Genomic DNA, 115343 nt, shown 5'->3' with positions numbered 1-115343 from the left:
ACAGTGGCATCAATACCAGGGATTGGAATAAAAGAACCAATGCGGAAAACAATCAGCGCACCAATAACAAACAAAAGTCTGCGTTTCAGTTCACCAAATCCACCTCTGGCACTTTGAAAGTCTAATCCCGGTTGTTTAGCCATCTGCTACTTATTCCTCAATTTTACCGCCAGCAGCTTCGATTGCAGCACGAGCACCTTTAGTAACACGCAGGCCACGAACCGTTACCGGTACAGAGACTTCGCCAGACAGAATAACTTTAGCGAATTCAATCTGAATACCGATAATGTTGGCTGCTTTCAGCGTGTTCAGGTCGACGATACCGTCTTCAACTTTCGCCAAGTCAGACAGACGCACTTCTGCGGTGACTGCTGCTTTGCGAGAGGTGAAACCGAATTTCGGCAGACGACGGTACAGAGGCATCTGACCACCTTCGAAACCGCGACGTACGCCACCGCCAGAACGAGAGTTCTGACCTTTGTGACCACGACCACCGGTTTTACCAAGGCCAGAACCAATACCACGACCCAGACGTTTAGTTGCGTGCTTAGACCCTTCGGCCGGAGACAGAGTATTTAAACGCATCTGTTACTCCTCCACTTTAACCATGTAGGAAATCGCGTTAACCATACCGCGTACAGCTGGCGTGTCTTCACGCTCTACGGTGTGGTTAATACGACGCAGACCCAGGCCAAGCAGCGTTGCTTTGTGTTTCGGCAAACGTCCGATCGAGCTGCGGGTTTGTGTAATCTTAATAGTCTTAGCCATGGTCATTACCCCAGAATGTCTTCAACGGATTTGCCACGCTTGGCAGCGACCATTTCTGGGGAATTCATGTTGGCCAAGCCATCCAGCGTTGCACGAACCACGTTAATCGGGTTAGTGGAACCGTAGGCTTTAGCCAGAACGTTATGAACCCCAGCGACTTCCAGTACGGCGCGCATTGCACCGCCGGCAATGATACCGGTACCTTGAGAAGCCGGCATCATGAACACACGAGAACCTGTGTGCACACCTTTAACAGGGTGCTGCAGGGTGCCGTCGTTCAGCGCGACGTTAATCATATTGCGACGGGCTTTTTCCATCGCTTTCTGGATCGCTGCTGGAACTTCACGCGCTTTACCGTAACCAAAACCGATACGACCGTTACCGTCACCTACCACTGTCAGAGCAGTGAAGGAGAAAATACGACCACCTTTAACGGTTTTCGATACGCGATTTACCGCGATCAGCTTTTCCTGCAGTTCGCCAGCTTGTTTTTCGATGTGTGCCATCTTACACCTCTACCTTAGAACTGTAGGCCAGCTTCACGGGCAGCATCTGCCAGTGCCTGGACACGACCATGATATTGGAAACCAGAGCGGTCGAAAGAAACACCAGTGATGCCTTTTTCGATTGCGCGCTCAGCGACTGCTTTACCCACAGCTGCGGCGGCGTCTTTGTTTCCGGTGTACTTCAGTTGCTCACTGATTGCTTTTTCTACTGTAGAAGCAGCAACCAGAACTTCACAACCGTTAGGAGCAATTACCTGTGCATAAATATGACGCGGGGTACGATGTACCACCAAGCGAGTTGCACCCAGCTCTTTGAGCTTGCGGCGTGCGCGGGTCGCACGACGGATACGAGCAGATTTCTTATCCATAGTGTTACCTTACTTCTTCTTAGCCTCTTTGGTACGCACGACTTCGTCGGCGTAACGAACACCCTTGCCTTTATAAGGCTCAGGACGACGGTAGGCGCGCAGATCGGCTGCTACCTGACCAATCAGCTGCTTATCAGCGCCTTTAAGCACGATTTCAGTCTGAGTCGGACATTCAGCAGTGATTCCCGCTGGCAGCACGTGGTCAACCGGGTGAGAAAAGCCCAGGGCCAGACTCACGGAGTTGCCTTTAACGGCTGCACGATAACCTACACCAACCAGCTGCAGCTTCTTAGTGAAGCCTTCGGTAACACCGATAACCATACCGTTCAACAGTGCACGAGAAGTACCCGCCTGTGCCCAACCATCCACAAAACCTTCGCGAGGAGCGAAAGTGAGGACCTTGTCAGCATGCTTAACTTCAACAGCATTGTTGAGGGTACGAGTCAGCTCGCCGTTTTTACCTTTAATCGTAATAACCTGACCGTTGAGTTTTACCTCTACGCCGGCAGGAATGACGACAGGTGCTTTAGCAACACGAGACATTCTTTCCTCCGTTAAGCTACGTAGCAGATAATTTCGCCACCAAGACCAGCCTGGCGCGCTGCACGATCAGTCATAACACCTTTAGAGGTAGAAATAACAGCGATACCCAGTCCAGCCATAACTTTTGGCAGTTCGTCTTTGCGTTTATAGATACGCAGACCTGGACGGCTGACACGCTGAATGCTTTCTACCACTGCCTTGCCCTGGAAATACTTAAGAGTTAGTTCCAGTTCTGGCTTGGTGTCGCCTTCAATTTTAAACTCTTCAATATAGCCTTCTTCCTTCAGCACGTTGGCAATTGCCACTTTCAGCTTGGAGGAAGGCATGGTGACCGCAACTTTGTTCGCGGCCTGACCGTTACGGATACGGGTCAGCATATCCGCGATCGGATCTTGCATGCTCATCTGTCTTTACTCCCGTGATTCAATTGGAAATTACCAGCTAGCCTTTTTCAAGCCTGGTACTTCACCGCGCATAGCGGCTTCACGCAGTTTGATACGGCTCAACCCGAATTTACCCACATAACCATGTGGACGGCCAGTTTGGCGGCAGCGGTTACGCTGACGAGACGGGCTGGAATCACGCGGCAGAGTTTGCAGCTTGAGAACCGCATTCCAACGATCTTCGTCGGATGAGTTCACACTTGAAATGATAGCTTTCAGTTCCTCGCGTTTAGCGCGGTATTTTTCAGCCAGTTTTACGCGAACGACTTCGCGTGCTTTCATAGATTGCTTTGCCATAAGTCAACTCTGCCTTACTTGCGGAACGGGAAGTTAAAAGCAGCCAACAGTGCGCGTCCTTCACCATCAGATTTCGCAGTAGTGGTAATGGTGATATCCAAACCACGCACGCGGTCGACTTTGTCATAGTCGATCTCTGGGAAGATGATCTGCTCACGAACGCCCATGCTGTAGTTTCCACGGCCATCGAATGACTTAGCGGACAGGCCACGGAAGTCACGGATACGAGGTACAGCAATAGAGATCAGACGCTCAAAGAACTCCCACATGCGTTCACCACGCAGAGTCACTTTACAGCCGATCGGATAGCCCTGACGGATTTTGAAGCCTGCAACTGATTTGCGTGCTTTGGTGATCAACGGCTTTTGACCGGAGATGGCTGCTAAATCAGCTGCTGCGTTATCCAGCAGTTTCTTATCGGCAATCGCTTCACCAACACCCATGTTCAGGGTAATCTTCTCGACCCGAGGGACTTGCATGACAGAATTGTAGTTAAACTCAGTTATGAGTTTTTTAACTACTTCGTCTTTGTAGTAATCATGCAGTTTCGCCATCGTACTACTCCAAATTACTTAATAGTTTCGCTGTTAGACTTGAAAAAACGGACTTTTTTGCCGTCTTCGAATCTAAAGCCTACACGGTCAGCCTTGCCAGTGGCAGTGTTGTAAAGCGCAACGTTGGAAACCTGAATAGCAGCTTCTTTTTCAACGATGCCACCTGGTTGGTTCAGAGCCGGAACCGGCTTCTGATGTTTTTTAACCAAGTTGATACCTTCAACAATGACTTTGCCAGAAGACAGAACATTTTTAACTTTACCGCGCTTACCTTTATCTTTACCGGTCAGCACGATAACTTCGTCATCGCGACGGATTTTAGCTGCCATTTTTCGCTCCTTAGAGTACTTCTGGGGCCAGAGAGATAATTTTCATGAACTTCTCATTACGAAGTTCACGAGTTACCGGCCCAAAAATACGCGTTCCTATAGGCTGCTCGCTGTTATTATTTAAAATAACGCATGCATTGCCATCGAAGCGAATGACAGAACCGTCCGGGCGACGAACACCCTTCCTGGTGCGCACCACTACCGCTTTCAGCACATCACCTTTTTTGACCTTACCGCGAGGAATCGCTTCCTTGATGGTAATTTTGATGATGTCACCTACACCTGCGTAGCGACGGTGCGAGCCACCCAGAACCTTGATACACATTACGCGACGTGCACCGGAGTTGTCGGCAACGTTCAGCATAGTCTGTTCTTGGATCATTTTAGTGCTCCGCTAATGTCAACCACTACTGAAACCCCAAAATAGGGTCGTTAAAAAAGCCCCATATCGGGGGCACGGCATTATAACACCGCAAATCAGATATGGGTAGAAAAAATAAACGGCTCATCACTGAGCCGTTTATCCGTATCGAGAATGCGTACTCTATCTACAGAAGCGCTTTCTCTACAACGCGAACCAGCGTCCAGGACTTAGTCTTGGACAGCGGGCGGCATTCGCGGATTTCAACCACATCACCGATACCGCATTCGTTGTTCTCGTCATGTACGTGCAGTTTGGTCGTACGCTTGATGAATTTGCCGTATACCGGGTGTTTCACCATACGTTCGATAGCAACAACAATGGATTTCTCCATTTTGTCGCTAACCACGCGACCTTGCAGAGTACGGATTTTATCGGTCATTACACACCCGCCTTCTCAGTCAGTAAAGTCTTAACGCGTGCAACATCACGACGCACTTGCTTCAGCAGATGAGTCTGTTGCAGCTGGCCACTTGCAGCCTGCATGTGCAGGTTAAACTGCTCACGCAGCAGGTTCAGCAGCTCAACATTCAGCTCTTCAACGCTTTTTTCACGCAGCTCTTTTGCTTTCATTACATCACCGTCTTAGTTACAAAGGTGGTTTTGATCGGCAGTTTCGCTGCTGCCAGGCCGAATGCTTCACGGGCCAGCTCTTCCGGTACGCCGTCCATTTCATAAAGGACTTTACCCGGCTGAATCAAGGCAACCCAGTACTCCACGTTACCTTTACCTTTACCCATACGCACTTCCAGCGGCTTCTCGGTGATCGGTTTGTCCGGGAATACACGGATCCAGATCTTACCTTGACGCTTAACTGCACGGGTCATAGCACGACGTGCTGCTTCGATCTGACGTGCAGTCAGACGACCACGGCCAACAGCTTTCAGACCGAAAGTGCCGAAGCTAACATCCGTACCCTGCGCCAGACCACGGTTGCGGCCTTTGTGCACTTTACGGAATTTTGTACGCTTTGGTTGTAACATCAGCGACGCTCCTTATTTACGGCCTTTACGCTGCTGCTTTTTAGGTTGAGCAGCCGGTTCCGGTTGTTCAACAGCAGCCATACCACCCAGGATCTCACCTTTGAAGATCCATACCTTCACGCCGATTACACCGTAAGTGGTGCGCGCTTCAGAGGTGTTGTAGTCAATGTCAGCACGCAGAGTGTGCAATGGCACGCGACCTTCACGATACCATTCGGTACGTGCGATTTCCGCACCACCCAGACGGCCGCTAACTTCAACTTTAATACCCTTCGCGCCAAGACGCATGGCGTTCTGAACTGCACGCTTCATCGCACGACGGAACATCACACGACGCTCCAGCTGTGAAGTAATGCTGTCAGCTACCAGTTTCGCGTCCAGTTCCGGTTTACGGACTTCGGCGATATTGATCTGCGCAGGAACGCCAGCGATATCCGCGACGACCTTGCGCAGTTTTTCTACGTCTTCGCCTTTCTTACCGATAACGATACCAGGACGAGCGGTGTGGATAGTCACACGAATACTCTTAGCCGGGCGCTCGATAACGATACGAGATACAGACGCTTTAGCCAGTTCCTTAGTCAGGTACTGACGAACTTTAAAATCGCTGTCCAGGTTGTCAGCGAATTCTTTGGTATTGGCGAACCAGGTAGAGTTCCAGGGTTTAACAATACCCAGGCGAATACCATTAGGATGTACTTTCTGACCCATTGCTAGTCTCCGGAGTCTCAGCGATCGGACACAACCACAGTGATGTGGCTGGTGCGCTTCAGGATGCGATCTGCACGACCTTTTGCACGCGGCATAATGCGCTTCATGCTAGGGCCTTCATCTACGAAAATTTTCGCGACTTTCAGATCGTCGATGTCAGCGCCATCGTTGTGTTCAGCGTTAGCAATGGCAGATTCCAGAACCTTCTTGACCAGTACAGCCGCTTTCTTATTGGTGTAGGTCAGGATATCCAGAGCCTGCGACACTTTTTTACCGCGTACAAGATCTGCTACCAGGCGAACCTTCTGGGCAGAAGAACGAGCATGGCGATGTTTAGCGATAGTTTCCATCTCTTCCTCCTGTTAGCGTTTCTTGGCTTTCTTATCAGCAGTGTGACCGCGATAAGTACGAGTCGGTGCAAATTCACCCAGTTTGTGACCGACCATTTCGTCGGAAACAAAGACAGGAACGTGCTGACGACCATTATGGACAGCGATGGTCAAACCGATCATGTTAGGGAAGATCGTTGAACGACGGGACCAAGTGCGCAAAGGCTTCTTGTCTCCGCTTTCCACCGCTTTCTCTACCTTCTTCAGCAAGTGCAGGTCAATAAAAGGACCTTTCTTGAGAGAACGTGGCATGGCTTATCCTCTAAAATTATTTGCTACGGCGACGTACGATAAATTTATCAGTACGCTTGTTGCTACGGGTCTTCTTACCTTTGGTCTGAACGCCCCACGGAGTGACCGGGTGCTTACCAAAGTTACGACCTTCACCACCACCGTGTGGGTGATCGACAGGGTTCATCGCAGTACCGCGAACGGTAGGACGAACACCACGCCAGCGTGCAGCACCTGCTTTACCCAGAACACGAAGCATATGTTCAGCGTTACCGACTTCGCCCAGCGTTGCACGACAGTCAGATTCGACTTTGCGCATTTCACCAGAACGCAGACGCAGGGTAACGTAGGATCCTTCACGTGCAACAATCTGCACATAAGTACCGGCAGAACGGGCAATCTGACCGCCTTTACCTGGTTTCATTTCTACGTTATGCACGGTGGAACCCACAGGAATGTTACGCATCGGCAGGGTATTGCCTGCTTTAATCGCAGCATCAACGCCAGACTGAATCTGGTCACCTGCTTTCAGGCCTTTTGGAGCCAGGATGTAGCGGCGTTCACCGTCTTTATACAGAACCAGTGCGATGTTCGCAGAGCGGTTCGGATCGTATTCAAGACGTTCAACGGTAGCCGGGACACCATCTTTGTTGCGTTTGAAATCAACAATACGATAGGCCTGCTTATGACCACCACCGATATGACGGGTAGTGATGCGACCATTGTTGTTACGGCCACCGGATTTGCTGTTTTTCTCAACCAGTGGGGCAAAAGGTTTGCCCTTGTGCAGCTCAGGGTTGACCACTTTAACAACGTGGCGACGACCCGGAGATGTCGGTTTACATTTAACAACTGCCATTGTTCTTCTCCTCCGACTTACTCAGCGCCGCCAACGAAGTCCAGATTCTGGCCTTCTTTCAGGGTGACGTAAGCTTTTTTCCAGTCGTTACGACGACCAATACGCTGACCGGAACGTTTAACTTTCCCTTTAACAACCAGGGTGTTAACGTCCTTTACTTCCACTTCGAAAAGCTTCTGTACAGCGGCTTTGATTTCTGCTTTGGTCGCGTCTTTAGCAACTTTGAGAACGATGGTATTAGTTTTTTCCATCGCAGCAGACGCTTTTTCAGATACGTGCGGCGCGCGCAGTACTTTTAGCAGACGTTCTTCACGGATCATGCCAGCATCTCCTCAACTTGCTTAACTGCGTCAGCAGTCATAACGACTTTGTCGAAGGCGATCAGGCTAACTGGGTCGATACTCGCTGCATCACGAACGTCAACCTTATACAGGTTGCGTGCGGCCAGGAACAGATTCTCTTCCAGTTCGCCAGTGATGATCAGCACGTCTTCCAGCGCCATACCTTTCAGCTTCTCTACCAGCAACTTAGTTTTTGGTGCTTCCAGAGAGAACTGCTCAACAACGATCAGACGATCCTGACGTACCAGTTCGGACAGAATGCTTTTCAGCGCGCCGCGGTACATCTTTTTGTTTACTTTCTGACTGTGGTCCTGTGGCTTTGCAGCAAAGGTCACGCCACCGGAACGCCAGATCGGGCTCTTAACAGAACCTGAACGCGCACGGCCAGTACCTTTCTGGCGCCATGGCTTTTTGCCAGAACCAGTTACTTCAGCACGGGTCTTCTGAGCACGAGTACCCTGACGGGCACCTGCTGCATAAGCAACAATAACCTGATGCACCAGCGCTTCGTTGAAATCACGACCGAAGGTAGTTTCGGAAACAGTCAGCGCGCTTTGCGCGTCTTTCAATACTAATTCCATTGCTATCCCCTTACGCCTTCACAGCTGGTTTAACGATCAGGTCGCCACCGGTAGCACCGGGAACAGCACCTTTAACCAGCAGCAGGTTGCGTTCAGCGTCAACACGTACTACGTCCAGGCTCTGAACGGTTACGCGCTCATTACCCAGCTGACCTGCCATTTTTTTGCCTTTAAACACTTTGCCCGGAGTCTGGTTCTGACCAATTGAACCTGGAACACGATGAGACAAAGAGTTACCGTGGGTAGCATCCTGGGTGCGGAAGTTCCAGCGCTTAACAGTACCGGCAAAACCTTTACCTTTAGAGGTACCAGTAACGTCAACTTTTTTCACATCAGTGAAAATATCAACGTTAATGCTCTGACCTACGGTGAATTCCTCGCCTTCAGCGGTGCGGAATTCCCACAGGCCGCGACCAGCTTCAACGCCAGCTTTAGCAAAATGACCTGCTTCAGGTTTGGTAACACGGTTCGTTTTTTTAGATCCGGCTGTTACCTGAATAGCAGTGTAACCATCGTTTTCCAGGCTCTTAACCTGAGTCACGCGGTTTGCTTCAATTTCAATCACGGTTACTGGGATAGAAACGCCGTCTTCAGTGAAGATACGCGTCATGCCCACTTTTTTACCGACTAAACCAATCATTGTTTCAACCTCTCAATCGCTCAATGACCTGATTAACCCAGGCTGATCTGCACGTCTACACCGGCAGCCAGATCCAGACGCATCAGAGCATCAACCGTTTTTTCAGTTGGCTCAACGATGTCAACCAGACGCTTGTGAGTGCGAATTTCATACTGATCGCGCGCATCTTTGTTGACATGCGGGGAGATCAGAACGGTAAAGCGCTCTTTGCGGGTCGGCAGCGGGATGGGACCACGAACCTGCGCACCAGTGCGCTTGGCAGTCTCAACGATTTCCGCAGTTGATTGATCAATCAGACGATGATCAAACGCTTTAAGACGGATACGGATTCTTTGGTTCTGCATGAGACCAGAGCTCCAATTATTTATAAACGAAAAAAAATTACTACTCACACCCATTACGATTGATGGGGGAGTGTAATCGTCTGCACATAACTCCCCAATTGGGAGTATTGTCAGGTGGGCTTATTGCCCGCCTGCGGTTCATATCGAACCGGGCCGTCATTTCTGACAAGCCAAAGCATTGTACGTACATTAACTATAATTGCAATGGCTTTGTGCCTGGAGGCGAACGCAAGCTAACGCCCCACACGTTGCAGAGCAGTAAGCTATTAAAATTCCTCTTTCTTATAAAAATCTATCCTTTTAGAGTAGTTAATTATAATACAGTTATAATATTTTGCTTTATAAGCAAAGCGCTCCTTTTCGTAGAGCGTGACAGCAGCCATACAGCTGTTTTCTGTATAAATATCCCATCCCTCTTTTGCCTTTTTTTCCCGTTCGGTCATCCTCTGCTGGTCTCGTTGATCTTCTTTTAGTGACGCTATTGCCTGCAAATAAACCTTAAATTGGCTTTCATACTCTTTTTTCTTGCTGTCCGCCAGATCCATCAGGCAGGACATTACTTCAACTGAATGTTTTATTCCCATACAGGGTGCCAATACTGCCGCTGTATAAGGATCCAGACCACTGTCAGCACTTGCCAGCCAGGCTGGGAACAAAAGATAAAGCGCTATCCTTCTCATTTCATATACTCCTGTAACCAGGCAATCCGCCTGCGCACGGGTTCATGCTCACGTAACTCAGAGGTCTGTTTTATCAGCTTAATAACGTCTTCTTTTTTATTTTTCCCAAAGAGGGGAACCATGCTTATTGCCAGAGTCCCCTGATATTTCATATCAATCAGTACTTCTCTTAATGCCGGGTGCAACTTTTCCCAAGCGACCGAATCATGTTTTTTATATCTGTTATAAAACCTGATTGAGTCTTTTACATAGGTCGAATAAGTGATTTCAAACAGCCTTACCTGCTGCGCTTCTGAGATTTCCTCTATAGAATCTTTATTTTCTTTGACAAAATCACTTGCTGCACAAAAGCTTTTTCTTGCGCTTTCTGCAATCTTCTTTGCCTTAGCCAGAGGTATTCCAGCAAGGGTAAGGTGGTGTATTACTTCTTCCGCTCCCCTGTGCTTCATGTCGTAACCACGGCCTATAGTGACGCCTGATCCCCATGTATTGCATCTGGAAGCTATTCCTGGCCAGTGTATTTTTCGGGAATAGTAAGGGCTGTCAGGTCTGTTATTGCCTTCCGCTCTGAAAGTGAGTAGTCCTTCTCCTGGTTCCATTTTCTTTCCTCCATGAAAAACTGTTTAAAAATCCCTTATTCGTGGTGATCGTAGCACATCGTTTAAATTGTCATCATGATATTCTTTATCGGAACCGTCAGCTATCCTGTGCACATATCCTGACATTTTTGCCGCGAAAAAAAGAGCGCCGCGGCGCTCTTTTTTACTCTTTGCTCGATGGGGCAATTACGCTATTACTTTGGCAACAACGCCCGCGCCAACAGTACGGCCGCCTTCACGGATGGCGAAACGCAGACCGTCGTCCATCGCGATTGGGTGGATCAGGGTCACAACCATTTTGATGTTATCACCAGGCATCACCATCTCAACGCCTTCTGGCAGTTCGATGGTTCCGGTCACGTCAGTAGTACGGAAGTAAAACTGAGGACGGTAGCCTTTGAAGAACGGGGTGTGACGGCCGCCTTCGTCTTTGGACAGAATGTAAACTTCTGACTCGAATTTGGTGTGTGGCTTGATGGTGCCTGGCTTGGCCAGAACCTGACCACGCTGGATATCTTCACGCTTGATACCGCGCAGCAGGATACCACAGTTCTCACCTGCACGGCCTTCGTCCAGCAGTTTGCGGAACATTTCAACGCCGGTACAGGTTGATTTCACGGTATCTTTGATACCCACGATCTCAACTTCTTCGCCCACTTTCACGATACCGCGCTCGACACGACCGGTCACAACGGTACCACGGCCGGAGATGGAGAACACGTCTTCGATTGGCAGCAGGAATGGCTTGTCAATCGCACGCTCTGGTTCCGGGATGTAGTTGTCCAGGTGGCCAGCCAGCTCGATGATTTTTGCTTCCCACTCAGCGTCGCCTTCCAGCGCTTTCAGCGCAGAACCGTGAACGATTGGCGTGTCGTCGCCAGGGAATTCGTACTGTGACAGCAGGTCACGCACTTCCATCTCAACCAGTTCCAGCAGCTCTTCATCATCAACCATGTCGCACTTGTTAAGGAACACGATGATGTAAGGAACGCCTACCTGACGACCCAGCAGGATGTGCTCACGGGTCTGTGGCATTGGGCCGTCAGTCGCAGCAACAACCAGGATTGCGCCGTCCATCTGAGCAGCACCGGTGATCATGTTTTTCACATAGTCGGCGTGGCCAGGGCAGTCAACGTGCGCATAGTGACGGCTTGGGGTGTCATATTCAACGTGAGAGGTGTTGATGGTGATACCACGTGCTTTTTCTTCTGGTGCGTTGTCGATCTGGTCGAACGCACGCGCAGAACCGCCGTAGGTTTTAGCCAGAACGGTGGTGATAGCAGCAGTCAGAGTAGTTTTACCGTGGTCAACGTGGCCGATAGTACCAACGTTGACGTGCGGTTTGGAACGTTCAAATTTTTCTTTAGCCACGGCGAGATTCCTTAGTTTCTGTACTCTCCCCTGTGGACAGGAGAGCACGGGATCAATGAGTTAAACCCGGTTATTTACCACGGGCTTCGATAACAGCCTGAGCAACGTTGTTAGGCGCATCATCGTACTTCAGAAATTCCATGGAGTAAGATGCACGGCCTTTAGTGATAGAACGCAGCTGGGTTGCATATCCAAACATTTCAGACAGCGGAACTTCTGCGTGAATCACATTACCCGTCACGTTTGATTCCTGACCGCGTAATGTACCACGACGACGGCTCAGGTCACCGATGACGTCACCCGTGTTCTCTTCAGGCGTTTCAACTTCAACCTTCATAATCGGCTCAAGCAGAACCGGTTTTGCTTGCTTAAAGCCCTGTTTAAAGGCAATAGATGCTGCCAGTTTAAACGCCAGTTCAGAGGAGTCGACGTCATGGTATGAACCAAAGTGCAGACGGATACCCATATCAACAACCGGATAACCTGCCAGCGGACCTGATTTCAGCTGTTCCTGGATACCTTTGTCAACCGCAGGGATGTATTCACCAGGAATAACACCGCCTTTGATGTCATTGACGAATTCGTAGCCTTTCGGGTTAGAGCCCGGCTCCAGTGGATACATGTCGATAACAACATGTCCATACTGACCACGACCACCAGACTGCTTGGCGTGTTTACCTTCTATATCGGTCACTTTCGCGCGAATTGCTTCGCGATAAGCAACCTGAGGTTTACCCACGTTCGCTTCAACGTTGAATTCGCGCTTCATACGGTCAACGATGATGTCGAGGTGCAGTTCACCCATACCGGCGATGATGGTCTGGTTAGACTCCTCATCAGTCCAAACGCGGAATGACGGGTCTTCTTTAGCCAGGCGGCCCAGAGCCAGGCCCATTTTTTCCTGGTCAGCTTTGGTTTTTGGTTCTACCGCGATAGAGATTACCGGCTCAGGGAATTCCATGCGCTCCAGAATGATTGGAGAGTCTGGATCGCACAGCGTGTCACCCGTGGTAACATCTTTCAAACCAATAGCAGCAGCGATATCACCCGCACGAACTTCTTTGATCTCTTCACGTTTGTTAGCGTGCATCTGTACGATACGGCCAAAACGTTCACGTGCAGATTTTACCGAGTTCAGAACGGTATCACCGGAGTTAACCACGCCAGAATAAACGCGGAAGAACGTCAGATTACCTACAAACGGGTCAGTTGCGATTTTAAATGCCAGTGCAGAGAATGGCTCATCATCGGTCGCATGACGTTCAGCAGGCGTCTCTTTACCATCATCCAGGATACCATTGATCGCAGGAACATCAGTTGGTGCTGGCAGATATTCAACAACCGCATCCAGCATTGCCTGAACGCCTTTGTTTTTAAACGCAGAACCACAGGTAACCAGGATGATTTCGTTGTTCAGAACACGCTGGCGAAGAGCAGATTTAATCTCTTCTTCAGTCAGTTCTTCACCGCCCAGATATTTTTCCATCAGCTCTTCAGATGCTTCCGCTGCGGACTCAATCAGATTCTGGTGCCATTCTTCGGCCAGTTCCTGCATATCAGATGGAATCTCTTCGTATTCGAAGGTTACGCCCTGATCGGCGTCATTCCAGTTAATCGCTTTCATTTTCACCAGGTCGACAACACCAGTGAACTTTTCTTCTGCGCCAATTGCCAGCTGCAATGGAACAGGGTTAGCGCCCAGACGTGATTTAATCTGGCCAACCACTTTCAGGAAGTTCGCACCCATGCGGTCCATTTTGTTAACGAACGCAATACGTGGAACTTTATATTTGTTTGCCTGGCGCCATACGGTTTCAGACTGTGGCTGAACACCGCCAACGGCACAGTAAACCATGACTGCACCGTCAAGAACACGCATGGAACGCTCAACTTCAATGGTGAAGTCAACGTGTCCCGGGGTGTCGATGATGTTTACACGGTGCGGCTCGAACTGTTTAGCCATACCTGACCAAAAAGCGGTCGTTGCAGCGGAGGTAATGGTAATACCACGCTCCTGCTCCTGCGCCATCCAGTCCATGGTAGCTGCGCCGTCATGAACTTCACCGATTTTGTGATTTACACCAGTGTAGAACAGAATACGTTCAGTTGTTGTAGTCTTGCCGGCGTCGATGTGAGCACTGATACCGATATTACGATAGCGTGCAATGGGTGTTGTGCGAGCCATTTGATTCCTCTGATTCTCGGACGTTCAAAGTTAAAGCCCAGCGGGGTGAACTGAACGCCCGCTGGATTAATAACAACTACTGAGCTGTTACCAGCGGTAGTGAGCGAACGCCTTGTTGGCTTCAGCCATACGGTGAACGTCTTCACGTTTCTTCACTGCTGTACCTTTGTTGTCAGCAGCATCAGAAAGTTCGTTCGCCAGGCGTAAAGCCATTGATTTATCACCGCGTTTACGAGCAGCTTCAACAATCCAACGCATTGCCAGGGCATTACGACGGACCGGACGGACTTCAACTGGTACCTGATAAGTAGACCCACCCACACGGCGGGATTTCACTTCCACGGTTGGGCGGACATTGTCCAGGGCTACTTCAAATGCTTCCAGTTCGTTTTTACCAGAACGTTGAGCCAGGGTCTCAAGCGCAGTATAAACGATGGATTCAGCAGTAGATTTTTTACCATCTACCATCAGGATATTTACAAATTTAGCCAGCAGCTCTGATCCGAACTTAGGATCTGGCAGAATTTTACGCTGGCCAATAACGCGACGACGTGGCATGGAAATACTCCGTTGTTAATTCAGGATTGTCCAAAACTCTACGAGTTTATTATGACATTTAAGATAAAACGTTTGGCCTTACTTAACGGAGAACCATTAAGCCTTTGGCTTCTTCACGCCATACTTGGAGCGTGACTGCTTACGGTCTTTAACACCTGAGCAGTCCAGCGCGCCACGAACAGTGTGGTAACGCACACCTGGCAAGTCTTTAACACGACCGCCACGAATCAGGATCACGGAGTGCTCCTGCAGGTTGTGGCCTTCACCACCAATATAGGAGGTAACTTCAAAACCGTTGGTTAAACGAACACGGCATACTTTACGCAGCGCGGAGTTCGGTTTTTTAGGAGTAGTAGTATATACGCGCGTACATACACCACGTTTCTGCGGGCAGGCTTCCAGCGCAGGCACGTTGCTCTTTGCAACTTTGCGTGCGCGTGGTTTGCGAACCAGCTGATTAACTGTTGCCATTAAATAGCTCCTGGGATTTGCTTTTGCTTCGTAAACACGTGATAAATTGCCTCATGGTATAACGAGGACGCAGAATTTTAGGGCTGACCAGAAAAGGTGTCAAGAAATAACCAGTATATTGTCCCACTACCAGGTCATTTGCTGGGAATGTTTTACCGTCAGCGCAACGAAATCAGTATAGCTTACCTTTCCTGCACTGAGTGAAATTCGAGCAGAAAGTCCACGCGCCAGGATATCTTCATGTAATACGTACAGGCCGATATCTTTCTCCAGCAATTTTTTAAGTGCCTCACTCCCTTCCAGGGCCGCCAACACACCATCCTGTAGCAGCAGCACATCATCGCCCTTCGCCAGCACGCGGAGCAGCGCATCAAAGTCGCATTGAAAGGGTGAATGGATAAGAAGATGTAGCATGCTACCTCAGAAAGTAATAATACGGTCAAAACGCGCCAACAAGCTACGCAACTCTGTTGGCGAAACCACCTTTGCGGGTAATACTCGCGCGCCCTCAATTGGCAGACCGCGTTCCATAAGGGAGGCTGCGCAAATATACATTTCGTCAATGTCATACAAAGGAAGCAGTCCGAAAGCAGCAACATAATTGCGCGCCAACACCCTTGCAGGCTGCTGTTCAGTAAGAAGTTGCAGCACCCCATCGCTGACAAAAAATAGCGCAATATTTTCATTGAGTGCGCAGAGAGCCAATGCAGCATCTAATCCTTCCCGGCCAGCGCTGGTACCATGCGGAGACCGGGTAAATACGATAGCGATACGATTCATCAGAATTGCACCAGACGATCGCAGGTTAACGCCGCCTCGGCCAGAGCGCCCAATCCCGCAAGCTGGAACCCCTCCGCCAGATTAGCGCACGTCAGGCCAAGGTTTTTTGCTTCCTGCTCATTAGCAATGCCACGACGTAAGGCCGCTGAAACACAGATATTTAACGTGACATCCTGTTGCTGATTGAGCTGCTGCCAGCCATGAGTCAGATTGAATTCATCATTTGCTGGTGAAGTCAGTGCATTCGCATTCAGCACACCTTCACGATAAAAAAACACGCTTTCCAGCACGTGTCCTTGCTCCAGCAACGCCTGAGCAAACAATAAAGCGCTACTTGCCTGCTGCGTGCCATAAGCAGGGCCGGTGACCATCAGGATAAAACGCATTAGCGATCGTGTCCCTGACAATCTCCGCTTTTAAACTGGCGGATATAGAGGTAAACCGTGTGCTTGGAGATGTTAAGGCGTTCTGCCACCTGATTGATGGCATCCTTAATGTCAAAAATCCCTTTCTCATAGAGATTCAGCACAATCTGGCGGTTCTTGGCATTGTTAGAAACATTACGATCACCGCTCACTTCCTCAATGGTGAATTCCAGCGTCTGCATCACCAGATCCTCAACCGACGAAGCGAAGTTTACCGATGACGCGGCGTCCTGCGTTTCCGGTGGCATAAAAGTTGCCATAATCTGCGAGAACGGTACATCGAGATTCATGTTGATGCATAACAGGCCAATCACCCGCTGATGAGCGTTACGGATGGCAATGGTGACCGCCTTCATAAGCACGCCACTTTTGGCACGGGTGAAATATGCTCTGGATACATTACTGTCTGCCCCCCTCATTTCATGCAGCATGCGCAAGGCGAGATCGGTAATGGGGGAGCCTATTTTTCGGCCCGTATGCTCACCATTGGCAATACGAACGGCTGAACATTTTAAATCTTCCAGCGAATGTAGGACAATCTCACAGTGGGAGCCAATCAGCATAGCAAGGCCATCCACTACCGCCTCATATGAGCGCAGGATATCAAAGTCAGTTTGCTCGAAGGGACGCTGTTCCAGTAATTCCAGATCGGTCACATCACCGGTAAATATTGAACCAGACATTAAGACACCACCCTTGAAAAAAACCCGACGAAAGATGCCAGGCAAGACGTGTTCAGAAGAAAATGCGCGAAGGGTAGTCTAGCAAAGAACGTAAAGGCCTGTCCTCGACTTTGTCAGGAATTGCCGCAGGCAGCGATGATGAGTGGGGCGGGGAGAAACAACAATACTGCCACAGGAACCTGTGGCAGTAGGTCTTTTACTTAGCCTGAGCCGCAGCCGGGGCTTGGGCAGGTTTATCCGCATTCGCCTCCGCTTTAGCCACAGGTTTGATATCCTGCAGCTCAACATCGAACACTAACGTGGAGTTAGCCGGGATGCCAGGAACGCCGTTTTTACCGTAGGCAAGTTGTGGTGGAATAACCAGCTTAATTTTGCCGCCTTTCTTGACGTGTTTCAGGCCTTCAGTCCAGCCTGGGATGACGCCGTCAAGACGGAAAGAAAGGGGTTCACCACGGGTGAACGAGTTATCAAACTCGGTACCGTCAATCAGTGCACCTTTATAATTAACTACAACGGTATCGCTGTCAGTCGGTACCTTACCGGTTCCCTCTTTCTCAACCTGATAAAGCAGACCGGATTCCGTTTTCTTCACGCCTTTTTCTTTAGCAAATTTGGTTGCGAAAGCATCACCTTTTGCAGTGTTTTCTTTTGCATCTTTTTCCATTTTCGCCTGAGCTGCGCTCTTCACGCGGCTTTCAAAGGACTGTAAAGTCTGCTCAATTTCCTGATCAGACAGTTTGTTTTTTCCAGCAAATGCGTCCTGAACACCGGATATCAGCTGCTGTTTGTCCAGCGTGATACCCAGTTTCTCCTGCTCCTTCAGGGAGTTTTCCATATAACGACCCAGCGAGGCACCCAGCGCGTAGGCGGACTGCTGATCGTCTGTTTTAAAAGCAGCATTTTTAGGTACAGGTTGTGGTGACTGTTCTGCTGGCACGGGAGCTGCTGGCGCAGTCTCGGCAGCAAATGCCAGGGAGGCGTTCAGTGCAACGGCCATGATGGTGGCTGACAGTGTAACTTTAAACATTGATTTCATCCATTTCTCCAAAACCGAAGCCTCTCACCTCGGAAATCATTACAGACGGCGCTGTACTATAGCGATAAAACTGCACGAGGGAACTGACAATTTATCAATGAAAGCTAGGTAACTTCCGACCGCTTGTCCACCCTAAAGTTCATCACCTTAATGCAGACGACAGGCTTGTTTTTCAAGTATTGGCCGAAATTAGGGCCAGTGCGTCTGTTTCATTACGGTCTTTCCCGTTAGAATCAGGAAGATTTGGTTGAGGCAGTCGCGCCGTAAGCCCCAATGAGGAAAAGACATGCTGCATTCTTTTGAACAACGGATGGAAATGCTGGAAAGCCGCCTGGCGTTTCAGGAACACACCCTTGAAACGCTTAACCAGACAGTTATTCATCACGAACTTGAAATGGCACGTCTGAGAGAACAGATACGCCTGCTAACCGATAAACTGAAATCAGTCGCCCCTTCGATGATCGCCTCGCAGTCAGAAGAAACGCCACCGCCACACTATTAAGCACTGAAACGGCGAGTCTGCCAATCTGCAAAAATTCAGAGTATGCCTGGTGTCCAGCGTCAAGATGATTTCAGCGGTGGAACAAAAAAAGCCGCCATCAGGGCAGCCTTATCGGGAAAGCAGTTAAAACTTAGTGGCTACAGCCACATCCACCCTGACCATGTTCATGATCGTGGTGATGATCGTGCGCGCCATGCACATGGCCGTGGGCCAGCTCTTCTGGTGTTGCTTCACGAATCTCCACCACTTCCACTTTGAAGTTAAGATTCTGCCCAGCCAGCGTGTGGTTACCATCAACCACAACGTGGTCATCTTCAACTTCAGTTATCTCAACCGGCACGGAACCCTGATCGGTCTCTGCCAGGAAACGCATGCCTACCTGCAGTTCATCGACGCCCATAAAAACATCTTTTGGCACACGCTGAACGAGGTTGTCATCGTACTGGCCATAAGCATCATCTGCGGCGATGTTGACTTCAAATTTGTCACCCGCCTCATGATTCTCCAGTGCTTTTTCAAGACCTACAATCAGGGAGCCATGACCGTGCAGATAATCCAGCGGCGCACTTACCGTGGACTCATCAACCAACACATCCTCTTCTGTACGCACCTGATAAGCCAGGCTGACGACCAGGTCTTTTGCTACTTTCATGATTACTCCTAACCGTTGAGAGCTTGAGCCCTTAAGAATTGGCCAAATGACCAACCGCAAGCGCTCTTGATTGCGTCGATTGTAATGAATTTCAACGCGACTGTACGGTAAAGCTAAAAAAAGTCGGACAATTGCGCTACTCAGGATGGAAAATGCCAATGACCTGTTCGCTGTCGCGTACTCCATCACGAACATGCTTATCCGCTTCACGCATCTGATGACCGCAGGTAACACATTCAACTACATCAATATTATTTTCTTTCCATAGCACCAGCGTATCTTTTGCCTGGCATGCCGGGCAGGTCGCTCCGGCGATAAATCTTCTCCGCATTTCGACTCCTATTCAAACTCATCCCAGCCACCAAACTGGCGTTTTTCATGGCGCATCTCTGCCTGAAAAATATCTTCCAGCTCACGGCGGGCTTCTTTTACACGGGAAATCTGCTGACTGTCAGCATGATTAGGCATCAGTTCGCGTAACATACGCATATCCAGACGACGAAAATGCTGCTGTGCACGAAATGCCTGATGGGGATGCATGCCAAGCGTCATCAATGTCTTACGGCCCATCTCCAGCGCACTGGAGAACGTTTCACGCGAGAACTGCGCCACACCCGCCTGAATCAACTCGTGCGCCTCTACGCGACCTCTTGCACGGGCAAGAATTTGCAGATGAGGAAAATGATGCTGACAGAGATGAACAATTGCGATTGCATCTTCCGGCGTATTGCAGGTGATCACTATCGATTGTGCCGTATCCGCTCCCGCAGCACGTAACAGCTCAAGTTCGGTAGCATCGCCGTAATAAACTTTATATCCATATTTACGCATCAGGCTGACGGAACTGATATCCCGCTCCAGCACCGTAATACGTTTCTCATTCGCCATTAGCAGGCGCGCCACCACCTGACCGAAACGGCCAAATCCGACGACGATCACTTCCGGTTTATCATCCTCGACAAACGGCTTTTCGTCGTAGTGATCATCCTCGTTGAAGCGCCTTGCCAGAATCTTGTCAATACCCTGCATCAGCACTGGCGTGATCATCATCGACAATGTGACCGTGACCAGCAGCAACGACATCTGATCGCCCTTAAACAATTTTGCCGATGACGCAGCCGAAAACAACACAAAAGCGAACTCTCCGCCTTGGCTAAGTACCCCGGAAAATTGCAGACGCTCTGAACTACGCAGACCAAACAGGCGTGAAAGCAGGTACAGCACCGTTCCTTTAACCGCCACCAGCGCTATTACACACACAATAATTTCAAGCAGATGGATATAAAGCACGCCAAGATTGAGCGCCATGCCGACGGAAATAAAAAACAGGCCCAGAAGCAACCCTTTAAAAGGATCGATAGCGATTTCCAGTTCATGGCGATACTCACTTTCTGCCAGCAGTATCCCGGCGATAAAAGTACCTAATGCCATGGAAAGTCCTAACGCGTCCATAAACAGTGCGGAACCCAGCACCAATAGTAGCGAGGCGGCGGTAAAAACCTCACGCACACCTGATGCGGCAATAAAACGAAAAATCGGTCTGAGCAAATAGCGACCACCCACCAACATTCCGGCAAAGGCCAGCACCTTCATTACGATCTTCATCCAGTCGGTATGGCCGCTGTCCCCTCCCGCCAGCAGCGGCACTAACGCCAGCGCCGGGATCACCGCCAGATCCTGAAAAAGCAGCACGGAAAAACCTAACTGACCCGCTTCACTTCGGTTCATCCCTTTTTCACGCATGAGCTGTATCGCCATCGCGGTAGAGGACATCGCCAGTCCGATGCCGCCAATCAGCGCCGCCTGCCAGGAAAAATGCGTCAGCCACAGCAATCCGCCGAGGATTACTGAGCTAAAAACAACCTGCGCCGCCCCTACGCCAAAGATCGATCGCCGCAGCTGCCAGAGCTTGGCAGGATTCAGTTCCAGCCCGATGATAAACATCAGAAACACCACGCCCAACTCAGAGAAGTGCAGGATCTCATCAACATCGCTGATAAAACCCAATCCCCACGGGCCGATGGCGATACCGGCCAGCAGATAGCCCAGCACGGCACCAATCCCCAAACGCGCCGCCAGCGGCACGGCGATTACTGCGGCAAAAAGATAGACCACCCCTGCCGTTAACAGTGTTTGCCCTTCCATTCACCGCCCTCCAGGCAGTTGCGGAGACGCCAGCCAGTCACCGTAGGCACGCGCGTAGTTTTTCATCACTTCAGACGACTGCCGACGCGCCAGATAGATAATCATTGGCGTCAGCCAGTGCATCCGGCAGAGTTGGGCGGTCAGTTCAAACGGACGCATAATGTCGGACATGGTATATCGGTTAAGCCCGTCCTGATGGTAAGCCGCTTCCGGCTCGCCAGTGGTGGTGACACTCCGCCAGAATTTTCCTTCCAGCGCGTTGCCATTTGGACCACTTGCAAACCCGCGCGACAACACGCGATCCAGCCACTCTTTTAACAATGCAGGACAGCTATAGGTATAAAGGGGATGCTGAAAAACAATAATGTCATGTTCACGTAGAAGCTGCTGTTCGTGATGAATATCAATAAAGAAATCAGGATAGTGCGCGTAGAGATCATGCACCATCACGTTGGGCAAATCCTTTGCCGGTTGCAGCAACACCCGGTTGGCGATGGAATCCTGCGATTCAGGATGAGCATAAAGCAGTAAAACATTGGACATCTGCGACATCATTCCTCTCCAAATCGTCGTCATAGTGGAGAAATTCCGCTACCATGCCCGACACAACGGAATTGTGAATTCCGCAAGTAATTATGATGATTCAATTTAACATATACCCTGAATAATTCGAGTTGCAGGAAGGCGCCCCGATGAGCTTACTCAGGTAAGTGATTTGAGTAACGAACGCCGTCAGCATACCTGAAACATGACGGGCATATCCTGACTATTACGGCGCTTATGATTGTCTTCTCCTCATTACAAATACGACGCGGTGTCCGCGTATTGCTGGACAACGCGACCGCCACCATTAATCCAAGACAGAAAGTCGGGCTGGTGGGAAAAAACGGCTGCGGCAAATCGACGCTGCTGTCACTGCTTAAGAACGAAATAAGCGCAGACGGCGGTAGTATGACCTGCCCCGGCAGCTGGTCTCTCGCCTGGGTCAATCAGGAAACGCCTGCCCTCTCCATCCCGGCCATTGATTATGTCATTGACGGCGATCGGGAGTTTCGTCAGCTTGAACGCAATCTGGACCATGCCAACAAAATAGATGATGGTCATGCCATTGCCACACTGCATGGCAAACTTGATGCAATTCAGGCATGGACAATACAGTCGCGTGCCGCCACTCTGCTTAAGGGTTTGGGCTTTTCGCAGGAGCAGCTACAACGCCCGGTCAGTGACTTTTCCGGCGGCTGGCGCATGCGCCTCAACCTGGCCCAGGCGCTAATCTGCCGCTCCGATCTGCTGTTACTCGATGAGCCCACTAACCACCTCGATCTTGATGCGGTCATCTGGCTGGAACGCTGGCTAAAGAGCTATCAGGGAACGCTGATCCTGATCTCCCACGATCACGACTTCCTTGATCCCATTGTGGATAAAATCCTGCACATTGAGCAGCAGTCGATTTTCGAATACACCGGCAATTACAGCTCATTCGAAATTCAGCGCGCCACCAAACTGGCGCAACAGCAATCAATGTATGAAAATCAGCAGGCAAAAGTCTCCCACCTGCAAAGTTTTATTGATCGCTTCAAGGCAAAAGCCAGCAAAGCGAAACAGGCGCAAAGCCGCATCAAAATGCTTGAGCGAATGGAGCTGATTGCCCCTGCGCACGTTGATAATCCCTTTACTTTCAGCTTCCGCGCCCCGGAGAACCTGCCAAATCCCCTGCTGAACATGGAAAAAGTCAGCGCGGGCTACGGCGAACGCATCATTCTCAATTCAATCAAACTCAATCTGGTGCCCGGCTCCCGCATCGGCCTGCTTGGTCGCAACGGCGCGGGTAAATCGACGTTAATCAAACTGCTGGCCGGTGAGCTGGCTCCGTTACAGGGTGATATTGGTCTGGCGAAAGGCATCAAACTCGGTTACTTCGCCCAGCACCAGCTTGAATTTCTCCGCGCAGATGAGTCCCCATTGCAGCATCTGGTTCGTATCGCGCCCAAAATTCTGGAACAGCAGCTACGCGACTATCTGGGCGGATTTGGCTTCCAGGGCGATAAAGTCAGCGAAAATACCGGTCGCTTCTCCGGTGGCGAAAAAGCGCGCCTGGTACTGGCGCTGATTGTCTGGCAGCGCCCTAACCTGCTGCTGCTTGATGAACCAACCAACCATCTTGATTTAGATATGCGTCAGGCCTTAACGGAAGCGTTAATCGACTTTGAAGGCGCATTGGTGGTGGTATCGCACGATCGTCACCTGCTGCGCTCCACCACTGACGACCTTTATCTGGTGCATGGCGGCAAGGTGGAAGCGTTCGATGGCGATTTGGAAGATTATCAGCGCTGGTTGAGCGAGTTACAAAAGCAAGAAACCGCCAGCACTGAATCTAAGCCAGACAACGGAAACAGCGCACAGGCCAGAAAAGATCAGAAGCGCCGTGAGGCAGAACGGCGGACCCAGACACAGCCCCTGCGTAAGCAGATTGAAAAGCTGGAAAAGCAGATGGAAAAGCTGAACAACCAGCTGACCGCCGCAGAAGAAAAGCTGGCGGATAGCGCTATTTACGAACAGAGCCGCAAGGCTGAACTCACCACGGCCCTGCAACATCAGGCGGAAGCGAAATCGGCACTGGAGGCATGTGAACTGGCGTGGCTGGATGCTCAGGAGCAATTAGAAACCCTGCTTCAACAGCCCGGCTAAATCGCCATATTAACGCGTGCGACGCCTGCCTGTTTCCCGGCACGCGTCGCCAGTCCAACGCTCACACCACCAGGCCGTAAAAACCTGAACCCAGCCCGACAAAGCAACAACAGAAATCTTGTGATTCGCGCGCCCGGTGCAAACATTGTTTGCCCACCAGCCTTCAAACCTGTTGTCAAAAACCTGACCATCGCGTCCGGAATGGATGGGTTCTTGCAGGAGGACCACACAGCTTCACCGTTCACCGTGGCTTATCCCCCAGAATAGTTGCGCGATGCATAATACGTCGTGCCGGGAGATAATCCGCATTGGCATAATGCTGCGTCACACGGTTATCCCAAATCGCCAGATCGTTTTCCTGCCAGCGCCAGCGTACCTGAAACTCTGGCTTTGTAATGTGCGTAAACAGGAAAGCCAGCAGCGCCTCACTCTCCTTCTGCTTCAGGCCAACAATGCGCGTGGTAAATCCTTCATTAACAAAAAGCGATAACTTACCGCTCACCGGATGCGTACGTACTAGCGGATGGAGCACCGGCGGATTATTTTCTACCGCCCGTTTCCAACGAGCATGTTCCTCTTCACTGCGGCGGTATCTAAATTCCTGAAATGATTTTGTGAAATCGTGTTCGGCCTGCAGGCCAGCCAACAGCACTTTAAAAGATTCGGATAACGCCTCATAAGCCGCAATTCCACTGGCCCACAGTGTATCACCTCCGCATTCCGGCAATTGTTTCGCGGCAAGAATAGCGCCTGCCGGCGGGTTAGTGATAAAGGTTACGTCGGTGTGCCAGTTGTCATTGTCCGGCGGATTATCATTATGGGTATCCAGCACGATAATCTCTTCCGCGTCGGGCGCATGGGGATAAACCGGATGGATGTGCAAATCGCCAAAACGAGCCGCCAGCGCGCGCTGCTGCGGTGGCGTTACCGGCTGGTCGCGCAGGAACAGAACCTGATAGCGGATCAACGAGTGATAAAGCTGCTCGAACTGGGCATCGCTCAATGAGCGACTCAGGTTAACATCAGCAACCTGTGCACCAATATTCGGTCCCAGCGGGGTAATAGTCAGACGCTCGTTCATTCAATGTTCTCCATGCCAGGGGGTCAGGCGACGTTGCAGTGCACGTAGCCCCAATTCAAGGGTGAAAGCGATTGCGGCAATTGCCGCGATACCTGCCAGCACGACATCTGTTGCCAGAAACTCACCGGCAGACTGCACCATAAAGCCCAATCCACGCGTGGCGGCAATCAGTTCAGCAGCCACCAGCGTTGACCAGCCCACGCCAAGGCCAATTCGTATTCCCGTGAGAATTTCCGGTAGTGCGCCCGGCAGGATGACAAATCTCAGCAATTGCCAGCGATTTGCACCCAATGACTGTGCGGCGCGCAAACGAACGCACTGGACGCTTTTCACACCGGCGAGGGCTGACATGGCAACCGGAGCAAAAATCGCCAGATAGATAAGCAAGATCTTTGAGGTTTCGCCAATACCAAACCAGATAACCATCAGCGGTAAATAAGCCAGCGGCGGGACAGGACGATACAGCTCGATCAGCGGGTCGAGCATGCCGCGCACAGTTTCATTCAGCCCCATCAGGATACCAACCGGCACGCCCAGGATAACCGCGGCCAGCAGGGCAATCAGAATGCGGCTGAGGCTGGCAGCAAGATGCTGCCAGAGCGTAGCGTTCATAAAACCTTGCGGGCCAGCAATGGTCAATAATTGATGAAAAACCTGCTGAGGAGGCGGTAAAAATAAAGGGGCAATCCAATGAAGGGCAGTCACCCCCCACCATATCGTCAGCAACGTCAGTAGCGTAACCGCACTGAGTGTTAGCTGACGGTTGAATGGCCAGTGCAACCCCTGCGGGGAAGCTGACGTTTTTTCGGTTGAAAGTAAGCTCATAAGGACACCTCACGCCTTTGGAAAACGCGGCTCAACACATATTCACGCCGGGCAATAAACGCCGGGTCGGACTTAATGCCCCGGCAGGATTCCCCGGCAGCGTAGCGGCGACCAAAATCGAGCGCCAGACGTTCGATAACCCGACCTGGTCCCTGTGATAAAATAATCAGTTCGCTGGCCAGAAAGACCGCTTCCTCAATATCGTGAGTAATCAATAACACCTGCTTACCGCTGTCGCGCCACAAGGTCAGCAGCAGTTCCTGCATCTGCTCACGGGTGAAAGCATCCAGCGCTCCGAACGGTTCATCCAGCAACAGCAGTTGTGGATCGGCCACCAGCGCCCTGGCGATGCCAACCCGCTGGCGCATGCCACCGGAAAGCTGCCAGATAAACTTATTCTCTGTGCCGTTTAATCCAACCTTATTTAACATTTGCCGGGCAGTTTCCCTGCGTTGTATTTTCTTCACGCTGGCCAGCTGCAAGCCGAAAGCCACGTTATCCAACACGTTTCGCCACGGCAGTAACCCTTCATGTTGGAATACCACGCCACGGTCCGCCCCCGGCCCGGTGACAATCTGGCCGTTGAGCATAATAGTGCCGGACTCCGCAGGCAGAAAACCGGCGATAAGGTTCAGCAGGGTGGTTTTACCACAGCCCGAAGGGCCAAGCACCACCACCAGTTCCCCGGCAGCAATAGACAGGCTAATCCCGTCCAGCGCAAGATGACCGTCATAACGGGCGCTGAGATGCGAAACAGCAAGCATATTTGCTTCCGTTACTGAGCCAGAGATTTGACAAAGCGGTCAGTGACATAGCCGCTGTAGTCGCTGGCAACCTGCGGCACTTTACCCTGTGCCTTAAGGAAGGTTGCGGTGTCAATAATGGCCTGGTTCACTGGTTGGCCCAGTTGCTCAACCTGCTGGCGGGCGGTGAGATAATTATTTCCCCTTACCAGTTGCGGCACTTGCTGTGCCGGCACGCCGCTCAGACGCGAGAGCGTGCTGAGATTTTCATTGTTTTTCAGCCATTGCTCCGGGTTATCGAGATAACCTTTCTGCGCCGCTATTGCGCTGCGGGCAAATGCCGCCACCACGTCAGGATGCTGTTGGGCAAAATCTTTGCGCACCACCCATACATCCAGAGTTGGGGAGCCCCATTTACCAACCTGTGCAGAATCGGTCAAGACACTGCCATTTTTCTCCAGTTCAGTGACAGCTGGCGCCCAGACATAAGCCCCATCAATATCACCCTGTTGCCAGGCGGCAATAATTTCAGGCGGTTGCAGGTTCAGGATTTGTACCTTATCGGGGGCAATGCCCCAGTGCTTCAACGCGGCAAGCAGGCTGTAATGCGTGGTAGAGATAAAAGGCACGGCAATGCGCTTGCCAACAAGATCCTGGGGGTTGTTAATACCTTTCCTGACTACCAGCGCCTCGGAGCTGCCGAGCTGAGAAGCCAGTAAAAAGACCTCGATGGGCACCTGTTGACTTGCCGCGACCGCCAGCGGACTGGATCCAATATTGCCGATTTGAATATCGCCGGACGCCAGCGCCCTGACCACGCTGGACCCACTGTCAAATTTCCGCCAGTCGGCCTTTACGCCGCTCTCTTTTGCGAAGGTATTATTGGCCTGCGCAACCTTTGCTGGTTCTGCAGAGGTTTGATAAGCAATAGTGACATCCACCGCTTTCGCGCCGGACATGCAGGAAAAAAGGGCCAGCATGGTAGTCATCAAAAAAGGGGAGAATTTCGCCGTCATGGCCTGCTCCGGTTATCATTGTCATGGGATGGATACCCTTTTGTAACCGGGAATAACTATTGCGATAAAGTAATTAAAAATTATCTTTTATATCTTTATCTACTTAGGAGAAAAACAGAATAGGTATGCTGAAAAATGGACCGGGCCGATAAGTGAGTAAAACAGACACTCGCCAGCTGTCGGTCATGGCGCCGCCGTCATACTGGTGCCACAAACCGCACTTTACATGCACCCGTAAGCAACATGCCTTGAACGCGCTAACTGTCCAACGATCGCCTTGAGGACGTTTGACCGCACTGAACAGAATGTTTAGCGGCTGTCTCAACAGGGCTTTATTCCAGACAATCAGACCACAGGAAAAATGCAACAGGGCCCCGTCATTCTCAGACGTCTTTTCCCGTCGGGTCAGGGGCCGGCGAAACCGGTTCATCCGGCTGTGCGTCCTCCCGACGGCCCGGCGACGGGCACTGAAGGTTCGTCACGACGGCTCAACCGGTCTGTTTTCAGCCCGGGCGCTTCGTCGCCTTTGTCCGGGCAGAGTCCGGGTTTTTGCCCCGGACGCCCCGTCTGAAGAGCACCGGGTGTGTCCGCCACCAGTTTGATGTCATGCCTGTTTGCTGCTGCGACCCGTGACAGAGGAAGCCCGCCGGCGTCTGTCATCAGACTGGGCTTTACGCCCTGTTTCCCTGTTTCCCTGTTTCCCTGTGTCCGTGGGATTGCGTCCTGTTTTTTGTCCCGGCAGCGGTGATGTTGTCATACCGCCATCCACCGACAACCATGAGCAGTCCGTGCCGTCCGGGTGTTCACAGGCCAGTAATCCGTTCTGCCAGAAACGCCCGAAGACACCTGCGTCTCTCCGTTCCCGGAAGCGCCGGGGCGCAGAAGCTGATGAACCTATCCCTGTGGCATTGAGTGCATTCCACTGACAGGCTGTGCTGGGGACGAAGAAAATGGCGTTCATTGCGGCCCGATTATCAACACGTTTTCGGCGCGTACCCGGAGGATGGCGGGTTTTATGTTCCGGGATAAGCGGGGCCATTTTGTCCCGGAGTTCATCGCTAATCTGCCCTTTACCGCCTGCCATACTTTGCCCTCAGATATGACCGGGATGCATTATACGATGGTGCCTTTTGGGACAGCGTCTTAATGCCAGATGAGCAAAACACAGGCCGCCGTGAGCAATCCCATAGAAACATTGAAAATCACCCATGCGCGGCGGCTGGCCAGAATATGCCCGATTATCGTGCCACACCCTAACCAAATGACACCGGATACCACGTTAACGAGAGCCATTCCCGCACTTATTGCCATTACTGAACCTCGCCAGGCGTCACCAGACAGGCTAAAGCTGGTAACCGCACCCAACGCCATTAGCCAGGCCTTAGGATTAATCAGCTGTAGCAGCCCGCCTTGCCAGAACGGCATGGGCCGCTTCAGCGCATCGCCCGTTTCCAGCTTCTCATATTTTGCCGTGCCGATTTTCCATGCCAGCCAGAGGAGATAGGCGCTTCCGGCAATTTTTAGAAACAGATGAAGAGAAGGATAAAGCAGGATAAGGCCGCCAACGCCCGACGCCACAATGAACAACATCAGCTGCATGCCAATCATGATACCGATAAGCAGCCATAATGAGCGCAGGAAACCAAAATTGGCACCTGACGCCGTGAGTAACATATTATTAGGTCCCGGCGTGATGGCAGCTACCCAGAGAAAGCCTAACATTGATAAAAATAAACTCAGTTCCATATGAATCAGGTGCTCCTCACCCACGACCAGAAATAAACCTGATGAAGCTAGCAATATGACAGGAAACCGACAAGTATTTTGAACATGATTTTAAATCAGCAGTCTGCTGACTTTCAGCCGCCAGCCGGGGGACGCAACCCGCATTTGCAAACCCTTTTGCCGCGGCTGGTGAGACGCAGGATCCTCCTGGTGCCTCACTGGCAGCGTCTGACCCTGCCTGACGGTGATTTTATCGATCTGGCCTGGAGTGAAGACCCGGCCAAAGCAAGATACAAACCCCGAGTGGTACTGTTCCACGGACCTGAGGGAAGCGTAAACAGTCCCTATGCGCATGGTTTGTTACTCGCGTGTCAACAGCACGGCTGGCTGGGTGTTGTCATGCATTTTCGTGGTTGCAGCGGTGAACCCAACAGGCTTCATCGTCTTTATCATTCGGATGAAACCACCGATGCCACCTTTTTTCTGCACTGGCTGCGAGAACACCGTGGCACAGTTCTCACTGTATCGGTCGGCTTTTCTTTGGGCGGTAATATGTTGGCCTGTCTGATGGGACAACAGGGCGATCGCTGCCTGCTACCTGCTGGATGCCGACGTCATGGCCTCAGCACCACTGATGCTGGAACCTTGCAGTCTGCGACTGGAAAAGGGATTTTCCCGACTCTACCCGCGTTACTTACTCAATCGGCTGAAGAAAAATGCCAGGAGGAAGCTGATCGCCTGGCCGGGTACGCTGCCAGTGGACATGGCCCAACTCAACGCGCTGAAAACGCTGCGTGGTTTTGACGATGTTATCACCGCCAGAGCACATGGTTTTCAGGATGCAAGCGACTACTACCGACGTTGCAGCGCGATGCCGGGCGTCACCAGGCCCATGCTGATTATCCATGCTAAAGACGAGCCTTTTATGACCGACACGGTCATTCCTCCCGTCGGCTGCTGCCCGCCTGCGTGGAGTATCAGTTGACCGATTATGGCGGACATGTAGGATTTGTCGGTGTAACCCTTCGTCAGCCCCGCATGTGGCTGGAGGAGCAAATACCACATTAGCTTTCAAACTGGTTGGACAACAAAGATGATTATTCCCTGGCAGGATTTGGAAACAGACACGCTGAACAATCTGATTGAATCCTTTGTGCTGCGTGAAGGGACGGATTATGGTGAACATGAACGTTCGCTGACCCAAAAGGTAAAGGATGTGCACCTGCAATTACGCAGCGGCGAAGCGATGCTGGTCTGGTCGGAACTTCACGAAACCGTCAATATCATGCGGCGAGGACAGCTGCACCAGCCCTGAATACGCCAATACGCTTTTTTTGTTGAACGCCTGCTCGTCGATGATGCCGATGATAAAAATCATGTCGACGACCTGCCAAACCTTGGGGGCTAGCGCAATCAGCTATCACCGGACAGCGCCCTGATGGATCGCCTTGTATTTCCCATAACGGACAAACTGTCCTGAAAATCCTGAAGTGCGTTCAGCCTCAGCTAACCCTCTATTTGGCCTGATTTTTATCAAGTCATCGCTCTCCCGCCTGCAACAGAACGGATGATGACAGCAGGTTATAAAACGTGTTAACAATGGCCGATTGCTATTGATAAGGAATACGTTTATGTCTGCGAAACATCCAGTGATTGCGGTGACCGGTTCCAGTGGCGCGGGAACCACCACCACCAGCCGCGCATTTCGTAAAATTTTTCAGCAGCTGAATCTGCATGCAGCCGAGGTGGAAGGAGACAGCTTTCATCGATTCACCCGACCAGAAATGGATATGGCTATTCGTAAGGCGCGGGATTTGGGACGTCATGTCAGCTATTTCGGACCGGAAGCCAACGACTTTTCGCTGCTGGAGGAGACCTTTGAGGAATATGGTCGCAGCGGCAGCGGTAAGTCCCGTAAATATTTGCATACCTTTGATGAAGCCGTGCCGTGGAATCAGGTTCCGGGTACCTTTACGCCCTGGCAACCGCTACCGGAACCCACTGACGTGCTGTTTTATGAGGGCCTTCACGGCGGTGTGGTCACCGAGCAAAATGATGTTGCACAGCATGTCGATCTGCTGGTCGGCGTGGTACCTATTGTTAATCTTGAGTGGATTCAAAAACTGGTGCGCGATACCAGTGAGCGTGATCATTCTCGCGAGGGCGTGATGGATTCCGTAGTGCGGTCAATGGATGATTATATTAATTTTATTACTCCGCAGTTTTCCCGCACGCATCTCAACTTTCAGCGTGTGCCGACCGTCGATACATCAAACCCGTTTGCCGCTCGTTCCATTCCCTCACTTGATGAAAGCTTTGTCGTCATTCATTTCCAGTCGCTGGAAGATATTGATTTTCCCTATCTGTTGACGATGCTGGATGGGTCGTTTATCTCGCGTATTAACACGTTGGTCGTACCGGGCGGTAAGATGGGACTGGCGATGGAACTGATTATGGCTCCGCTGGTTAAGCGATTGATAGAGGTAAAAAAAATAGAATAACACCCTGCCTGAACAAGGCGTTATTAAGCTCAAAGCACGATGGTCTCGTAACTGTGCGTGATCGTCACGCCCTTAGCCAGCATTAAGGCAACGGTACAGTATTTTATCTGCCGAAAGATCGACAGTGCGCGATATCGCGCTTTATCAGCCAGTGCACTACCGGTAACGATAAAATGCAGATTGATGCGGGTGAAGAGTCCCAGGGCTTCCTCACGGCGGGTTGACGTAAGTTTCACTTCGCAATCTTTTACGTCATGGCGGCCTTTCTGCAGGATTGAGACCACATCAATCGCGCTGCATCCACCTGCTGCCATCAACACCATCTCCATGGGGCTGGGTGCTTTATCCCCCGAGTTGCCATCCATGAGTACCTGATATCCCGATGAAAACTCGCCCAAAAAGATCAGCCCCTCAACCCATTTAACACGCGCTTCCATTACAAGTTCTCCTAATTCATTCAGTTAGCGTAAGATTACGCGCAAATAACAAAAACGGTAATCTTCCCATTTTCCCTCTATGCTGGAGTAAGAGAACACAAGACACTGATGCAAAGCTGTGCTACAAAAAGACTGTAAAATTTTCGTCAGTACTCTACAAAACAGGACGAAAAGAAATGTTAAAACAAGCAAGGCTTTTCATCGAGCCAGAATAAATTTCCTGATAAGGGAAAACTTGACCATTTTGATCGCCTGACAGGGAATTCCGCTCCTGAATTTAAGGCATGATTACAACAGAGGATAAAAGCGAATGGTTCTCGGCAAACCGCAAACAGACCCGACACTCGAATGGTTCCTGTCACATTGCCATATTCACAAATATCCATCCAAAAGCACGCTGATTCACCAGGGTGAAAAAGCGGAAACGCTCTATTACATCGTTAAAGGCTCCGTGGCTGTGCTCATTAAGGATGAAGAAGGTAAAGAGATGATCCTCTCTTACCTTAACCAGGGTGACTTTATCGGTGAACTTGGCCTGTTTGAAGAAGGCCAGGAACGCAGCGCATGGGTACGGGCAAAGGCCGCCTGCGAAGTTGCCGAAATATCCTATAAAAAATTCCGTCAGCTCATCCAGGTTAATCCCGAAATACTGATGCGTCTCTCATCGCAGATGGCTCGCCGTCTTCAGGTTACCTCCGAGAAAGTCGGTAATTTAGCTTTCCTTGATGTTACAGGCCGAATTGCACAAACGCTGCTGAATCTGGCTAAACAGCCCGATGCCATGACCCATCCCGATGGTATGCAAATTAAGATCACCCGGCAGGAGATCGGCCAGATTGTCGGTTGTTCCCGCGAAACGGTAGGTCGAATTTTGAAAATGCTGGAAGATCAGAACCTCATTTCTGCGCACGGTAAAACTATCGTTGTCTACGGCACACGTTAGTCGTCACAGCACCATGGCGTAATACTCCCTGTTACGCCTTTTATTTGGTACGAATTCATGTGGCGTCGAATCATCTACCATCCGGAAATTAATTATGCCCTGCGCCAGACAATGGTGCTTTGTTTACCCGTTTCCATTGGCTGGTTACTGGGGCATCTGCAAAACGGATTACTGTTTTCTCTGGTGCCCGCATGCTGCAATATTGCCGGCCTGGACACGCCCCATAAACGTTTTTTCAAACGCCTGATTGTGGGCGGCAGCCTGTTTGCTTTTAGCAGCTTTCTTATCCAGTACCTGGGTGAGTACCAGGTGCCATTACCCGTCATCCTGTTTGTAATGGCAATACTGCTGGGCGTCACTGGCGAGATCAGCCCGCTGCACGGCAGGCTGTTGCCCGGCTCGCTGATCGCCGCGATCTTTACTCTCAGCCTCGCAGGCAGGATGCCGCTGTGGCAGCCGCCGATACTTTATATCCTTGGCACCATCTGGTACGGCGTTTTTAACTGGTTCTGGTTCTGGCTGTGGAAAGAGCAGCCCATGCGCGAAACGCTGAGTCTTTTGTATCGCGAGCTGGCAGGCTACTGCGAGGCAAAATATACCCTGCTAACTAAACTCACCGACCCGGAAAAAGCGCTGCCGCCGCTGCTGGCACGCCAGCAAAAAGCCGTCGATCTTATCACCACCTGCTATCAACAAATGCATATGCTGGCCGCCAATAATCATCATAAACGGCTAACGCGTGCTTTCCAGATTGCCCTCGATTTACAGGAACACATTTCCGTCAGCCTGCATCAACCGGGTGAAGTACAAAAACTGGTGGGACAAAGCCACGCCGAGGCGGTTATTCGCTGGAATGCGTTAACCATTGCAGCACGGCTTCGCACATTAGCAGACGGCATACTTTATCACCGCATGCCCGACCGTTTCACAATGGACAAGCAATTACAGGCGCTGATGAAACTGGCCCGTCAGCATCCTGATAATCCCGTGGGGGGGTTCTGCTACTACCACTTTAGCCGGATTGCGCGGATATTGCGTACACAGCGCCCTCTCTATCGGCGTGATTTAATGGCAGATCGTCAGCGCAGGCTGCCGCTTTTATCGGCGACAAAAAGCTATCTCTCGCTAAAATCAGCAGCACTGCGCACTGCCGCACGCTTTGCCGTGATGCTAACCTTTGCCAGTTCCATGGCGCTGTTTTTTGATTTACCCAAACCGTACTGGATTCAGATGACGGTGATGTTTGTCAGTCAGAACGGTTACAGCGCCACCCGCGTGCGGATTCAACATCGGGCGCTCGGTACGCTTGCCGGGCTGATTATCGCCGCAATTACGCTACGGCTTAATGCCCCGGAGTCACTTGTGCTGCTGGTAATGCTGGGGATTACGCTAATTAGCTATTTGTTTATACGTAAGTTTTACGGCTGGGCAACGGTCGGCTTCACGGTAACGGCGGTCTATTCATTGCAGCTGCTGTCGATGAACGGCGCGGACTTTTTGTTGCCGCGTCTGATGGACACGCTTATGGGCTGTCTGATTGCGTTTGGTGGTATGGTCTGGCTTTGGCCACAATGGCAAAGCGGGCTACTGAGACAGAATGCGCATGATGCGCTTGGAACCTACCAGAACGCGCTGCAAATGCTACTGGGCAATGAACAGCGCCCCGAGATGCTGGCATATCAACGCCTGAAGGTTAATCAGGCACATAATGCGCTGTTTAACTCACTTAATCAGGCCATGCAGGAGCCTGGATTCGATGCTCGCTATCTGGCTGATATGAAGCTGTGGGTTACCCATAGCCAGTTTATTGTTGAGCATATTAATGCCATGACTATTCTGACTCGTGAGCACACTATGTTGACCACATCACTGGCTGAGGGATATTTGCAAACCTGCGAAATCGCGCTTCAGCGCTGCCAGCAGCGACTGGAATATGACGGGCCGGGCTGTGACTCCGATGTTATGGAGGCTAAGACAGAACAACCCCAGGCAGCAATAACCATTCTGGAAAGACACGTACAGCGCATTCTGGAACATCTGAAAGTGATGCACACCATTTCTTCGCTCGCCTGGGCTAATCGCCCCCATCATGGTCACTGGTTATCACAACGTTTGAGAAAACCGACCTGAACAATCAGGTCGGCTGGCGTTAACAAGAAACTTAAGCGGACAACAGTTTTGTGACGGCAGCGGAAAAGCGCGCCATGCCTTCGTCAATATCTGCGGGTTCAATGACCAGCGAGGGTGCAAAGCGAATCACATCCGTACCGGCGTTAAGTACCATCACCCCTTCTTCTGCTGCGGCATTAAGAATATCACGCGCTTTACCAGCATGTTTTGGTTTGAGAACCGCGCCGATCAGCAATCCTTTACCACGGATATCGCTGAACAGATCCAGGCTGGCATCCATAGCTTTCAGGGCATTAACGAACATCTGACGGCGAATCTCAACACCGTCTAATACCTCAGGTGTGTTAATGATATCCAGCGCCGCTTCTGCCACCGCGCAGGCTAACGGATTGCCTCCGTAGGTTGTGCCATGTACGCCGGGAGACATGGTGGACGCGATTTCATTGGTCGTCAGCATTGCACTCACCGGGAAACCACCGCCCAGTGCTTTTGCCGTAGTCAGGATATCCGGTACGACACCGTAATGTTCACAGGCAAACAGTTTGCCGCTGCGGCCCATACCACTCTGTACTTCATCAAAAACCAGCAAAGCCTGATGGTCATCGCACAGCTGACGTAGCCCCTGCATAAATTCTGGCGTAGCGGGCATCACGCCGCCTTCACCCTGGATCGGTTCCACCACAATGGCGCAGGTGTGATCGTCAATTACCGCTTTAACCGCATCCAGATTATTAAAAGGCACATGAACAATATCTGCTGGCTTCGGTCCAAAACCGTCAGAATATTTCGGCTGACCGCCAACGGAGACGGTAAAAAACGTGCGTCCGTGGAATGCATTGTGAAAAGCGATGATTTTACTTTTATAGGGCGAATGGCGTTTTGAAGCGTAATAACGGGCCAGTTTGAAGGCGGCTTCATTAGCTTCTCCACCCGAATTAGCGAAGAAAACGCGGTCGGCAAAGGTTGCAGCGATCAATTTGCTGGCGAGACGTAGCGCAGGTTCATTGGTAAAAACGTTACTGGTGTGCCACAGCATTTCACCCTGGGTTTTCAAGACCTCCACCAGAGCAGGATGGCAATGGCCCAACGCCGTTACCGCAATCCCGCCGGAAAAATCAATATATTCCGTTCCCTGCTGATCCCAGACCCGGCTGCCTTTACCTTTAACTGGCACAAACTGCGCTGGCGCATAAACAGGCAAAATAACTTCATCAAATGTCTTACGCGTTACCGCTATTTTATCCGCTGCCATTAGCCAAACCACCTTTCATTACGTTTAAATAACGTGAAATTATAATCGAGAAATATGCATAAAAAATCAATTAAAGGCAACTTTTTACTGGCGAATAAAGTTGTCGAGCAATTGGTGCCCCTGCTCACTCAGGATGCTTTCCGGATGAAATTGTACTCCCTGCAAGGGAAGCTGCCTGTGGCGAAATCCCATAATCTCATCCACTTCGCCATCGCGCACGGTCCAGGCAGTGACTTCGAATTCAGGGGGGAAAGATGTTTTTTCCACAATCAGCGAATGATAGCGCGTCACCGTCAGGGGATGGTTCAGACCGCGAAATACGCCACCGTCATTGTGCTCAATGGCTGAGGTCTTACCGTGCATGACCTCCCTTGCCCGCACCACCCGACCACCAAATGCCTGTGCAATAGCCTGATGCCCAAGACAGACGCCCAGAATTGGTATTTTTCCGGCAAATTCCGCAATGGCAGCCAGTGAAATGCCCGCATCATCAGGCGTGCAGGGACCGGGAGAAATGACCAGCTGGTCGGGACGCTGCCCGGCAATTTGTGCCAGGGTCACTTCATCGTTACGCCGCACGCAGACCTCAACACCTGACTGACAAAAGTATTGATAAAGGTTCCAGGTAAAAGAGTCATAGTTATCAATGAGCAACAGCATGGACGCTCCGGGAAGGAATGAAGGAAGTACAGACGTTCAGGGGGATGATGGCTGTAGCGCTCAGGTACAAACAAAACAGCCGCATTACTCCAACAGGCAGTTTCAGGGAAGGACTTCCGCAGAAAGAATGACGACAGGCTTCACAGGAACATTTTGGAAGGGAGCGACATTTTGCGTAGGAACCTGAGAGATTTTATCCGCCACGTCCTGGCCTTTAATAACCTTGCCAAACACCGCATAGCCAAAATCACGCTGACCGTGGTCAAGGAAAGCATTATCGGCCACGTTAATAAAGAACTGGCTGGTAGCGCTGTCTTTGTCTGCAGTGCGGGCCATAGAAATAGTACCGCGCTTGTTCAGCAGGCCGTTATCCGCTTCATTTTTAATCGGCGCATGGGTAGGTTTTTGCTGCATATCGGTAGTGAAGCCGCCCCCCTGCACCATAAATCCAGGAATAACGCGATGGAATGTGGTATTGTTATAAAAACCGCCATTCACATAATCGACGAAATTTTTGACGGAGACAGGGGCTTTCTGGTTATTCAGTTCCAGCTCAATTTCACCCGCCGAGGTAGTCAGTAACACATGCGCATCCCCCTTTGCAGCCAGTGCAGAAACAGAGCAGGTGGATAGTGCAAGGACAGTGGCAACGGCAGTGAGAGTACGTTTTAACATGAAGGATTCCTTACTGTAGGCAAGAGGCCAAAAAAACAGAGTTGATTGTAAAGAGGCACTGACCAGTGCGCCAGCGTTTTACTTTTATTTACCTGAGTAAATAACAATACCAACCCTTTCTGTTAATTTCACATAGTTATATTCATCACAAATTCAATGCATATTAAGAGGACATGTTTCATTATTGATTTATGTAGATCACAAGAATCGTTACACTGCCAGTGCTTACCGCAGGCGTCCGCCTCACCATTCTTCAGACTCACAGGCATCGACTATGACTCATCGTGATCGAATTGGGCTTACCTGGATCAGTTTCTTCTCCTATGCGCTTACCGGCGCGGTGGTCATTGTGACCGGCATGGTTCTGGAAAATATTGCTAACTATTTTCATCTGCCTGTCGCGCAAATGAGCAACATCTTTACTTTCCTCAATGGGGGCATTCTGGTTGCCGTGTTCCTGAATGCGTGGCTGATGGAAATTATCCCGCTGAAGCACCAGCTAATTTTTGGTTTTGTGCTAATGCTGCTGGCCGTGCTCGGCCTGATGACAAGCCATAGCCTGACCATTTTCTCAGCGAGCATGTTTGTACTGGGTGTAGTCAGTGGTATCACCATGTCAATTGGTACCTTTTTGATTACCCATCTGTATGAAGGCCGCCAGCGCGGCCCACGACTGCTGTTCACTGATTCATTCTTTAGCATGGCAGGGACCATTTTCCCGATTATTGCTGCCGCAATTCTGGCACGCGCACTGCCGTGGTACTGGATTTATGTCTGTATTGTACTGATTTATATCGCTATTTTTGTGCTGGCACTCTGCTTTGAGTTTCCAGTACTGGGAAAAAAGGCGGCCAGTCAGCAAACAGTGGCAAAAGAAAAATGGGGAATCGGCGTCCTGTTCCTTTCTGTCGCCGCATTGTGCTATATCCTGGGGCAGCTGGGCTTTATCGGCTGGGTGCCGCAATACGCCACTAAAGATATGGGGATGAATCTGAGCCAGGCGGGTGCGCTGGTGGGCAACTTCTGGACCGCATATATGATTGGCATGTGGGTATTCAGCGCGGTTCTGCGTTTTTTCGATCCACAACGTATCCTTACGCTGCTCGCCCTGCTCTCCACGCTGCTGATGTACTGGTTTGTGAGTAGCACTGACGCCGCTATGCTGAAGTGGATTATGATTAGCCTGGGATTCTTCTCCAGTGCTATTTACACCACCATCATTACCCTGGGCTCATTGCAAACCCGCGAGTCGTCACCCAAACTGGTGAACTTTATTCTGACCTGCGGCACCGTTGGTACCATGTTGACTTTCGTGGTCACCGGCTATGCGGTAGACAAAGGCGGCCCTCACGCTGCGCTCTATACTGCTAGCGTCCTCTATGCCGTGGTGTTTATCATGTGTTTAGCGCTTGGGCTGGTCAGCAAGCACAGGCAACACGCTAAGAACGCAACGCATTAATCACATTTAATGTGAACGGGCCGGGATTTCCCGGTCTTTTTACTTTCAACGTTTAAAGTCAACGCGCTCACTTTCATGCAAATAAACATGGGTTTCTGCCAGCAGGGTCTCAGCCACGACACATTCACCGCGAACAAAGTAACGCACCGGTACCTGACAGCACAGTGCATCAAACCCGCTTTCGGCGGGCAGAATAACCAGACTGGCGCGATGGCTGGCCTGAATACCATAGTCTTTCAGCTGTAATTGTACGGGCGCTGTTGGTGGTGATCAGTTTTATTCCTTCATCCAGTTGCCCATATCCCATTAGCTGACAAACATGCAACCCCATATGCAGTACCTGCAACATATTTGCGGCGCCTGAGGGATACCAAGGGTCGAAGACGTCATCGTGACCAAAGCAAACATTGATATCCGCCTCCAGAAGCTCGTTAACTCGCGTAATACCCCGGCGCTTAGGATAACTATCAAAACATCCCTGCAAATGGATATTAACCAGAGGATTAGCAACGAAGTTAATGCCTGGCAGTTTCAGCAGACGAAACAGCCGCGATGTATAAGCGCCATTGTAAGAGTGCATTGTGGTGGTATGGCTGGCGGTCATGTGCTGCCCCATTTTTTCTTTCAGGGCCAGCGCGGTGACAGTCTCCAGAAAGCGTGATTGCTCATCGTCAATTTCATCACAGTGGACACCCACCATACGCTAGTACTTCTGCGCCAGCGCAAACGCTTTGTGCAGAGACTCCACGCCGTATTCACGGGTGAACTCAAAATGCGGAATGGCACCAATGGCATCGGCATCGAGTTTCAGCGCCTCCTCCCGTAACGTTTCTCCATCCGGGTAAGAGAGAATGCTCTCCTGGGGAAAAACCACAATCTGAATATCCACCCAGGGTGACATTTCTTTTTTTCACTTCCAGCATCGCTTTCAGTGCGGTCAGCGTCGGATCGGAAACATCCACATGGATGCGAACATGCTGTATCCCATTGGCTATCTGCCACTTCAGCGTCTGGCGGGCGCTTTTACGTCATCATGACTTAATAACGCTTTACGTTCTGCCCAGCTTTCGATTCCCTCAAACAGCGTACCGGATTCGTTCCAGGCAGATTCGCCCGCAGTTTGCGTGGTATCAAGATGGATATGCGGCTCAATAAAGGGGGAAAGGCCAGGCCACCTTACGCATCCAGTGCATCTTCTGTGGGCGCATTTTGTGGCTGCGGAGAAATTGACGCGATAGTGCCATCGTGTATGGCTATCTGCCAGAATCCCTCACGCCACGGCAAACGAACGTGATTAATCCATTTCAAATTAATGGCCTGCATACAAAAGCTCCTCAACGTCAGTGACATTGGTTAAAACATACCACCGATTTCCGGCACTGCACGTAAGATTAACCAGATAGCAATGTCACTGTGCCGTTATTGTCTCTGTGGTGGCACAATTCTTATCTATACTGATTTTTACAGCATACGAAAGGAAACTTGTATAAATCGCCTGTGGGCTTCGCTTTTATTGGACAGTGTAAGTTACTTCAGTTATGCCGCATCACCAGACTATTCAGTTCTGCAGGGGCGCTGGCAGGTGCAGGCTGTACATATTAACAGCGACGGCATTCAGGCTGTGGTCGAGAACGATCCTCAGTACATGGGTGCCGAAGTTACCTTTTCATCGGATAACATTATCTGGACAAAAGGGACAAAAGATCGGGCCATCGATAACTGTACTGGTAAGCCCCGCCTGACGCCCGCTGATAAAAACGATCCGCAGATAAGCTATCAGGTTGCAGGTGGGTTTAACGTCGTCTGCGATAAGCAGCCGTGGGAACCGGGCGCGGTAGTGACGGTACCGGAGAACGGAACCATAACGCTTTACTGGTATGACGGGGCAATTTTATCAATGAACAAAATCGGATAACCAGAAGCACCAGGGGACACTTCTGGTTATCTGTATCGCTATGGCTGGGCGACAAATCCAACGGCTGAATAAACCTTTTTCACGGTTTCCTGAGCCTGAGCGCGGGCTTTTGCCGCCCCATCGCGCATGACCTGCTGAAGAAACGCTTCATCGCTACGATAGCTATGATAACGCGCCTGAAGCTCAGTCAGCATCCCGGAAACGGCTTCAGCAACCGCACCTTTTAAATGGCCATACATCTGGCCTTCAAACTGTTTCTCCAGGGCTGGGATACTCTGCCCTGTCACGCCAGACAGAATATCCAGCAGGTTCGACACGCCTGCTTTCTCCTTGATGTCGTAGCGCACCATCGGCGGCTCATCGCCATCGGTCATGGCACGTTTGATCTTTTTCACCACGGATTTGGGGTCTTCCAGCAGGCCGATAACGTTATTGCGATTGTCGTCCGACTTGGACATCTTTTTGGTTGGCTCCAGTAGTGACATCACACGCGCACCGGATTTGGGAATAAAAGGCTCGGGGATGTTAAACACGTCACCATAAAGCGCATTGAAGCGTGATGCCACATCCCGGCTCAGTTCCAGATGCTGCTTCTGATCTTCGCCAACCGGTACCTGCGTGGTCTGATACAGCAGAATATCGGCCGCCATCAGCACCGGATAGTCAAACAGGCCGGCGTTGATGTTCTCTTCATAACGCGCCGATTTGTCCTTGAATTGCGTCATGCGGCTGAGTTCGCCAAAGTAGGTGTAGCAGTTAAGGATCCAACTTAACTGGGAATGCTCGGGCACATGTGACTGGACGAAGATGGTACTCTTCTCAGGATCGATACCGCAGGCAAGATAAAGTGCCAGCGTATCCAGCGTTGCCTTGCGCAGTGCTGCCGGGTCCTGACGCACGGTGATAGCGTGCAAATCAACAATGCAGTAAATGCAGTCGTAATCATCCTGCATGCTGACCCACTGACGCAGCGCACCCATATAGTTACCGATAGTCAGTTCGCCGGAAGGCTGTGCGCCGCTAAATACGATGGGTTTACTCATGAGTGGTATCCTGGTGATGACAGCCCGATGGCGGGCAGGAGATCGTTAAAATGGTCAAGTACAAGGTTCGGGTGGCTGCTGGCAACAGGCTCGCCATAATTGTAGCCATAGGTCATTCCTGTGCAGGGACAGCCCGCTGCCTGAGCGGCCAGAATATCATTGCGTGAATCGCCAACAAATAATAACTCTGCCGGTAACAGGCCGAAGGTCCCTAAAACCAAGAAAATCGGTGCCGGATGAGGTTTTTTCATCACCACATCGTCACCGCCCAAAACCAGCGAAAAGTAATCGCTAATACCTGATGAAATGAGCAGCGGTTGTATAAATGCCGTTGGCTTGTTGGTAACAATCGCCATCGGGATGCCGCTGGCCGCCATGGCAGCGAGGTTTTCTTTCACCGCCGGAAACAGCCTGCTGCCCGTTTTGACCGTCACGGCGTAATGCTTATCGAACAACGTACATGCTTCAGCGTGAAGGTCGCCTGTTGGCTTATGTCCCAATGCCCAGTTCAGGGCGCGCTCGATCATAATATCGGCACCGTTGCCGATCCAGGTTGACACGCGTGCCACGCCCGCTGCCGGTAAATGTAATGTCGTTAACGTGGCATCTATCGCGTCGGCCAGGCCGGGCGCACTGTCAACCAGGGTGCCATCCAGATCAAAAGCGACCCCGCGGATCTCAGTGAAATGAGCCATGACGCGATTTCTCCAGTTCGTTGCGCATGTCATCGATCACTTTTTTATAATCGCTTTGACCAAAGATGGCCGATCCTGCAACAAATATGTCCGCGCCTGCAGCAGCGATTTCAGCAATGTTATCCACTTTGACACCGCCATCCACTTCAAGGCGAATATCGTAGCCACTGCTATCGATAAGCTGGCGAGCCTGACGAAGTTTGTCCAGCGTAGCGGGAATGAAAGACTGACCGCCAAAACCGGGATTAACCGACATCAGCAGGATTACATCGATCTTATCCATCACGTAATCCAGATAATGAAGCGGGGTCGCGGGGTTAAACACCAGGCCTGCTTTACATCCGTGTTCTTTGATCAATTGCAGCGAACGGTCAACGTGCTCAGAAGCTTCGGGGTGAAAAGTAATATAGCTGGCGCCGGCTTTGGCAAAATCAGGAATCAACCGGTCAACCGGCCTGGCCATCAGATGAACGTCAATGGGAGCCGTAATACCATAATCACGCAGCGCTTTCAGTACCATTGGCCCCATTGTCAGGTTAGGCACGTAATGATTATCCATCACGTCAAAATGCACCACGTCCCCCCCCGCTGCCAACACTTTAGCAGTGTCTTCCCCCAGGCGAGCAAAATCCGCAGATAAAATTGATGGGGCGAGTAAAAACTGTTTCATCCATTTCTCCCAGTTTGGTACGCCTGATGCCAGGCAGGTCGTGCAATTAATGTTCAGCCACCGTCGAACAGCGCCAGCAGCTCCTGAACCTGAGTGCGTCCACTGCCATTTCGGCTAATTGAACGCCGGGCTTTGATCTGATGTAGCTGACGTGCCGCCTGATACCATTCACGGGTTAGCGGCGTGTCATGGTTAGAGATCAGTACAGGAATACAGCTCTCACGCGCCAGTTTTTCTGCCAGCTCGGCCAGATGTTGCTGCTGCCTTAAGCTGAAACTGTTGGTGTGATAAGCGGTAAAATTCGCCGTCGTCGACAGCGGCGCATAGGGGGGATCACAATAAATCACCGCCCCCTGTTGTGCTCTGTTAAAGCTGGCATCGTACGATTCGCAGACAAAGGTTGCATTCTGTGAACGTTCCGCAAACCAGTAAAGTTCTTCTTCAGGAAAATAAGGCTTATGGTAACGGCCAAAAGGCACATTGAATTCACCGCTCAGGTTGTAGCGACAAAGTCCGTTATAACAGTGGCGATTGAGATACAAAAACAGCACGGCACGACGAAAAAGGTCGCAGCACTGGTTGAACTCTTTGCGACGGGCATAATAAAAATCCGCGTCGTTATTCTCTTTAGTAAAGAGTTCACGGGCCGAAGCCACAAACTGATCTACATTGGTTTTGACAATCTCATAAAGATTGATCAAGTCACTGTTGATATCCGCCAGAATATAGCGCGGAAAACGCGTGTTAAGAAACACTGAACCCGCGCCGACAAAAGGCTCAATCAGGCAGTCGCCCTCAGGCAGGTAACGTTGGATATCATCAAGCAGCGGAAATTTTCCACCCGCCCATTTCAAAAAAGCGCGATTTTTTTTCATGCCGTCGTTTTAATACATTCTACTCTTCTGGCTGCGGTGACACCGACAGCATATCTGCGCTTTACATGGTCAGCCCCTCTTCCCTGGAAGCGTGACTTCATTCTGGCCGGATAAACCGGCCAGCGGTCACTGGGATGCTTCTTTCTTAACCTGGTTCAATGATCTCACCCAGGGATTTTGTGCCCTGACTTCTGCAGGCAAGGTTGTAACAGCATGTTCCGCTTCAGTTCGCGCAGCATAGGCGCCACTCACCAACACATACCAAGGCTGTCCATTGCGGGTGGTTTTATAGACGTGATAGCTGCTGAGGTTCTGTTTTTTTGCCCACGCATTAAGTGAATCAGCACGCGAGGCGCTACTCAATTGCAGCGTGTAATTGCCTCGCGGCGCAGTCGGTGTCGCGTCTGCTTCAGCGGCTGCATGCTGCTTTGTTTCTTTAGCAGGCTGGTGAGCAACGGTAGCAGGCTTGTGCGTGATGGCAGGTTTGATCTGATGCTGAGGCACGGCATGCACCGCCGCATGGCGAGGCTGGTTGGTCGCAGATTTAGCCACAGGCCTGGTCGCTGCAGCAGGGCGCGCGCCTGCGACCACCGTTGCCTGTGCAGTAGGAAGCGAACTGGCATTATCCTGAATGGTTTGCGCGGCATTATCAACCTGTCCCTGCTGGTTGGCCAGTGCGCCGTTTAAATCACCTGGCAGTTCAACACGCTGCTGGTTGGCAGGTGCCTGTACTGGTGCCGCCTCAGTAGGCATTGGCGAAACCGCTGGCGCACTGAGTTCTTGCGGCGAACTGGCAGCCTGCTGCGCACTCATTGAAGAGGAACCGGAAAGATCGATACTTTTATCGCTATTGCCTGTTGGCGCAACGGGCTGCGACGACGTCGGTGGTGAGGAAGATGGCGGTGCGGAGTGATTATTGCTGCCTGAACTGTTCAGTGCAGAACCGATGCCAATCACTAACAGTAACAAAACCAGAATACCAATACCCATCATCATATATTGTCGGGAGACAGGCACTTTCGGAGCAGAAGACGTCTTGCGCGATCGCTGCGGACGGCGATCGCTGGTATCAGGTTTCAACTCGTCTTCCGGTTTAAACTCGTCCATTCAACGTCCTCCAGTAGATCGGAAAGGCCACCCTACACCCTGTAGGCAGCTGTTACTCCATAAAATGAAAATCAGGCCTGAATGCACAGACGGCCTCAGGCCTGCTGGCAATCTTTGATGGCAGTAAGTACCGTATCATGCCCAACATCGCTACGCACTTCAGCTTTGCCGATAGCCTTTGGCAGAACAAGGCGCAGTTGACCTGCCAGAACTTTTTTATCACGCATCATGTGCGGCAGATAGGCTTCAGCAGGCATGCGTTCGGGGCCGTTTACGGGTAAACCTGCACGCTGCAACAGCGTAATAATTCGTTTTGTCTCTTCAACGCAAAACTGGCCAAGGCGCTCTGCTGTGCGTGCCGCCATGACCATACCGGCTGCTACAGCTTCACCATGCAGCCAGTTACCGTAACCCATGTGTGCTTCAATGGCATGGCCATAGGTGTGACCAAGATTCAGCAAAGCACGCAGCCCAGTTTCATGTTCGTCAGCGGCAACGACTTCGGCCTTGAGTTCACAGCATCGGCGTATGCAGTAGGCCATTGCTTTCCCGTCCGGCACCAGAAGCGCATCCAGATTGTTCTCAAGCCAGTTGAAAAACTCACCGTCCAGGATAATTCCGTACTTAATGACCTCTGCCAGACCGGAAGAAAGCTCCCGGCGAGGAAGTGTATTCAGACAATTCAGATCAATCACCACTGAGGCTGGCTGATAAAATGCCCCAATCATGTTTTTGCCAAGCGGATGGTTAACGGCCGTTTTACCGCCAACGGAGGAATCAACCTGAGACAACAACGTGGTGGGTACCTGAATAAAACGAACGCCGCGCTGATAGCTGGCAGCGGCAAATCCAGTCAGATCACCTATTACCCCGCCGCCGAGCGCAACCAATGTCGTATCACGACCATGCGATTTTTCCAGAAGCGCAGTAAAAACCTGATCCATCACTGTCAGCGTTTTATATTGCTCACCATCGGGCAGAATCACCTGGTCAACCTTTACACCTGCACTTTCCAGTTGCTTGCGTATAGCATCAAGGTAGAGCGGAGCAAGCGTCTGATTCGTAACCAGCATAGCCCTGTTGCCCGCCTTTAACGGCCCGAAAGAAGCGGGATCGCTAAACAGCCCAGCCGCGATGGTGATGGGGTAACTTCGCTCCCCCAAAGTGACAAAAACCTTCTCCATGAAGCATATCACCTTAATGACTTTGGCCCGCAGGCGAAGTGAGTCCTGATTTAGCTCTTCTCTAACATGTTAATGATCTGATTAGCGACCACTTTTGCACTTTGATCATCAGTGCGAATGGTCACATCAGCAATTTCTTCATAAAGCGGATTGCGTTCATCTGCCAACGCTTCCAGCACCTCACGAGGGGGGGACTCCACCTGCAGAAGCGGACGTTTCTTATCACGTTGCGTACGCGCCAGCTGCTTCTCGATAGTGGTTTCCAGGTAGACCACCACACCACGCGCAGAAAGGCGATTACGCGTTTCTCGGGATTTTACAGAACCACCGCCAGTAGCCAGTACGATACCCTGTTTTTCGGTCAGTTCATTGATGATTTTTTCTTCGCGATCGCGGAAGCCGTCTTCGCCTTCAACGTCGAACACCCAGCCCACATCCGCTCCGGTACGTCGCTCAATTTCTTGATCAGAATCGAAAAATTCCATATTGAGTTGTTGAGCTAACTGACGCCCAATAGTGCTTTTGCCGGCACCCATAGGCCCAACCAGAAAGATATTGCGTTTCTCTGCCATTTTTTTGGTATTACTAAGACAATTCGTTAATGATACCCCGTCCAACTGGACAGGACATGAACTGAAACCTCATGAGCGATAGTGCGAGAATCAGACGAAAATTATCTCAACACTGAAGGCATTTTGGCAACCGATTAAATTGACTCTGCCTGCCTCATGCGCCAGTGCGTTTCAGTCCGCTTCATTATCAGCCTGATGTCACTGCATCGACTACGCGGGTTGCGCATGATAAAAAACGGGTAAGTATACTCTTTGAGGCCAGACGCAGCCTCTAAAATCAAAATCGCTAAACCTTGTAAGCTAATTCCGCTCTTCCGTCAAACGCATATGGCCTCATTCGGCCAAAAAAGCCTGGGAAAGAGCAAATTTAGTCAGGAAACCCTCACTCATCACCGATTAGTCGAGGCGTAATGAAGATCACCAGTTCTCGCCGCTTATGTGCGGTTTTCGAATGACGGAACAGTGCACCAATCACTGGCAGGTTTCCCAGTAGCGGCACGTTGTTTTTACCCCGGGCGTTTTGTTGCTGAAAAATACCGCCCAGCGCCAGGGTCTGCCCATCTTTCACTGTGACCTGAGTCTGAATCTCCTGTTTGTCGATCGCAATGTACTCGCCTGTTCCACTACGTAAAGTGCTGCCGGGAAGATTCTGGCTGATATGGATTTTTAGCATTATCCGCCCGTTCGGTTGTATGACCGGTATTACCTCCATTCCCAACACGGCCTCTTTGAATTCGACCGATGTACTGCCGTTGCTCCCGCTGGAAACTTCATAAGGGATCTCGGTCCCCTGCTTGATGCTCGCTGTTTGCTGATGCGAGGTGAAAAGACGCGGACTGGCGATAATTTCCAGCTTGTTTTCCTGCTCCAAAGCACTCAGTTCGAGATTTAATAACCGTCCATCCAGCCTGGCGACAGATAAGCCTGTCGTCAACGCCGGACTACCTGCGGCCAGATTAACCTGCAGCTGGCTGGCGCGTAATGCACGATTGACCTGCTCATCAGCACTCATCGCCCAGTTTACCCCTAATTCACGCAGGCTATCTTCAGTTACGGTAACGATGTGTGAAGTCAGCTCAATCTGCTGTAGTGGCTGATCCAGTGCGGTGACCCAGCGCCGGGTTTCCTCCAGGGCTACCGCGGTATCACGCAGTAACAGGCTATTTGTTCGGCTGTCAACCGTAATGCTGCCGCGCGGCGTCATCAATTTTTCCCGTTCGGCCTTGAGGCTGGCGTTCACATTTTCTACATCGGCATAATGAAGCGTTAGCATAAGGGTATGTAAAGGCTGTGAGTCTTCTTCCCTTTTTTGGCGCAACGTTTCCTGATGAACTTTTTCCTGCTGCCAGCTTTCAGGGCGAACCAGCATAATGTTGTCCTGGCGCTCAATACTCAATTTGCCCATTTGGGCCACCAGATCGAGCGCCTGCACCCAGGGCACGTTATGCAGGCGGATTGATAACGACCCTTCCACCCCCGAAGCGACAACCAGGTTCAGCTGTTGGTAATCCGCCAGCGCCTGCAGAACCTGTGAGAGAGGAGCATCATCGAATGCCAAAGAGAACCCGGCAGGACTATTGCATAGCACCGGGAGAGGGAGTAGCAGGGTCAGAACTAATAAAATCCTTTTCGTTTGCATAAATATCCCGTCTTAACATCATTTTTAGCGGTGTTGTACACCCCGCACTGCGCATAACCGTGATGCCAAGTGCATCAAGCTGTGACAGTTGCCAGCGTGCATCCGGCTTTTGACCTTTTCCCCAAAGTTTTCCCTTACCCTGTGGCGAAACCAGCCATGCTCTGTAGTCGCCCGGCTGGCCAACAATGCCACGCAGCTGCCACAGGGGCGCGGCAGGTTGCACGTTCAGGCAGGAAATATCATGCGGCGGCAGGAAAGGATTTCTCTGCGCATAGCATTGTCCAGAAAGCATAAGCACCAGTGCCAGCAGGTAACGGTTGCTGCAGCTATAAATCATCATTAAGTACCAGCGATAACTTAACCAACAGGGCACCCTGCTTTTCTGTCAGAGTGAAACCTGACAGTACCATTCTTGCTGAAAGCCCACTTAAATATCCCAAAGCAGACAAAAATCCCTGCCACTGCATGCGCATCGTCACTTCGCCGCCCTGATTATTTGGTTGCCATGTTTCGATAGTGCCGCCTGAGTGCATAATCAGGGCAGCCAGAGACAAAGCCGTTTTTTCTGTCGGCAGCAAAGCGGTGTTCAGACGTGTAATTTCGGCCTCAAGCAATAGCAGCGGCGGCTGCAGTAACAGATCGCGTAACCCAACCTGCATACGTGCCGATTGTTTCTGTTGCAGGCTGTCCAACATCCGGGCCTTTTCCAGCGCAGGCCTTAAGCCACATAGCCATAAAGCCCCAAGCAGCAAAAGACTGCACAGTGAGAAAGTGAGAACACGTCCCCATAAAGGAAAATACAGCCAGTCAGTGAGCCAGTTACGATTCATTGCTTCTTCCGTTCTTTTCGGTTTCTTTTCCTGAAAAACTCCCCTTCCCAGGCTTCAATTCAGCCTGCAGGCTGAATTGGATTAACCCTCGCGGGTCACGGTTAAGTTTTCCTGTCCTGACTGCGCTAAATAGCGGCATCTGCAAGAGTTGCTGCCTGAGAGACTGAACGTCAGCCATCGACAGGCCAAATCCTGTGAGAGTTAAATGTTGCGGCGTTTTGTTCAGTTCACTCAACCACACCGTTTCCGGCAGCATTTTGGCAAGTTCAGTAGCAAAATCAGCCCAGCTGGCGATAAGCTGTTGCTGCTGCTGTCTTAAAGTCAGTTCCTGATCCAGAGATGCACGCTGTCGGGCTAGTCTCTTTATCTTGTCTTTCAGGGCATCCAGTTGCTGACCTGCTTCTTGCTGGCGTTGTATGACCTGTGCCAGTTGAACGTTAAGCTTTCCCCTGCCAGCAATCAGCAACACGGCAATAAGAAAAACCACCAACAAAATCAGCCCTGCCAGCGACCAGCGATACAATCGCGCCCGTAGTAATCGATCGCGCCAGGGCAAAAAATTAACCCAAACCATCAGGCATCCCCCGGGCGCAACGCCAGTCCTGCCGCAACGGAAAATGCACCCGGCATCATGGGCAATGGAGGTTGCTGGTGGGCAAGCACCCGGAAGGGATTTAACCATTGCGAATCTTCAGGCAGGCAGGTTGCCGTCATTGAGCTGTAGTGAAACGAAACCTGATCGGACAGATATTTCTGACGCAATATGCTGAAAACAGGTGCGTCTTCCAGTGAACACCATCCCCAGGACGGCTGTTGCTTAACGCAATACCACAGCCAATGGTCTTCCAGCCTGTGGATCAGTGCCGAACCCGGTGTCAGCAGCATATGCTTTGCCAGAGCGCACAGCGCGGCGGGCGTTAATTCCATTACCTGAGGGTAGAGGTCTGCTTCTTGCAACAAATCTGTCCAGCTTTTCAGGGCTTCACGCCGTGTTGCGGTGAGCCATAACTGATTATCATGTAGTTCTGGTTGACGATAATCCAGCGTCAACGTTTCGGGTTCAACAGGAAAAAAGCGTTTTGCCGCAGCAGAAATGTAGCTGGCACAACAGGGTTCCCGTAAATGCCGATCGGGCATATCAATCTTCCGTTGCAGCACCAACTGAGGCGGAAACCCAACACGCAACGAAATACGGGAAGGCAACTGCTTTCGCCATCGTTGCAATATTGTTTTAAGTACGCCGGATTGTTGCAGATGACCGTGTATCAACGTATCTTTCGGCAAAGCATGTTGCCACCAGTGTCGTAATTGCCACCCGCCGCGACGCCGAAGAATACCAAGGGCACACATTTGCCCATTCTGTATATCCAGGCCAACTTGCCATGTCTTAAATGCCATTTAATGCAATCTCCGTATTGTCAATGCCAAAAATTACCCGCTCCGAAATTCTCCGTATCAGAAATTGAGGTATCCAGGCGTCTGGCTTGCCTTTATACTACCGCGCGATTGTTTATAAACTGTCCAGGCCACTTAAGATGGAAAATATCAGGTGAAGTTCGTAAAGTATTTTTTGATCCTTGTACTGTGTTGCATTTTGCTGGGAGCAAGCTCTATCTATGGTCTTTATAAATACATAGAGCCGCAGCTGCCCGATGTCACCACACTGAAAGATGTGCGCTTACAGACGCCAATGCAGGTTTACAGTGCTGATAATGAGCTGATTGCGCAGTATGGCGAAAAGCGCCGTATTCCTCTGAAATTGCAGGAAATGCCGCCTGTACTGGTGAAAGCGTTCATTGCGACGGAAGACAGTCGTTTCTATGAACATCACGGCGTTGATCCCATTGGTATTTTCCGTGCCGCAAGCATTGCGATGGTTTCTGGCCATGCTTCGCAGGGTGCCAGTACGATCACACAACAGCTGGCCCGTAACTTCTTCCTCAGTCCTGAACGTACGCTGATGCGCAAAATCAAGGAGGCTTTCCTTGCTTTACGTATTGAGCAGATGATGAGTAAGGATGAGATCCTTGAGCTTTATCTGAATAAGATTTACCTCGGCTATCGCGCGTACGGCGTGGGTGCCGCTGCTCAAGTCTATTTCGGTAAAAGCGTTGACCAGCTCTCGCTGAGTGAAATGGCAATGATTGCCGGTCTTCCAAAGGCACCATCAACCTTTAACCCACTTTATTCTCCAGAACGGGCGTTGCAGCGCCGCAATGTTGTGCTGAGTCGTATGCTGGATCAGCATTACATTACCCAGGCGCAATATGATGAAGCCCGCAGTACGCCACTGGTCGCCAACTACCACGTTCCGGTTATCGCTTTCTCTGCCCCTTATCTGACCGAGATGGTGCGCCAGGAGATGGTCAAACGCTATGGTGATAATGCGTACAACGATGGTTATAAGGTCACCACGACAATTACCCGGAAATTACAGCTGGCCGCGCAAAAGTCTGTGCAGGACAATGTGATTAATTATGATATGCGTCATGGCTATCGTGGTCCGGCTAATGTCCTGTGGAAAGTCGACCAGCGTCCATGGGAACAAACAGAAATTCTGAAGTCACTGAAAGCGCTACCGGTTTATGGCCCGCTTTTTCCGTCGGTGATCACCGACATCACAGGCGAACGCGCGACCGCATTGATGCGCGATGGCAGCAGTGTGAGGTTAGGAATAGATGGTATGCGTTGGGCGCGTCCTTATAAATCAGACACCGTTCAAGGTCGTACGCCCGTCTCGGTAGCGGCAGTGGTTCAACCAGGCGAACAGGTTTGGGTACGTCAGGTTAATAATGAGTGGTGGCTGGGCCAGATACCGGATGTTAATTCGTCCCTGGTTTCTCTCGATCCCCACAATGGTGCCATCCTTGCGCTGGTTGGCGGGTTCGATTTTAATCAAAGTAAATTCAACCGTGCCACCCAGGCGCTACGCCAAGTTGGTTCGAATATCAAACCGTTTCTTTATACCGCAGCAATGGACCGTGGCCTGACGCTGGCCTCAATTCTCAATGATGTCCCCATCTCACGCTGGGATGCAGGCGCAGGCGCAGACTGGCGTCCAAAAAATTCGCCTCCCACCTATGACGGTCAAATTCGCCTGCGTCAGGGACTTGGCCAGTCTAAAAACGTGGTCATGGTTCGTGCCATGCGCGCTATGGGGGTCGATTATGCAGCGGAATACCTGCAACGTTTTGGTTTCCCGGCACAAAATATCGTTCATACCGAATCACTCGCGCTGGGCTCTGCCGCATTTACGCCATTACAGATTGTCCGTGGCTATGCGGTGATGGCCAACGGTGGCTTCCTGGTTGATCCCTGGTTTATCAGCAAAATTGAGAATCAACAGGGCATCACTGTCTTTGAAGAGAAGCCTAAAGTGGCCTGCCCGGAATGCAACCTGCCAGTAATTTATGGTGAAACTAAAAAAGCTGTCGCCATGAATGAAGACAGCGTGGAAAATCCATCGATATCCCAGGAAGGCAGGAATGTTGCCGTGCCTCAAGCTCAGTTAGAGCAGGTTAGCCGGCAACAGGATAGCCAGCAGCAATATGCTCCGCATGTCATTAACACCCCGCTCTCTTTCCTGATTAAGAGTGCGCTGAATTCGAACATTTTTGGTGAGCCGGGCTGGATGGGGACAGGTTGGCGTGCAAATCGTGATTTGAAACGCAACGATATTGGCGGAAAAACTGGCACCACCAACAACTCGAAAGATGCGTGGTTTTCAGGCTATGGCCCGGGAGTCGTTACGTCAGTCTGGATTGGTTTCGACGATCATCGCCGCGATTTAGGGCGTTCCACCGCATCCGGGGTGATTAAAGACCAGATTTCTGGCTATGAAGGCGGTGCAAAAAGTGCGCAGCCAGCCTGGGATGATTATATGAAAATCGCGCTGGATGGTGTGCCACTGCAGCCACTGACGCCGCCTGATGGCGTGGTCACCGTCACTATCGATCGTAGTACAGGTAAACTGGCTAATGGTGGTGGTAATACCCGGCAGGAATATTTTATTAACGGCACTCAGCCAACAGAATATTCCGTGCATAATGTTGGCACCACGTTAATGGATAACGGGCAGAGCCGCGAACTCTTCTGATCCTCACAGCCACCGTAAGAAACCACCGCCATACAAGGTGGCTTTGATTGTTATCATGGTGGTGGTACGCATTGTAACATTTAACACACAGCGCAGTAATGCAAAGCATATTGATGTCCTCGCCTGGAGGTCAGCGCTTTCAGCGAGTAAAAAACCACCTGCATAGCAGGTGGCATTAATTTCGCCCCACAGGGGCGCACTAAGTCCAGACTCAGAGAGCCTTCCCTTCACACTTCTTTCAGTGGAAGCTGGCTCTCTTCAACTTCATGTTTTTCCTGATACTTCACGTACTTTATTATCATTTCTTCGTTTATACCTACGGTATCGACACAATAACTTCTTGCCCAAAAATCATTCCCCCACTGCTTGTTCTTACGCAGGCAGGGAAATTTACTGAACAATCGAAGGGCTGTTTTACCCTTTAAGTCGCCTGTTACATGGGAAATCGAAAGCCGTGGAGGCACTTTTACCCGCAAATGGACATGGTCTGTCTGGACATTCAGCTCCACTACTTCTATCCCGGACTGCTCACCTGAGATCCTTATCGGCTTACAGACCTCTTTACCAACATTGTTCCTGAGAATGCGAAACCGGTACCTGGGTGTCCATACGATATGATATTGACAACACCAGTGCACATGAGATGCTTTCTGGAATCTGCTCATGGTTAAATCCCTGGCAGTTATGGGGATAACAGATTCGGATTTTCCCATGAGTAGCATGACTGGCAGAGCCAGCTTATTGCTGACCACCTCCACAGGAGGTGGTGTTCATGCAGGGATAAAAAAGGGATGGGCTAATACGGCCCCCCTTTTTCTCTTTGTGTCTCGCCAAATCAGTAATGCAGCCTTCCCTGACTGACCAGCCATTCCCTGACCATAAACAGCGCACTAATGGTACGTGCCTCGCGGAAGTCCGGCTCCTCCAGCAGGGCCAGCAAATTATCCAGTGGCCACCACCGCTGCAGCAGGGGTTCTGGCTCATCCCCTTCAAGTTTCTCTTCGTATAATCCTTCTGCAACCAGGATATTCATCTTGCTGGAGAAATAGGAAGGCGCAAGCGTGACCTGGCCCAATAACGACAGCTTTCCCGCGCCATACCCAATTTCTTCTTTGAGTTCACGATTGGCCGCCTCAACCGCAGTTTCACCTGGATCGATTACCCCCTTCGGGAACCCCAATTCGTAGTTTTCCAATGCCACCGCATATTCCTGGATGAGGATCAGATAGTTATGAACAATGGGTACGATCATCACCGCCTCACGGCCCGAGGGTTTCATCCGTTCATATACACGTCGTGCGCCGTTGCTAAATTCCAGATCGACAGCTTCAACCGTAAAGAGACGTGAACGTGCGGCAGTTTCAACATTAAGAATTTTGGGTTTCTGCAACTGTCTGGTCATAAGAGCCCCAGCTAAAAGCCTGTATGAGCAATACTGCCCAGTGATTGAGGTTTATCTGTCAATAATATCCCCATTACGCCCCTGCCGCACGAGGAAAGCCATCATCGCATACAAAACGCTCCATATTTATAACAAATCAGTCACTTAACAGCTGGATATTTTCTAAAAAGTCAATTAACGCCAAATAAAATAGGATTATGCCGATACTGATACTGGACACAGATTGTTAGTATGATTTCCATAACTCATATATAATTATTCTAATTTTATGATTTTGTGCGCTATTTTAGTACACACAGTAGATTGCCAGCTCCGTCTAAACCCGTCACAATGCACTAATCCAATGTTCAGGACAGGCGTGTTCAGCAAAGCTACAGGAGCAAAGTGGCAGGAATGAGGGTTGCATGAGCGCAATAGTCATTATATTGGCTGTGATGCTGGCCTGTTCGCTCGGAGCAGGTTGTTTCTTCTGGTACGCTATGCGGCACAGGCCGCCGTTGGCGAAACCACTGCCATTCATTAGTCCCCCATTCCGTAAGCTTAACGATGACGAACGCAAAGCCGTTGAACATTACATCGACTCACTGGAAAAACACCGTAGCAGCGTTATCCCAAGCGGGGCCAGCGGTACAACCGATCATCTTGTCCTGAGCTCACAAAGCAGCAATGTTTACCCTGTTACACGTTCAATTACGCGCTATGGTTTGTCTACTGATGATCCCTACAAATGGCGCTATTATCTTGACGCCGTTGAAGTTCATCTCCCGCCACATTGGGAGCAGTACATTACGGATGAAAACTTTGTCGAACTCATTAAGACACAAAGTATTCCGTTGGTTATCTCGTTGAACGGCCATTCACTGGTTAACTATGCCTATGAACAGCCTTCCTTGCCGCCCATCGTCAGGCCTGCTGGCCAGAACGCCTCAATCAGACAAGAAGAAAGTGAAAATATTGAGCTGATTAAGATGCGCAAAGAGACGCGCGATGAGTATGCACTCCGTCGACCCGATGGCACCCGTGAAGCCTTTGCCATCAATATCGCTCTTTTGCTGATATTTTTTAGCTTGAACGGGCCAAGCATTTTAATGACGTGGTTGATAATTGCAGCCATCACTGTCATTTTGGTTAGCTGCTGGTCTCTCTATCGCCGTCCCGGCGAGAAGGACTTGAAGGATATTCATTCACTGAGAGGTGCGCCCAAGCGTTGGGGATTGTTTGGCGAATCCAATCAGGGGCAGGTCAGTAATATATCGTTAGGTATTATCGATCTTATCTACCCCGCGCACTGGCAACCCTGGGTTGCGAACGATCTTGGCCAGTCGACGGAAGTCGATATCTATCTCAGCCGCCATGTTGTACGCCAGGGACGTTTTCTCTCGTTACAGGACGAGGTGCGCAATTTTCCTGTACAGCGCTGGCGAAAAAACATGGTGCTGGCAGCCGGTTCACTTTTAGTGCTCTTGCTGCTGATATCGTGGGTCCCATTAAGCATGCCGCTGAAGCTGAGTATGGCATGGCTTAAAGGCACAGAAAGCGTACAGGTACATTCCGTTGGTGAGTTAGATAAGACGCCACTGCGCGTCGGAGACAGTCTGAAAGTGAACGGTGAAGGAATGTGCTCTATCCCTGCCCTCTATCAGGGAAACCGCTCTTATAACTTTATGCCCTTCGACTGTTCAGCCATTTACTGGAACACGGCCGCACCGCTGCCGCAGCCCCAGTCAGACATTATTGATAAAGCGACCGCACTACTGGCCACGACCAATCAGCAGCTTCACCCTCAGAACAATACCGATCAAAAACTGAATCCACAACTCGCTACCGCTATCCAGAAATCCGGAATGATTTTACTGGATAACTTTTCTGATATCGTATTGAGAACGCAGGATTTATGCAGCCAGGCGCAAGACTGTATCAGACTTAAAAATGCACTGGTTAACCTTGGTAATGCTAAAGATTGGGAAACGCTGGTACACCGGGCCGACTCCGGCGCACTCAATGGCATGAATGTATTATTACGTCGGGTCAGTGCCGAAGCGCTTGAAAATCTGGTCAATACTGCGACTTCATCCTTCTTCTATCGGGAAACACGCCGGGCGGCGGAAGCTCTGAACAGTCCGCCACCCGGCGGTTTTGTGATCCTGAGTGATGAAGGTAAACAGCTGGTCAGCCAGCAGCCCCCTGGTGTTTCGCTGTTCGATTATGACGCGCCAGAACAATGGCCTGAATTGCAACGCCTGGCAGGAATGCTCCTGCACACCTCGTTCTCTGCCAGCGGTATCGTCACCAGCATTACTACTGATGCCAACGGAACCCGCCATATTGCCCTGCACAGTGAGCCGGATGTCCTTACGCTTGTTCGTTATCTTGGTAACAGCCTGCTTCTGGTCGTCAGCGCATTAAGCTTTATCATCAACAGCCTGCTTGCGCTTAAACGCATTCACCGTAATCGCCTTCGCACCAGCGCGATTCAAAGTTATTACGATAAATGCTTCAACCACACGCCTGGGAGCAGTGAAGGCATCCGTCCGCTGTTCTGAGTCTGTCAGTTTTATGCTATTTTTAACGCTAGCGTGCCCTCATCCAGACACTTCTGATTACCTCTCCATACAGGTTCTTGATTTCTGGCGTACAGCCCACACATAAGGTTTTTCCTGAAAAGGAGCAGCGATGAAAGAAACACCCACACAAGCAGTGCGCCTTGACAAATGGCTTTGGGCCGCCCGCTTTTACAAAACCCGCTCCACGGCCCGCGAGATGATTGAAGGCGGCAAAGTTCATTACAATGGTCAACGCACCAGGCCGGGCAAAATCGTAGAACATCTGGCTGAACTGACATTGCGTCAGGGAAATGATGAAAGAACCGTCATCGTCCACGCCGTCAGCGACCAGCGCCGCCCCGCGACGGAAGCACAGAAGATGTATAGCGAAACCGCTGAAAGCATTGAAAAAAGAGAAAAAACAGCCCAGGCACACAAAATGAATGCACTGAGCATGCCGCATCCTGACCGCCGTCCTCATAAAAAAGAGCGGCGGGAGTTATTGAAATTTAAACACGCTGGCGATGAGTAACCCGCCTAAACGAGAGAGAACTATGGTTCATCAAGACCAAATGCAGCGTTATCTGTTTGAGAACTACGCCGTGCGTGGTGAACTGGTCACCGTGTCCGACACCTGGCAGGCAATCATCAACAGCCACGACTACCCGTCGCCGGTTCAGCAGATACTGGGGGAACTTCTGGTTGCGACCAGCCTGCTCACAGCAACGCTGAAATTTGATGGCGACATTACCGTGCAGTTACAGGGGGATGGTCCGTTGAAGCTCGCGGTCATCAACGGTGATAACCAGCAGCAGATGCGCGGCGCGGCGTGGCTGCAGGGTGAGATCGCAGCAGGATGCACCTTAAAAGAGTTGGTGGGTAATGGCTATCTGGTTATCACCATTTCTCCGAAAGAAGGCGAACGTTATCAGGGTGTTGTCGGTCTGGAAGGCGAGACGCTGGCAGCATGCCTGGAAGATTATTTTATGCGCTCAGAACAGCTGCAAACCAGGCTGTTTATTCGTACCGGTGAGCATGATGGCAAGCCTGGCGCGGCCGGTATTTTGTTACAGATTCTGCCTGCGCAAGATGCTAATCCGGAGGATTTCAATCATCTGGTCACCCTGACCGAAACCATAAAGACCGACGAATTGCTAAATTTACCTGCCAATGACGTATTGTGGCGCCTGTATCACCAGGAAGAGGTGACTCTCTTTGATCCACAGAACGTCAGTTTTCACTGCACCTGTTCACAGGTGCGCTGTGGAGAAGTATTACGCACGCTGGCAGCAGAAGAAGTTGACCAGATGATTGCTGAAGACGGTCAAATTGATATGCACTGCGACTACTGTGGCAGCCACTACATTTTTGAAGCCGTGGATATCGCCGCCATTCGTAACGACTCAACGACAGGTAACGCCCAGGTCCATTGATCTTCCACGTCATCAGCCTCTCAACGCGGCTGATGACGCCGTCATTGACTCACGCCCGGGCGATTTTAACAAACCGTCCTTGATTGCAATTTTCGTATTAAAAATCTTTTGCAATCCCCCCCCTTTTTCGGGCAGATTAATCTGATAACGTTAAATTTTACTTACGATTTTACGCGTAGCATCTCATTTTTGTTACTTCTCTCTTTCTCTCACGTTAACTACGTGTAAACTTCCCGCGACCGTGCTCTCACTGTCATCTGGCGGACGGAGCATCCCTATCACTGGTAGCCTTCTCGATTAAATTCAGTGGCAGAACAGAGCTGAAAAAGGAGCAGTATAATGCGCGAACTGACCCCACAGGACCTCGTTGCTTATGGCATCACCGATACGATTGAGATTATCCATAATCCAGATTTTGACACTTTATTTCGGGAAGAAACCCGCGCGGAGCTGACAGGCTACGAGCGAGGCATCGTCACACAGTCCGGCGCGGTCGCCGTTGATACCGGTATTTTTACCGGCCGTTCACCTAAAGATAAGTACATTGTGCGAGACGATACCACACGCGACACAGTGTGGTGGAGCGATCAGGGCAAAGGAAAAAACGATAATCAGCCTCTGTCACAGGAAATCTGGCAACAGCTTAAATCTCTGGTTACAACGCAGCTTTCCCACAAACGTCTGTTTATTGTCGATACCTGGTGTGGTGCTAACCCAGACACCCGGCTTTGCGTGCGTTTTATTACCGAAGTGGCCTGGCAAGCTCATTTCGTTAAAAACATGTTTATCCGCCCGGATGCAGAGGCACTTGCCACATTTGAACCCGATTTTGTGGTGATGAACGGCGCGAAATGCACCAATCCAAACTGGCAGCAGCAGGGGCTGCATTCGGAGAACTTCGTTGCCTTTAATTTAACTGAACGCATCCAGCTGATTGGTGGTACCTGGTACGGCGGCGAAATGAAAAAAGGCCTGTTTGCGATAATGAACTACCTTCTGCCACTGAAGGGCATTGCTGCCATGCACTGCTCTGCCAACATTGGGCCAGCTGGCGATGTCGCGGTCTTCTTTGGCCTCTCCGGGACGGGAAAAACCACGCTCTCCACCGATCCACAGCGTAAACTGATTGGTGACGACGAACACGGCTGGGATGATGATGGGGTATTTAACTTTGAGGGTGGCTGCTACGCTAAAACCATCAAGCTGTCTGAGCAGGCAGAACCGGAAATTTATCATGCAATCCGTCGTGACGCGTTATTGGAAAACGTCGTGGTGAGGGAAGATGGCTCAGTCGATTACGATGACGACAGAAAAACCGAAAACACGCGCGTCTCCTACCCTATCAATCATATCGACAACATCGTAAAGCCAGTGTCAAAAGCGGGGCACGCACGCAAGGTTATTTTCCTGACAGCCGATGCTTTTGGCGTACTGCCGCCGGTTTCACGTCTGACGCCGGCCCAGACACAGTACCATTTTCTTTCGGGGTTTACCGCAAAACTGGCAGGAACCGAGCGGGGTGTCACTGAACCCACTCCCACGTTCTCTGCATGCTTCGGTGCCGCGTTTCTGACGCTGCATCCGACACAATACGCGGAAGTGCTGGTGAAAAGAATGGCAGCAGCAGGCGCCGAAGCCTACCTGGTTAATACTGGTTGGAACGGCAGCGGTAAACGTATTTCGCTCAGGGATACCAGGGCCATTATCAATGCCATCCTGAACGATGACCTTGTCGGTGCAAAAACCGTCACGCTACCGATATTTAATCTGGCTATGCCGACTGCGCTGCCGGGTGTTGACAGTGCAATCCTCGACCCGCGTAACACCTACGCCGATCCTGCAAAATGGCAAGAGAAAGCAGAGGAGCTTGCTGGACTGTTTATCACCAACTTTGATAAATATACTGACACACCCGCCGGGAGAGCGCTGGTACCTGCTGGTCCTCAGCGATAATTACACCTGATAAGGCGGAACAAGCGTCATTCAAAGACAATGATGACGCTTGTCCTCACTGGCAACAGGGCTGTCCTTTTATAACGAATCCTGCCTGCGAAGACTGTCAGTATCATCATCGTAGTGCGCTACAATAATTTTTTGGACCTTATCACTGAAACTCACTGATTTAGTTGGTGCTACTTTCCCGGTGTCTGCTTTTGCTTCCGGCTCTGTAGCGGCCCCCTGAGCCTGCCGCTGTTCAAAAGCCGCTTTTAGCCCCGTTGGTGCTGTGATGGTTCCCTCAGCTTGCTGCTGTTGAAGCATCGTTTTTGTCCGTCCAGGTTGGTTCGATGAACTGAAAACCTTGAAAAGTTTAGCCAGAAAAGCTGATAAACCCTTATTATCTTTTTCAGCTTTTGCTGCACTGGCAGGAGCCACTAAGTTTACAGAACCTATGTAACCAGATAATTTTTCCATCATAAAATGCCTCTGAATATAATTTGAGGAATTTTACTGTCCGGCTATGCTTATTTCTGTCAAAAAAGCAAAACACGCCTGCCACGATTTAGCAGTTCAGCATTTATCCCGCCGCAACCGACGCTGAAGCCACAACCGCTGGCAGCGGCAGGTAAGCACGGATACATAACCCGCCCCGCTCGCTTTCACCTATCTCAAGCGTTCCCTGATGCGCATCAATAATACGCTGAACGATCGCCAGCCCCAGCCCCGTACCACTGGTGCTGCGGGCACTGTCACCCCGCACAAAAGGTTGAAGCAGGTGTTTTAGCTGATTCGGGGCAATACCCGGCCCGTCATCTTCCACTTGGAACCAGGCGCGCTCCGGCTCGCGGCCGCTGCTGACTTTAATCCAGCCGTTACCGTAGCGGGCAGCATTGACCACCATATTGGCTGCGGCGCGCTTAATTGACAGAGGATTGATATCCAGTAGCAACTCCGCAGGCATCACGGCATTTTCGATCTCACGCTCATAGCCGCTTTCTGCCGCCACGACTTCGCCCAGCACGCTGTTCAGGTCTGCCCTCTCGGTTTGTATCTCCTGGCCGGTACGAAGATAATCGATAAACTGCTCAATAATGGCATTGCACTCTTCGATATCTTTGTTAATCGATTCGGCAAGATAGCCATCCTGCTGTGACATCATTTCGGTGGCCAGCCGTATACGCGTCAGCGGCGTACGCAAATCATGGCTAACCCCGGCCATTAACAGCGTCCTGTCGTCAGCCAGCTGCTTCACGCCTGCGGCCATCTGGTTGAACGCGCGGGTCACAGAACGCACTTCCGAGGCACCATATTCACGGAGCGGTGGCGGAATAATCCCCTTTCCCACCTGTAGCGCAGCATGTTCCAGCTCCACCAGCGGGCGGTTCTGAATGCGGATAAACAGCCATGCGCCGCCAATCGCCAGCAGCATAATCGCCAGCGTATATCGGAACAGCGGCGAGAAATCACCCTGATGAATTTCCGTCAGCGGCACCCGTACCCAGATATCCGGTGACAGCCAGGTTTTCAGCCAGACTACCGGGGAATTTTTATTGACCTCCACGCGGACATCAGTCGGGCCACCCAACTGCTGGGCCATTTGCTGACTGAGAAATTCATAATGTTGCGCCCAGCGTAATCCGCTCTCTTCCGCCGCCGTGTTGGTGTACAGCGAAATACCCAGCTCGCGGTAGATCTCACGGCGAAACGCCAGCGGCACTTCCAGCTGCGTGCCGTCTTCCAGCTGCAACCTGTCGGTCATAAGCATACGCACTTCATATGCCAGCACTTTATTAAACTGCTGCAGGCTGGGCAGAATGGCAAAGTTCAGCACCACCAGATAAGTGGTAACCAGGCTGACAAACAGCAGCGTAATAATCAGCAGCAGCGTGCGGGCAAACGAACTGCGGGGAGAGAAGCGGATTCGCCTCATGCCTTACTGCCGTCCGGTACGAACACGTAGCCCAGCCCCCAGACAGTCTGGATATAGCGCGGATGCGCCGGGTCCTCTTCCACCATGCGACGCAGGCGGGAGATTTGCACATCAATGGAACGCTCCATGGCGCTGTATTCACGGCCACGCGCCAGATTCATCAGCTTATCGCGGGAAAGAGGCTCGCGAGGGTGACTGACCAGCGCCTTGAGCACGGCGAATTCACCGCTGGTGAGCGGCATCGGCTCATCTTCGCGAAACATTTCACGGGTACCGAGATTCAGCTTGAACTTACCAAAGGCAATAACCGCTTCCTCCTGGGAAGGTGCGCCCGGCAGCTCGTTCGCCTGACGGCGCAGCACCGCACGAATGCGCGCCAGCAGTTCGCGTGGGTTAAACGGCTTGGGAATATAATCGTCCGCGCCGATTTCCAGCCCGACAATGCGGTCAACTTCTTCACCTTTTGCCGTCACCATAATTATCGGCATCGGGTTACTCTGACTTCGTAAACGACGGCAGATAGATAACCCATCCTCGCCCGGTAGCATCAAATCCAGCACCATCAGGTGGAAGGATTCGCGCGTCAGCAGACGGTCCATCTGCTCGGCGTTGGCCACGCTACGCACCTGAAAACCCTGTTCGGTCAGATAACGCTCCAGCAAGGCACGCAGACGCATGTCGTCATCCACCACCAGAATTTTGTAATTCTCTTGCATATCGATACTCCCAAAGGCGCAATTGCCTGAACTAATATTTTTAAAAAAGATGCCCGAATGTAACAGTCATTAATGGTTTATATTCTAGCCGAAATTGTTACAAAGCATATTAAACAGCAGCTTATCTGTGATTTCACGTTAAAAATATTCGCGAAATCCACGCTTTCAGCAAGTGTTTTTATGTTGAATAGTGATGACAAACAAGCAGTAACGAGAGGCAGGAAAAAAACAGATCGGATTTGCATCACCCCGCACTTCACAACAAAATAGCGCCGATATGCAAGCGTAAGAAATGAGCTGAAGATGAAAACCAAACTGATCACCCGCGAAGGCTACGACAAGCTCAAACAGGAGCTGGATTTTCTGTGGCGTGAGGAGCGTCCGGAAGTGACTAAAAAAGTCACCTGGGCTGCCAGCCTCGGTGACCGCAGCGAAAACGCCGACTATCAGTACAACAAAAAGCGTCTGCGCGAAATCGATCGTCGCGTGCGTTATTTAACGAAATGCCTTGAGCAGCTGCGCATCGTGGATTATTCCCCGCAGCAGGATGGCAAAGTGTTTTTTGGTGCTTGGGTTGAAGTGGAAAACGACGACGGCGAGATCAAACATTTTCGTATCGTGGGCTACGACGAAATTTTCGGCCGTAAAGACTACATTTCCATCGACTCGCCGATGGCCCGCGCCCTGCTCAGGAAGGAAATCGGTGATGTAGCAACCGTGCATACTCCCGCAGGTGAAGCGACCTGGTATGTCAATGCCATTGACTACCTCCACCCCGTGTGAAACGACGATAAGTCTGGAACCACTGCCCGAGCGCTGGAAATTATCGCCCGCAATCCGTATAACTGTCCGCTGTTCTAAGCCACCAAGTAACCGATGATGAAAGATTCGCTGAACCACATTATTGCAAATGAGCTGCAGGCACGCACAGAGCAGGTTGACGCCGCTGTTCGTCTGCTGGATGAAGGGAATACCGTACCGTTTATCGCACGCTATCGTAAAGAGGTCACCGGCGGGCTGGACGACACCCAGCTGCGCCAGCTTGAAACGCGTCTGGGCTACCTCAGAGAGCTGGAAGAGCGCCGCCAGTCCATTCTCAAATCTATCGACGAACAGGGTAAGCTCAATGACGAGCTGGCCATTGCCATTCGCAGTACCCTGAGTAAAACCGAGCTGGAAGACCTCTATCTGCCTTACAAACCTAAACGTCGTACACGCGGTCAGATTGCCATTGAGGCAGGACTTGCACCGCTGGCAGACCAGCTTTGGCAAGATCCTTCCCACAGCCCGGAGCAGCTGGCAGCAAACTATGTCGATGCAGAAAAAGGTGTTACCGACAGCAAAGCCGCTCTCGACGGTGCGCGCTACATTCTGATGGAACGCTTTGCAGAGGATGCCACCCTGCTGGCAAAAGTCCGCGAATACCTGTGGAAAAATGCACATCTGGTGTCCCGCGTGCTGGAAGGTAAGGAAGAAGAAGGGGCAAAATTTCGGGACTACTTTACGCATCATGAGTCACTCTCCTCCGTGCCGTCACACCGCGCGCTGGCCATGTTTCGCGGCCGCAATGAGGGCATCTTGCAGCTCTCTCTCAACGCCGATCCACAGTTTGACGAGCCGCCCCGCGAAAGCCACGGCGAGCAAATCATTGCCGACCATCTTAATCTGCGGTTGAACAATGCCCCCGCCGATAGCTGGCGTAAAGCGGTGGTCAGCTGGACCTGGCGCATTAAGGTGCTGCTGCATCTTGAAACCGAACTGATGGGCAGCGTGCGTGAACGTGCTGAAGACGAAGCGATCAACGTATTCGCCCGCAACCTGCACGACCTGCTGATGGCAGCCCCGGCCGGGATGCGCGCCACTATGGGACTGGATCCGGGCCTGCGCACTGGCGTGAAAGTCGCGGTGGTGGATGCAACAGGCAAGCTGGTTGCCACCGATACCATCTATCCGCACACCGGGCAGGCAGCGAAAGCCGCATCGGCAGTGGCGGCACTCTGTACCAGGCACCAGGTTGAGCTGGTTGCCATTGGCAACGGCACCGCCTCACGCGAGACCGAGCGCTTTTTCCTTGATGTTCAGAAGCAATTCCCGCAGGTAAATGCCCAGAAAGTGATCGTCAGCGAGGCTGGTGCATCGGTTTATTCCGCCTCGGAACTGGCCGCGCTGGAGTTTCCTGACCTTGACGTCTCGATTCGCGGGGCCGTGTCTATCGCGCGCCGTCTGCAGGACCCACTGTCTGAGCTAGTCAAAATCGATCCAAAATCCATCGGCGTAGGTCAGTACCAGCACGATGTCAGCCAGAGCCAGCTCGCGAAAAAACTGGATGCGGTCGTGGAGGATTGCGTCAACGGCGTCGGCGTGGACTTGAACACCGCCTCGGTGCCACTGCTGACCCGCGTCGCCGGACTGAGTAAAATGATCGCACAGAATATTGTGAGCTGGCGCGATGAGCACGGTCGTTTTCAGGATCGTCAACAATTGCTGAAAGTCAGCCGCCTGGGGCCAAAAGCGTTCGAGCAGTGTGCCGGATTCCTGCGTATTAATCACGGTGACAATCCGCTGGACGCGTCAACCGTCCATCCCGAAGCCTATCCGGTGGTGCAACGCATCCTTACGGCGACACGCCAGGTGCTGGCGGACTTGATGGGCAACGCTTCTGCATTGCGTAACCTGCGCGCCGTGGACTTCACTGATGAGCGATTCGGTGTGCCAACCGTCAGCGATATCATCAAAGAGCTGGAGAAGCCAGGCCGCGACCCGCGCCCGGAGTTTAAAACGGCTCAGTTCGCTGAAGGTATCGAAACCATGAACGATCTGCTCCCCGGCATGGTGCTGGAAGGTGCTGTTACTAACGTAACCAACTTCGGCGCCTTTGTTAATATCGGCGTGCATCAGGATGGCCTGGTACATATTTCTTCGCTGTCCGATAAGTTCATTGATGACCCGCATAAAGTGGTGAAAGCAGGCGATATTGTCAAGGTGAAGGTAATGGAAGTGGATCTGCAGCGTAAGCGCATTGCGCTGACCATGAGGCTTGACGAGCAACCGGGTGACACCAGCGCCCGTCGCAGCGACAGCGCACGCACCAGTCCACGCCAGTCGCAAAGCAAGCCGCGCCCAGCCCCATCACAACCCGCTGGTAACAGTGCCATGGGTGATGCACTGGCCGCCGCCTTCGGTAAAAAATGTTAATGCCGAATAAAGCGGATCGCCCGATCCGCTTCTTTTACCGCAAGAAATAAAGTTGTTCTGTATCAATCGGAGTAATAATCGTTCTCAATATAATTCCTGATGTTGATAACAGTGATGCACAACAGCATCAAATGGTGGAGTTATTTATGCAATATATTCCAGGGCACTATTACCACATCCTGCGTTTCTCTCCAGACGTCAGCACGGCTTTCAGACAAAAACTGCTCTCTCTTGGCCTGCTGCCCGGAACCTCGTTTAAAGTCAGACGCATCGCGCCTTTGGGCGATCCCATTCAGATCGAAACACGCCGCTTCAGTCTGATGCTGCGCAAAAAAGATCTCTCCTCCCTGCACATCGCTCTTGCTGAATGACGCGAGCGCTATTATGAACAACATCACTATCGGGCTAATTGGCAACCCCAATTCCGGCAAAACCACCCTGTTCAATCAGCTTACCGGCGCAAGACAGCATGTCGGCAACTGGGCTGGCGTCACCGTTGAACGTAAGGAAGGCACCTTCAGTACCCGACACCATCACGTCCAGCTGGTGGATTTGCCCGGTACTTACTCCCTGACCACCATCTCGTCAGAAACCTCACTGGATGAACAGATTACCTGCCACTTCATATTGAGCGGCGAGACAAAACTGGTGATTAACGTCATCGACGCCAGCAATCTGGAACGTAACCTTTACCTGACACTGCAATTACTGGAGCTGGGCGTTCCCTGTATCGTCGCGCTGAATATGCTGGATATTGCACGCAGCCAGCATATTCACATCGACGTTGCAGCGCTGGCTAAACGGCTTGGATGCCCGGTTATTCCTGTCATTTGCAATCGGGGAGAAGGACTGGACGCACTCAGACGGGCCATTGATACCCACTCCGGCCTCGCCGCAGATTTTCAGTTGGCGTATCCACCGTCGGTGGAAGAGAACGTGCAACGCCTGACCGCTGCCATGCCACAGAAAATCAGTACCCGCCGCCGCTGGCTGGCGCTGCAAACACTTGAAGGTGATATTTTCTGCCGCTCACAGTGTGGTGAAGCCACGGCGCTGCTGCCCGATCTACCGGGCGTAATTGCCAACCCGGTCGATATTGCCCAAACCCGTTATCAGACCATCGAAAGACTATGTGGTCAAAACACGTCGACACAAAATGCCACCCCTCATCGCCTGTCTGCAAGGCTGGATGCACTGGTGTTAAACCGCTGGCTGGGCATTCCGGTATTTCTCGCGGTGATGTACCTAATGTTCTTTTTTGCTATTAGCCTGGGCGGCGCGTTGCAGCCGCTGTTTGAGGTCAGCGCCACGGCGGTGTTCGTCCACGGCGTCCAGTGGCTTGGCAATGTGCTCCACTTTCCAGAGGCGGTCACGCTGTTCCTCGCACAGGGAGTCGGTGGTGGCATCACCACCGTGATGCCGCTGATCCCGCAAATTGGTTTGATGTATCTGTTCCTGTCAGTTATGGAAGACTCGGGATATATGGCTCGCGCGGCTTTCGTCGTTGACCGTCTAATGCAGGCCCTCGGCCTGCCGGGCAAATCCTTTGTTCCACTGATCGTCGGTTTCGGCTGTAACGTCCCTGCTGTGATGGGAGCACGCACGCTGGACGCGCCGCGCGAACGCCTGCTGACCATCCTGATGGCGCCGTTTATGTCGTGTGGCGCACGGTTGGCGATCTTTGCCGTGTTTGCGTCAGCCTTTTTCGGCCAGCGCGGTGCCTCCGTGGTGTTCAGCCTGTATCTTCTGGGTATTACTGCAGCCATTCTCACCGGGCTGGTGCTGAAAAATACGCTACTGCGCGGGGAAGCCTCGCCATTTGTGATGGAGCTGCCTACCTGGCATGTTCCTCATTTGAAAAGCCTGTGGTTTCAGACTTGGCAGCGTTTAAAGAGCTTTGTTTTCAGAGCAGGTAAGGTCATCGTGGTGGTCAGCATGTTTATTGGGGCGCTGAACAGTTTCTCATTCAACGGCAGACCGGTCTCCAGCATTAACGATTCGGCGCTGGCCAGCGTCAGTCGTCAGCTCACTCCGTTGCTCAGTCCGATGGGCGTTCAGGCCGATAACTGGCAGGCCACAGTCGGGCTTATCACCGGCGCGATGGCAAAAGAGGTGGTGGTGGGTACGCTTAACACACTGTATACCGCCCAGGCGCTGCATGAGGATGCATTCAACGCCAGTGAATTCAGCCTACTGGCAGAGCTGAAAGACGCGGTGATACAAACCAGAGATAGCCTGAGAAACTCCTTAAGCCTCAATGTCCTGTTTCATCCTATTGATGCCAGCAAAGGTGACGGTGAAATGAGCAGCGGACCGATGGGCGTGATGCACAGTAAATTTGGCAGTGATTTCGCCGCGTACAGCTATTTGATTTTTGTGCTGCTGTACGTGCCCTGCGTCTCGGTGATGGGGGCGGTAGCCCGTGAAAGCGGCCGCCGCTGGATGCTGTTCTCCATTTTTTGGGGGCTGAATCTGGCCTGGTCACTGGCAACGCTGTTTTATCAATTTGCCACCTTTGCAGGTCACCCGCTTTCATCCACGGTAGCCGTGGTTGCAGTGGTCGGCTTTAATCTGCTGGTATGGCTGCTGTTAAAGCGTATCAGGCTGGCACCGCTTCCTCTGGAAGTCAGGATGATCCCAACGACAGATTGTGCAAACTGCAGCAAAAGTGGCAGTTGCCACTAAGCTTGCGACCTCCGTACATTCGTCACCTGAACCGCATCAAAAAAAGGTTCAGGTGACAAATTTAGCCCTCCGTTACAAAGTAAAATTTATCTGACGGCTGATAAGTGTTGTGATGGCTACCGCCCGGTACATCGCTTTTTCCGGCGTACATGATGGCTGTGTAGAAAGCAGGCTGATTAGCGTCACAATCCCGCCAACGTGAAAGCAACCGACAGTTATCGGGTAAGCCAGCAGCAAAAAATATGCTTAACGGACCTGAAGCCCGAACCTTGTGATAATTATTCACCGCATCATGTCATCTTCCCCGGTTAAGCCCGCTAATACTATTGCATACCCGGTCAACCGCCTCTCATCCTGAGATTCTGGTTGGTCTGCAAAGCAGCGGCGAAAGCGTGCTGGCGGGATAACACGATTTACAAAAGCAGCAGTAGTGGCTCTTTGCTGTTCCAACCACAGAAAAGCACGCTTTGACCTGTCCGCGTCGCAAGACTGGCGAGAATCAGCTGAGGGCGGAATATCTGAAAGCGAGCGCTATGAGGTGAGTGCCGTTTGGCCGAACAGGGCTGTGACGCTTTACTGGTATGACGGGGCGATTTTGTCGATGAAAAAAATCAGATAACCAGAAGCACCAGGGGACACGAACGTTGTGAGAACGGCAAGGCTCCGGGCCTGGCGAATGTCATAACGGCGGAGTTGCCCCCGCCTGCTGAAAATTACTTGTACACTTCAGCAACGGCACTGAACTTGCCGTGCTCACGGCCAGCAATCACCAGAAAGTATTTACCGCCTTTTTCATCCGCCAGCTTTGACAGCTCGTGTCTGGCATCCATTGGCGATGTGGTTTCAGCGGTGGTGTTCACCGTACCGATCTTCTCCAGCTTCAGTTTTTTAACTTCTTCTTTAGTGACTTCTTTCGCAGCCAGCGCACCAAAAGAAACCGTTCCAGCCAGAAGACCAATAACCACAGCTTGCATCATTTTCATCAGAGATACTCCAGATTGATTTTTTTAAGAGATAAGCAGCCGCTTGATGAGATTGCAGGGAACGAGAAAATGCCCGACTCCCTGGACAGCTCAGAGGTAAAAAAATTACGCCCCTGCTTACCTGAATAATTATTGTCGGTTATGGCCAATCTGCCAGTTTTTAGTAGAAATTTATTTCAATATATTAATAGAGAAATCAACAAGTTTTTCACAAAACGATTCAGCATGAGAAATAAAAGGCGCGTGGGCCGCTTTTTCAATTATCACCGACTCGCTGTGCGGCTGTCGCGCATCCAGCAACGCAGCGATACCACGTGGCACCAACCCATCCAGTGCGCCATAAATTCGCAGCAGCGGTACACGCAAGGCGGTCATTTCGTCACGCAGATCGACAGTCCGCAATATCTCAAGCCCGCCGTTCAGCACCGCAATATCCGGTGCCGGATGCGACAGCACCACATTTTTCAACTGCCTCACATCCTGGCGCGCCGTCTCACTACCCATCGTCTGTAAGGCAAGAAAACGCTCCACCGTGCGCTGGAAATCCTCGCTGAGTTGCTGTTGAAACTGACACAGCGTTTCCGGCCGAATGCCGGGCCAGTCTGGCCCAGCGGTAAAGCAGGGCGAGGACGCCACGCTGATCAGCCCGCTCACCCGCTGTGGATGGTCCAACGCCAGCTGGCTGGCCACCAAACCACCCAGCGACCAGCCCAGCCAAAGCGCCCATTCAGGTGCCTGCGGCAGCAGCGCAGCAGCCATTTCTTTGACGCTTAACGGTGGAAAACCCCGACTGCGGCCATAACCCGGTAAATCGACGAGGTGCAGCCGAAAATGCGGGCTGAGTCGGTCAATGATGTCATGCCATACTTCGGCATTCAGCCCCCAGCCGTGCAGCATCACAAGTTCGCGATCGCCGCTGCCAATGGTCTGCCAGTAAAGCTGAGTCATCCGTTACTATTCCGTTTTTGCCATGGAGGCCACTATGCTATCAATGCCCACCGCCTGTTGGCTATGCCGGATGCAACTCGCGCTGCCTGCACAGGGTATTTGCAGTCTTTGTTTGCTCCAGCTTCCCGCTGTTGTCCCCTGCTGTCCCCGCTGCGGCCTGCCCGCGTTGCATCTTCGAACGCAATGTGGTCGCTGCCATCTTCACCCTCCTGCCTGGCAGCGAATGATTTATGTTTCAGACTGGCAGTTTCCCCTGCGAGACTGGGTTAATCAGCTGAAGTTCTACGGAAAAACAGCGCTTGCACCGATGCTGGCGCGGCTGCTGTTACTTCGCTGGTTAGCGGTTCGTCGTGAATTTATGCTGGATAAGCCCGATCTGCTGTTATGTGCGCCGCTTCATCGCCAGCGTGCGTGGCGACGTGGCTACAATCAGATGGATGATATCACCCGACTGCTGGCACGCTGGATCGGCTGCCCTTATGCGCCGGCGGGAATAAAACGCCTGCGTAAAACGCGCATTCAGCACAGGCTGTACGCCAGCCAGCGGAAAAAAAACGTTCGCGGCGCTTTCAGCGTTGAAACCGACGTGCACAGGCTGCATATTGCCGTACTGGACGATGTGATCACTACTGGCAATACTCTGCAGGAAATCAGTCGGATTTTGCTGGCTGCCGGGGCGGCCAGCGTACAGGTATGGGGCCTGTGTCGAACCTTGTAGAGCGTCGGTGATGGGCGTATTATAACCAACCAAATTAGTCAACTATTGAGCAATCGCTATGATCCAAATTACTGACTCCGCGCAAGAGCACTTCTCAAAACTGTTGTCAAAACAGGAAGAAGGCACTCAGATCCGCGTATTCGTTATCAATCCCGGTACGCCCACTGCTGAATGTGGCGTCTCTTACTGCCCTCCCGGCGCGGTGGAAGCCACCGATAAAGAGCTTAAATTCGAAAAGCTTTCCGCTTTTGTTGACGAACTGAGCGCGCCCTATCTGGAAGAGGCTGAGATTGATTTTGTCACCGACAATCTGGGTTCTCAGCTGACGCTGAAAGCCCCCAACGCCAAAATGCGTAAGGTGAGCGAGGACGCACCGCTGATTGAGCGCGTTGAGTATCAGCTGCAGGCGCAAATTAACCCGCAGCTGGCAAGCCACGGTGGCAAAGTATCACTGATGGAAATCACCGATGATGGCTACGCTATTCTGCAATTTGGCGGCGGCTGTAACGGTTGCTCAATGGTTGATGTCACCCTGAAAGAAGGGATTGAGAAAGAGCTGCTGGCGACTTTCCCTGAGCTGAAAGGCGTGCGCGATTTGACCGAACACCAGCGCGGCGAACACTCGTTTTACTGATCCCACCCAAACCGCCCGTCGGATTATGTCCGCCGGGCGGTGGCTGGCTTACTTACCCTTTTGCAATCCGCTTTACGCCGCCGGTTAAGATCGTTAAGCAAGCTGATTAACTCGCTTATCGGCAAACATCTCCTCCAGCGTCATACTCAATTTTCGTCGCCAGTTGGGATAGTTGTCGGTGGTACCCGGCACGTTTACTGGCTGTGTCATATCCAGCCAGTCTTCCGGCTGCGGACCAAGTAATGCGCTGCAACTGTCGGCAATAAAACGCTGCATGGCACGATTAAGGCCCGGGGTCATCTCCAGCAGACTGGTTCGTTTACCACTGCGCTTCGCCAGACAACCGTATTGATGAAGCGCATCCAGCATTACCTGTTTTTGTCTGGCCCTGCTGATAAAGGGCATGCAAAATGTCCCGGTCCGGGTAAACGCCCTGTGTCTCTCCCAGCGACAGGTCGCCTGCGAGTACAGAAGGCGCGCAGGGTGGGCAGATCGTGCGGGGTGGCGCTGGCCATTGACTGGCGTGGCCAGTCGCTGGGGGAACAATAGCGCTCTTTATCATCCTGTTCGAAATAAAGCACTTTCCACGAATAAATGCCGCTGTCACGCAGTTTGGCCACGATTTCAACCGGGACAGTGCCCAAATCTTCGCCAATGACCATACACTGGTTGCGGTGACTCTCCAGCGCAAGAATAGCCAGCAGATCGTCTACCGGATAGTAAACGTACGCGCCGAAATTGGCAGTTTCGCCTTTCAGTATCCACCACAGGCGCAACATCGACATAACGTGATCGATGCGCAGCGCACCACGGCTGGCCATATTGGCACACATCAAATCGATAAACAGTTGCCATGCTCGCGCGGCCATAACGTGCGGCTCGGCAGGCAGCAGGCCCCAGTATGTCGGTCGGCGCGCCGACCGACACCTGCGAATAATACAATTCACGGTCACACCAGGCTTTCGCTCCACCTTCGGCCACGCCCACTGCCAGATCGCGGTACAGTCCAGGCGGCATCTTCAGCTGTTGGCTCAGTTGCCAACATTCATCAAACTGCCAGTTTGCCAGCCATTGCAGCCACAGCCAGAAGTACACGTCATCCTCGTTCTGCTGACAGAATTGCTGCACCTGCTCACTGTGTACATCCTGCAATTCCGTTGGCCAGATCGGCCAGACCCAGCGACTGGCATCTTCACGCAACATCGCACTGTGCAGCGCGTCAAACGTACCCTGCCAGAAAAGACCGCCGCCGCCCTCGTGGATAAAACGCGCAAAGTCGGCGTGACAGTCATCCTCGTAGCTACGCTGACTAAAGTGCTGCCAGGTATGCCGCAGCCCCTGTATTTTCAGCCCGGCAACCTGGGTGTAATCAACTTCGCCGCATTCTCTGGCCTGTTGCAGCCAACGTTGCGTGCTTTTTGGCTGCCACCAGCGTTGCGCCGCTTTGCCATGTTGAAAATCCGCCACGGCAGCAACGTCAATATAAGCACATTCAGCCAGCGACGCGAAGAAGGGCTGTACGGGCTGGCAGGATAGAGCGAATGCAGGGGGTTGAGGCTGATAAAGGCTCCGCCTCTTGCGGCAACTTCTTTAGCTCCGCTACGGTAATCCGGGATAAATACCACCTTCAGCTTACCGCCGATGACCGGATCGTGATTAATTTTCTACGCAACTTTGTTAATGGCGTAGATGATATTTTTGGCGAGGTAATAGCCGGGCATAGCTTTGGCACCAAACAGGAATACGCGCGGCACTATATTCGTCTGCGGATTTTCATGCAGACGTTTAATCTACACGTCAAACAGGGCATCAGGATTAATCTCGATGCCGGTCAGGTGATCAATGTAGTCCGCCAGGTGCACTTTGTTATCGTGTTTAATCTGGCAGAAACGCTGGCGGAAGTCTTCATTGTCTGCCGATAGCTCCAGCCATTTTCAGCTTATCAAGATGATTCGCCCATTCTACCTTCAGCGTTTCATCTATCAGACCGGCAAGCGCGAGATTACACTGTTTCAGCCAACCGCGCGGCGTGATGCCGTTGGTAACGTTGTGAAACTTGTGCGGCCACAGCTGGTGATATTCCGGGAACAGGTCTTTGACCACCAGGTCAGAATGCAGCCCAGCCACGCCATTTACGGCAAAGCCGCTGACCACACACAGATTCGCCATACGCAGTTGATGCTCGTAGAGCACCGCCAACTTTTCCCATTTCGCTTCATCGCCCGGCCAGTGTGTTCCACTGCCTTTTTAAAGCGTTTGTCGATCTCTTTTACAACCATGTAATGCCGCGGCAGCAGCGAGCGCACCCGCTTCTGATCCCAACGCTCCAGCGCTTCCGGCATCAACGTATGGTTGGTGTAGGCGAAGGTGTTGCTGGTAATGGCACAGTCCCGCCCCAGCCCAGCTGGTACTCATCCAGCAGCACGCGCAGCATTTCGGGGATTGCGATAGTGGGAGTGGGTATCGTTTAGCTGGATAACCCCATAGTCAGGCAGCTCGTCGATTTTTCTCCCGGCAAGATGAGGCCGACGCAAAATATCCACTACCGAGCAGGCACACTGGAAATATTGCTGCATCAATCCCCTGCTGCTCCGATTGTAAAAATTTACCGTCGTTAAACTGCGTCAGGTTGAAAGAAGAGGGATGGCTTGCCATCACTGCTGGCGGGCTATTTCACTGGCACACGCTAAACCCAGGTGCTGCCACTGGCGGGTGAGCGCCGCCTCAAAACGTGCCAGATTAAATTTCTGCTGCGACATACCACTTCCTTCTGCAAGGGGAAAGGGGGAACACGGGCCGGAGATGCGCACGTGTTTATTAAGCATGTGGTCAGCACAACTCCAGATGAACTTCATGTTGCTGAATAGTTTTTAAAATACCCGGCGGCGGCGGTCCGTCGGTAAAGAGATAGTCAATCAGGCTCATATTTCCCAGATTAACCATAGCGTTACGGCCAAATTTCGAATGGTCAGCCACCAGCATCACACGGCGCGAGTTTTCAATTATGGCGCGTTTCGTGCGAACCTCGTGGTAATCAAAATCCAGCAAAGAGCCATCCATATCAATGCCGCTAATACCAAGAATGCCGTAATCGAGGCGGAACTGAGAAATATAGTCGAGGGTTGCCTCACCCATAATCCCACCATCACGGGCGCGCACCTCACCACCCGCAATAATCAGATTGAAATCCGGCTTCGACATGAGCAGCATAGCCACATTGAGGTTATTGGTGACAATCCGTAAATTGCGATGATTAAGCAACGCGTGAGCGACCGCCTCTGGCGTGGTGCCGATATCAATAAACAATGAGGCACCGTCCGGGATCTGGCTGGCAACACGCTGCGCAATGCGGGCTTTTTCTGCCGACCACATCATCTTACGATCCTGCCACGCGGAATTTTCCGAGGTGGAAGGCAGCGCCGCACCGCCGTGATGGCGCTGGATTTTATTTTGCTCTGCCAGATCGTTTAAGTCGCGACGGATAGTTTGCGGGCTGACGGTAAAGTGTTCCACCAGCTCTTCGGTACTGACATATCCCTGACGACGCACCAGCTCGATAATAGCGTCATGACGTTGCGTTTGCTTCACAAAGCTCTCCTGTTTGCCGCATTCCGGTCAGAATCTTTTCTGCCGGGTATCAACAAATGCCATTGCCAGGCCCACCAGCAGACCGGTGACGTGCGCCGCGTTAGCGATGGAAAGGCCAAACCAACCCATGTAGCCCACCACCAACCAGATAACGGCAAAGGCCATCAGTCCGCGCTCCAGGTAGACGCCGCTCGCCGGGTCGCGCTCACCACGAAACCAGGCGTACCCCATCAGCGCATAAACCGCGCCCGATAACCCACCAAACATCACGCCACTGAATTTCGTCTGCATCCAACCGCTTAACAGGGCGGAAATCAGCATGATAACAAACAGCTTTCCGCTGCCGAGGCGCTTCTCAATTGCCCCACCGAGATACCACCACCACAGCAAATTAAAGACAAGATGCAGCAGAGAAAAATGCAGCAACGCGTGGGAAAACCAGCGCCACAGCTGAAAATGCTGGTCACTCTCAGGCCAGGCCAGCCAGCTCATGACTGTTTGATAATTGGTGAGTTGCATCAGGATAAACACCAGGATGCACGCCGCCATGATCGTCAGCGTCAGCGGGCCGGCACGCTCGCGGATATTGCTTATCAGGGACGTTCGCTGATACTGAATACCGCTTTGCGTGGTACCGGAATGCCAGCTCGCCGCCTGATAACGGGGATGATTGGGATCGCGGATGAACTGACTAAGTTCGTTTTCGACCAGATGGAATTTCAATTCGTCATCCAGCCATAAGATGTAGTGACTTTCACGTTCTATCCGCAGCCGTACGCCTTTTGTCATCATGTAATCAACAAAAGCCTGCGCCATGCGGGGATTGGCAAATTCGGTAATGCGCATCATCGCTTTAGGAAATCCCTGTAAATAAAAACCGCCAGTATATACCGCAAATGATGCCAGCAGACAGAATCATGGCGTGGCTGATTCTGTCTGCTGGGGAAACTGTGCACGCCATGCTTCAAAACCGCCATCAATACTGTAAGCCTGCTCGAAACCCTGGTTCAGCAGATACTGTGCAGCACTTTTGCTGCTGTTACCGTGATAACACATCACCAGCACAGGTGTACGCGGATCGCTTGCGGCAATAAATTCATTCAGTGAGTCGTTAGTCAGGTGAAACGCCCCGCTGGCATGCGCCATAGCAAAACTTTGCGGATCGCGAATATCAACCAGCAACGCTTCCCCCTTTGCCAGGTGCGCCTGCGCCTGCTGCACACTGATACATTCAAATTGTTCCATGCTCGGTTCTCGTTACAGAAGGAGCAGCATTGTAACGCGAACATTGGCAACAATAACCAGACAGAACACAGGGTTAACGCCCTTTTTCTGCCTGTTAATCTGTTATCTGGATCACGCATAAATGTTTTTATCTGTTTAAAGCTGGCATCGCTTTCGGTTTCAGATTATTATTATGTTCGAAAACGAACACATAAGAACTATTTCGAACATAGGAGGGGATGACGTGGAAACCAAAGACCTGATCGTAATTGGCGGCGGGATCAACGGCGCTGGCATTGCGGCAGATGCCGCAGGACGGGGCCTGTCCGTGCTGATGCTCGAAGCACAAGATTTGGCCTGCGCGACCTCTTCTGCCAGCTCAAAATTGATTCATGGCGGCCTGCGCTACCTGGAACATTATGAGTTTCGGCTGGTAAGTGAGGCTCTGGCCGAACGCGAAGTGCTGTTAAAAATGGCACCGCATATCGCTTTCCCCATGCGCTTTCGTCTGCCACATCGCCCCCATCTGCGCCCTGCATGGATGATCCGTATCGGCCTGTTTATGTATGATCACTTAGGTAAGCGGACCAGCCTGCCAGGCAGTAAAGGGTTGCGTTTTAGCGCAGATTCAGTGTTAAACCCTGAAATTGTGCGCGGTTTCGAATATTCCGACTGCTGGGTGGACGATGCCCGCCTGGTGGTGCTCAACGCCCAGGAAGTTGAAAAACGCGGCGGAGAAGTGCGCACCCGCACCAAAGTGACCCGCGCATGGCGTCAAGACGGTCTGTGGACGGTGGAAGCCGAAGATATCGACAGCGGCAAAACCTTTACCTGGCAGGCGAAAGGGCTGGTTAATGCGGCCGGTCCCTGGGTGAAACAGCTGTTCGACGATGGGCTGCAGCTCAAATCCCCTTATGGTATCCGTCTGATTAAAGGAAGCCATATCGTGGTGCCGCGCGTGCACACCGAAAAACAGGCTTACATTTTGCAAAACGAAGATAATCGTATCGTGTTTGTGATTCCGTGGATGGATGAGTTTTCTATTATCGGCACCACCGATGTCGAGTACAAAGGCGATCCGAAGAACGTGCAGATTGACGAAAAAGAAACTGCCTATCTGCTGAAGGTTTATAACAACCATTTCAAAAAAGCCCTCAGCGAGCAGGATATCGTCTGGTCGTATTCTGGCGTGCGTCCGCTGTGCGATGACGAGTCGGATTCCCCCCAGGCCATTACCCGTGATTACACGCTTGATGTGCGTGATGAAAATGGCCAGGCACCGCTGCTTTCGGTTTTCGGCGGCAAGCTGACCACTTATCGTAAGCTGGCAGAACACGCTCTGGAGAAACTGGCGAAATACTATCCCGGCGTCGGTCCGGCCTGGACTAAAAACTGCGTGTTGCCCGGAGGAGATATCGCCGGAAGCAGCGAAGATTACGCCATCAGCCTGCGTCGTCGTTATTCCTTTATCACTGAAGCCATGGCACGGCACTATGCCCGTACCTACGGCAGTAACAGCGAGCGCTTCCTTAAAGAAGCGAAAAGTCTGGACGATCTGGGTGAGCTGTTTGGTCATCATTTCTACGAGGCTGAACTGCGCTATCTGGTCCAGAATGAGTGGGTTCGCGAAACGGATGATGCTCTGTGGCGTCGCACTAAAGAAGGCATGTGGCTGGATGAAGCGCAGCGCACCCGTGTGGGTCAATGGCTGGACGAGCATGGCAAGAAACCGGCGCTATCACTGGCTTCCTGAGTGTGACGACTTCTCCAGTGCTTCATATAAGATGACAAAAACAATAAATCGGGAGCAAGATACTCCCGCTTTTTTATTACACATTAGACACCACGCCCTGAAGGCGTGGTTACCAAGCGGTGTTGGCTTTACCCGTTCTCCTTCAGATGTAAATCTGACAGCACGGACTTTCAGTCAACCTCTTTGGAGGTGTGAAGGCAAACTTCTATTACCAGATAAAAACCATGACCCACAGGCTAATGCCGATCATTTAAGGATCGGTTGACCGATCCGGTTGATGCGGTAAAAAGGGTTCTATGTTCATCATGGAACCCTTTTTAAATCGAACTTTCCCAGGCCCCCGGCATCATCAATGCCGCCACTACTGAGCGCGCCCGTAGTCTCGCCGAGCTTATTCAGCAGGCGCTCACCCTGACCGATACCGTTACTTTGCGTAAACGTTCCCTCGAATCCATGATTTGGCCTGTCGTTGGGATGTCCATTTTTTGCGATCGTCCGATGACCGAGATCGTCAATCTAATGGATATTACTGACCGGGCCGGAGCTCCCTTTACCGCTCGCAGCGCTGTCATTCAGCGCCGTAAGACTCCGGGTGAAAGGGATCCCGGAAGAAACGGTGGCAAGACTGCTGACCCGCAGGGTGGACGGTAAAGAGAGGCAGGTGCTGACGTCACTGACAGACCCGAATCGCTATCCGGGTAAAGATATCAGCAAGCTATATCGTCACCGCCGGGAAACAGAACTGGGTTACCGGGAAGCAAAGCAGGGTATGCTGGACAGCCAGTGGACATTACGCAGTCGCCTGCCGGAGCTGGTGAGACAGGAGCTGTGGGGGGGTACTGCGGGCTTATAACCTGGTGCGATATCAGATGATGCAGATGGGGTTCCATCTGAAAGGAGATTATCTGCCTTACCATCTGAGCTTCAGTGGAGCGATAAGTGAAATAATCCGGATGCTGATAACCCTGCCCCGTGCTTCGCCGGGAAAAATGCCGGGAGAACTGAGAACCCTGTATAAGCAGGCGAAATGGCTTGTGCTACCGGGTAGAAGAGAGCGGAGTTACCCGAGAGAGTTGAGGGTAAAGAGCAGGAAGGTCAGCGTTCTGTTTGTCAAATTACACCGGTCAGTGTCGTGGAATCGCACCTTTAGCACCACGAAACAGCCCTTCGGTACTCAGGTCCTCATCCAGTTCAGGCCAGTGGATACCATAACCAGCACCACACAGCTCCCAGTTTTGTTGCTGTTCAGCAGTACCGACAGCAAGACGCGGGAATCAGGTAACGGGAACAGAGATACTGCGTCCATCCATGAGATCAACCGTCAGGTGTACTAGCTCAGACCTGATCTGACCGTTACCGGTTATTTATACAGGTGTCTGTCAGATTACATCCGGTTCAGATCCTTTTCTGCACAGACACGTTTTCCATCAGGTAACCTGGCCACTGGCGTTCGCCCGCCGCACATTTTCCCCTGATGAGTCCGCTCATTATTGTCATGCCACAACCCGTTGTCCGGATCCGTTTGCAGGCTCTCCCGCTCCCCATATGACTTCTTGCGGAACGTAACCTGATAAAAGTCCTGCAAAATCGTTTTATGGAAGCGCCCGCAGATGCCGTTGGTCTGTGGGGACATCGCCTTCGTTTTTGTATGGTCGATATCGTTGATGGCCAGATAAAGCTGGTAATCATGCTGCTCCACCTTACCACAGTACTCCGTTCCCCTGTCGGTCAGTCTTCTCAGCACCGGCAGGCCCTGAGCCTCACAGAACGGCCGTCGGCGGCGGTGTTCGGCGTTTTACTCGTATACCGCTTGCAGTGCGCCACTTTCGGGTATGTATCCACGAACGTCTGCGGGCAGATACGGCCCACACCGTTTAGATCGCCAGCACAGAAGGTGTCCTGCGACCCGGGATAGCCCGGGTGAGTGGTCTCGATTTCGCCGCTGGCCTCATCATCATGCGCCTTTTTCTCCAGCGCGGCGATTGGGGCACCGGTAAGCACGATACCTTCTCTGGCGAGCTTTTCCTCTGGCGCCTTCAGGCGTTTACGGAAGCTCTCCAGGTCGTGTCGCTGCCATATGGCGCGCACGCTGCTGCCGGAGGTAAACACGCCTTTTTTACGCAGCTCATGACTGGTCCTGTGCTGCCCGGGGGCCGGGAACTCAACGGCGTACTCAACAACCGCGCGTTCAGTGGCTTCGTCGGCGCGGTTCGTCAGGTTGGGAACCCGGCGGTTCTGGTTAACCAGCGCGTCAATGCCGCCTTCTTCGTCAGCTCCTGATAACGGTAGAAGGTGTCGCGTGACACGCCCGTGCTCTTGCAGGCTGTTGATACGTTACCGGGTTATTCGGCGAGATTGAGCAGGCCGGCTTTGTGTTTGATGATGGGATTGTGAGTATGAGGGTGACCTCGTGTTTTGTATAAGGATTCGACACCCATATCAGAACCGATAACCCCCAACCTTGCAAGGTCCGGTGTCAGATCACGTCGCGACGAATACACGTCAGGCGATCATCATCAATACAGACATTCATTACGCGAATATCATTCTCACTTTGTAAAGTAAGCACCCCAGGCCTCCCGGAGTGTTATCTGATATTCTTTAACCAGACAGCTGACGACTCCCCAACATCTGCATGCTACCGTTCACGTTGACCACCACTTCGGTGGAATAACGATCCTGACCATGCTGATCCTGCCATTTACGGGTACGTAACTGGCCTTCGATATACACCTGTGAGCCTTTACGCAAATATTCACCAGCTTCACCGCCCGGCGCTCATCGATGGTCCAGTTCGTGTCCGCTTCCGTGCCCCTGGGCAGCACCAGATAACGGCCGTTCTTCCCCTTCCCGGAACTCCACGCCCCACGTCTGCGCGTTCAGTTTCTCCAGCGTAGCGTTCTGCTGCGATATTTCGTCCAGGTTCGACGCTATCAGCATGCTCTGCCACCACAGCACGCCCCGCACGTCCTGGCCAGCAACAGCGAGGATGAGCACCGACAGCCAGCGCCGTGTTGCCAGGCACATCACGCTCTCCCGGTGTAACTGCATGGCCTCTGTCATGCCGTTGCTGTGGTGTCTCAGGGCGTCGCCCGGCTCCCGGTTCCGGACGGTGATGTCGTCAACCATTCTCTGCCCGCTTTCCGTCACCTACAGGGTGAGCATTTTGGTGCGTTTCTCGGACAATCAGGCCACCTGATAACACCGGGACGGACGGGAAATCCTTTCCCGGTCGGCGCGTCAGTGCTCGGGGCGCAGCCCTGAACCAGTCACGTAGCGCTAGCGGAGTGTATACTGGCTTAATATATTACGGCGTAGTAAAAATTCAGGAAAGTGCTTCATGTGGCAGGTGTGATATGTGGCTCAGGAGTGATCGCAATACTCTGTATCCGCGTAAGACGCACCACGCAAGTGGTTACACGGGAAAACGACATAGACGGCGAGTCACCCCCGGCGTACCTTCATCTGTTATCCCAGCCTTTAACAAAGGCCATTAAGCTCTGTTCTACGAGGCCGTCGAGGATCACAGACCCCGTTCCAGTACCTGTTTCATCAAATCGTGGTTTGGAGAGCTGGACAGAGAATGTGGCATCGTTGTTTCATAGTGAAAAACAGGTTTTCGATTGATTAATCTTCGCGTTGATCGCTTTTTCAAAGTCGCTTTTTTCACCACATCCCGCCAGAGTCAACGCAGCGCCTGCCATAAGTAAGATTTTTTCCATCTTCATATCTCATCAATGTTAACAAACTGACTGTTCGTGGCAGGATTGAAAGCAAAAGTGATCCTACTCCTAAGCGGATCACACCCGATCCACAAACAGTTTATTTAACCAATTGATAGAATTGAATTATTTTTACTGTTCGTCATATCTTTTAAATCGATCAATAAAAAATACTATTAAAAATAATATATTGATCGATTTAAACAATTAAAAAATCGATCAATCAACCTTATTAAATTGTCAAAGACTATCAATGGTAAATTATTTATCATTTATATCAATTAATTGCAATGGTGAGCGACGGTTCGCCAATGTTGGCGTGCTTTGGCTGGGTGTTCGAGGGGATATGAAACGAAGCAGCGCACAAGGCATGTTGTGCTACTTATGTTGGGTAGATAATTGAAAACGCACTTTAAAACGAGGATAACACTATTTCAGATTTCCCCACCAGATATTTGAAAATCCAAATCCTCTTGGAAAAAGGTTTTAACTAAGATTTTCTCAATTGCCTTGACCTGTTGGCTGGTAAGATCCCATCCACCAATCCCTGCAGTAAAATCACTTTAGTCTTCATCCGTCCAAACCATGACTTTAGCTATTTCCGGGAGTTTTTCTTTCGGTATATCGATTTCGAAGACGAGTAATTCATCTACACGTTCGAAAGCATCAATAGTATAAACAATTGTCATTTTTCTACCTTTCTTATCGGATCTGCTGGTTTAGTGTTTTTTATTCAAAACTTCTGAAATGCTCAGGAAGAATTAACTACTTAACAGTTATTACCAGAGGTGGCAATGGCATTAACACCTGAAACTTCTCCAGTCATTTTTCGTGTATCTCCGCCTGATAGTTGACTACAAGATGTTATTAGCGAACAGCAATATTCAGGAAAGTTGATCTTGAAGCACCGTGTTCATTCATGATCAAAATTACTGATATATCGCCAGATTGTTAACATACTGATTATCGTGGGTCAGTGCTCACTCGATACTCAGCCATAACGCATTTGAGATCGTGTGCCACTGCCTCACGGTCGCCACAAAAGACGAATGACCCCAAACAATCCCTGTGGCAAAAGAACGTAGCGCCCTTACAGGGCGAGCGTCACGGCTTCGCCGTTCCGATGCTTTGCATGGCCGGAGCACCGCTTTATACTCAGCATCATGTATATCCCGCGTCCCGCCAAACTCCTGTTCACCGTCTATGACGGCTGGAACTACTACCTCGGGAAGCACAGTGACAGCGTCAGCCAGTGGACCCGCCTCTGTGTTGAGCGCATGCTCGCCTGTGGAACCTGCGCAATGGGCGTTCGCCGCTACTGCTGTGCCTCGCCGGGCTGTACCCACTCCCGCTTCTTCTGCCAGAGCTGCAAGTCAAAGGCATGCAGCGCCTGCGGCATGAAGTCCACTGAGCAGTGGATTGCTGAGCAGCAGCACATTCTGCCCGACTGCGAATGGCAACACATCACTTTTACTATGCCACACCTGCTCTGGCCGTTCTTTAACTATAACTGGCCGCTGCTCAACGACCTGTTCCGCTGCGCCACCCGCGCCATGCTGAAGTGGGCACGAACACAGGGCATTGAGGTCGGCATATTCTGCGCCCTGCACACCTATGGTCGCCAGCTCAATCAGCATCCGCATATCCACGTCTCCGTCACGCGGGGCGGTCTCGACGTTAAGCACCGCGTCTGGCGCAGCCTCTTCTTTAAAAAGAAGGCCGTTGAGGAAATCTGGCGTGGTGCTGTTATCCGACTGCTGCGCGACAGCTACGCCCGGATCATGCCCGGCATGCTGCCGGGTCTGGGCCACATCCGCGATGAGCGCCAGTGGCGGCGTTACCTGAAGGCACAATATGGCCGACACTGGAAGGTACACTTCGCGAAGAAGACCCGGGGAGCCTGGCACAGCGTGAAATACCTCGGCCGCTACCTGAAGCGCCCGCCGGTGTCGGCTTCCCGTCTGCGACACTACGGCGGAGGCGCGGTAGTCCACCACTACCTCGATCACCGCATGGGAAAACATAAACGCCAGACGCTGAGTCAGGAAGAGATGATCGGGCGCTATATCAGCCACATTCCGGCGCGGCATTTTAAGATGGTGCGCTACTCCGGCTTTCTGGCCAACCGAAAGCGGGGCACGCTGCTGCCGAAGGTTTAAGAAGCGCTGGAGATGACGGTACGGGAAAAACCTAAACGCCCCGGGTTCGCGGTACTGATGAAAGGCTTCCTGGGCACAGATCCGTATCAGTGCATCCTCTGTAAAGGCCGGTTGCATTTTTCCGGAGCCGTGGCGGGTGAACACGCCACAAAAATGCTCTCTGACAGGCTGCATCAGATGGCGAAAAAACGATGGCTGCGGATGCCGGAACTGGATCGGTGCGCCTGAAAAATGGGTTTCAGGTTGAAAATACAGCGAAGATGGCATTTTTATATCAAGACCCACACAGATCAGCAGCAGCAATGGAGTAGACAGTGTCATTTTTCATGGTCAGACGATATCAAAAGAAGCGATTCAATCTCCTAACCATGAACCTGCTCAAAGCTTAACCCCCTTTCCTGTTTAAAAAATAGCCTTAACGTACAATAATTTTCGATATCCAAACTGACCCCTAAATGTCGTTTTTTGCAGCTTCGCTTCCACTAGGCCAAACCGGTTTTGGGGTTAGATTTTGCTTAAGTGGTATTGGGACCAAAATCGGGTGAGGTACTAAAAAAGTAGGTGGGCGGCTAAGTGATTATTAATAATCATTCTATTCCTTAGCGGGAGATTTCGTTCCACTGAGCATCAGGCACTAAACCAGCCAGACGGTAACGGCGATCACGGCCAGCGCAAATATTGCTGTCGAACCCCAGGCAAAAGGTGGCCAGAATGTTACCGCCAGCATCCCGAATCCAAGAATAAGCATTACCGGAATCAGGGTGCTGGCAAAGTATTTGACCTGGGTACGCAGCCATTTTTTAAAAAAATCGGTCATCTAATCATCCGCATAATGACGTCAGCAATGTCCCTGTCTGACGAGGGGGGAGAAAATCGCAGCTCATTTCGGCTGATAACCGACTCAACAATGAAATAGAGCATCTCCAGTTTTTCAGCATACAACGCATAATAATAACGGGGATTTCGCGCTCTGAGGCGGTTTGCTGCGTCAGCAGACTCCTGAACGTAGCCATAATAACTCACGATAGTTACTGCTGAGGCGCTTATTTTTGCCAGTTTTGTATTTATGCTCATTCTGGCCCCCAGACTGTAGCTTACGGCAGCTACAATGGCGTAGGCCAACGCCTGGCTTGTCATAGAGCCAGCTGCAATTGTGGCACCTTTGCCAACCATCAGCTTCTTGATGCGGCCAATGCGATCCGACGTCAGCCCATGTAGCAACTGGTTCACGTATATCTCCAGCATCCTGGTGACCACATTGTGCAGTTTTACCAACTGGACAAGCCCTTCGAGAAATCGGACATCTTCGCTTTTCTGACCTGTACACACGTCCTGATAATTGTCTGTAAAACAGGATGTGTAGTATGCCAGGCGTCTGGTGCCAAGCTGCATACGGTTTACCTGGTCGATGACGGCATCTTTCACGCCGCCCAGGGCTTTCTCCAGACGCACGGCTATCAAACTGTCAGCCTGAATTCTGGTAATAATGTCTGTATTGCTGATCATGGGGTCTGGCATCTGTTCATGCAAAAGAATTCTGAAATATAAGCAGAAACAAAGGCTCTATCTATGCGCTTGCGCATAAAAGGCGGCTCTCATAACGTGAAAATTTCTCTTTTGTTAATCCGCCGAGGCCCGGTGTAGCCGGTGCGGATCGATAGGGATCGTCTATCCCCCACCCATTCCTGCGAACGTAGCACGCCTTTGGCGTGAGCGGCCCTGCTGCGCAGCTTCGGGTGTTTGCATGACCGGCGCTCCGCTTTATACTCTGCAACCATGCATATCCCCCGCCCCGCCAAACTCCTCTTCACCGTCGATGACGGCTGGAACCGCTACCTCGAAAAACACGGCGACAACATCAGCGACTGAACATAGCGCCCTTACAGGGCGAGCGTCACGGCTCTGCCGTTCCGAGGGTGTTCATGACCGGCTCACAGCTTTATACTCTGCGGTATGTTAATTTCTCAGGAAATCATTCACATTGCCCGTAGCAAAGCCCCCAGAAAGCGTAAACCCACGCCCTCGTCCCGACGCGCTATACCCGGATATCCTAAGCGTTTTCTGGTGTCCATTCCGCCCCGGAGCGATTATGACGACCCCGACGAGTTTTTTTACGACACTCCGCAGGATGCCATTCGTCACTGTGTCCACCTGGGGCCACAGTTTTTCCTCGATACACACTTCGACCCGCCTCTCGTCTGCATCATCCGCGGCTTTGAGCCGCCTGACTCACCCGACGGCGATGTCGTCCTTGAGTCCATGCCAGCCGATGTGTTTATTATCGCCACAGAATCCGGCATGCTGCCGGTGACCTTCGCTCCCTGGGATAAACACACCGACAACTGGGCCGATGACTGTGACGACTGGCACTATAATACCGGTGCCACTGCAGAGCGATAATCCGCCGCATGTATATCCCGCGCCCGGCAAAACTGCTGTTCACCACTGATGACGCCTGGAACCGGTATATGGATAAACACGGGGACACCCTCAGCCCCTGGACCGTACTCTGCGTCGAGCGCATGCTCGCCTGCGGCACTGCTGCCATGGGGGTGAAGCGATACTGCTGCGCCTCCCCGGACTGCACCCACACCCGCTTCTTCTGCCAGACCTGTAAATCAAAAGGCTGCAGCTCCTGCGGACATAAGGCCACGGAGCAGTGGATTACAGAGCAACAGCAAATTCTGCCCGACTGCGACTGGCAGCATATCACCTTCACCATGCCCCATCTGCTGTGGCCCTTTTTCAACAATAACTGGCCTCTGCTCAATGCCCTGTTCCGCGCAGCCACCCGCGCCATGCTCCGCTGGGCCAGAAAACAGGGTGTGGAAGTCGGTATCTTCTGCGCCCTGCACACCTACGGTCGCCAGCTCAACCAGCATCCCCACATTCATCTCTCCGTCACCCGCGGCGGGCTTGATATTAAACACGGCGTATGGCGCGACCTCTTCTTTAAAAAGCATGCCGTGGAGGAAATCTGGCGCGGAGCCGTCATCCGGCTGCTGCGCCACAGCTATGACCTGATTAACCCCGGCAGGCTGCCGGGGCTGGGGCATATCCACGACAAAAAACAGTGGCTGCGCTATCTGCAGGCGCAGTACGGGCGCCGCTGGAAGGTCCACTTCGCGAAGAAGACCCGGGGGGCCTGGCGGAGCGTCAAATATCTGGGCCGGTACCTGAAACGGCCCCCCGTGTCGGCGGCGAAGCTGAGGCACTACAGCGGCGGCGCGGTGGTGCACCACTATTACGACCACCGTACGCAGCAGTACCGGCAGCAGACGCTGACGCAGGAAGATATGATCGGACGTTATATCAGCCATATCCCGGCGAAGCATTTTAAGATGGTGCGTTATTACGGTTTTTTATCAAACCGTAAACGGGGTAGCCTGCTGCCGAAGGTGTATGAAGCCCTGGAGATGGAAGCGCGGAAAAAACCGGAGAAGCCCGGCTTCGCCGCGCTGATGAAAGAATTTCTGCGCACGGATCCGTACAAATGCATTCTGTGCGGCAACCGACTGCGCTTCAGCAGTGCGCAGGCCGGGAGGCACGCGTCGGAGTTGGTGGCAGAAAGACTGCATAACATCGACCGGAAACGATGGCTTCTGGCACAGACTGCGGGATAAGTGCGTCTGAAAAACAGCTTTCAGGTTAAAAACGCGCCGCAAATGCCATTTTATGACCATAACGTTCCCGATGGCACATCATTACTGCATTACAGACACTGCTGCTCATGGTCAGGAAATTTTTAAAACGATGATTCAGTTTCCTAACCATGAACTCACCCGACGCAATGTCACCGGGTTCAGGCAGCATTAACATTTTGAGCGTGGGCATTTTACCCACGAAAGGTAACGACACATGTGAAACATATAAGGGTTCTTTTGCGAGGTGTTTCTTAGGGAATGTCATATAACCCCACGCCTCACCCTTAGGTTTGATATCCAGTTCGATATCCTGTCCCAATTGGGTCACAAGATGAATAAAAGGCAAATCCAGCCCAAAAGCAATCTCAATCATCTCAACAGTAGCAGCACCACCGGGACGCCATGCAATTTCAAGCAATTCAACACCGCTGCCTGAATCGCCAAAGGCCTCAATATGATAGACACCATCTGGCCCATCGAAAGCCGATAGCACCTTTTGGCTAAACGGACGCCAGACTTTTTCCAGCTCTATCCCGTTCACTGAAAAGTATCCCAACGGACATTCATTCAGAAAATCAATGGGCTTACCGATATATTCGCCAACGGAAAGGAACACCATACATCCCTGCAACTTAACCGCATCAATCTGGTATATAGGTTGCGGATTATAGCTTTCAATAAAATATTGTTTCTCATCCATGTCACGATATTCTCCCTCATTCTCGATCTTTATTTCATTAAGTTGGCTGACATCATTGATAATTTTGACGCCAACTGAACCTGCTAAAGACCTGGGTTTTAAAATGACCGGAAATGTCACCTCACCCGATGAGATTGCTTCAGGGCCAATCTCACAAGCAGTCATAATACCCGCCTGCCTAGCGATATCCTTCATTCGTTTTTTGTCACGAAATCGGGTTGCCATCTCCACATTCAGTCCCGGCAATTGCCAGAAATGGTTTGCCAACGCAGTGATGTAAACGGCAAATTCATCACAGGACACAACTCGAGATATGTCGTATTGTTTACCAATATTACTGAGTGTAGTTTGTATTTCTGTTAGCGAGGAAAAATCACGAACAATAAAATTTTCCGGACGCTTCATCTCATCAGAGGCAACCCCGAGATAATCTTCTATCAGATAGATAAAATGGTGGTTTTCAAGTCCATATAATTCTTTTACGCTGGCAACCGTTTTCGCAACATCCAGCTCAGATGAGACAATCAATACTGTTTGAATAGTTTGCATTTTGACACCCTGTTATTACCTTTAATTAATTACAGCTAAGTTCTTTAATCTGGCCGGGGCTGGTAGCCCTGCTTAAAATTAAACACACCATCTTTTTACATTCAAAATAGCGTTTTTTCCTAAGATGAAGTCCTTATATGTAGCTTTTCAGACTGCCGCTGCGTTTAACATCCAGAGTAGCGCAATGGAATGAACCACCAAATGTCTGGAAATGTTTGAAAGGACAAAGAATGGTCTTGAAACCCCATTTACGAAATGCAGATATAAGCGCCTCTTCATCTTTCTCGACCATCACCGTTTTTTCATCCAACATTAATACATTGACGTGTATCCATTTGGATGTGATGTAAAGAGGATGATTATCCGGAAGATTAGAAGCTGGGGGATATAATATCTCCCAGTCTCTGAAGATATCAGGAATCTCAGGCACCCAGCCTTTATTAATTAATACACGACCCGGTGCTAATGGCAGTATTGTTGTATCAATATGCATTGGACCAGGCTCTTCGAATTCATAGATGTGAATACGGTAATCAGGCCCCAACGTCCTACGTAACCACTCAATTCCTTTATTATTGGTGACATGACTACGCTGACCAATAATATCACGGCCCATTTTCATAAAATCAGCCGCATCGAAAAGGGGTTCAACTTCGGTAAGAATTGAATTAAATGGAATGTCCTGCTCAAAGTTAAATTCAGTTTGCCACACATCATCTTTCAACATCGGTTTTGGGGCAGAAATCCACTCTGCGCCTCTGGTGAAATAGTCGTTGAGAATGCCACGAAATAGTAACGACTACGCCAAGGCATAGGGACTTCAATAATTTTCTTTCCAATAGCAAAAAGACAATCCCTTGGCATAGCAGAATAGAAAGTTCCACCTGTGGTGAAATGTGGCGTGACAATAGGTTGATGGTGGTTTGATTCATCAGGTCTTCGAACTCTTATTCCTTCAGCCTGAAGAATCTCTGCCAGTGTATTAACCTCTTGCCGGGCTTTGATAACTAATTCCTCAGGAAAACGTTTTCCAGAGCGTTCTTGGAAAAAACGACTGTTTTCTCTGGGAATAATAGCTTTCAAACCTTTGTCCCAGTCTGGAACACGAATGTCGTCCATTATGCCGACAATTACTTCTTCAAGTGGTTCCCATTCCGTATAAACTTCTACAGGGCTTTCATTTGTGGAAAAAAAAGGGACTTCTTCTTTTTGAAAGTGCATGATCGACCTTGCATTTAATGAAGACATTTCGAACACTATTAATGAATAATATAAATATGGAAATTATAAAAAACCCATGAAAATCATTAACTTTAGGCCAAAAACCATACTTTAACTAGTGTTCACATTGTAGAAAGACAAGCATCATAACATGATCATATTATCAAATATTCCCGGTTCGATATGTGGATAACAAATGATAACTGGTTCGAGCATGGCATTATTATCAGACTTATCTTAGTTTAAAGTATCATTTTTTTTATAGGTTAAGATGTGTTGGTTATGGATTTTCCTGATTATTCTCTCACACGTGCGTGTCTTGTATAGCAGGTATCTTTTAAGGATTTTTTGGAGAAAAAATAGTCATTTTATTTATTCGAAATGCCGAAGAATTTTCATCCAATTTCAACGTATTTTTATTAGATATGCAGATGTCAATCCTTATTCTTTTATTGAATTAACATAAATACTTAGTGGTATACTTTTTTAAAGTCGAAAATTAAGCTGAATTTTCGTTACAGGCTTCGCGAAAGTTGATGCTATATTTTATCAATTAACTCATGATGACATGCACAACATACTCTTTTTCAGGATTTTTTTGGGTGCCACTGTAACCAATTTGACCACTTACCGCCATTCATCTTCCCCCAGGTCGTGCTTATCGGGTTATCTTCCGGTGTTCACCCGAGTGTTTGCCGACGACCAGGAGAAGAAAGATGATATGTCGTTTATATTTTAATTCACGGAGTCATACATGTTCATGTATTTACCCTTCTTAATCGGTTGCGGCATTGTTTTCAGCACGCTGACCGGTAAGCGCAAACTCGCCTATCTGTTTTGGTTTTCCAATCTCATCGTTGTCCTTGCATGGTTGAAATATCACGCTACTGACGCGCTCCTTCTTTCGTTCTAGAGGTCACTATGCAATTAACTGAAAAGAAAGATTTCTCACGCACGCTTAATTTATTGATGCTGGTGTTAGTCAGCACCGCTCTCCTTTGTGCCTTTTATTTTCAACTGAGATTTTTCGATCTCCCTTGTCCACTTTGCCTGCTCCAGCGCGCGGCTTTATTACTGACGGGGACAGGATTGCTGTTTAATCTCTATTTTGGTAATAAAAAGCTGCATTATGGCATGGTGATCCTGGGGGCTATTGCCGTTGCCGCCGTGGCTTGCCGCCATACCTTTCTGCATATCGTGCCGGGTGATAAAGGCTATGGCCTGCCCTTCCTCGGACTGCACCTTTATACCTGGAGCTTTATTTTGGCCGTTGCGATTATTATTGGTGTTGCTATCACGCTGATGATTACACCTGATGCCACAACGCCAGCAACCGCGAAAAAGTCCCTTATTCAGCACATTATCGTCGCTGTTTTTACCCTGATGATGGTAGGGAACTTTCTGTCAACGCTGCTGGAGTGTGGTGGTGGTCAGTGTGATGATAATCCAACTTTTTATCAGCTTCTGAAATAATCTTTTCACCGCTTCCATTAACATTATTCAACGAGATTTTGGCGAATAAAAGCATCCTGATTCAGAGAACAGAAATGAAAAAAATAAGCTCTCGTATCGCTCTTGTGGCAGCATTGTTGCTGCCCGTAAGTGGGTTTTGTCAGATTGTTGACTGGCAAAGTGCGGAAGGGATCCAGCGCTTGTCCCAGGCATCGGTTAAGCAGGATTTCTTTTCTCTTGCACCTCAGTTTGAGGGGCAGAACAATAAAGTTTATTGCGGCGTTGCCTCAGCAACCATTGTGTTGAATACACTGCGTTTGCATGAGAATAAGAAAATAGCGCCGGATACCAGTTTGATCAGCACAGAGGATCGTGCTTATTTCCCGAAAAAAAATGGCTGGCTTCCTTTCTGGAATCGTTATACGCAAACCAGCGTGGTCGAATACAGCAGTAAACCGCGAATTGAGATTTTCGGTAAACCCCAGACGCCGGGTGGGCAGGCCGATTATGGTTTGCACCTTGAAGATGAACGTCGCTTGCTGACCAATGCCGGTTTGAACGTCAGTGCGGTTCCGGTAAAAGAAATCACTCAGCAAGAGAAGATGAAAAAAGACATTATTGTCGCAATGAAGCAGGATAATTCTTTTGTCATCGTTAACTTTTTGCGCAGCGCGATTGGTCAGACTGGCGACGGACATTTTTCACCGCTGGGTGCTTATGACGCCAAATCTGACTCCTTTTTGATTATGGACGTGTCAAATACTGAACACCCCTGGGTGTGGGTAGACAGCCAGACTCTGTTTAAAGGAATGCATACGCTTGATGGTGCAGAGTATCGTGGCTATCTGATCGTAAAAGAATCTGACAAGGCTTAAAGGTTATTGTTATCAAGTTATAACGGCGAAAGGACTCGCCTCATTTGTACAACACAGAGAAATTATTCAATGTCACGCAACACTTTTTTCGGTTTTCTGTTGACATGCGGGGTGATTGCCAGTGCACAGGTCCAGGCTGCATCTGCTCCGGCAGTTGAGGCCCATCATGGGATGGTGGTCAGTTCGCAGGCTATTGCTTCCCAGGTAGGCGTCGATATCATGAAACAGGGCGGTAACGCCATCGATGCAGCCGTTGCGGTGGGCTATGCTCAGGCCGTAGTCAATCCCTGCTGCGGTAATATTGGTGGGGGAGGCTTTATGCTGATCCATCTCGCAGGCGGCAAAGATATCTTTATCAACTTCCGCGAAACCGCTCCGGCCGCCGCGCGCGCCGATATGTATCTCGATCAAAATGGTAACGTGCGCTCAAATGCCAGCCTGCATGGCTACTCTGCCGTTGCCGTTCCCGGTACGGTAATGGGTCTGGATTATGCCCAGAGTCATTATGGTAAGCTCAGTCGCCAACAGGTTATGGCACCGGCGATAAAACTTGCCCGTAACGGCTTTATTCTGACGCGGGCCGACACCGATATTCTGGATACTACCGTTAGCCGGTTTAAAAATGATCCCCAGGCTGCCCGGTGGTTCTTGCGCCCAGATGGAACGCCACTTCAGCCAGGTGATAACCTGAAACAACCTGAGCTGGCTAAAACGTTGAGCCATATTGCTCAGTTCGGAACAGACTACTTTTATAAGAAACCCATTCCCCAGCGTGTCGAAGCGGCTGCCGCAAAAGAAGGCGGTATTATCACCGCTGCAGACTTTGCTCACTATCACGTAACTGAAAGTGCACCATTACGCTGCCAGTATCGGGGCTATGAGTTTATCTCATCTCCGCCCCCCAGCTCCGGGGGTGTCGTCCTCTGTGAGATGGTGAATATACTATCAGGTTATGATATGCATGCGCTGGGCTTCAACTCTGCTGATTCTGTTCATGTTATGACGGAAGCCATGCGTATTGCCTATTACGATCGTAATAATTCGTTGGGCGACCCTGAATTTATTCACAACCCGCTGGATAAGCTGCTGAGTCAGGCCTACGCCGATGAAATGCGCTGTGGCATTCATGCCACAGATGCTACCCCATCAAAATTGCCTGAGACCAAACAGGTTATGGGGGAACGCCCGGAAACCACTCACTATTCCGTTGTTGACCAACAGGGGAATGCGGTTTCCACTACCTATACCGTTAATGGTCGATTTGGTGCAGTGGTCATGGCACCCGATACCGGTTTCTTCCTTAACGACGAAATGGACGATTTCACCACTAAAATTGGCGAGAAAAATATGTTTGGCCTGGTGCAGGGAGCAAACAACACTATCGCGCCGGGTAAACGTCCGCTCTCTTCAATGGCTCCAACCATTGTCACGCGTGATAAAAAGGGGTTTTTAGTGCTGGGTTCGCCGGGTGGTTCTCGTATCATTACCGCCTCGCTGCAGGTAGCACTGAATATTATCGATCACGGTATGCTTCCTCAGGAAGCAGTGGACGCGCCAAGGGTTCATCATCAATGGCTACCGGATGAAGTCTATTATGAGCAGCGTGGACTGTCGTTTGATACCTTGAAACTGCTGCGTGAGCGTGGCTATAAAATGACGGAGCAGACGCCGTGGGGAGCAACCGAACTTATCATGATCGCGCCTGAACGCAATAAAGGTAAAAATGCGGCGGATTCTGGCAATGATTCCGCGGTATCGGACAAATTAAGGCCTGGCTACCTTTACGGTGCCAACGATATTCGCCGCCCTGCTGGTGCGGCAGTCGGTTTCTGATTCTGATGAAAAGGGGGCAAGGCAATTTTCTGCGCCCTTTTTTTCTGAAATATCGTTCTATTAAAAATCCAGTGGTAAGCCACAGTATGGCATAGTCCGCTTAGTTAAACATCCGATGCTTTTGTTACCAGAACAACATGACTGTTCAGTGCTGCCCCCCTCGCCATGCGACGCGTTTAATTAAACATTCTCGTCAGTACCGAAAACAGCAGATGGAGGTTCTTAATATTTTTCAGGGTTAGACTGTTTAAAATCAGTAGCACGGCTGTAGCATGCGCACAGAGTAAACCCAGGCAACTGACAGTTTGGTGGGGAAACCGACACGCTGCTTCATCTTACTTGTTCAGGTATCCTAATCATTTTCCTGAACATTAACCCACCGGGTCAAAACGCCCTCTGTCGAGAGAAATTTCCCCTCTTTCCTTCATCTCCTTCAACACCCGACTGATTGAGCTTTTCGATAAGTCTGAACTGTTTTCGATTAAATACATGACGGAGAAGCGTTTATGCAAATGGGGCGGGATCTGCTGCCAGCGCTGTACCAGCGACCTCACTTCTTCCGAAGAGGTACTTTTATTAAGTGAAACTATCTCCATTAAATCAGTATATTGAGCAGACAACATATTCATCACTTCAGCGAACATGTTTTTTTCATTAACTAATTTCCAGAAGAGTTCGTAATCAACGTGCTTTATTTTGCCGTAGTCAACGCGCTCGAGGTACAGCGGGACTTCCTGTGATGAGGGTATAAACCCCATGACGTAAGGAGCAGAGATGATACTCAATATCTTATTGTTCCCTTTTATCTTCAGACAGAAGTCACCCTCCTGTAAAAGATACACTACGCGAGATTCATTTTTGCAGAATTTATATCTGCGCTTACCTCTTGATATCTCATCCGGTTCAGAGTTTTCTGCACAGGGTGCGATTAAGTCTATTAATTGTTCACAGCTTTTAATAACACTACACATATACTTTCCAACTGTATTAAACCTGCAACCGCTTACAACCCTGCATTAGTATGTAATATCTTTCCTACAGACTTTAAGATAATACTAATTCTTAAGAACATTCGGCTTTTCTTTGCCGAAGCGCTCTCTGGCTGTAGCGATCACCAGCGACCTTACCTGGCCAAAAAAATAATATTCTTTATGCCTTACGTTCGGTAAAACGAAGCATCTTTACATACTGGCAGGATTAATCCCATAAGCGACCTCTGGTGTCAAATATTTGTAAAAGACAAAGCGACAGCTTGGTTGTCAGACTTAAATTTTTTTAACAGAAAACAGGAAATTTAAGAATAAATTAAAGTTCACTCATCCGAGAAAAACAGCTAATTGAAACAATATTGCGTCTAGTATGCCATTTATCAGCCCCGTTTCCTCCGTCATAACGAAAATTCCCATATTCATTTTACACTAGTTATTAGATTTTTTTCTCAGCCTGTCACGAACTATCTTTACAATAAGCATAAAATTCATCAACATTTTTAAAAACACATTGAAATATTGCTCCTTTTGCCATCAGGAAGACATTTTATTTCTCGAAATTAATTCCAATACAAAAAAACGTCATTTATCGCAGATAAAACAAAAGATAGAGGAAAACATACAATCAATACATCTGAGCCAGATGATATATTCAGAAATGAGTTAACTAACGGAAAATAAGTGAAAATGACAATATCACCAGAAATTACGCCCCTGGAGATAAAAACACGCTGACCAGAAAGTTTATTACTAAAAAATCGAATAGCCTACCACGCCGATAAAAATAACATGCTCAACGGCTAACATAATGAGAAATAAACCACTATTACGCTCAGAAGATCTCCATTCCCTGCGCACTATAGCGCACCATCACATGACACAGAAACCATAATAGTTGCCGGGCGACCTTACCACATTGTTTGAATTAATAGTGGAAGATTAATCGCCCGAACCACCTGAAGACTATAGCAAAAATAATACCTTACATAAGTATACATTCCTGTATCTGACTTTTTAAAGAGCAAAGATTTAAATAAAGCAAAAAACAATCAAAAAGTAACGGTAAAAAAACTTTCCTTAATTATACCTTTTCATTCTGATAAAAAAAGGTTATCCTGCCGTCCGTCAGATTAAACCTTATGGGACATACGGATGTGTCTTCACAAGTTGACTTTTATGCAAGTGAAGAAAGATTCAATTTGTTGATTTTTATGATAAAAAACCACAATGCTTTTATAATCACAGCGTCAGAAGAAAATATTTACTTCTTTATTAATCTATTTAATAAGCCTCTTAACAAAGATCAGAAAATAACCAACCTTATTGGTTCAGAAAAAAAAAGGGGCGTACCAGGAAAACGCCAAAAATACACAGAAACATTTAAGCGAAAAAAGTTAAAAACAGCGTTTAAGGAAGACAAGGACAATCTGAATAATCCCAAGATTAAAATAAATAAACCATGTAAAAATGGCCACATTACGCTGCAGCCTCACCGAAATGTCATTGCGACAAAAAAAAGGTTATTCCTGAAAAAATCGGCAACGGAAATAGCCAAAAAACGACCTGAACGCGCTTATTTTCGTGGAGTGCTTTAACTTTATGAATATAAAACGTATCGGTCTTTTACAGGCAATTATTTGCTTTCATGCTTTCAGTACGCATGCAGCCAATCTCCAGCAGTCTGTGCTGGCAGCAAGTTACTGGGACAGTGAATACAGGGCTGCCGTCGAGCTGCGTGATGCTGAAGGGCAAAAACGCTACCAGGGATTTGCCGGTCTGCTGCCTGAAATCAGTCTTAGCAGCACATGGTATAAGCAAGATCAGCCGGGGGCAACTTATGCGGCGGGTATCAAACACCATAACTACAGTATTAATCTTCAACAGCCTCTTTTCGATCTCAGCCGCTATGCGACATGGCAGCGAGCAGAAGCCGCCGCAAATGCAGCGGATGCTACCTTTATGCTGGCCCAGCAAAAACTGATTCAGAATGTTGCCTCCGCCTATTTTGGAGTGCTGTTCACCCGCAAAAAGCTCGACACATTCCAGCGTGAATCAAAAGGCTATAAATTTCAGCTGGAAAAAGCGAAGCAGGCTTTGGCCATCGGTGATGGTACACAGCTGGACATGGATGAGGCCCAGGCCAGCTATGATCGCTCGAATACCGATATGCTTACCGCTCAGGACGAACTTAGCCAAGCCGGGATTGATTTCAACCGTCTTACCGGGCTGTCAGCCGATGAAATTAAGGAAGGCGATCTGCAGTGTCTTTTCCAGCCCGTTCGGGAAAATATGGATACCGTTGTTAAACGGGCAGTGCAAAACAACTTCAATGTGGTTGCTGCCCTCTATCATCTGGAAGAAGCCAGAGCCGATGTCACTGCAGCAGCAGCGGCTCATCTTCCCGTGGTCTCCCTGCAGGCGACCTACGGTAATAACTGGAGCCGTGCGGAAAACGGTAATCTTCTTGATGAAGTGTTCGGTACTACCTCAAAAACCAGAAATACCTTGATTGGCGTGAACGTTTCCGTGCCGCTGTTTGCGGGAGGGAAAATGCTGTCGCAGAGCTTCGAGGCATCAAGTCGGCGTAATCAAAACCTCATGCTGGTAGAAGATGCCAGACGGAAAGTGGCGCAGCAAACGACCGTTTCCTGGCTGGGATTAAAAAATAATTTAGAGAAAATACATTCTCTTAAAAAGCTGCAACATTCTTCCAGGAAAAAACTGGATTCAACAATCTACGGCAAGGAGGTCGGGCTGAGAACCTTGTTGGATCAGTTTGAGGCGGAAAAGGATTTGTATCGCTCAATACAGGATTTGGCAGCAGCAGAAAATAAATTTCTACAAACAAAAATTGAACTGGATGCCGCAACAGGTGAGTTGGATTATTCAACGCTGAATAATTATATTTGTTATTAATCATAAGGATAGTGATTAAAGCCATGAGCGAAAAATTATTCCGGGATGAAGCACTGGAAGCAAACCGCTCCAAAGCCATTGGAAAGGTCGCGCTTTATTGTCCGCCCTGGCGCTGGGTCAATATCAGTCTGGTCGTGCTGGTTACACTTATCGTCGTTCTTTTTTGCATTTTCGGTAGTTATACCAAACGTGAAACGGCAAAGGGTTCTCTTCGCCCCGTTGAGGGGATGATGAATATCATGGCGGTGAATAGCGGTACCGTTACCGATATCAATATGGTGGAAGGCCAGTCGGTCAAAAAAGGCGATATCTTAGCCACCGTCTCATCGGAAATTACCACTCAGCTTGGTTCAACACGGGTGATGATCGCTGAACAGCTGGAACAACAGCTGACCGGGCTGATGCGAGAAAGAAAAAATCTGGATACCCTTAATCTTGAAACCATCCGGGGGCTTGAAGAAAAGAAGACACTTTTGCTGCAGCAAATAGATCAGCTTAAGCGGATGAAAAGCCAGCGTACGTTACAGATTAATTTGGCACGCGGGCAGGTGAAAAAATTGCAGCTTATGCGTGATAAAGGCTTCGCGTCGGCCACGCAGGTTGAACAACAACAATCCACACTGCTTGATGCACAAGCGCGCCTTCTGGACGTAGAGCGCCAGCGTATCGATGTTCAGCAAAAGCTCACACAGACAGAACAGCAGCTACGTGAACAACCCGTTAATTTTCAAAGTAAGAAAAACGACATTGAACGGCAGCTTGCGTCAGTACAACAATCGCGGGTAGAAAATGAATCGCGTCGTTCGATCAGGCTGGAAGCGCCGGATGACGCTATCGTCGGCTCCGTGCTGGTTAAACCGGGCCAGATTGTCACCGCCGGGCAATCCGTCGCCTCGCTGTTACCAGAGAACGCAGAGCTACAGGCACGAATTATGCTGAGTAGCAGATCGATTGGTTTTATTAAGCCCGGCCAGCGCGTGGTATTGCGCTACGAAGCCTACCCTTCACAAAAATTTGGTCCTCAGTTCGGCACCGTTGTCGGCGTTTCCCGTGTATCACTCTCCCCTCAGGAAGTGTCCCACCTTACCGGCGATATGCAGGTACAGGAGTCGTTCTACCAGGTCCGAGTAAAACTGGATAATCAGTTTGTCAGCGCATACGGCCATAACGAAAAACTCCCACCCGGTGGGGCGCTTGAAGCGGATTTTATAACAGATAAACGTCGCGTGTATCAGTGGGTTCTTGAGCCTTTATATGCACTTGGCCGACAAGCATCTCTTTAATTTTTTAAATTATTCCGGGCTGGAACACGATGAAATTAGCAGAAAATTTGCAGTTCTCATGGCGTAAAAAACTGCCTGTGCTGCACCAGACGCAGGCCGCAGAATGTGGGCTGACCTGCGTGGGGATGATCGCAAGCTATTTTGGCCATAAAACCGATATGATTACCCTCCGTCGCAAGCACACCACCTCACAAAAAGGGGCGACCCTGGCAGATGTCATGCTTATCGCCCACAATATGGGATTATCGGGACGCGCGCTGCGGCTTGAGCTGGATGAGCTGGATAAATTACAGTTGCCCTGTATTTTGCACTGGGACATGAACCACTTTGTGGTGTTGAAAAAGGTTACAAAGAAATCGGTCACCCTGCACGACCCCGCCAGAGGAATATGTGAGATCCCCCTTGATGAGGTATCGAACTCGTTCACTGGCGTCGCCCTGGAGCTGCATCCAAACAGCCATTTCGAAGCAAAAAAAGAAAAAACCAGTCTGTCGATGCTGAAGTTAATTGGCGGTGTTTCCGGCATTGGCGCAGCATTTACCCAAGTCATGGTGTTATCGATCGCACTGGAGATTTTCGGTTTACTCGCGCCGTTCTATATGCAATGGGTGATGGACCAGGTGCTGGTTTCCGCAGACAGGCAGCTGCTTACCCTGCTCGGCTGCGCGTTCCTTTGCGTGATAGTGATCCGCACCGCCATTTCGGCGCTACGATCCTGGGTGACTACGTGGTTTTCCAGCCTGCTCAGTGTGCAGTGGTCAACCAATGTCTGCACCCATCTTTTGGGGCTGCCGATGGCCTGGTTTCAGGAGCGCCATGTCGGCGATATCGTGTCGCGTTTTGGCTCGATCTCTACCATTCAGAACACGCTGACCACGCGATTTATCAGTTCGATTCTTGATGGTGTCATGGCCGTCGTCACGATGATTGTGCTGTTTTGCTACAACATAACGCTTACCTTAATCGTGCTGGCGACCGTTGCTATATATACGGTGCTCAGGGCCGTTTCTTTCCGCCCCTTTCGTCAGGCGAATGAAGACCAGCTTATTGCGTCTGCTAAAGCCCAGTCACAGCTGCTGGAGTCCATTCGCGGGATGCAGGCGGTAAAACTGAATAATAAAGCTGAAATCCGCGTATCCAGCTATGCCGCTGAACTGGTACAGGCCACCAACAAAGAGATACAAATTCAGCGGCTGTCCATTTTTTTTGGCGTGTTACAAGGGCTGACTTCAGGTATCAGCCGAATTGTTTTGATTTGGCTGGCGGCTATTCAGGTGCTGGAAGGCAATTTCAGCGGCGGTATGCTGGTCGCATTTATCAGCTTCTCCGATCAGTTTATTTCCCGCACCACCGGCCTGGTCGATGCAATAATCGACTTTACTATGCTGCGCCTGCACGGTGAACGTCTGGCAGATATCGTGTTATCGGAAACGGAAGAGAACACGGAAAGTCAGGTGAAACTTGAAGACCATACCCGCGCCTGTTCCGTGGAAATATGCGACATCGATTTTCGCTATGCGCAGACCGAGCCGTTTGTTCTTAAAAAATGTAGTTTTACCATCCAGCCGGGCGAATCCGTTGCCATTATCGGTCCTTCCGGGCAAGGGAAAAGTACGCTGGCGAAGCTGCTATTGGGGCTGCTGCGTCCTGAAAGCGGAGAAATCTGCGTTAACGGTATCGATATTACGCGGCTGGGCATGAAGTATTACCGCGGCCGAATCGGCAGCGTGATGCAGGACGATATCTTATTTGCCGGCTCCATCATGGACAATATCTGCTTTTTTGACACGACCTATGATGAAGCCAGGGCGACGGAGGTGGCACAAATTGCCCAGGTTCATGATGATATTATCGCCATGCCAATGGGTTACAACAGCCTGGTCGGTGATATGGGATCGTCTCTGTCAGGGGGGCAGATTCAGCGCGTGTTGCTGGCCAGAGCGCTCTATCGTCAGCCACAGCTATTGATTCTTGATGAAGCTACCAGCCATCTGGATGTTGAAAGAGAAAGCGCCATTAACAACGCCATCGCCAGTATGAACGTCACGCGGATCATTATCGCGCACCGCCCGGAAACCATCATGAGTACAGACCGGATTATCTACCTGGATAAGGGAGAGATCCGGCAGGTAACCAAAGAAGAGCTTTTTCCCGATTACCAATCCCCCCTGAAAACATAAATCGCCTTTCGACCACTCTGTGCGCGCTTGCCTCAAGCGCGCCAGCACTCTGTTGCCGATGCTTTATCAATGCCAGCCGCCATATGCAAAACACGTTGCGTCTTTTCTCAGATGGTGGGGGAAGTCATCATTCAGGCAGGTATTGGTCGCCCCGCTATTGCGGCAGATTGCTGTTATGGAAGAAAATAATCCTGTCAGGCATCGTTCCAACTGTTAAATCAATGCGTTTTCCTGCCAACGACATGAGCAATAAAGAGATCGCCTGCTACTGAGCAACAAAAGGATCGGTGCATGTGAAAAATATCTACAGGGAAACGGGACAATGCCACAGACGTTACCGCCAGTCTGGCGGAAGCCTGTGCCAATCAGACCACCTTGCCAGGCGGATGCCCTAGCGCCCAGTTACACTGGGTTGATCCGTTATGCTCTGATGCAAGTGGGGTGAATTAACACTGGACGGTAAGCCGTAATCTGTTCTATGCCGTACATAACGCACTGCGCGGCGGCAGCCACTGCCTCGGCACCAGCAGCCGGGCTGCTGGCACATGATGTCATGCCGTCCCAGAAATCAGGCGCTTGTCTTAGACACGTTGTCCGTCACAACCTGCTGCCATGACGTGGTTGGACGACCAATAAGTGCACTGAGCGTGTGGCTGTCATCAAACAGCGAACCTTTTGCCGCATTGGCTTCCGAGTCAGCCAGCACCTCGGCCAGCGGTACCAGAAGCCCTGCCCCCTTCAACACATGTGCGAATTCGGCTTCAGGAAGATTAACGTAATTAATGGTTTTACCGCTCTGCCGGGCAATTTCAGCGGTAAACTCAGCAAGCGTAAAGGCCGTATCTCCCGCCAGCTCGTAGATTTTGTTGGCGACATCACTCCCCGTCAGCACCTCCGCCGCCGCATCGGCATAATCCTGACGGCTGGCAGAAGCGATTTTGCCGTCCTGCGCCGCGCCGATAAAGGTACCGTAGGCCAGGGCAGCAGCAATCGTGTGCGCATAGTTTTCGGTGTACCAGCCATTGCGCAAAATAGCGTAAGGGATGCCTGAAGCTGTCAGCGCCTGCTCGGTCTCACGATGCTCGTTAGCCAGTAGCATTTCGCTGGTGTCTGCACGTAGCAGGCTGGTATAAGCAAGCAGTTCCACGCCCGCCTCTTTCGCCGCCTCAATAACCGCCTGGTGCTGCGGGGTGCGACGCCCCACTTCGCTAGAGGAAATCAGCAGCAGCTTATCCACACCGCGAAAAGCCGCGGACAGCAATTCTGGTTTAGCGTAATCAGCTTCTCTTACCTGTACGCCCAACTCCGCCAGGTCAGTCGCTTTTTCCGGGGAACGCACGGCGGCGACAATTTCTTCCGAGGGCATTTTTTTCAGTAAAGCGTTAATCACTAAGCGGCCAAGCTGTCCATTCGCACCGGTGATAGCAATCATGATACTCTCCTTAGATCAGAAATGTTATGGCGTTGAGCTGGCCTGACAGCCAGCGAAATCGTTTTCACCCCTGCAGCTTATGCCATATACTTGTGAATAGTAAGTACGCACAGAAATGTTAGTATGAAAATAATCACAGATAAAACATCGGGACCTGCTGGCGAAAACTTTCGCCGTGGAGAATTGCTTAATGTCGCCTGTCAGTCCCGCATGGTGCTTAAGCGCCTCACCAATCGCTGGAGCCTGTTGGTTCTGGTGGCACTGGAAAAAGAGACCATGCGCTTTGGTGAACTACGCCGAAAAATTGGTGGTGTTAGCGAGAGGATGCTGGCACAAACGCTGCGATACATGGAAGAATATGGTTTTGTCGAGCGGATTGACCACGGCGTGAATCCGCCTCACGTTGATTATCGGCTATCGCCACTGGGCCATCAGGTCCGCGAGCAAATAATCGGTCTTACCGAATGGATTGAAATGAACCTGCAGCAAATCGTGGATAACCGACGCGATTTTGCCACAGCGTCTGAACAAAAAACGCCCTGATAAAACCGGTGCCGTGAGCGGTCACCAGTTTTATCAGATATTTCGCAGACCGATTTTTCCCGACGATTAACGGGTCCACACCAGATCGGGATACATCGTCATCAGTCGACGGGTTACACCGCTTGCCCAGCCAAAGCCGTCCTGTAGCGGGTATTCTCCACCTCCTGCTAATATCGGTGTACTGCCGACAACGTTATATTTTTCCACCATTTTATGGTGGCGATAGTAAGTATCTGCCACCACCTGCAGCCCGCGCGAGGCGATTTCCTTCGCCAGCAGTGCTTCGCCATAATCATTTAGTAGTCCGTTGATCGCCATCCGCTGTATGGGGTCAGTTTGGATATCGAAAATTATTGTACGTTAAGGTTATTTTTTGACCTCTCTGCTTTAGCTGGCCTCAGTCGACAAAACTTACCAGACGCCGGTATCCGGTTGCTTTTCCAGATATAATCGCCTGTCAGATTGATATGCTCCCAGCCTAACGGTGACAAATGCAACAGCAGTTGCTCGTTGATCTTCTGACCCTTACGCTTGAGGACATCGACCGCTCTTTCCATATAGACGGTATTCCAAAATTCTGGCGGCTTGCCGCTTACTACCCCATATTTGCAAAGGGATAACCAGGAGCGATTTTTATTATGGATATGACAAAGATATAAAAGATTTTATTAAAGGGAAAAATATCCTTACGTTAATTGGTAACCAACCTCTTAAGCCCTAAAGGATCTTCTTACGATCCCTTAGGGACCAGTAGCCGATTTTTAGCCTTAACGTACAATAATTTTCGATATCCAAACTGCCCCCATATCCAGCCGGGGGAGACGTTGTTTTTCACGCTGCTGGTTTTCCCACTCCACACGGCTGCGGCGGGCAGCCGCCACGGCCACGTCAGAAACGTCGAGTGCGGAGAACAGGGCAGGGGTAAAGGTAATATCGGTCGGAATGTTACAGCCTATCTGCGGATCATATTCGGTCTGGTAGGTAATCAGGCCCAGTTCTGCCATAAACTTCAGCGCCCGCGTGGCGCGGGTGATGGAGAGATTGCCGTTCTGTGACTCCGTGGCCAGTCCGCATTCGATGGCCAGATTGGTAATGGAACGCTGAACGCGATTAGCCAGCGGATCGTAGTGGAAACACAGCCCCTGGAGCAGCGCATCGATGGCGCGGCGGCGCAGCAAAGGAGGCATACGATGACGCGCCCCCAGAGAACGGGCAAACGCAACGTGCATGGAAAAATCAAAACGGGACGTGAAGCCTTCGGCTTTCGCCATCAGCTTACGGCAGAACGGCAGCGTCTTTTTCCCCTACCTCGGCGTGAATACCGGATTCGGGTTTCTGACACCCCGTCCCGGTCTTATGGCGGTCACAGGGGTTGCATGATTTTGTACATGGATTTATACTCCACCACAGAACGAAAACCTTCCGCAGTACATTTGTTAGCCCCGATTTTCTGTCTTCTCCCGCCAAGTTGATGAACAGATATCGGGGTTTACTTTTTTTGGGGTTCCCACCCCGTTCCTGGCACCTTCCGGCGTGCCGACCAAAAATTCTTAGCGCACTTTAGCAACAAACCTATGACAGGTCAATTTAGTCAAGAACTTCACTTGCGTATTTTTTTATGAGTTCCGTAACTAACTCCCCTTGAGTAACCCCACGCAGCTTACAAAGCTTGTTCAGGGTATCTCTACCATCCGGGGACAAAAGAACTTTTGTTTGTACCTTGGTCTGCAATTTCTGGGTTATATAGGCTCGCTGTTTGTCAGACTTCGTTTCATATTTCCTAGGTCTACCAACTTTCGTACCACGAACAGCGCCCTCATCTTCAGCCATGCTGTACACCTGCCAGCCTCTTGATCATGCAGCTAATGTAAACCAAAACGCCAGTATTAACCAGCATGGCGGGCCGGTCACCGGCGTTTTGGCACCACCATCAACGGATTGTCTGCCGGAACAGGATTCTGCCCGTAGACACGGCGGGCGTCGATGAAATAGCCCGAAAGGTTGGTAAAGTCCCCCCCGGCGCTCTCTGCTTCATACAAACGGCATCGGTACAGCTTCCCCTCACTCCGTCTGATATGGGGTAACGCTTCAACGTCCTGACGCAGTGAATCGATATCATCAACATCCTCATTCTCCGCAGCAAACTGATGAAATATCGCCGGGGCCTGGATAAAGACACTCCCGGCAACCAGATGGACTCTGGCTTCCGGCGTGTTGACGGCCAGCGAACCGTCTTCTACCGACTTCAGCAGCCACAACCAGAATCTTTCCCCCAAACTGGCGGTGTCGGGTGAAGATTCGGGTGCAGCCAACCCGGTGTTCTTAACGGCCGATCCCTGAGCGGCTTCCTCATACCCCAGGAAAGCCGCAACATCCTCCCAGTCAGTATTTCCAGCGTCCTCATCCATGTGGATTTCCGGTTCCGGTAACGGAGCCTCCGTGGCAGCCACATCCGGCACACTTTCGCTTCCGGCAGAAGGATCAAGCGCCGAGGCAAGCACCAGGGGAGCGGCACCCGCTGACATAGCAGGCGGAGTTTGCGGCGCTGAATCCACAGGTAACAGCGCGGACGAAACCGGCAGTGTTGCTCCCACAACTGACGATCCCCCTGAAACGAGTACTACCGGCTGTACCGGAGCCGACCCAGTTACTTCGTGGATGGCGTCACTGACTATCGCATTGATGACACCACATTGCGCCCGCTGCCCACCAATCCAGAGCATGAGCATATCCAGAGCAGGCGGGTGTTGCTTCAGCCAGGAAAAAACATCCCCTGGCAGGACCCTCGAGGCAAACAGCGCCCCCAGACAGATATCCGCCCCGGCCATGCCTGGCGGAACAAACCGGAACCGGTAGGCCGAAGCGGGTTGACCGTCAAACGGTATCCAGACAGAGCCATCGTCCAGTTCGACTTTCAGCGAGCCTAATGCAGACAGGTGCGAAAACAGAGCCGCGTAGAACACAACGGTATTCCACGCGGCGGAGTCCCGCGCCTGGTCTTCAGGCGGAACGCCCGGTGGCAGCATATAACTCCGGGCCTTCATCACCGCGTAAAGCAGGGTTTTCAGCGTTGCGTCCAGCATCCCGCCCGGATACGCAAACCTGCCTGCGTTGCTGTACGGAAACTGCTGCATGACCTCAGCACATGCCTGCAACGGAGCCAGGCACAGCGCCTGGTAGGTTTCCTTCGGCAACGAGGTGTTTTCCCAGATACGAACCAGCGTCCGGACACGTTCCTCCGTGGAAAGAAGCCCGGCGGCGCTTTGCGGGTAATAATAACCAGCAGGGGGTGAAGACACGGATAGCGCCAGGTCCTTTGCTGTTCTGCCCGTCAGTAATCTGGTAAACAGTTGCCGCATCATATTCACTCGCCGTTGCCGTTTCTGGTCGGGCAACTCTAAGAGGATCGGCTTTGTCGATGCAACGATCAAATGAACGCAGGTGTCCGCCATTTGATCGTTGATTTTTTAAGAAGGGGAAGGTAAAGGGTGCCTGAAAAATGAAACCCGACAATCTGCTACTCACCGAACGTGCGGGGTTTAGAACCCCGCACGGCGGTTATGCTACTTTCTCGGTTCGTAGGCGAGTCGTGCCCGCATTTCAGTATTCCCCTGTTTGATACTCAACTCGCAGAGCGAGCCGCGCACCATCCAGGTAAATGGACTGGGTAACGCAGGCAACCAGCTGTTCCATCTGTTCGCTGGTTTCTTCGCCCATAGAGAAACGCAAGAAGGGATCTGTTGACTCTGCTATTGCCGCAGCAGCTGAAATACGGGTAACGCCAAAACCGAAGCTCACGCCTTTGGTGATCGATACGCCTGCGCTTCGGCAACTGTTGATGATGAGTTCGATCAAGCCCTCTAGGCAGTGCCGATTGTTCAAACCCGGCTCACTGAAAGTGGTGGCAACGACACCTCCACCATGGTTCCACCGGCGCTTGCGCCAGTCGCGCGGATAGGCGACCCGCAATTGACTGCGTGGGTGCTCGATGGCGTCCAGTGAAGCCGCCAGATGTTCGGCGTTGCGCGTCAAGCGCTGCATGCGTTGCAGAAGTTGCTCTCTGTCGAACAACGGAAAGCGCGCAACCTGATTCTGGTACAAGCCAGTGCCCAGGTTGCGTCGGTGCCGGGCGAGGGCAGGCGCATGTTGCTCGCTGCAAACAATGACGCCGAGCATTTGCAGATCCAGCCCCAACTGCAGGTATTTGCTGCCGCTTTCGAAGTACAGGATTTGTGGATGATTTGGCGCATCGAACAGCGTGAAAGGGTTGAAGCCACCGGAGATCATTGTGCCGTCAATAACCAGCCAACGGTTTCGCCAGTCACGGGTCCGCAAGTCGTTGGCCAGCGCTTGAAAATCAAAGCAGGGCAATTCACCGATATTAGCCATGGGGTCCGCGAACACAACATGGCTGTCAGTGCGCTCCACGCATTCGATCAACGCCTTTACACTCCAGTCCTCCGCGATCGTCATCGAAACCTGCGGAAGTGCTTCCAGCTGTTCCAGCGCTTCAAAGTATAGATAAGGGACCCTTGCCACGCGGGCTGCTTCCGGGTGTTTTGGAAAGACTTCGCGTAAAAGAAAGCTTTCCAGCGTCGAGTAGGCGGCTTGGCCGCTGGAGGTTAGCAGCGCTGTGCGTGCGCCACCGCTGAAGCCGATCGCACGCACCAAGTTCAGTTCAAGTTCGCGCAGGACCACCGAACCATAACGTTCATAGTTCACAGAGCTGGTTTGCAGGTCCGCAGGATCGAAAAACATGATTTCTTTGCTTTGATCGGTACTTGCACTGCACCAATTCAAGGCTGAGAGGGCGAGTCCGAACTGCTGAATGAACATAGCGCCCTTACAGGGCGAGCGTCACGGCTCTGCCGTTCCGAGGGTGTTCATGACCGGCTCACAGCTTTATACTCTGCGGTATGTTAATTTCTCAGGAAATCATTCACATTGCCCGTAGCAAAGCCCCCAGAAAGCGTAAACCCACGCCCTCGTCCCGACGCGCTATACCCGGATATCCTAAGCGTTTTCTGGTGTCCATTCCGCCCCGGAGCGATTATGACGACCCCGACGAGTTTTTTTACGACACTCCGCAGGATGCCATTCGTCACTGTGTCCACCTGGGGCCACAGTTTTTCCTCGATACACACTTCGACCCGCCTCTCGTCTGCATCATCCGCGGCTTTGAGCCGCCTGACTCACCCGACGGCGATGTCGTCCTTGAGTCCATGCCAGCCGATGTGTTTATTATCGCCACAGAATCCGGCATGCTGCCGGTGACCTTCGCTCCCTGGGATAAACACACCGACAACTGGGCCGATGACTGTGACGACTGGCACTATAATACCGGTGCCACTGCAGAGCGATAATCCGCCGCATGTATATCCCGCGCCCGGCAAAACTGCTGTTCACCACTGATGACGCCTGGAACCGGTATATGGATAAACACGGGGACACCCTCAGCCCCTGGACCGTACTCTGCGTCGAGCGCATGCTCGCCTGCGGCACTGCTGCCATGGGGGTGAAGCGATACTGCTGCGCCTCCCCGGACTGCACCCACACCCGCTTCTTCTGCCAGACCTGTAAATCAAAAGGCTGCAGCTCCTGCGGACATAAGGCCACGGAGCAGTGGATTACAGAGCAACAGCAAATTCTGCCCGACTGCGACTGGCAGCATATCACCTTCACCATGCCCCATCTGCTGTGGCCCTTTTTCAACAATAACTGGCCTCTGCTCAATGCCCTGTTCCGCGCAGCCACCCGCGCCATGCTCCGCTGGGCCAGAAAACAGGGTGTGGAAGTCGGTATCTTCTGCGCCCTGCACACCTACGGTCGCCAGCTCAACCAGCATCCCCACATTCATCTCTCCGTCACCCGCGGCGGGCTTGATATTAAACACGGCGTATGGCGCGACCTCTTCTTTAAAAAGCATGCCGTGGAGGAAATCTGGCGCGGAGCCGTCATCCGGCTGCTGCGCCACAGCTATGACCTGATTAACCCCGGCAGGCTGCCGGGGCTGGGGCATATCCACGACAAAAAACAGTGGCTGCGCTATCTGCAGGCGCAGTACGGGCGCCGCTGGAAGGTCCACTTCGCGAAGAAGACCCGGGGGGCCTGGCGGAGCGTCAAATATCTGGGCCGGTACCTGAAACGGCCCCCCGTGTCGGCGGCGAAGCTGAGGCACTACAGCGGCGGCGCGGTGGTGCACCACTATTACGACCACCGTACGCAGCAGTACCGGCAGCAGACGCTGACGCAGGAAGATATGATCGGACGTTATATCAGCCATATCCCGGCGAAGCATTTTAAGATGGTGCGTTATTACGGTTTTTTATCAAACCGTAAACGGGGTAGCCTGCTGCCGAAGGTGTATGAAGCCCTGGAGATGGAAGCGCGGAAAAAACCGGAGAAGCCCGGCTTCGCCGCGCTGATGAAAGAATTTCTGCGCACGGATCCGTACAAATGCATTCTGTGCGGCAACCGACTGCGCTTCAGCAGTGCGCAGGCCGGGAGGCACGCGTCGGAGTTGGTGGCAGAAAGACTGCATAACATCGACCGGAAACGATGGCTTCTGGCACAGACTGCGGGATAAGTGCGTCTGAAAAACAGCTTTCAGGTTAAAAACGCGCCGCAAATGCCATTTTATGACCATAACGTTCCCGATGGCACATCATTACTGCATTACAGACACTGCTGCTCATGGTCAGGAAATTTTTAAAACGATGATTCAGTTTCCTAACCATCAAGCGATATCGTTGAGCGACCTGACGCCCGTCCAGTCCTGGGCTGCGGCAACTGCTGATCATTTTACGGGTGCTGTCCAGCACATCGCCCATGAAGCTTTCAATCATGGGGTCTACGGGTAACGACTCGCGCAGGGTAAACGACAAGTGTTGCTGTAGGGTTGCTTGCAACTCGTTCAAGGCTTGTTCCACACGATCTACCAGTTGCAGCCACATCGACAGAAGCGTGGCCTCGCTGGTTGGTGCCGCACTGTAAGTGCTGGTTTTTTCGACGGTCTGAGATGTCTTGCCTGATGCGGACGCCGACAGCTCAATGCCGAGTGTACTTGCTCTCAGGCCGTTTATCTTGCGCAGTCTCGGGTCTTCGATGACGGTAGTCATGGCTTTCGCCAGCAGCGGAACGGAAATATTGCCACCACTGACAAGGACCAGAATATCGCCTTCCAGGTTAGGGCTCTCGTCGAACAGTAAAGGCGCCAAAGCAATGGCTCCTGCTCCCTCGGACAGAATGCTTTCCTGATGTAAGAGCGTCATCATGCTGGTCTTAATGCGTTCTTCAGGCACTGCGTGAAAAGTGGGTGCCAATGTCTGTATCAGAGGCCACAGCCAGTTGTCTGGTTCGTGCTCGATCGCAAGGCCATCAGCAAGAGTGGGCATGACGCTTTTAAGCATCTGCTGACCATCGAAGCCTTTATCCAGGTTACGACCGAAAGTAGCCGGATGTACTCCGTGCAACCTTGTATCCGGCCATAGCTTGGCGGCCGCGCAGCCGAAGCCGGTAAGCAGGCCGCCACCGCCAAATGGCAACAGGATGTGATCAAACCGCCGATCATCCTGTTCCGCGATTTCCAGTGCCAGTGACCCTTGGCCGGCGACCACGTCAGGGTGGTCAAACGGTGAGATGTAGTACCCGCCATTTTCCTGGGCCTCCTGATGGGCCGTGACATAGGCCTCAGAGACATCGCCACCTCCCTGGACGACTCGCGCCCCGACTGCCCGCAGCCGACGAATCTTGATTTCTGAAGCGGTCAACGGTACGAATATATTTGCCTGCAAGCTGAGTTCACGCGCCAACGTGGCAATTGCCAGCCCATGATTGCCTGCTGAGGCCGTATAGACAGAAGCACCGGGGGAAAGCAAGTGCAGCGCATTATAGGCACCGCGCAATTTGAAAGAACCAGTACGCTGCAGGCACTCTAGCTTCGCCCATACCCTTCGGTTGTTAGAGCTAAGCCAAGGAAACTCGACTATGGGAGTTTTCACGAGGTTGCGTGAAAGCGCCGGGTAGGCGTTTTGAATGTTCTGGTACAAGTGTGCCAGTGACTTGGAACCGGAGCTGTTAGTTGTCGTCTGCATAAATTACAAAGGCCTCCTTGCTACGGGATGCTACCGTAGGTATCGCCTGCCTGACAGGCTTTATGTTGATGGGCGCTGTTGAGCGAACCCAATGGAATTAAGCCTAATAGGTGGCATCTCTGAGACTTGAGTTCCATTGCTCCCCAAACTCCGGCTTGAGAAAGGCCGACGTTGCCGGGTATCGGCGCGGATGTTGATTAGCCTGGCTGAATATCCGGGGGAGAGCCTAATGCCCTGCGGGCAGTCGAGGTGGCCGTTAAATTGGACTAAGGAATGAAACTCAGGGAAACGCTATACGACGCTGGGATAAGGAGCGTGTTCTTGGGCTGGAACGCCACACAACCCGGCGTCAGACCGCTCACCGGCACCCCGTCAGGCTAAGTCATAAAAAAGCCGCGACGGCGGCTTTTTTATGAACAGGGCAGTCGGCCGGCCGCAAACTGAAAACTGCGCCATCTGCCGGACTCTGAGTTGTCATACAGTGATTTGAATATGTATGATCTGACTACATATTTTGCTCAGAGCCTTCCCCATGATGACCCGTAAAAGCATCGATACCATCCTGCTCTCCGTTGCCGCCGATAAGCTCTCTCAGCGTGAATGGGACTGGATGAAGATGCTCAAACCCATGGACCCGCCGCCTGTTATGGTCGCCAGGTCTATACTGGAGCGCCGGGGCGACACCGCCGCGCTTGCCCGTCTGCAGACAACTGAAGCTCAATCTGTCCCGTGCTGTCCGGTTTTACCCCGCGACCACTTAAAAAACTCTTTACGGCCAACCCGTGCTGGACCTCCTTCCTGGATGCCGGCGGGCTGTGTGATATCGAGGTCGGGGCCGTCACCAAAATGCTCGCCTGCGGCACCCGCATCAACGGCGTGAAGGAATATGGCTGCGATAATCCCGGGTGCCGGCATGTCAGATACATCACCAACGCCTGCCACAGCCGGGCCTGCCCCTCCTGCGGGAAAAAGGCCACCGTCCTGTGGATTGCCGCCCGGCTTAACCGTCTGCCGGACTGCGACTGGATACATCTCGTCTTCACCCTCCCCGATTCGCTGTGGCCCCTGTTTGAGGTTAACCGCGGGCTGCTCAACGACCTCTGCCGGCTGGCCGTCGATAACCTGCTGTTTGCTGCCGGAAAACGCGGGCGGGATATCGCTATCTTCTACGCCATCCATACGTACGGCCGGCGACTCAACTGGCATCCCCATGTGCACGTCTCCGTCACCTGCGGCGGTATCAACGAGCACAGAAAGTGGAAAAAAATCAGCTTCCGTAAGGATGCCATGCGCGCCCGCTGGATGTGGAATATCCGCCAGTTACTCCTGAGCATCTGGTCCGAAGGCGTCGCAATCCCCCCTTCGTTGCCACATATCAGCACCTAATCACAGTGGCGCAGCCTGATACTGACCGCCGGGAGCGATTACTGGCATGTGTACATGTCAAAAAAGACGGCGGGTGGAAAAAAACACCGTGAAATACCTGGGCCGCTACCTGAAAAAGCCACCGATAGCGGGTTCCCGGCTGGCGCACTATGCGGGCGGAGCCACGCTGAGCTTCCGCCACCATGACCACAACACCAGTGAGCAGGCGACGGAAACGCTGACGCGGCGTGACATAGTGGCACGGCTGAAACAGCACATCCCGGAGAAGTTCTTCCGGATGGTGCGTTATTTTGGCTTTCTGGCCAACAGGGTGTGCGGAGAAAAGCTGCCGGTGGTCTGCAGCGCGCCGGGGATGGAAAAGCCGGAGCCGGTGGCAAAGGTGTGCTACGCGCAGATGAGTAAGCAGTTCCTGCGGCGAGACCCGTTCGAATGTGTGCTGTGCGGCGGGCGAATGGCGTACCACCGTGCGGTTACGGGTCTGAATGTGCAGGGCTGAAAATCCACGCGCGGGAGATAAGCC

At 51.2% G+C, this 115343-nt stretch carries 114 protein-coding genes and 17 pseudogenes (2 of these 131 cut by a window edge); 39 read left to right on the top strand and 92 right to left on the bottom strand.

The genetic code is table 11. The annotated features are described in order from the left end of the window. The 33 genes from secY to fkpA form a co-directional block, all read right to left on the bottom strand. A protein-coding gene (gene secY, locus LU633_RS02950; RefSeq protein WP_020322761.1) for a preprotein translocase subunit SecY crosses the window boundary here: on the bottom strand, positions 1-143 show its beginning. It extends 1189 nt beyond the left edge of the window; 143 of the gene's 1332 nt are visible here — the first part of the coding sequence; its start codon is at positions 141-143; its stop codon lies beyond the left edge, outside the window. A 7-nt stretch (positions 144-150) separates the two neighbouring features. Next, a complete protein-coding gene (gene rplO / locus LU633_RS02945) occupies positions 151-585 on the bottom strand; it encodes a 50S ribosomal protein L15 (protein ID WP_020322762.1) in 435 nt (144 codons plus the stop codon). A 3-nt stretch (positions 586-588) separates the two neighbouring features. Next, positions 589-768 (bottom strand): 50S ribosomal protein L30, encoded by a 180-nt coding sequence (gene rpmD, locus LU633_RS02940; protein WP_004160569.1) that lies wholly within the window; start codon positions 766-768, stop codon positions 589-591. A 5-nt stretch (positions 769-773) separates the two neighbouring features. Beyond that, positions 774-1274, bottom strand: a complete 501-nt coding sequence (gene rpsE, locus LU633_RS02935) for a 30S ribosomal protein S5 (RefSeq protein WP_020322763.1) — start codon at positions 1272-1274, stop codon at positions 774-776. A gap of 14 nt (positions 1275-1288) precedes the next feature. Further along, on the bottom strand, positions 1289-1642 hold the full coding sequence (gene rplR / locus LU633_RS02930; RefSeq protein ID WP_020322764.1) for a 50S ribosomal protein L18: 354 nt from the start codon (positions 1640-1642) through the stop codon (positions 1289-1291). Positions 1643-1651: 9 nt separating this feature from the next. Next, positions 1652-2185 (bottom strand): 50S ribosomal protein L6, encoded by a 534-nt coding sequence (gene rplF / locus LU633_RS02925; protein ID WP_020322765.1) that lies wholly within the window; start codon positions 2183-2185, stop codon positions 1652-1654. Positions 2186-2196: 11 nt separating this feature from the next. After that, a complete protein-coding gene (gene rpsH / locus LU633_RS02920; RefSeq protein ID WP_020322766.1) occupies positions 2197-2589 on the bottom strand; it encodes a 30S ribosomal protein S8 in 393 nt (130 codons plus the stop codon). 30 nt (positions 2590-2619) lie between these two features. Next, positions 2620-2925 (bottom strand): 30S ribosomal protein S14, encoded by a 306-nt coding sequence (rpsN, locus tag LU633_RS02915; protein WP_020322768.1) that lies wholly within the window; start codon positions 2923-2925, stop codon positions 2620-2622. A 14-nt stretch (positions 2926-2939) separates the two neighbouring features. Then, the gene (rplE, locus tag LU633_RS02910) at positions 2940-3479 is read right to left on the bottom strand and encodes a 50S ribosomal protein L5 (RefSeq protein ID WP_020322769.1); all 540 of its coding nucleotides are present in this window, start codon (positions 3477-3479) and stop codon (positions 2940-2942) included. A gap of 14 nt (positions 3480-3493) precedes the next feature. Further along, complete coding sequence (rplX, locus tag LU633_RS02905) at positions 3494-3808, bottom strand: 50S ribosomal protein L24 (protein ID WP_020322770.1); 315 nt, start codon at positions 3806-3808, stop codon at positions 3494-3496. 10 nt (positions 3809-3818) lie between these two features. After that, positions 3819-4190, bottom strand: coding sequence for a 50S ribosomal protein L14 (rplN, locus tag LU633_RS02900; RefSeq protein ID WP_020322771.1), 372 nt, complete (start codon positions 4188-4190; stop codon positions 3819-3821). A 166-nt stretch (positions 4191-4356) separates the two neighbouring features. After that, positions 4357-4611 carry a 30S ribosomal protein S17 gene (gene rpsQ, locus LU633_RS02895; protein ID WP_020322772.1) on the bottom strand — a complete coding sequence of 85 codons (255 nt, stop codon included), beginning with the start codon at positions 4609-4611 and terminating at the stop codon, positions 4357-4359. Next, complete coding sequence (gene rpmC, locus LU633_RS02890) at positions 4611-4802, bottom strand: 50S ribosomal protein L29 (protein ID WP_020322773.1); 192 nt, start codon at positions 4800-4802, stop codon at positions 4611-4613. Before rpmC ends, rpsQ begins: the two co-directional genes overlap by 1 nt. Next, positions 4802-5212, bottom strand: a complete 411-nt coding sequence (gene rplP / locus LU633_RS02885; RefSeq protein WP_002919759.1) for a 50S ribosomal protein L16 — start codon at positions 5210-5212, stop codon at positions 4802-4804. Before rplP ends, rpmC begins: the two co-directional genes overlap by 1 nt. A gap of 12 nt (positions 5213-5224) precedes the next feature. Then, positions 5225-5923: a 30S ribosomal protein S3 gene (gene rpsC / locus LU633_RS02880; RefSeq protein WP_020322775.1), complete on the bottom strand. Its 699-nt coding sequence runs from the start codon at positions 5921-5923 to the stop codon at positions 5225-5227. A 17-nt stretch (positions 5924-5940) separates the two neighbouring features. After that, entirely contained in the window at positions 5941-6273 is a 333-nt protein-coding gene (rplV, locus tag LU633_RS02875) for a 50S ribosomal protein L22 (protein WP_020322777.1), read from the bottom strand. A gap of 12 nt (positions 6274-6285) precedes the next feature. After that, positions 6286-6564: a 30S ribosomal protein S19 gene (gene rpsS / locus LU633_RS02870; RefSeq protein ID WP_013204132.1), complete on the bottom strand. Its 279-nt coding sequence runs from the start codon at positions 6562-6564 to the stop codon at positions 6286-6288. 16 nt (positions 6565-6580) lie between these two features. After that, positions 6581-7402, bottom strand: coding sequence for a 50S ribosomal protein L2 (gene rplB / locus LU633_RS02865; RefSeq protein ID WP_020322778.1), 822 nt, complete (start codon positions 7400-7402; stop codon positions 6581-6583). Positions 7403-7419: 17 nt separating this feature from the next. Next, complete coding sequence (rplW, locus tag LU633_RS02860) at positions 7420-7722, bottom strand: 50S ribosomal protein L23 (RefSeq protein ID WP_020322779.1); 303 nt, start codon at positions 7720-7722, stop codon at positions 7420-7422. After that, complete coding sequence (rplD, locus tag LU633_RS02855) at positions 7719-8324, bottom strand: 50S ribosomal protein L4 (RefSeq protein ID WP_020322781.1); 606 nt, start codon at positions 8322-8324, stop codon at positions 7719-7721. Before rplD ends, rplW begins: the two co-directional genes overlap by 4 nt. 10 nt (positions 8325-8334) lie before the next feature. Beyond that, on the bottom strand, positions 8335-8964 hold the full coding sequence (rplC, locus tag LU633_RS02850; protein WP_020322782.1) for a 50S ribosomal protein L3: 630 nt from the start codon (positions 8962-8964) through the stop codon (positions 8335-8337). Between the two features lie 32 nt (positions 8965-8996). Then, positions 8997-9308: a 30S ribosomal protein S10 gene (gene rpsJ / locus LU633_RS02845; RefSeq protein ID WP_001181005.1), complete on the bottom strand. Its 312-nt coding sequence runs from the start codon at positions 9306-9308 to the stop codon at positions 8997-8999. Positions 9309-9574: 266 nt separating this feature from the next. Further along, positions 9575-9988: a hypothetical protein gene (locus LU633_RS02840; protein WP_020322783.1), complete on the bottom strand. Its 414-nt coding sequence runs from the start codon at positions 9986-9988 to the stop codon at positions 9575-9577. After that, positions 9985-10587, bottom strand: a complete 603-nt coding sequence (locus LU633_RS02835) for a lysozyme family protein (RefSeq protein WP_020322784.1) — start codon at positions 10585-10587, stop codon at positions 9985-9987. The genes LU633_RS02840 and LU633_RS02835 overlap by 4 nt, the downstream gene beginning before the upstream one ends. A 186-nt stretch (positions 10588-10773) precedes the next feature. Then, positions 10774-11958 (bottom strand): elongation factor Tu, encoded by a 1185-nt coding sequence (gene tuf / locus LU633_RS02830; RefSeq protein ID WP_020322785.1) that lies wholly within the window; start codon positions 11956-11958, stop codon positions 10774-10776. Positions 11959-12028: 70 nt separating this feature from the next. Then, positions 12029-14143, bottom strand: a complete 2115-nt coding sequence (gene fusA, locus LU633_RS02825; protein ID WP_020322786.1) for an elongation factor G — start codon at positions 14141-14143, stop codon at positions 12029-12031. A gap of 87 nt (positions 14144-14230) precedes the next feature. Then, positions 14231-14701: a 30S ribosomal protein S7 gene (gene rpsG, locus LU633_RS02820; protein ID WP_017350059.1), complete on the bottom strand. Its 471-nt coding sequence runs from the start codon at positions 14699-14701 to the stop codon at positions 14231-14233. Positions 14702-14797: 96 nt separating this feature from the next. Then, positions 14798-15172 carry a 30S ribosomal protein S12 gene (gene rpsL, locus LU633_RS02815; RefSeq protein ID WP_013204141.1) on the bottom strand — a complete coding sequence of 125 codons (375 nt, stop codon included), beginning with the start codon at positions 15170-15172 and terminating at the stop codon, positions 14798-14800. 126 nt (positions 15173-15298) lie between these two features. Beyond that, on the bottom strand, positions 15299-15586 hold the full coding sequence (gene tusB, locus LU633_RS02810; RefSeq protein WP_020322787.1) for a sulfurtransferase complex subunit TusB: 288 nt from the start codon (positions 15584-15586) through the stop codon (positions 15299-15301). A 6-nt stretch (positions 15587-15592) separates the two neighbouring features. After that, a complete protein-coding gene (gene tusC, locus LU633_RS02805) occupies positions 15593-15952 on the bottom strand; it encodes a sulfurtransferase complex subunit TusC (protein WP_020322788.1) in 360 nt (119 codons plus the stop codon). After that, complete coding sequence (gene tusD / locus LU633_RS02800; RefSeq protein ID WP_020322791.1) at positions 15952-16338, bottom strand: sulfurtransferase complex subunit TusD; 387 nt, start codon at positions 16336-16338, stop codon at positions 15952-15954. The genes tusC and tusD overlap by 1 nt, the downstream gene beginning before the upstream one ends. After that, the gene (locus LU633_RS02795) at positions 16338-17060 is read right to left on the bottom strand and encodes a helix-turn-helix transcriptional regulator (protein WP_020322792.1); all 723 of its coding nucleotides are present in this window, start codon (positions 17058-17060) and stop codon (positions 16338-16340) included. Before LU633_RS02795 ends, tusD begins: the two co-directional genes overlap by 1 nt. 196 nt (positions 17061-17256) lie before the next feature. Beyond that, the gene (fkpA, locus tag LU633_RS02790) at positions 17257-18096 is read right to left on the bottom strand and encodes an FKBP-type peptidyl-prolyl cis-trans isomerase (RefSeq protein ID WP_020322793.1); all 840 of its coding nucleotides are present in this window, start codon (positions 18094-18096) and stop codon (positions 17257-17259) included. Positions 18097-18382: 286 nt separating this feature from the next. Here fkpA and LU633_RS02785 point away from each other — a divergent pair, with 286 nt between their 5' ends. Further along, complete coding sequence (locus LU633_RS02785) at positions 18383-18598, top strand: SlyX family protein (protein ID WP_020322794.1); 216 nt, start codon at positions 18383-18385, stop codon at positions 18596-18598. Between the two features lie 130 nt (positions 18599-18728). Here LU633_RS02785 and slyD read toward each other — a convergent pair whose 3' ends face one another. The 4 genes from slyD to kefG all read right to left on the bottom strand — a co-directional run bounded on the left by slyD (position 18729) and on the right by kefG (position 21947). Next, positions 18729-19250, bottom strand: coding sequence for a peptidylprolyl isomerase (slyD, locus tag LU633_RS02780; protein ID WP_020322795.1), 522 nt, complete (start codon positions 19248-19250; stop codon positions 18729-18731). Between the two features lie 136 nt (positions 19251-19386). Further along, entirely contained in the window at positions 19387-19581 is a 195-nt protein-coding gene (locus LU633_RS02775) for a YheV family putative zinc ribbon protein (RefSeq protein ID WP_020322796.1), read from the bottom strand. Between the two features lie 8 nt (positions 19582-19589). Next, entirely contained in the window at positions 19590-21395 is a 1806-nt protein-coding gene (gene kefB, locus LU633_RS02770) for a glutathione-regulated potassium-efflux system protein KefB (protein ID WP_020322797.1), read from the bottom strand. After that, entirely contained in the window at positions 21396-21947 is a 552-nt protein-coding gene (gene kefG / locus LU633_RS02765) for a glutathione-regulated potassium-efflux system ancillary protein KefG (RefSeq protein ID WP_020322798.1), read from the bottom strand. A gap of 228 nt (positions 21948-22175) precedes the next feature. On the opposite strand from kefG, the gene LU633_RS02760 reads away from it, so the two are divergent. Further along, positions 22176-24083 (top strand): ABC transporter ATP-binding protein, encoded by a 1908-nt coding sequence (locus LU633_RS02760; RefSeq protein ID WP_020322799.1) that lies wholly within the window; start codon positions 22176-22178, stop codon positions 24081-24083. 241 nt (positions 24084-24324) lie between these two features. Here the strand turns inward: LU633_RS02760 and tauD are convergent, their stop codons facing one another. The 6 genes and pseudogenes from tauD to LU633_RS02730 all read right to left on the bottom strand — a co-directional run bounded on the left by tauD (position 24325) and on the right by LU633_RS02730 (position 29494). After that, entirely contained in the window at positions 24325-25164 is an 840-nt protein-coding gene (tauD, locus tag LU633_RS02755) for a taurine dioxygenase (protein ID WP_020322801.1), read from the bottom strand. Further along, positions 25165-25989, bottom strand: coding sequence for a taurine ABC transporter permease TauC (gene tauC / locus LU633_RS02750; RefSeq protein WP_020322802.1), 825 nt, complete (start codon positions 25987-25989; stop codon positions 25165-25167). Then, complete coding sequence (tauB, locus tag LU633_RS02745; protein WP_020322803.1) at positions 25986-26753, bottom strand: taurine ABC transporter ATP-binding subunit; 768 nt, start codon at positions 26751-26753, stop codon at positions 25986-25988. Before tauB ends, tauC begins: the two co-directional genes overlap by 4 nt. 11 nt (positions 26754-26764) lie before the next feature. Continuing rightward, positions 26765-27748, bottom strand: coding sequence for a taurine ABC transporter substrate-binding protein (gene tauA / locus LU633_RS02740; RefSeq protein ID WP_020322804.1), 984 nt, complete (start codon positions 27746-27748; stop codon positions 26765-26767). Between the two features lie 322 nt (positions 27749-28070). Then, positions 28071-28832, bottom strand: a pseudogene (locus LU633_RS02735) (IS5 family transposase); the annotation flags it as partial. A 59-nt stretch (positions 28833-28891) separates the two neighbouring features. After that, a complete protein-coding gene (locus LU633_RS02730) occupies positions 28892-29494 on the bottom strand; it encodes a LysE family translocator (RefSeq protein ID WP_020322807.1) in 603 nt (200 codons plus the stop codon). 84 nt (positions 29495-29578) lie between these two features. Between LU633_RS02730 and LU633_RS02725 the strand changes: the two are divergent. From LU633_RS02725 to LU633_RS02715, 3 genes and pseudogenes are all read left to right on the top strand, one after another. Next, a pseudogene (locus LU633_RS02725) lies at positions 29579-30541 on the top strand (hydrolase). Positions 30542-30566: 25 nt separating this feature from the next. Further along, positions 30567-30788: a YheU family protein gene (locus LU633_RS02720; RefSeq protein ID WP_020322812.1), complete on the top strand. Its 222-nt coding sequence runs from the start codon at positions 30567-30569 to the stop codon at positions 30786-30788. A 316-nt stretch (positions 30789-31104) separates the two neighbouring features. Beyond that, a complete protein-coding gene (locus tag LU633_RS02715) occupies positions 31105-31974 on the top strand; it encodes a phosphoribulokinase (protein ID WP_046372173.1) in 870 nt (289 codons plus the stop codon). A gap of 29 nt (positions 31975-32003) precedes the next feature. Here LU633_RS02715 and LU633_RS02710 read toward each other — a convergent pair whose 3' ends face one another. Beyond that, entirely contained in the window at positions 32004-32411 is a 408-nt protein-coding gene (locus LU633_RS02710; RefSeq protein WP_020322814.1) for an OsmC family protein, read from the bottom strand. A gap of 310 nt (positions 32412-32721) precedes the next feature. Here LU633_RS02710 and crp point away from each other — a divergent pair, with 310 nt between their 5' ends. Together crp and LU633_RS02700 are read left to right on the top strand one after the other, a co-directional pair. Continuing rightward, the gene (crp, locus tag LU633_RS02705) at positions 32722-33354 is read left to right on the top strand and encodes a cAMP-activated global transcriptional regulator CRP (protein ID WP_020322815.1); all 633 of its coding nucleotides are present in this window, start codon (positions 32722-32724) and stop codon (positions 33352-33354) included. A gap of 57 nt (positions 33355-33411) precedes the next feature. Next, a complete protein-coding gene (locus tag LU633_RS02700) occupies positions 33412-35484 on the top strand; it encodes a YccS/YhfK family putative transporter (protein ID WP_233485082.1) in 2073 nt (690 codons plus the stop codon). 31 nt (positions 35485-35515) lie between these two features. On the opposite strand, the gene argD is transcribed toward LU633_RS02700, so the two are convergent. From argD to ppiA, 3 genes are all read right to left on the bottom strand, one after another. Then, the gene (gene argD, locus LU633_RS02695; protein ID WP_020322816.1) at positions 35516-36736 is read right to left on the bottom strand and encodes a bifunctional acetylornithine/succinyldiaminopimelate transaminase; all 1221 of its coding nucleotides are present in this window, start codon (positions 36734-36736) and stop codon (positions 35516-35518) included. Positions 36737-36820: 84 nt separating this feature from the next. Then, positions 36821-37396, bottom strand: coding sequence for an aminodeoxychorismate synthase component II (locus LU633_RS02690; RefSeq protein ID WP_020322817.1), 576 nt, complete (start codon positions 37394-37396; stop codon positions 36821-36823). A 102-nt stretch (positions 37397-37498) separates the two neighbouring features. Further along, a complete protein-coding gene (gene ppiA, locus LU633_RS02685) occupies positions 37499-38071 on the bottom strand; it encodes a peptidylprolyl isomerase A (protein ID WP_020322818.1) in 573 nt (190 codons plus the stop codon). A gap of 274 nt (positions 38072-38345) precedes the next feature. On the opposite strand from ppiA, the gene tsgA reads away from it, so the two are divergent. Beyond that, positions 38346-39530, top strand: a complete 1185-nt coding sequence (gene tsgA / locus LU633_RS02680) for an MFS transporter TsgA (RefSeq protein ID WP_020322819.1) — start codon at positions 38346-38348, stop codon at positions 39528-39530. Between the two features lie 45 nt (positions 39531-39575). Here the strand turns inward: tsgA and LU633_RS02675 are convergent. After that, positions 39576-40853, bottom strand: a pseudogene (locus tag LU633_RS02675) (cytosine deaminase). Between the two features lie 190 nt (positions 40854-41043). Here LU633_RS02675 and LU633_RS02670 point away from each other — a divergent pair. Further along, positions 41044-41445 carry a hypothetical protein gene (locus tag LU633_RS02670; RefSeq protein WP_232426834.1) on the top strand — a complete coding sequence of 134 codons (402 nt, stop codon included), beginning with the start codon at positions 41044-41046 and terminating at the stop codon, positions 41443-41445. Between the two features lie 38 nt (positions 41446-41483). On the opposite strand, the gene trpS is transcribed toward LU633_RS02670, so the two are convergent. The 12 genes from trpS to pilM all read right to left on the bottom strand — a co-directional run bounded on the left by trpS (position 41484) and on the right by pilM (position 51458). After that, the gene (gene trpS, locus LU633_RS02665; protein ID WP_020322826.1) at positions 41484-42488 is read right to left on the bottom strand and encodes a tryptophan--tRNA ligase; all 1005 of its coding nucleotides are present in this window, start codon (positions 42486-42488) and stop codon (positions 41484-41486) included. Continuing rightward, positions 42485-43183 carry a phosphoglycolate phosphatase gene (locus LU633_RS02660; RefSeq protein WP_020322827.1) on the bottom strand — a complete coding sequence of 233 codons (699 nt, stop codon included), beginning with the start codon at positions 43181-43183 and terminating at the stop codon, positions 42485-42487. The genes trpS and LU633_RS02660 overlap by 4 nt, the downstream gene beginning before the upstream one ends. Next, positions 43167-43853 (bottom strand): ribulose-phosphate 3-epimerase, encoded by a 687-nt coding sequence (rpe, locus tag LU633_RS02655; protein ID WP_020322828.1) that lies wholly within the window; start codon positions 43851-43853, stop codon positions 43167-43169. Before rpe ends, LU633_RS02660 begins: the two co-directional genes overlap by 17 nt. A 53-nt stretch (positions 43854-43906) precedes the next feature. Further along, entirely contained in the window at positions 43907-44728 is an 822-nt protein-coding gene (dam, locus tag LU633_RS02650) for an adenine-specific DNA-methyltransferase (protein ID WP_020322829.1), read from the bottom strand. Between the two features lie 126 nt (positions 44729-44854). Further along, positions 44855-45835 carry an SPOR domain-containing protein gene (locus tag LU633_RS02645; protein ID WP_020322833.1) on the bottom strand — a complete coding sequence of 327 codons (981 nt, stop codon included), beginning with the start codon at positions 45833-45835 and terminating at the stop codon, positions 44855-44857. A 95-nt stretch (positions 45836-45930) separates the two neighbouring features. Next, a complete protein-coding gene (gene aroB / locus LU633_RS02640) occupies positions 45931-47019 on the bottom strand; it encodes a 3-dehydroquinate synthase (protein WP_020322834.1) in 1089 nt (362 codons plus the stop codon). 50 nt (positions 47020-47069) lie between these two features. After that, a complete protein-coding gene (gene aroK, locus LU633_RS02635; RefSeq protein WP_020322835.1) occupies positions 47070-47591 on the bottom strand; it encodes a shikimate kinase AroK in 522 nt (173 codons plus the stop codon). Positions 47592-47973: 382 nt separating this feature from the next. Then, on the bottom strand, positions 47974-49230 hold the full coding sequence (gene hofQ / locus LU633_RS02630) for a DNA uptake porin HofQ (RefSeq protein WP_082103814.1): 1257 nt from the start codon (positions 49228-49230) through the stop codon (positions 47974-47976). After that, complete coding sequence (locus LU633_RS02625) at positions 49166-49570, bottom strand: DNA utilization family protein (RefSeq protein WP_082103813.1); 405 nt, start codon at positions 49568-49570, stop codon at positions 49166-49168. The genes hofQ and LU633_RS02625 overlap by 65 nt, the downstream gene beginning before the upstream one ends. Then, positions 49557-50060, bottom strand: coding sequence for a HofO family protein (locus LU633_RS02620; protein ID WP_020322838.1), 504 nt, complete (start codon positions 50058-50060; stop codon positions 49557-49559). Before LU633_RS02620 ends, LU633_RS02625 begins: the two co-directional genes overlap by 14 nt. Further along, on the bottom strand, positions 50050-50634 hold the full coding sequence (locus LU633_RS02615) for a PilN domain-containing protein (protein WP_020322839.1): 585 nt from the start codon (positions 50632-50634) through the stop codon (positions 50050-50052). Before LU633_RS02615 ends, LU633_RS02620 begins: the two co-directional genes overlap by 11 nt. Continuing rightward, a complete protein-coding gene (pilM, locus tag LU633_RS02610) occupies positions 50634-51458 on the bottom strand; it encodes a type IV pilus biogenesis protein PilM (protein WP_020322840.1) in 825 nt (274 codons plus the stop codon). The genes LU633_RS02615 and pilM overlap by 1 nt, the downstream gene beginning before the upstream one ends. 151 nt (positions 51459-51609) lie before the next feature. Here pilM and mrcA point away from each other — a divergent pair, with 151 nt between their 5' ends. Further along, entirely contained in the window at positions 51610-54156 is a 2547-nt protein-coding gene (gene mrcA / locus LU633_RS02605) for a peptidoglycan glycosyltransferase/peptidoglycan DD-transpeptidase MrcA (RefSeq protein WP_020322841.1), read from the top strand. 227 nt (positions 54157-54383) lie between these two features. Here the strand turns inward: mrcA and tnpA are convergent, their stop codons facing one another. After that, positions 54384-54821, bottom strand: a complete 438-nt coding sequence (gene tnpA / locus LU633_RS02600; RefSeq protein WP_046372172.1) for an IS200/IS605 family transposase — start codon at positions 54819-54821, stop codon at positions 54384-54386. Between the two features lie 170 nt (positions 54822-54991). Continuing rightward, positions 54992-55558 carry an ADP compounds hydrolase NudE gene (gene nudE, locus LU633_RS02595; RefSeq protein ID WP_020322842.1) on the bottom strand — a complete coding sequence of 189 codons (567 nt, stop codon included), beginning with the start codon at positions 55556-55558 and terminating at the stop codon, positions 54992-54994. Positions 55559-55962: 404 nt separating this feature from the next. Here nudE and LU633_RS02590 point away from each other — a divergent pair, with 404 nt between their 5' ends. The 4 genes from LU633_RS02590 to pckA all read left to right on the top strand — a co-directional run bounded on the left by LU633_RS02590 (position 55963) and on the right by pckA (position 61487). Then, entirely contained in the window at positions 55963-58101 is a 2139-nt protein-coding gene (locus tag LU633_RS02590) for an intracellular growth attenuator family protein (RefSeq protein ID WP_020322843.1), read from the top strand. 130 nt (positions 58102-58231) lie between these two features. Beyond that, positions 58232-58633, top strand: coding sequence for a ribosome-associated heat shock protein Hsp15 (hslR, locus tag LU633_RS02585; RefSeq protein WP_020322844.1), 402 nt, complete (start codon positions 58232-58234; stop codon positions 58631-58633). A gap of 22 nt (positions 58634-58655) precedes the next feature. Then, the gene (hslO, locus tag LU633_RS02580) at positions 58656-59534 is read left to right on the top strand and encodes an Hsp33 family molecular chaperone HslO (RefSeq protein WP_020322845.1); all 879 of its coding nucleotides are present in this window, start codon (positions 58656-58658) and stop codon (positions 59532-59534) included. A gap of 339 nt (positions 59535-59873) precedes the next feature. Further along, complete coding sequence (pckA, locus tag LU633_RS02575; protein WP_020322846.1) at positions 59874-61487, top strand: phosphoenolpyruvate carboxykinase (ATP); 1614 nt, start codon at positions 59874-59876, stop codon at positions 61485-61487. A 78-nt stretch (positions 61488-61565) separates the two neighbouring features. Here pckA and LU633_RS02570 read toward each other — a convergent pair whose 3' ends face one another. The 3 genes from LU633_RS02570 to ompR all read right to left on the bottom strand — a co-directional run bounded on the left by LU633_RS02570 (position 61566) and on the right by ompR (position 64118). Next, on the bottom strand, positions 61566-61949 hold the full coding sequence (locus tag LU633_RS02570) for a hypothetical protein (RefSeq protein WP_020322847.1): 384 nt from the start codon (positions 61947-61949) through the stop codon (positions 61566-61568). A gap of 100 nt (positions 61950-62049) precedes the next feature. Further along, complete coding sequence (gene envZ, locus LU633_RS02565) at positions 62050-63402, bottom strand: two-component system sensor histidine kinase EnvZ (protein WP_020322848.1); 1353 nt, start codon at positions 63400-63402, stop codon at positions 62050-62052. Beyond that, positions 63399-64118, bottom strand: coding sequence for an osmolarity response regulator transcription factor OmpR (gene ompR / locus LU633_RS02560; protein WP_001157751.1), 720 nt, complete (start codon positions 64116-64118; stop codon positions 63399-63401). The genes envZ and ompR overlap by 4 nt, the downstream gene beginning before the upstream one ends. 303 nt (positions 64119-64421) lie before the next feature. Here ompR and greB point away from each other — a divergent pair, with 303 nt between their 5' ends. The 4 genes from greB (at position 64422) to feoB (ending at position 69998) form a co-directional block, all read left to right on the top strand. After that, the gene (gene greB / locus LU633_RS02555; protein ID WP_020322851.1) at positions 64422-64901 is read left to right on the top strand and encodes a transcription elongation factor GreB; all 480 of its coding nucleotides are present in this window, start codon (positions 64422-64424) and stop codon (positions 64899-64901) included. A gap of 93 nt (positions 64902-64994) precedes the next feature. Further along, complete coding sequence (locus LU633_RS02550; protein WP_020322852.1) at positions 64995-67313, top strand: Tex family protein; 2319 nt, start codon at positions 64995-64997, stop codon at positions 67311-67313. A gap of 146 nt (positions 67314-67459) precedes the next feature. After that, entirely contained in the window at positions 67460-67684 is a 225-nt protein-coding gene (gene feoA, locus LU633_RS02545; RefSeq protein ID WP_020322853.1) for a ferrous iron transporter A, read from the top strand. Between the two features lie 13 nt (positions 67685-67697). Continuing rightward, complete coding sequence (gene feoB / locus LU633_RS02540; RefSeq protein ID WP_020322854.1) at positions 67698-69998, top strand: Fe(2+) transporter permease subunit FeoB; 2301 nt, start codon at positions 67698-67700, stop codon at positions 69996-69998. Between the two features lie 713 nt (positions 69999-70711). Here feoB and LU633_RS02535 read toward each other — a convergent pair. After that, entirely contained in the window at positions 70712-70981 is a 270-nt protein-coding gene (locus LU633_RS02535) for a YdgH/BhsA/McbA family protein (RefSeq protein WP_020322855.1), read from the bottom strand. A 171-nt stretch (positions 70982-71152) separates the two neighbouring features. Next, entirely contained in the window at positions 71153-71929 is a 777-nt protein-coding gene (bioH, locus tag LU633_RS02530; protein WP_020322856.1) for a pimeloyl-ACP methyl ester esterase BioH, read from the bottom strand. A gap of 34 nt (positions 71930-71963) precedes the next feature. On the opposite strand from bioH, the gene LU633_RS02525 reads away from it, so the two are divergent. Continuing rightward, a complete protein-coding gene (locus LU633_RS02525) occupies positions 71964-72647 on the top strand; it encodes a phosphoribosyltransferase (RefSeq protein ID WP_040465451.1) in 684 nt (227 codons plus the stop codon). 58 nt (positions 72648-72705) lie between these two features. Beyond that, complete coding sequence (gene nfuA / locus LU633_RS02520; protein ID WP_020322858.1) at positions 72706-73281, top strand: Fe-S biogenesis protein NfuA; 576 nt, start codon at positions 72706-72708, stop codon at positions 73279-73281. 23 nt (positions 73282-73304) lie between these two features. On the opposite strand, the pseudogene malQ reads toward nfuA, so the two are convergent. The 6 genes and pseudogenes from malQ to glpE all read right to left on the bottom strand — a co-directional run. Then, a pseudogene (malQ, locus tag LU633_RS02515) lies at positions 73305-74891 on the bottom strand (4-alpha-glucanotransferase); the annotation flags it as partial. A gap of 180 nt (positions 74892-75071) precedes the next feature. Beyond that, complete coding sequence (locus tag LU633_RS26435; RefSeq protein ID WP_456151884.1) at positions 75072-75161, bottom strand: hypothetical protein; 90 nt, start codon at positions 75159-75161, stop codon at positions 75072-75074. A 25-nt stretch (positions 75162-75186) separates the two neighbouring features. Beyond that, positions 75187-75857, bottom strand: a pseudogene (locus LU633_RS02510) (glycogen/starch/alpha-glucan phosphorylase). Positions 75858-76110: 253 nt separating this feature from the next. After that, positions 76111-76869: a DeoR/GlpR family transcriptional regulator gene (locus tag LU633_RS02505; RefSeq protein WP_020322864.1), complete on the bottom strand. Its 759-nt coding sequence runs from the start codon at positions 76867-76869 to the stop codon at positions 76111-76113. 27 nt (positions 76870-76896) lie between these two features. Continuing rightward, positions 76897-77715 carry a rhomboid family intramembrane serine protease GlpG gene (gene glpG, locus LU633_RS02500; RefSeq protein ID WP_040465502.1) on the bottom strand — a complete coding sequence of 273 codons (819 nt, stop codon included), beginning with the start codon at positions 77713-77715 and terminating at the stop codon, positions 76897-76899. A 69-nt stretch (positions 77716-77784) separates the two neighbouring features. Then, positions 77785-78114, bottom strand: coding sequence for a thiosulfate sulfurtransferase GlpE (gene glpE / locus LU633_RS02495; protein ID WP_020322866.1), 330 nt, complete (start codon positions 78112-78114; stop codon positions 77785-77787). A 223-nt stretch (positions 78115-78337) separates the two neighbouring features. On the opposite strand from glpE, the gene glpD reads away from it, so the two are divergent. Both glpD and LU633_RS02485 read left to right on the top strand, forming a co-directional pair. Beyond that, entirely contained in the window at positions 78338-79846 is a 1509-nt protein-coding gene (gene glpD, locus LU633_RS02490) for a glycerol-3-phosphate dehydrogenase (protein WP_020322869.1), read from the top strand. 321 nt (positions 79847-80167) lie between these two features. Beyond that, a pseudogene (locus tag LU633_RS02485) lies at positions 80168-80970 on the top strand (transposase domain-containing protein); the annotation flags it as partial. 260 nt (positions 80971-81230) lie between these two features. On the opposite strand, the pseudogene LU633_RS02475 reads toward LU633_RS02485, so the two are convergent. From LU633_RS02475 to LU633_RS25695, 5 genes and pseudogenes are all read right to left on the bottom strand, one after another. Then, positions 81231-82284, bottom strand: a pseudogene (locus LU633_RS02475) (helix-turn-helix domain-containing protein). A 166-nt stretch (positions 82285-82450) separates the two neighbouring features. Beyond that, positions 82451-82609 (bottom strand): annotated as a pseudogene (ssb, locus tag LU633_RS02470) (single-stranded DNA-binding protein); the annotation flags it as partial. A 15-nt stretch (positions 82610-82624) separates the two neighbouring features. Next, positions 82625-82909 (bottom strand): hypothetical protein, encoded by a 285-nt coding sequence (locus LU633_RS02465; protein WP_152664245.1) that lies wholly within the window; start codon positions 82907-82909, stop codon positions 82625-82627. 404 nt (positions 82910-83313) lie between these two features. Next, positions 83314-83568 (bottom strand): annotated as a pseudogene (locus LU633_RS02460) (hypothetical protein); the annotation flags it as partial. A 563-nt stretch (positions 83569-84131) separates the two neighbouring features. Further along, positions 84132-84257, bottom strand: coding sequence for a DUF7683 domain-containing protein (locus tag LU633_RS25695; RefSeq protein ID WP_256371735.1), 126 nt, complete (start codon positions 84255-84257; stop codon positions 84132-84134). A gap of 474 nt (positions 84258-84731) precedes the next feature. Here LU633_RS25695 and LU633_RS02455 point away from each other — a divergent pair. Continuing rightward, positions 84732-85955 (top strand): annotated as a pseudogene (locus LU633_RS02455) (IS91 family transposase). A gap of 406 nt (positions 85956-86361) precedes the next feature. Here LU633_RS02455 and LU633_RS02445 read toward each other — a convergent pair. Together LU633_RS02445 and LU633_RS02440 are read right to left on the bottom strand one after the other, a co-directional pair. Then, a complete protein-coding gene (locus tag LU633_RS02445; protein WP_020322880.1) occupies positions 86362-86544 on the bottom strand; it encodes a hypothetical protein in 183 nt (60 codons plus the stop codon). Next, the gene (locus LU633_RS02440; RefSeq protein ID WP_233481986.1) at positions 86541-87245 is read right to left on the bottom strand and encodes a hypothetical protein; all 705 of its coding nucleotides are present in this window, start codon (positions 87243-87245) and stop codon (positions 86541-86543) included. Before LU633_RS02440 ends, LU633_RS02445 begins: the two co-directional genes overlap by 4 nt. A 546-nt stretch (positions 87246-87791) precedes the next feature. On the opposite strand from LU633_RS02440, the gene LU633_RS02435 reads away from it, so the two are divergent. Both LU633_RS02435 and LU633_RS02430 read left to right on the top strand, forming a co-directional pair. Next, positions 87792-88127 carry a hypothetical protein gene (locus tag LU633_RS02435; protein ID WP_052734695.1) on the top strand — a complete coding sequence of 112 codons (336 nt, stop codon included), beginning with the start codon at positions 87792-87794 and terminating at the stop codon, positions 88125-88127. Between the two features lie 8 nt (positions 88128-88135). After that, positions 88136-89350 (top strand): IS91 family transposase, encoded by a 1215-nt coding sequence (locus LU633_RS02430; protein WP_046371879.1) that lies wholly within the window; start codon positions 88136-88138, stop codon positions 89348-89350. Between the two features lie 25 nt (positions 89351-89375). On the opposite strand, the gene LU633_RS02425 is transcribed toward LU633_RS02430, so the two are convergent. After that, entirely contained in the window at positions 89376-90620 is a 1245-nt protein-coding gene (locus LU633_RS02425) for an ATP-grasp domain-containing protein (protein WP_052734728.1), read from the bottom strand. A 133-nt stretch (positions 90621-90753) separates the two neighbouring features. After that, a pseudogene (locus LU633_RS25880) lies at positions 90754-91841 on the bottom strand (amidinotransferase). A gap of 754 nt (positions 91842-92595) precedes the next feature. Here LU633_RS25880 and LU633_RS02410 point away from each other — a divergent pair. The 4 genes from LU633_RS02410 to ggt all read left to right on the top strand — a co-directional run bounded on the left by LU633_RS02410 (position 92596) and on the right by ggt (position 96001). Next, entirely contained in the window at positions 92596-92754 is a 159-nt protein-coding gene (locus LU633_RS02410; RefSeq protein WP_040465453.1) for a DUF5993 family protein, read from the top strand. Between the two features lie 8 nt (positions 92755-92762). Beyond that, positions 92763-93314, top strand: a complete 552-nt coding sequence (locus LU633_RS02405) for a disulfide bond formation protein B (RefSeq protein WP_020322884.1) — start codon at positions 92763-92765, stop codon at positions 93312-93314. A 74-nt stretch (positions 93315-93388) separates the two neighbouring features. Beyond that, positions 93389-94168: a phytochelatin synthase family protein gene (locus LU633_RS02400; RefSeq protein ID WP_020322885.1), complete on the top strand. Its 780-nt coding sequence runs from the start codon at positions 93389-93391 to the stop codon at positions 94166-94168. A gap of 69 nt (positions 94169-94237) precedes the next feature. After that, a complete protein-coding gene (ggt, locus tag LU633_RS02395; RefSeq protein WP_020322886.1) occupies positions 94238-96001 on the top strand; it encodes a gamma-glutamyltransferase in 1764 nt (587 codons plus the stop codon). A gap of 371 nt (positions 96002-96372) precedes the next feature. On the opposite strand, the gene LU633_RS02390 is transcribed toward ggt, so the two are convergent. Then, a complete protein-coding gene (locus LU633_RS02390; RefSeq protein ID WP_020322887.1) occupies positions 96373-96972 on the bottom strand; it encodes a helix-turn-helix domain-containing protein in 600 nt (199 codons plus the stop codon). 1157 nt (positions 96973-98129) lie between these two features. On the opposite strand from LU633_RS02390, the gene LU633_RS02385 reads away from it, so the two are divergent. The 4 genes from LU633_RS02385 to LU633_RS02370 are packed head-to-tail and all read left to right on the top strand — an operon-like array spanning position 98130 to position 103369. After that, positions 98130-98585 carry a hypothetical protein gene (locus LU633_RS02385; protein ID WP_020322888.1) on the top strand — a complete coding sequence of 152 codons (456 nt, stop codon included), beginning with the start codon at positions 98130-98132 and terminating at the stop codon, positions 98583-98585. Between the two features lie 4 nt (positions 98586-98589). Next, a complete protein-coding gene (locus LU633_RS02380; RefSeq protein WP_020322889.1) occupies positions 98590-99906 on the top strand; it encodes a TolC family outer membrane protein in 1317 nt (438 codons plus the stop codon). Positions 99907-99929: 23 nt separating this feature from the next. Continuing rightward, positions 99930-101189 carry an HlyD family secretion protein gene (locus LU633_RS02375; RefSeq protein ID WP_040465454.1) on the top strand — a complete coding sequence of 420 codons (1260 nt, stop codon included), beginning with the start codon at positions 99930-99932 and terminating at the stop codon, positions 101187-101189. A 29-nt stretch (positions 101190-101218) separates the two neighbouring features. Beyond that, positions 101219-103369, top strand: coding sequence for a peptidase domain-containing ABC transporter (locus LU633_RS02370; RefSeq protein ID WP_046372171.1), 2151 nt, complete (start codon positions 101219-101221; stop codon positions 103367-103369). A gap of 568 nt (positions 103370-103937) precedes the next feature. Here the strand turns inward: LU633_RS02370 and LU633_RS02365 are convergent. Then, positions 103938-104801, bottom strand: a complete 864-nt coding sequence (locus LU633_RS02365; protein ID WP_020322893.1) for an SDR family oxidoreductase — start codon at positions 104799-104801, stop codon at positions 103938-103940. Between the two features lie 123 nt (positions 104802-104924). On the opposite strand from LU633_RS02365, the gene LU633_RS02360 reads away from it, so the two are divergent. Continuing rightward, on the top strand, positions 104925-105344 hold the full coding sequence (locus LU633_RS02360; RefSeq protein WP_020322895.1) for a winged helix-turn-helix transcriptional regulator: 420 nt from the start codon (positions 104925-104927) through the stop codon (positions 105342-105344). Between the two features lie 66 nt (positions 105345-105410). Here LU633_RS02360 and LU633_RS02355 read toward each other — a convergent pair. Both LU633_RS02355 and LU633_RS02350 read right to left on the bottom strand, forming a co-directional pair. Beyond that, positions 105411-105674: pseudogene (locus LU633_RS02355) on the bottom strand (trehalase family glycosidase); the annotation flags it as partial. 20 nt (positions 105675-105694) lie between these two features. Then, positions 105695-105916 (bottom strand): annotated as a pseudogene (locus LU633_RS02350) (Tn3 family transposase); the annotation flags it as partial. A 32-nt stretch (positions 105917-105948) separates the two neighbouring features. Here LU633_RS02350 and LU633_RS26430 point away from each other — a divergent pair. Beyond that, positions 105949-106046: pseudogene (locus LU633_RS26430) on the top strand (DUF2931 family protein); the annotation flags it as partial. Between the two features lie 101 nt (positions 106047-106147). Here LU633_RS26430 and repA read toward each other — a convergent pair. The 5 genes and pseudogenes from repA to LU633_RS26065 form a co-directional block, all read right to left on the bottom strand. Then, positions 106148-106711: pseudogene (gene repA, locus LU633_RS02345) on the bottom strand (plasmid replication initiator RepA); the annotation flags it as partial. 220 nt (positions 106712-106931) lie between these two features. Further along, positions 106932-107174, bottom strand: coding sequence for a RepB family protein (locus LU633_RS02340; protein WP_020322900.1), 243 nt, complete (start codon positions 107172-107174; stop codon positions 106932-106934). Positions 107175-107251: 77 nt separating this feature from the next. Further along, positions 107252-108643, bottom strand: a complete 1392-nt coding sequence (locus LU633_RS02335; protein WP_161796995.1) for a TraI domain-containing protein — start codon at positions 108641-108643, stop codon at positions 107252-107254. Between the two features lie 264 nt (positions 108644-108907). Beyond that, the gene (locus tag LU633_RS02330; protein ID WP_407647026.1) at positions 108908-108970 is read right to left on the bottom strand and encodes a hypothetical protein; all 63 of its coding nucleotides are present in this window, start codon (positions 108968-108970) and stop codon (positions 108908-108910) included. Further along, positions 108945-110180 (bottom strand): PLP-dependent aminotransferase family protein, encoded by a 1236-nt coding sequence (locus LU633_RS26065; protein WP_046372169.1) that lies wholly within the window; start codon positions 110178-110180, stop codon positions 108945-108947. The genes LU633_RS02330 and LU633_RS26065 overlap by 26 nt, the downstream gene beginning before the upstream one ends. A 191-nt stretch (positions 110181-110371) precedes the next feature. Between LU633_RS26065 and LU633_RS02325 the strand changes: the two genes are divergently transcribed. Both LU633_RS02325 and LU633_RS02320 read left to right on the top strand, forming a co-directional pair. Continuing rightward, entirely contained in the window at positions 110372-110707 is a 336-nt protein-coding gene (locus LU633_RS02325) for a hypothetical protein (protein ID WP_052734695.1), read from the top strand. Positions 110708-110715: 8 nt separating this feature from the next. Beyond that, positions 110716-111930, top strand: a complete 1215-nt coding sequence (locus LU633_RS02320) for an IS91 family transposase (RefSeq protein ID WP_046371879.1) — start codon at positions 110716-110718, stop codon at positions 111928-111930. A 25-nt stretch (positions 111931-111955) separates the two neighbouring features. Here the strand turns inward: LU633_RS02320 and LU633_RS02315 are convergent, their stop codons facing one another. Next, the gene (locus LU633_RS02315) at positions 111956-113437 is read right to left on the bottom strand and encodes a threonine ammonia-lyase (RefSeq protein ID WP_200896939.1); all 1482 of its coding nucleotides are present in this window, start codon (positions 113435-113437) and stop codon (positions 111956-111958) included. A 532-nt stretch (positions 113438-113969) separates the two neighbouring features. Here LU633_RS02315 and LU633_RS02310 point away from each other — a divergent pair. Next, positions 113970-114149 (top strand): annotated as a pseudogene (locus LU633_RS02310) (hypothetical protein); the annotation flags it as partial. A 17-nt stretch (positions 114150-114166) separates the two neighbouring features. Beyond that, a pseudogene (locus LU633_RS02305) lies at positions 114167-115343 on the top strand (IS91 family transposase); it runs 23 nt beyond the window's last position.

This window comes from Erwinia tracheiphila (assembly GCF_021365465.1).
Classification (GTDB): Bacteria; Pseudomonadota; Gammaproteobacteria; order Enterobacterales; family Enterobacteriaceae; genus Erwinia; species Erwinia tracheiphila.
This window is presented reverse-complemented; position numbering and strand designations above follow the sequence as displayed.

Bases quoted from the DNA above. Each gene is read 5' to 3' on its own strand.
- rplO (WP_020322762.1), bottom strand. From the start codon at position 585: ATGCGTTTAAATACTCTGTCTCCGGCCGAAGGGTCTAAGCACGCAACT.
- rpmD (WP_004160569.1), bottom strand. From the start codon at position 768: ATGGCTAAGACTATTAAGATTACACAAACCCGCAGCTCGATCGGACGT.
- rpsE (WP_020322763.1), bottom strand. From the start codon at position 1,274: ATGGCACACATCGAAAAACAAGCTGGCGAACTGCAGGAAAAGCTGATC.
- rplR (WP_020322764.1), bottom strand. From the start codon at position 1,642: ATGGATAAGAAATCTGCTCGTATCCGTCGTGCGACCCGCGCACGCCGC.
- rplF (WP_020322765.1), bottom strand. From the start codon at position 2,185: ATGTCTCGTGTTGCTAAAGCACCTGTCGTCATTCCTGCCGGCGTAGAG.
- rpsH (WP_020322766.1), bottom strand. From the start codon at position 2,589: ATGAGCATGCAAGATCCGATCGCGGATATGCTGACCCGTATCCGTAAC.
- rpsN (WP_020322768.1), bottom strand. From the start codon at position 2,925: ATGGCAAAGCAATCTATGAAAGCACGCGAAGTCGTTCGCGTAAAACTG.
- rplE (WP_020322769.1), bottom strand. From the start codon at position 3,479: ATGGCGAAACTGCATGATTACTACAAAGACGAAGTAGTTAAAAAACTC.
- rplX (WP_020322770.1), bottom strand. From the start codon at position 3,808: ATGGCAGCTAAAATCCGTCGCGATGACGAAGTTATCGTGCTGACCGGT.
- rplN (WP_020322771.1), bottom strand. From the start codon at position 4,190: ATGATCCAAGAACAGACTATGCTGAACGTTGCCGACAACTCCGGTGCA.
- rpsQ (WP_020322772.1), bottom strand. From the start codon at position 4,611: ATGACCGATAAAATCCGTACTCTGCAAGGTCGCGTGGTTAGCGACAAA.
- rpmC (WP_020322773.1), bottom strand. From the start codon at position 4,802: ATGAAAGCAAAAGAGCTGCGTGAAAAAAGCGTTGAAGAGCTGAATGTT.
- rplP (WP_002919759.1), bottom strand. From the start codon at position 5,212: ATGTTACAACCAAAGCGTACAAAATTCCGTAAAGTGCACAAAGGCCGC.
- rpsC (WP_020322775.1), bottom strand. From the start codon at position 5,923: ATGGGTCAGAAAGTACATCCTAATGGTATTCGCCTGGGTATTGTTAAA.
- rplV (WP_020322777.1), bottom strand. From the start codon at position 6,273: ATGGAAACTATCGCTAAACATCGCCATGCTCGTTCTTCTGCCCAGAAG.
- rpsS (WP_013204132.1), bottom strand. From the start codon at position 6,564: ATGCCACGTTCTCTCAAGAAAGGTCCTTTTATTGACCTGCACTTGCTG.
- rplB (WP_020322778.1), bottom strand. From the start codon at position 7,402: ATGGCAGTTGTTAAATGTAAACCGACATCTCCGGGTCGTCGCCACGTT.
- rplW (WP_020322779.1), bottom strand. From the start codon at position 7,722: ATGATCCGTGAAGAACGTCTGCTAAAAGTACTGCGCGCGCCGCACGTA.
- rplD (WP_020322781.1), bottom strand. From the start codon at position 8,324: ATGGAATTAGTATTGAAAGACGCGCAAAGCGCGCTGACTGTTTCCGAA.
- rplC (WP_020322782.1), bottom strand. From the start codon at position 8,964: ATGATTGGTTTAGTCGGTAAAAAAGTGGGCATGACGCGTATCTTCACT.
- rpsJ (WP_001181005.1), bottom strand. From the start codon at position 9,308: ATGCAGAACCAAAGAATCCGTATCCGTCTTAAAGCGTTTGATCATCGT.
- LU633_RS02840 (WP_020322783.1), bottom strand. From the start codon at position 9,988: ATGAGAAGGATAGCGCTTTATCTTTTGTTCCCAGCCTGGCTGGCAAGT.
- LU633_RS02835 (WP_020322784.1), bottom strand. From the start codon at position 10,587: ATGGAACCAGGAGAAGGACTACTCACTTTCAGAGCGGAAGGCAATAAC.
- fusA (WP_020322786.1), bottom strand. From the start codon at position 14,143: ATGGCTCGCACAACACCCATTGCACGCTATCGTAATATCGGTATCAGT.
- rpsG (WP_017350059.1), bottom strand. From the start codon at position 14,701: ATGCCACGTCGTCGCGTTATTGGCCAGCGTAAAATTCTGCCAGATCCT.
- rpsL (WP_013204141.1), bottom strand. From the start codon at position 15,172: ATGGCAACAGTTAATCAGCTGGTTCGCAAACCACGCGCACGCAAAGTT.
- tusB (WP_020322787.1), bottom strand. From the start codon at position 15,586: ATGCTACATCTTCTTATCCATTCACCCTTTCAATGCGACTTTGATGCG.
- tusC (WP_020322788.1), bottom strand. From the start codon at position 15,952: ATGAATCGTATCGCTATCGTATTTACCCGGTCTCCGCATGGTACCAGC.
- tusD (WP_020322791.1), bottom strand. From the start codon at position 16,338: ATGCGTTTTATCCTGATGGTCACCGGCCCTGCTTATGGCACGCAGCAG.
- LU633_RS02795 (WP_020322792.1), bottom strand. From the start codon at position 17,060: ATGTCTGGTTCAATATTTACCGGTGATGTGACCGATCTGGAATTACTG.
- fkpA (WP_020322793.1), bottom strand. From the start codon at position 18,096: ATGAAATCAATGTTTAAAGTTACACTGTCAGCCACCATCATGGCCGTT.
- LU633_RS02785 (WP_020322794.1), top strand. From the start codon at position 18,383: ATGCTGCATTCTTTTGAACAACGGATGGAAATGCTGGAAAGCCGCCTG.
- slyD (WP_020322795.1), bottom strand. From the start codon at position 19,250: ATGAAAGTAGCAAAAGACCTGGTCGTCAGCCTGGCTTATCAGGTGCGT.
- LU633_RS02775 (WP_020322796.1), bottom strand. From the start codon at position 19,581: ATGCGGAGAAGATTTATCGCCGGAGCGACCTGCCCGGCATGCCAGGCA.
- kefB (WP_020322797.1), bottom strand. From the start codon at position 21,395: ATGGAAGGGCAAACACTGTTAACGGCAGGGGTGGTCTATCTTTTTGCC.
- kefG (WP_020322798.1), bottom strand. From the start codon at position 21,947: ATGTCGCAGATGTCCAATGTTTTACTGCTTTATGCTCATCCTGAATCG.
- LU633_RS02760 (WP_020322799.1), top strand. From the start codon at position 22,176: ATGATTGTCTTCTCCTCATTACAAATACGACGCGGTGTCCGCGTATTG.
- tauD (WP_020322801.1), bottom strand. From the start codon at position 25,164: ATGAACGAGCGTCTGACTATTACCCCGCTGGGACCGAATATTGGTGCA.
- tauC (WP_020322802.1), bottom strand. From the start codon at position 25,989: ATGAGCTTACTTTCAACCGAAAAAACGTCAGCTTCCCCGCAGGGGTTG.
- tauB (WP_020322803.1), bottom strand. From the start codon at position 26,753: ATGCTTGCTGTTTCGCATCTCAGCGCCCGTTATGACGGTCATCTTGCG.
- tauA (WP_020322804.1), bottom strand. From the start codon at position 27,748: ATGACGGCGAAATTCTCCCCTTTTTTGATGACTACCATGCTGGCCCTT.
- LU633_RS02730 (WP_020322807.1), bottom strand. From the start codon at position 29,494: ATGGAACTGAGTTTATTTTTATCAATGTTAGGCTTTCTCTGGGTAGCT.
- LU633_RS02720 (WP_020322812.1), top strand. From the start codon at position 30,567: ATGATTATTCCCTGGCAGGATTTGGAAACAGACACGCTGAACAATCTG.
- LU633_RS02715 (WP_046372173.1), top strand. From the start codon at position 31,105: ATGTCTGCGAAACATCCAGTGATTGCGGTGACCGGTTCCAGTGGCGCG.
- LU633_RS02710 (WP_020322814.1), bottom strand. From the start codon at position 32,411: ATGGAAGCGCGTGTTAAATGGGTTGAGGGGCTGATCTTTTTGGGCGAG.
- crp (WP_020322815.1), top strand. From the start codon at position 32,722: ATGGTTCTCGGCAAACCGCAAACAGACCCGACACTCGAATGGTTCCTG.
- LU633_RS02700 (WP_233485082.1), top strand. From the start codon at position 33,412: ATGTGGCGTCGAATCATCTACCATCCGGAAATTAATTATGCCCTGCGC.
- argD (WP_020322816.1), bottom strand. From the start codon at position 36,736: ATGGCAGCGGATAAAATAGCGGTAACGCGTAAGACATTTGATGAAGTT.
- LU633_RS02690 (WP_020322817.1), bottom strand. From the start codon at position 37,396: ATGCTGTTGCTCATTGATAACTATGACTCTTTTACCTGGAACCTTTAT.
- ppiA (WP_020322818.1), bottom strand. From the start codon at position 38,071: ATGTTAAAACGTACTCTCACTGCCGTTGCCACTGTCCTTGCACTATCC.
- tsgA (WP_020322819.1), top strand. From the start codon at position 38,346: ATGACTCATCGTGATCGAATTGGGCTTACCTGGATCAGTTTCTTCTCC.
- trpS (WP_020322826.1), bottom strand. From the start codon at position 42,488: ATGAGTAAACCCATCGTATTTAGCGGCGCACAGCCTTCCGGCGAACTG.
- LU633_RS02660 (WP_020322827.1), bottom strand. From the start codon at position 43,183: ATGGCTCATTTCACTGAGATCCGCGGGGTCGCTTTTGATCTGGATGGC.
- rpe (WP_020322828.1), bottom strand. From the start codon at position 43,853: ATGAAACAGTTTTTACTCGCCCCATCAATTTTATCTGCGGATTTTGCT.
- dam (WP_020322829.1), bottom strand. From the start codon at position 44,728: ATGAAAAAAAATCGCGCTTTTTTGAAATGGGCGGGTGGAAAATTTCCG.
- LU633_RS02645 (WP_020322833.1), bottom strand. From the start codon at position 45,835: ATGGACGAGTTTAAACCGGAAGACGAGTTGAAACCTGATACCAGCGAT.
- aroB (WP_020322834.1), bottom strand. From the start codon at position 47,019: ATGGAGAAGGTTTTTGTCACTTTGGGGGAGCGAAGTTACCCCATCACC.
- aroK (WP_020322835.1), bottom strand. From the start codon at position 47,591: ATGGCAGAGAAACGCAATATCTTTCTGGTTGGGCCTATGGGTGCCGGC.
- hofQ (WP_082103814.1), bottom strand. From the start codon at position 49,230: ATGCAAACGAAAAGGATTTTATTAGTTCTGACCCTGCTACTCCCTCTC.
- LU633_RS02625 (WP_082103813.1), bottom strand. From the start codon at position 49,570: ATGATGATTTATAGCTGCAGCAACCGTTACCTGCTGGCACTGGTGCTT.
- LU633_RS02620 (WP_020322838.1), bottom strand. From the start codon at position 50,060: ATGAATCGTAACTGGCTCACTGACTGGCTGTATTTTCCTTTATGGGGA.
- LU633_RS02615 (WP_020322839.1), bottom strand. From the start codon at position 50,634: ATGGTTTGGGTTAATTTTTTGCCCTGGCGCGATCGATTACTACGGGCG.
- pilM (WP_020322840.1), bottom strand. From the start codon at position 51,458: ATGGCATTTAAGACATGGCAAGTTGGCCTGGATATACAGAATGGGCAA.
- tnpA (WP_046372172.1), bottom strand. From the start codon at position 54,821: ATGAGCAGATTCCAGAAAGCATCTCATGTGCACTGGTGTTGTCAATAT.
- nudE (WP_020322842.1), bottom strand. From the start codon at position 55,558: ATGACCAGACAGTTGCAGAAACCCAAAATTCTTAATGTTGAAACTGCC.
- LU633_RS02590 (WP_020322843.1), top strand. From the start codon at position 55,963: ATGAGCGCAATAGTCATTATATTGGCTGTGATGCTGGCCTGTTCGCTC.
- hslR (WP_020322844.1), top strand. From the start codon at position 58,232: ATGAAAGAAACACCCACACAAGCAGTGCGCCTTGACAAATGGCTTTGG.
- hslO (WP_020322845.1), top strand. From the start codon at position 58,656: ATGGTTCATCAAGACCAAATGCAGCGTTATCTGTTTGAGAACTACGCC.
- pckA (WP_020322846.1), top strand. From the start codon at position 59,874: ATGCGCGAACTGACCCCACAGGACCTCGTTGCTTATGGCATCACCGAT.
- LU633_RS02570 (WP_020322847.1), bottom strand. From the start codon at position 61,949: ATGATGGAAAAATTATCTGGTTACATAGGTTCTGTAAACTTAGTGGCT.
- envZ (WP_020322848.1), bottom strand. From the start codon at position 63,402: ATGAGGCGAATCCGCTTCTCTCCCCGCAGTTCGTTTGCCCGCACGCTG.
- ompR (WP_001157751.1), bottom strand. From the start codon at position 64,118: ATGCAAGAGAATTACAAAATTCTGGTGGTGGATGACGACATGCGTCTG.
- greB (WP_020322851.1), top strand. From the start codon at position 64,422: ATGAAAACCAAACTGATCACCCGCGAAGGCTACGACAAGCTCAAACAG.
- LU633_RS02550 (WP_020322852.1), top strand. From the start codon at position 64,995: ATGATGAAAGATTCGCTGAACCACATTATTGCAAATGAGCTGCAGGCA.
- feoA (WP_020322853.1), top strand. From the start codon at position 67,460: ATGCAATATATTCCAGGGCACTATTACCACATCCTGCGTTTCTCTCCA.
- feoB (WP_020322854.1), top strand. From the start codon at position 67,698: ATGAACAACATCACTATCGGGCTAATTGGCAACCCCAATTCCGGCAAA.
- LU633_RS02535 (WP_020322855.1), bottom strand. From the start codon at position 70,981: ATGAAAATGATGCAAGCTGTGGTTATTGGTCTTCTGGCTGGAACGGTT.
- bioH (WP_020322856.1), bottom strand. From the start codon at position 71,929: ATGACTCAGCTTTACTGGCAGACCATTGGCAGCGGCGATCGCGAACTT.
- LU633_RS02525 (WP_040465451.1), top strand. From the start codon at position 71,964: ATGCTATCAATGCCCACCGCCTGTTGGCTATGCCGGATGCAACTCGCG.
- nfuA (WP_020322858.1), top strand. From the start codon at position 72,706: ATGATCCAAATTACTGACTCCGCGCAAGAGCACTTCTCAAAACTGTTG.
- glpG (WP_040465502.1), bottom strand. From the start codon at position 77,715: ATGCGCATTACCGAATTTGCCAATCCCCGCATGGCGCAGGCTTTTGTT.
- glpE (WP_020322866.1), bottom strand. From the start codon at position 78,114: ATGGAACAATTTGAATGTATCAGTGTGCAGCAGGCGCAGGCGCACCTG.
- LU633_RS02465 (WP_152664245.1), bottom strand. From the start codon at position 82,909: ATGACAGAGGCCATGCAGTTACACCGGGAGAGCGTGATGTGCCTGGCA.
- LU633_RS25695 (WP_256371735.1), bottom strand. From the start codon at position 84,257: ATGACAATTGTTTATACTATTGATGCTTTCGAACGTGTAGATGAATTA.
- LU633_RS02445 (WP_020322880.1), bottom strand. From the start codon at position 86,544: ATGACCGATTTTTTTAAAAAATGGCTGCGTACCCAGGTCAAATACTTT.
- LU633_RS02440 (WP_233481986.1), bottom strand. From the start codon at position 87,245: ATGCCAGACCCCATGATCAGCAATACAGACATTATTACCAGAATTCAG.
- LU633_RS02430 (WP_046371879.1), top strand. From the start codon at position 88,136: ATGTATATCCCGCGCCCGGCAAAACTGCTGTTCACCACTGATGACGCC.
- LU633_RS02425 (WP_052734728.1), bottom strand. From the start codon at position 90,620: ATGCAAACTATTCAAACAGTATTGATTGTCTCATCTGAGCTGGATGTT.
- LU633_RS02410 (WP_040465453.1), top strand. From the start codon at position 92,596: ATGTTCATGTATTTACCCTTCTTAATCGGTTGCGGCATTGTTTTCAGC.
- LU633_RS02405 (WP_020322884.1), top strand. From the start codon at position 92,763: ATGCAATTAACTGAAAAGAAAGATTTCTCACGCACGCTTAATTTATTG.
- LU633_RS02400 (WP_020322885.1), top strand. From the start codon at position 93,389: ATGAAAAAAATAAGCTCTCGTATCGCTCTTGTGGCAGCATTGTTGCTG.
- ggt (WP_020322886.1), top strand. From the start codon at position 94,238: ATGTCACGCAACACTTTTTTCGGTTTTCTGTTGACATGCGGGGTGATT.
- LU633_RS02390 (WP_020322887.1), bottom strand. From the start codon at position 96,972: ATGTGTAGTGTTATTAAAAGCTGTGAACAATTAATAGACTTAATCGCA.
- LU633_RS02385 (WP_020322888.1), top strand. From the start codon at position 98,130: ATGGGACATACGGATGTGTCTTCACAAGTTGACTTTTATGCAAGTGAA.
- LU633_RS02380 (WP_020322889.1), top strand. From the start codon at position 98,590: ATGAATATAAAACGTATCGGTCTTTTACAGGCAATTATTTGCTTTCAT.
- LU633_RS02375 (WP_040465454.1), top strand. From the start codon at position 99,930: ATGAGCGAAAAATTATTCCGGGATGAAGCACTGGAAGCAAACCGCTCC.
- LU633_RS02370 (WP_046372171.1), top strand. From the start codon at position 101,219: ATGAAATTAGCAGAAAATTTGCAGTTCTCATGGCGTAAAAAACTGCCT.
- LU633_RS02365 (WP_020322893.1), bottom strand. From the start codon at position 104,801: ATGATTGCTATCACCGGTGCGAATGGACAGCTTGGCCGCTTAGTGATT.
- LU633_RS02360 (WP_020322895.1), top strand. From the start codon at position 104,925: ATGAAAATAATCACAGATAAAACATCGGGACCTGCTGGCGAAAACTTT.
- LU633_RS02340 (WP_020322900.1), bottom strand. From the start codon at position 107,174: ATGGCTGAAGATGAGGGCGCTGTTCGTGGTACGAAAGTTGGTAGACCT.
- LU633_RS26065 (WP_046372169.1), bottom strand. From the start codon at position 110,180: ATGTTCATTCAGCAGTTCGGACTCGCCCTCTCAGCCTTGAATTGGTGC.
- LU633_RS02320 (WP_046371879.1), top strand. From the start codon at position 110,716: ATGTATATCCCGCGCCCGGCAAAACTGCTGTTCACCACTGATGACGCC.
- LU633_RS02315 (WP_200896939.1), bottom strand. From the start codon at position 113,437: ATGCAGACGACAACTAACAGCTCCGGTTCCAAGTCACTGGCACACTTG.